We start from the raw sequence: 115,343 nt of genomic DNA on the forward strand, positions 1-115,343 counted from the left end.
ATGGCAAAAGAAAAGTTTGAACGCGTAAAACCGCACGTAAACGTAGGTACAATCGGCCACGTTGACCACGGTAAAACTACCCTAACTGCAGCAATCACTAACGTACTTGCAAAAGTATACGGTGGTGTAGCGAAAGACTTCGCATCAATCGATAACGCTCCAGAAGAGCGTGAGCGTGGTATCACAATCTCAACTTCACACGTTGAGTACGATACACCAACTCGTCACTACGCACACGTAGACTGTCCAGGACACGCCGATTATGTTAAAAACATGATCACTGGTGCTGCTCAAATGGACGGCGCAATCCTAGTAGTTGCTGCGACTGACGGTCCTATGCCACAAACTCGTGAGCACATCCTACTTTCTCGTCAGGTTGGTGTACCTTACATCATCGTATTCATGAACAAATGTGACATGGTTGACGACGAAGAGCTACTTGAGCTAGTTGAGATGGAAGTTCGTGAACTTCTTTCTGAGTACGACTTCCCAGGTGATGACCTACCTCTAATCCAAGGTTCTGCGCTTAAAGCGTTAGAAGGTGAGAAAGAGTGGGAAGACAAAATCGTTGAGCTTGCAGAAGCACTAGATTCTTACATCCCAGAGCCAGAGCGTGACATCGATAAGCCATTCATCATGCCTATCGAAGACGTATTCTCAATCCAAGGCCGTGGTACAGTTGTAACTGGCCGTGTTGAAGCTGGTATCATCAACGTGAATGACGAAGTTGAAATCGTAGGTATCAAAGAAACTACGAAGACAACGTGTACAGGTGTTGAGATGTTCCGTAAGCTTCTAGACGAAGGTCGTGCGGGTGAGAACATCGGTGCACTTCTACGTGGTACTAAGCGTGAAGACGTTGAACGTGGTCAAGTACTAGCTAAGCCTGGTTCAATCACTCCACACACGAAGTTCACTTCAGAAGTATACGTACTTTCTAAAGATGAAGGTGGTCGTCACACGCCATTCTTCAAAGGTTACCGTCCACAGTTCTACTTCCGTACAACTGACGTAACAGGTGACGTACAGTTACCAGACGGCGTTGAAATGGTAATGCCTGGTGACAACATCAAGATGACTGTAGAACTAATCGCTCCAATCGCGATGGACGAAGGTTTACGCTTCGCTATCCGTGAAGGTGGCCGTACAGTTGGTGCTGGTGTTGTAGCAACTATCGTTGAGTAATATCAACAGATAGAGCTTCACAGCTTATAAAAAGGTCGCCTAGGCGGCCTTTTTTAATGCCTAACAGAACGTTTTGGCTACTGCTCGATAAATTTATTGAGCTCATCTCTTAAGTGCGGGTGCTTAAGGTTATTAGTCATAGCATTCGCCACTTTACTATCACCATTGGATTCTAGCATTTGGATGCGCTGTGCCAGAGTTGTCGCTAATTGGATTTTTCCCAACTGCTTGGCGCGGAAAAACTGCGCCACTAATGCACTTGCTGAAAGATTTTTAACGTACTCATTTGCATCATTTAATAATAGCTTTTGAAAATAGTCGGCTAGTTTAGGTGAAACTGCATCTAAGTGAGATAAATTCTCTAATGCTTGAATGCGTACCTTAGGCTCGTTTGTATACTCACTGATGCTTATCATGGCATCAATGGCCGAGGATTCCTGTGTATCATCCAAGTCTCGTCTCAGCATACCTAAGGTCATTCTGAGTTGTCCATAAGCTGCTAGGCGATCATCGTCGGTATTACTCATGTTTAATAACGCTGTAAATGCATCATTAATCGATTTATTCGCGTAGTTCGGATCGGCTTTTATACGCTGTCGATAATCTTCAGGTAGTTGCCGGAACCAATTTACGGAAGGATTTCTTTTCGTTGCTTCTGCGATACGTGCTTTTTCACGCTCTTCGATGACTTGCTTTACTTTTGATTCGATAAGCGAAGGCTCAATCGTGGGCGTACTATTTTCAAGCTCGTTAATGCGTGTCTCTAAGTCAAGAATATAACCATGTAGAGCAACGAGGTTTTCTCTATCTTGTTTGGGAATAATTGAATCATCGATAGTAAAGGGAAGTGAACTAGGAGCTCGTTGCTTATCCACACTGAAATGGTTGTAAATCGTTAGTCCAAGCGCAGTGCTTGCCAAAACAAGTGCAATATTTCCTTGCCAAGTCGACATATCACATCATCCAAGTTGCTTTGTAATACCAGCAGATTAAAGCAGGCAATTAGTATTATCAATCACTTGTACTGATAAAAACAAAAAGCGCAGTGAGTACTGCGCTTTGATTAGTGATTAAAAGTTAGTGGGCTTTTGCATACGCTTCAGCTTGTTGCCAAACACGTAACATATTGCCACTTAGAATCTTTTTAATATCTTTATTGCTGTAGCCTCTATCCATAAGCCCTTGAACAAGGTTAGGGTAGCTTGCTACATCTTTTAAGCCAGTAGGTAGAGAGTCGCCTACACCATCGTAGTCAGACCCAATACCAACATAATCAATACCAATGAGCTCAACGACATGGTCGATGTGATCTAGCACCTGCTCAAGACTTGCATAAGGGAATGGATTTTTAGCACGATAAGCTGCGTCAAAATCTTTGCTTAGCTTAGTACCGTCTTTTTTCTTATCGGCTTTTGCAGATTTTAGTTGGTCATACCAAGATCCAGCTTGTGCTGTCACAAAGCTTGAACCAAAGTTGATTTGAATAACGCCGCCATTCTTTTTCAGTGCTAATAGCATGTCATCATTCATATTACGCTCAAAGCCAGGCGTATATTTACGCAGTGAAGAGTGTGATGCAATCACAGGTACTTTTGAAATTTCCATTACTTGATAAAATGCATCATCAGAAATATGTGAAACATCTACCAACATACCTATGTTATTCATTTCTTTGACTAACTCTTTACCGAATGGGCTCAGGCCTTTCCATTTACGGCGGATATCATAAGATGAGTCAGAAATATGGTTGCTCTGTGAGTGTGCAAGGGTGATGTAGCGCACACCACGATCATAAAAATGCTTAAGGTTTTTCATCTCACCTTCAATCGGCGAGCCGTTTTCCATACCCATTGCAATCGACATTTTGCCTTGTTTAAACTGTGCTTTGATATCGGCGGTTGAATCTGCAATAGCAAACTTATCAGGGGCACGTTGCACAATGGCTTCCATACTATCAATCAGCTGATTAGCAAGTTGGTAACTTTTCCCTTTGCCTTCAAATTCTAGGTTTGCAGGAATATAAATCGACATGAAAGGAGCGTTCAAACCACCTTGTACTGCGCGTGGGTAGTCAAAATCGCCGTCATCGGTGGCTTTTGTTACATCAGCCCACTTATTATGAATGCGATAAGGCACATCGATATGGGTGTCAATTAAAATAGTGTCTTTTGCCAGTTTTATGGCTTTGTCTGATGCAGTAGCCTGTTCAGCGTGTGCTTGGCTAATTAAAGCCAGCGAAACGGCGGCAACCAATGAGCTTAGTTTTTTCATTTTTAATGGCTCTTTAAGTTAAAAAGCCATTGTGAAGGGTTACAGTATAACTTACAAGTTTAGTCGTTAAACGACGCTTGATACTCAGGATCAGCTTGCAGAGCAACGAATTCAGCTTTCGATATTATTGTTACTGATTCATGTAACTCAGAAAAAAACACCATCGCTTCACCACTTTTAAGCTGTTGATGAACCTGCGCAACTTTATTTTCAATACTTACCTCTTGCTCACCATAATCGGTGCCTTCACGTAGCACATAACTTTCAATTAGGTTATATAGCGTGTCTTTATCAATTTGTTCATGAGGGATGATCATAACTGCTCTTTTTTAACGATCTGTGTGAAGTAGCTAGGCACTATGTGCTCTAACCAATAAACAGGCTTAAATGGGTTATTACCACTAATAAAGCCTACGTGCCCGCCTTTGTCTGACACTCGCAGAGTAACATAGTCACTGACATCTGTACCATTAGGCACAGCTTTTACTGATAGCATGGGGTCATCTTTAGCATGTACGATTAGGGTCGGTGTTGCGATTGTTTTTAGGTAAGGTTTAGCGCTAGCTTGTTGATAATAATCTTCTGCCCCTGAAAAGCCATGTAAGGGGGCGGTTAGCATGTCATCAAACTGCCATAAGTTATTAATTGATTTTAACTTTTCAGGTGTGAGATTTATTTGTTGCTGAATTTGTGGCAACTTTCTTTGCATTGATTTTTTCATGCGATCAAGCAGGTATTTTTGGTATATCTTGCACAAACTTTTACGAATAATTTCACACGAGGCAGACAAGTCAAATGGCGCCGATACTACCGCAGCGCCAGTTAAGTGTGAGGATTTGCCTTGTTCACCTAAGTATTTAGCTAAGACATTGCCACCTAAAGAAAAACCGACGGCAAATAATGGGCGAGAAGGAAATTTACCTTTCAAATAATTAATAAAAAAGCGCAGGTCTTCAGTTTCACCACTATGATAGGCGCGAGCCAATCGATTAACTTCCCGTGAGCAGTTGCGAAAATGCATAAGCACAACCGCAAACCCTTGCTGTTTTAGTTTTTTCATCATGCCCTTGGCATAAAAGCTATTTATATTGCCTTCAAGCCCGTGTAATACAATTGCCAGTGGTGCTTGGTCATTGTGGGGTTGTGCCCATGCAAGTTCTAAGAAATCACCATCTGGAGTGTTAAGTGTCGATAAGTTGTAACGTGTTTTATGAAAAGGGCGAAAAAAGCGCGGCATTATGGTTTGTAAATGGCGATTGCGCATCCACCACGCAGGTTTAAACTCAGGTAACATAGTTGACACTTTAAAGACAAAACAAGCGCCTATTGTAGCAAGTTTTTGCTTTTTTAGAACAGTTTAACGATTTTGGCTTATGCAAATAAAAAGCCCCTAAACAATAAAATTGGATAGGGGCTTTGTGCGTCGTGCTTAATTCTTACTTAGGAACTTCAGCGTCGTGTACTTTTTTAATGAAATACCCGACGTAAAAAAGGCATAAAACGATAACAACTGCCAAAATGCCAAATGACATAAATAAGACTGGGTCGCTAAAAAAATCTCTAAAGAATACGTTCATGGTTGTGCCTCCTAATGTCTATGGGTTAATCATAGGCTGGCTTGGCATAGCCTGACATGATCCAGATCAAGCTATTTTCCTGAAGCTACACAAGGCGATTTAGAAGTTGATTTGGATCAAGTTTGCTGAGTCTGAGTTATTAGTACTCGCCTTTATTCGAGCGAGAGCGTTATTTTATTGCTGTGAAATTTTATGGGGTAAGGTAGTGGTGATATGAGCTGGGTTTGCTAATCACCTTTATCTTATATACAGCTTTAAATTATCTGCTTTTGGGTTTGATGTAAGTGTGCAAGTATTCACGCTATCAATGAGCATTTGTTGCTGTTGTTTTTCGAGCTTTAGTTCTGCACTGAGTAATTCTTTACGAATCGTGGCGTAGTCAGCAATGTCGACTTGATTGGCTTTTAGATAGCCGCGAGCCGTGCGTAGAGGTTTTAATACCTGCTCGTCAAACTCAACAATACATAATTCAAGCTGATTAAGTTGAGATTCGTTTAAAGCAAGCTCAAGAGAGTTTAAATAATAAAGCAACAAGCACAAATTCACATTTTTGCCTTGCTGGTTTTGATAATCTAACAGCCGTGTTTGCATGCCTTCTTTATTATAAAGCCGGCACGCAAACTGCCAAAATGCTTCGCTATTAAGCGGTTTCATCGGCAAAGGCCTGTTCTTTTTCTTCGAGTTCTTCCAGCGCCATCAATAATTCTTCTTCAACGGCATTTAGTTTTGGGGTTAACTCAGCTTGCTTCGCTAGTAACTTTGTTAGCTTTGCTTTATTGTCATCATTATATAAATCATTGTCGCCGAGTGCGGTTTCAACTTCATTAAGTTCTGTTGCGTACTTATCGAGCTGCTTTTCAAGCGTGTCGATTTGCTTTTTTAATGGCTGCACTGACTTTCTAAACTCAGCTTCTAAGCGCTTTTGTTCCTTGCGGTTTACACTTGAATGAGCTTTTGTTGCATTATCTTCTGGTGTTTTCGCCGCTTCTTTATTCGCATTTAGAAGCCACTGGTAATAAGCATCAAGGTCGTAGCCAAATTGCGTGACTTCGCCGTTATCAACAAGGTAATACTCATCGGCGGTATTTTTTAGCATATGGCGGTCGTGCGATACGGTAACCATCGCACCTTCAAATCCTTGCAGTGCCATTACAAGAGCATGTCGCATTTCTAAATCCAAATGGTTGGTAGGCTCATCCAGTAAGAGTAAGTTGGGTTTTTGATATACCAACATCGCCAGCACTAAACGTGCTTTTTCACCCCCCGAAAATGGCGCAACTGGCTCAAGGGCTTTATCACCAATGAAGGCAAAGCCTCCTAAAAAGTCGCGCAGTGATTGCTCTGTTGCTTGCGGATTTAAACGTTGTAAATGCGTAACAGCACTGGCTGTTAAATCAAGAGACTCCAGTTGGTGCTGCGCAAAGTAACCAATATTTAAACCTTGATGCTGGAACACTTCGCCCGCTTGTGGGTCAAGCTCACCTGCTAATAGCTTGATAAGTGTAGACTTACCTGCACCATTTCGGCCAAGCAGGGCAATACGGCTACCAGGTACTAGGTTTAGCTTAATACTATGTAAAATAGTGATGTCGCCATAGCCCGCTTTGGCTTGGTCGAGTGTCATTAACGGGTTTGGCAGCGCAGTGGGTTCTGCAAATTCAAAATCGAAAGGAGAATCGGCATGCGCAGGCGCTAGTTTTTCCATTCGCTCTAAGGCTTTTACGCGGCTTTGTGCTTGTTTTGCTTTACTGGCTTTGGCCTTAAAGCGTGTAATAAACTTTTCTAGATGGGCTATTTGTTCTTGTTGCTTTTCGAACATAGCTTGCTGTTGCAGTAAACGCTCTGCTTTTTGGCGTTCGAATTGCGAGTAGTGGCCCTTGTAAACATTAATTTTTTGCTGATCGATGTGCCAAATTTGATCAACCACCGCGTCTAAGAATTCACGGTCGTGAGAAATCAGTACTAGGGTGCCAGTATAGGCGCGTAAAAAGCGCTCTAACCAGTATACGGCATCGAGATCTAAGTGGTTGGTTGGTTCATCTAACAGCAATAAGTCAGCGTCACGAATAAGCGCTTGAGCCAAGTTTAGGCGCATACGCCACCCACCTGAAAAGGCACTGACAGGGTTGTCTATTTGCTCATTACTAAAGCCTAAGCCATGTAGCAGTTCACCAGCTTTGGCTTCGATGCTATAACCTTGAATATGTTCAAGGCCGATATGCGCTTTGGCTTGTGCTGCGCCATCGTCATTTTTTTCAGCTTCGCGGAGTGCGATTCTGAGCGCATAATACTCAGGGTGGCCTTGCAAAACATAATCAAGCGCACTTATTTCCAGTGCCGGTGTTTCTTGTTTAACAGAGGCGATGGACCAATCTTTAGGGATGCTGCACTCACCCGCATCGAGCTGCAACTCAGACTTTAGCAAACTAAACAGTGTTGATTTACCACAACCATTAGCCCCAACAAGACCAACTTTATGTTCAGGGAAAAGTGTGGCGCTGGCTCCTTTAAGGAGTGCTTTACCACCACGAAGTAGTTCGATTTCTGAGATTTGGATCATTGAAAAATACTATGCTGAGTCCTAGTTAAGTTGCGTTATCATAACACGGATCCTATAAGGCTTCGCAATCGTATCAAACAGAGAATTATTAGGCTAAAATAGCGGCCTACATGCCACGGGAGATCACTTATGAGACAAAAAAAACGCTTTATTGCTGGTGCGTCATGCCCAGAATGTGGGGCTATGGATACCATGATGCTTTATAAAGAGCATGATGTCGAAAAAGTGGAGTGCGTACAGTGTGGCCATAAAATGACCCAGCCAGAGAAGGCTGTGCAAGCTTCAACACGTCAATTTGAGCAGGTAATTGGGGTATTTAAGCCGGGTGATTAACCCGGCCATTATTGTATGCTTAGTAATGTGGCGGAGGCGGCTCTTGTAACTGTGACATAAGAGAAGGCTGTTGCGCCTCTTTAATTTTTTCTGCGAGCAACTCGGTTTGGCGCTTCATTTTTGCCAATTGCTGTTGGTGCGCTTTAAGCTCATCATTCAATATTTCAATTGTTTCATCTTGAAACGCGACTTTCGCTTCAAGTTCCATGAGACGATCTTCAATTGTATTCATTCGATTCTCTTAAATTAAAACTTTCAGCGAATCCGCTGGAGCTTTCGGTTAATAACGCTTGGTTGTTATCAGTAAACGCAACATCTAACACCACGGCTGATTTCGGGCGACTTCCTTCACGAGGGAGTACTTGCCACGTTTGTAATTTTTTACCTGAGTCCAGTTGCCATAAATCCACGAGTCGATTCGGTGAACCGGTTGCAATTAAAGTGCCTTGATCATTAAAACGCACAGCGGTAAAAATTTTCTGACGCGCAATATACGCCAGTTTGCTAACAAGATCACCTGTAGTCAGTTGCCATACATTTGCTTGCTTCATACTATCTGCTGTAAATGCATATCGACCCTGTGGATCAAGCGCAACCTGAGTGACACGAGTTGGGTGATTAAAGCGGTGGATTACTTGCCCTGTGCGAGTATCCCAAAAGTAAGCTACGTAATCATTTGAGCCACTAATTGCATAGTGGCCATTGGGAGATAGATCAACAACGTTGACTTTTTCTTGATGACCGAGGAACTCTATACGCCTTCCGGTTTCTAAGTCGAGGTAAACGACTACACCGTCGGCGCGGCCATATAAAACGCTACGCCCTTGGTTACTTATGGCGATATCTCTAATAGTTGAGGCATGTATCTTATAGTAGCCCGTGTTTTCACCAGTGCTAATGTCCCACACTGCAAATGTGGACTTTTCAGCGGTGACTGCATGGCTATTGTCGTAAGAGATTGCCACTGTATGCACAAGACTATCTTGAGCTTGTTGTTGAAACCATTGGTATTTTAATACCTGCTGTTGATTATCCCACAGCGCGACCCCATGGTGTATTGATGAGATCAAGCTGTATTTGCCATCATGCGAAAGAGCAGATGCAAACGCACCTTTAGCCGCATGTTCATATCGTTCAGCGGATTGCTCATGTTGCTCAGTGCACGCAACGACTAAGCCAAAGCTTAGTAGATATAAAAAAGTACGAAATATCGACATATTACAGGTATTTCCCCTTAACTCTTAGTGATTGAGAGGTTAGACTAGGGCTCGTTAAAAGCCAAGGTTGTTAGTCTAATCACTAGATTATGCGTTTGCATAAAGTTTAGTTATTAGACAAGCAGCCTACCATAATAGGTCGTTAACCTTTAACTAGTAATAATACAATAATTGACAACTGCAAAGTGTGTCGGAGATATAAAATGAGAAAGACGATTAAATTGTCATTGATTGCAGCGTCAGTTTTAGCGCTAACAGCTTGTAATCAAGAAGCAAAAAAAGAACAGCAAGCTGAAGTTAAACTAGAGACTGAAGCACAACAACAAGCCTACGGTATCGGTGCATCTGTTGGTAACTTCTTAAACCAAGATTTAGCTGATAAAAAAGAGCTAGGTATTGAGTTAGACGAAGCGCTATTAAAGCGTGGCTTTGAAGATGCCCTTGCTGGTAACGCTAAACTAGACGATGAAAAAATTCGTGAAGTGTTAACTGCGCTTGATCAAAGCATGCGTACTAAGCAAGAAGAAAAAGCAAAAGTAGAAGCTGAAAAAAGCAAAGCCGAAGGTGAAAAATTCTTAGCTGAAAACGCGAAGAAAGAAGGTGTTACTGTTACTGAGTCTGGCTTACAGTACGAAGTGATCACCGAAGGTGAAGGCGAAAAGCCAGTAGCAACTGACGTTGTAAAAGTACATTACAAAGGTACTTTACTTGATGGCACTGAGTTCGATAGCTCATACTCACGTAACGAACCAACAACTTTCCCACTTAATCGTGTGATCCCAGGTTGGACTGAAGGTTTACAATTAATGCCAGTTGGCTCTAAGTACAAGTTCACAATCCCATCTGAACTTGCATACGGCGAGCGTGATCTTGGTAAGATTCCTGCTAATTCAACATTGGTTTTTGAAGTAGAATTACTTGAAATCCAAGACGAAGAAAAAGCAGCTGCTGCAGAGTAATTTATTACTCAGAAGAAAGAAAAGGGCCTCATGGCCCTTTTTTTGTACTTTCACTCATCTAGCTAAATACAGTTTCCCTCATTTTAAGCGTACCTTTGTTAGCATCAAGTTCAATTAACGCACCCACAGGTAAAATAAATTGGCGTTTAATATGGCCTATCATTGCACCGCGATAAGCGGGAATGCCTAATGGTTTAATATAATCTGCAAAAATATCATCAAGTGTTAACGAGCCATAACCACGACCAGGCTTGCACTCATTACAATCACCAAATACAAAACCCGCAATCTTATCAAGTGCACCCATGAGCTTTAATGTGCTCATCATGCGGTCAATTCGATACGGTGCTTCATCAATATCTTCTAAAAACAAAATGGCCCCGTTAAAGTCGGGAAGGTAATCAGAACCCGCCAAAGCGGTGAGTACTGTTAAGTTTCCACCGATTAAGCGACCCGTCGCCTTACCAGCTGTGATAGTTTGAGTCAGGTACTTGGTATTTACCAGCTCATCGTCTGCTTTAGGTAAATTTTGATAATGCATGTGCTTTCGTGCTTCGAACAGGCTTTTAAATTGCTCTACATGAAATGGATTCCATTCACTAGATGCGTTTGGGCCATGAAAACTAATCATGCCAGTTTTGGCAAGCAGTGCGTTATGTAAAGCGGTGATATCTGAGTAGCCCATGAGCGGCTTAGGGTTGTTGCGGATCATGGTGTAGTCGAGCAAAGGTAAAATACGAGCTGCGCCTGAACCACCACGCAAACAAAAAATAGCACCGACATCCGTATCGCTAAACAAGTTATTTAGGTCGTTGGCTCGCATAGCATCTGTTCCAGCTAAATGGCCTCGTCTTGCTAGAATATTAGGTGCCAGCCTTGCTTTATAACCCAGTGCTTCAATCACCCCTTTTGCTAGTATGATATCAGCATGTTCGGCGGTTGCCGCAGAAGGACTACAGACACCGATAGTACCTCCCTTAGTGAGTGCTTTTGGCTTAACTAAAGTGTGGCCACTGCTATTCTGTGCGGCAATTAGGGGAGCTGATGTTAGGCTTGCACCTGCTGCAAGAATTGAAAGTGACTTTAAAAATGACCGTTTATGCATGGCGAACCTCATGTTTTTATAGTATGAGTATCGCATATAAATATTTATTTCAAATATTTTTATTAGGATGGAATAATTGATTCTTTAAAGAAAGGCAAAAAGTGGCATTCAGCAGAGAATTTACTCTCTGCTGCTATGAAGTTGCACTAGCTAGTATGATTTGAATATAAGTTATCGATTAACTCATCTTCTAATTCAAAGCGTAGCTCAAGTGCTTCGCCTAGGGCAGATAAGTCTTTATCAAACTCATCCAGTAAATCATCTTTATCTACTTCAGCATATTTATCGTTAAAGTCGAGAGCAATGTCAGTTGTTTCTGAAATACGTGGGTAAAGTGCACTGGCAAGCTTTTGGCTTTCCGGGCCTTTCTCTTCACATGCTTTTGCAATGTCATCGTAAATTTCAAAATGACCAGCAGATAAGTAGTCCATTAAAATTTGACAAAAATTTTGGATTTGTAGTTGATCTGGAAGGGCATGATCTTTCTTTTCATACGGTGAAAAGCCCGCTATACGGCAGAACAGCACAAGTAGCTCTTGGCGCTCTGTGAGCCACTTATCGATAACAGAGTGGCTTCCACCCCATTTTTGTTGAGCTTTTTCCAAACGCGTCAGCATATTTCATCTCCTCGCTGAGTTGGTTTCCTTTCTATATAAAAAGGAAATATGACACAAAGATCAACTAATTCTTCGTGTTTAGTTACAACAAACTGTTAAAAGCCAACCTAGAAACATAAGACAGCATGTTGCTATATGAAAATGCGTGCCGTAATAGGTTAGGTTAATTTTTACTTTAACAGCAGTGTATGGGAAATAATTAAAAACTACTAGTGTTAATTTTTAACGTTGAAAATACTGAGGTGATTGTATAAATCAATGATTCAGAAAAGAAAAAACCACCAAAATTGGTGGTTTAATTCTTTTTCTAGACTTGTTAAAACAAGCTTTCTTATTGTTATGGGAAGATTTTTGTTCTTATTGTTATAAGATTTTTATTATTGTTTTTGTTAACGCGGGATAAGTTATACCAAGCTTTTTTCTTTGTTGCAAATTTATTAATGGAAAGTTTTAAAAATATTTTGTTTTCGTATAAAACCTGCTCTATTTGTTGGGCAGAGCCTAAAAATCGTGATCTATATCTAGGCTTGGTTATCTATCCATAGTGGGGCGCGTAATATGGTGATACAATCACCAGCAAAATTTCATTCAGTTCTAGGATCTATACGCATGAGCGAATTAAAAAACGACCGTTATTTACGTGCACTACAAAAACAACCTGTTGATGTCACTCCGGTATGGATGATGCGCCAAGCTGGCCGTTATTTACCTGAGTACCGTGCTACACGTGCCCAAGCAGGCGACTTTATGAGTTTATGTAAAAACGCTGAACTTGCTTGTGAAGTAACGTTACAGCCTTTACGTCGTTATCCGCTTGATGCTGCAATTCTATTTAGTGATATTTTAACTATTCCAGATGCAATGGGTTTAGGTCTGTATTTTGAAACGGGTGAAGGTCCTAAATTTGAGCGCCCGATTTCTTCATTAGCTGATGTAAAAAAAATCCCAAATATCGATCCAACTGATGAGCTTGGTTATGTTATGAATGCGGTAAGCACGATTCGTCGCGAACTAAAAGGTGAAGTACCACTGATTGGTTTCTCTGGGTCACCTTGGACACTTGCCACTTACATGGTTGAAGGTGGAAGCAGCAAAACATTCGGTAAAATCAAAAAAATGGCGTTTGCTGAGCCACAAACACTGCACTTATTACTTGATAAATTAGCTGACTCAGTCATTGACTATTTAAACGCGCAAGTTAAAGCGGGTGCGCAATCGTTAATGGTATTTGACTCATGGGGTGGAGTATTAAGCCCACGTGATTACAATGAGTTTTCATTACAATACATGCATAAGATTGTTGATGGCTTAATTCGCGAGCATGATGGTCGCAAAGTACCTGTAACACTGTTTACTAAAAATGGCGGTCAGTGGATTGAAGCAATCGCGGCGACGGGCTGTGATGCTGTAGGTCTAGATTGGACAATTAATATTGGTGATGCAAAGCGTCGTGTTGGCGATAAAGTAGCACTACAAGGGAACATGGACCCCGCCATGCTACATGGTACGCCTGAGCGTATTCGCCAAGAAGTAGCGACTATTCTTGAAGACTTTGGTACAGGCTCTGGCCATGTATTTAACCTAGGTCATGGTATTACACCTGATGTTGACCCAGAAAACGCAGGTGTATTTATCAACGCGGTTCATGAATTCAGTGGTAAATACCACAAATAAGCAAAAGCTAATGACGAAAAAGCCCGCGTTATTAAGCGGGCTTTTTTTATTTACTTAAACAAACGATTTAAACCATTTAATGCAGCTACGCGATAGGCTTCAGCCATAGTTGGGTAGTTAAACGTGGTATTCACAAAGTAATCAATGTTATTGCCGCCGTTCTTTTGCTCCATAATCGCTTGGCCGATGTGAACAATTTCAGAGGCACGCTCGCCAAAGCAATGCACACCGAGCACTTCTTTGGTATCAACATGGAATAAAATCTTTAAACTACCTACCTCAGTGCCTGCTATTTGTGCCCGCGCTAAATGTTTAAATTGGGCACGACCCACTTCGTATGGAATTTTAGCTGCGGTGAGCTCTTGCTCGGTTTTACCCACTGAGCTCATTTCAGGAATAGTATAAATCCCTGCCGGTATATCAATAATCAATTTTTCTTCGCAGTTACCACAGGCAATAGCATCAGCGGCGATTCGCCCTTGATCAAATGCCGCACTAGCAAGGCTTGGATAGCCAATAACATCACCAACAGCATAAATGTTATCGACTTCTGTTTGGTAAGTTTCATTCACTTTAAGCTGGCCACGACCATCTGCTTTTAGGCCAACAGCATCAAGGTTTAATGTATCGGTGTTACCCGTACGACCATTAGCAAACAAAATACAGTCTGCTTTAACTCGCTTGCCTGATTTTAAGTGCATCACAACACAATCATCGCGAGTTTCTACTCTATCAAATTCTTCGTTATGACGAATAACAATACCGCTGTTCCAAAAGTGATAGCTTAGTGCATCTGAAATTTCTGCATCCATAAAGGCAAGTAGGCGGTCGCGGGTATTTACTAGATCAACTTTTGCGCCTAAGCCTTTAAAAATAGAAGCGTATTCACAGCCAATCACACCTGCACCATAAATCAGTACGCGATGTGGGTCATGTTCAAGGCCTAAAATCGTGTCACTGTCGTAAATACGTGCATGATTAAAGTCAACGCCAGGTGGACGATATGGGCGAGAGCCTGTAGCAATGACAATTGTTTGCGCGGTGAGTGTTTCGTGCGAACCATCAAGGTGTGTAATTTTAATTGTGTGCTTGTCAACAAACTCAGCATCACCCTGATACATATGAATGCGGTTACGGTCATAAAAGCTACTACGTAAACTTGACTGCTTAGATATGACATTACTAGCGTGACGCAAAATATCTGGAAAAGTTAAGCGGTTCGGACGTTCGCTAATATTAAATAGCGGGTTTGCTTTATATTCAATGTAACGGCTTACAGAATGACGTAATGCTTTTGACGGAATAGTGCCCCAGTGCACACAGCCGCCGCCTACTGCTTCTTGGCGCTCAATGACAGCGACTTTCTTATTACTTTTAGATAGGTTCATGGCGGTACCTTCACCGCCAGGACCTGTCCCTATGATGATCGCATCATATTGATAAGATGGAGTATCTTTTTGCTTTACTTGTTGTTTGGCCACAGCCGCTCCTATATTAACTAAAAGAGGCTTTTAATAACCTCGCATTTAGTGCAAGCCAAGCCTGCTTTTGGTTTTCCCAAGCGGCTTCAAGCTCATGATATTGTGTCATTAATGCTGATTTTTCGCATTGTTTCATCATGTTATTCTTTTTGATTTCTAACACGCGTTTTTGCAGGGCACAGAAGTGTTGCAGTTTTTTCAGCAGTAAATCGTACTCAGATTGTAATAATGTAAGCTTATCTTGCGCTAAAGGCAATTTTGCAAGACGGCCTTGGGTTTTATTCATCAAGGTTTCTGCTTTGGCTTTTTCAATACGCTCGACCGGTGTACGTTTTAATTTTGATGCAAGACCGACAGATGCGAGCGTGCGGATCATCCATTTGGTTGGATCATAGTGATACCATTTAATACCATTACGATAGTCACTGGCAAAAATATGGTGGAAATTATGATAGCCCTCACCATAAGTGAATAACGCTAAAAAACCATTATCGCGTGCGGTATTTTTTTCGGTGTATGGACGAGACCCCCATATATGGGCAACTGAATTTATAAAAAAGGTAAAATGCTGGCTTAATACTAAACGTAACAACCCTGCAAGTAGTAACATCCCCCACACATCACCGACCATTAACCCAAGTAAAAGAGGAATACCAATATTGGTCGCTAATACTAATTTCATGTAGTGGCGGTGTTGCCACATAACGACTTTATTTTTCTGTAAGTCACGGCAATTACTATAATTTCCGTATTCCTCTCCTTGATAGTCTCGCAGCATCCAACCTATATGGCTGTACCAAAAGCCATTTGTTGCGGCATAAGGGTCTTTGATTGGATCATCAACTTGACCATGATGAATACGGTGGTCGCTACTCCAGTGAAGCGCACTATTTTGCAGCGCAAATGCACCACCAAGGGCGAATATAAATTCAATCACAGGGTGTGCATCATAGGCTTTGTGTGCCCATAAGCGGTGGTAACCTGCGGTGATAGATAATCCTGCGTAAAACATGCAAGCAACAAAAGCTATCCATTGCACAGTGGTGTATCCGTAACTAAATCCATACCAAGGAACAAGTGTAATTGCGGCCAAAAATGTCAGGCTAAAAAATAACACATTGGTCCAAATAATCGGTGGTTTCTTCATCATAATAAATCTCGGCGTACAGTTGTACGCTAAAATAGTGTTTCAAACTCTTCGCGTCAAGTATTAGACTGTCTCATTAACTTAAAAATCATTAAAAGTTCACCTTGGGAGTTTTCATGTCGGGTGTTAGAGCGCAACAGAAACAAAAAACACGACAAGCACTAATCGAAGCTGCATTTAATCAATTGAGTGCCGATCATAGCTTTTCTAATTTAAGTTTACGTGAAGTTGCTCGTGAAGCAGGGATTGCGCCAACCTCTTTTTATCGCCATTTTAAAGATATGAATGAACTTGGCTTGACCATGGTTGATGAAGCGGGGTTAACGCTTCGCCAGTTAATGCGCCAAGCCCGTCGGCGTATCGAAAGTGGTGGCAGTGTCATTACTACATCGATTGTCACTTTCATGGAATTTATTGATAACTCAAGTAATCAATTCAGGTTGTTATTGCGTGAACGCTCAGGTACTTCAAAAGCGTTTCGTGCCGCGGTTGCTCGCGAGATAAAACATTTCATCTTGGAGCTTGCACATTACCTTGAAAGTGAAACGCCATGCGATGCCACCCATGCCTATATACAAGCGGAAGCGATGGTCACTTTAGTATTTAACGCAGGGGCAGAGGCGCTTGATATTGAAGGGCAGCAACGTGAAGAGTTGGTAGAACGTGTTATTTGGCAATTACGTTATATAGCGCGTGGTGCATTATTGTATGTTAGGGATAACGGTGGAAATGAAAAAAGTTAATCTAAGCAGGCCGTAAGCGTTAAGTACTTTTTCTAACGACAACTAACCATTAAATTGTCATTTTTATCCTTTTTTTGTTTGTTTTGTGAATTTTTATTTCTATATTTGCGTCTTTATATTGTTCTTAGTGAAAAAAATATGCTTGCAAGAGTGTGTGCTGGGTGTTAAAAATACAGCTCACTGAACACACATTTAGAAAATTAAGATGCAAATGACACGTTTAATTACATTAACACTGAACCTCTTACTGCTTAAGCAAGTAGGTGGGGCTTAGTGTATTTGCATTTGTAAATATTATAAAACCCCGCAAACGCGGGGTTTTTTTTATCTCGCTAATGGGTCATTGGGAACGAGGACAATTTATGAAAGATAAAGTTTGGATTTTTGATACAACGTTACGCGATGGTGAGCAAGCATTAAAAGCAAGCCTAACCGAAGATGACAAAATTCAGCTTGCGCATACCATTAGCCGTTTAAATGTGGATGTAATGGAAGTCGGTTTTCCGGTATCTAGCCCCGCAGACTTTCGCTCTGTACAGCGTATTGCAACTGAGGTGAAAGGGCCGATTATTTGTGGTTTAGCACGTGCTGTAGCAAAAGATATTGAAGCCTGTGGTGAGGCACTTCGCCCTGCTGAGCAAGGCCGTATTCACACCTTTATCGCAACTAGTCCATTACACCTTGAACACAAATTACGAATGAGCTTAGACGATGCAACAGCGATGGCTGTTAAGTCGATTAAGCTTGCGCGTAACTACACGGATGACGTTGAGTTTTCCTGTGAAGATGCTGGTCGTACACCGCATTGGGATTTATGCCGTATCGTTGAAAGTGCTATTGATGCGGGTGCATCAACAATTAACTTACCTGACACCGTAGGTTATGTAACGCCAGACGAATACGCTGCGATGATCCATCACTTAATGAATAATGTGCCAAACATCGACAAGGCGCGTTTAAGCGTGCATTGCCACAACGATTTAGGTTTAGCGGTTGCTAACTCAATCGCAGCGGTACAAGCCGGTGCTCGCCAAATCGAATGTACCATTAATGGTATTGGTGAGCGCGCAGGCAACTGTTCGCTTGAAGAAGTGTCGATGATCATGAAAATGCGTGAAGATCACTTAAAAGTGCATACCGATATTCGCAGTGAAGAAATTTACCGTGCTTCGCGCCAAGTCGCGAAGATTTGTAATATGCCAGTACAACCAAACAAAGCAATTGTTGGTGAAAATGCCTTTGCACACAGCTCAGGTATCCACCAAGACGGCGTATTAAAAGCGCAAAACACTTACGAGATTATGTCGCCAGAAAGTGTCGGCGTACCCAATAACCAATTAAACATGACTTCGCGTTCAGGTCGTCATGTTATTGAGCATCGTTTAGAAGAGTTAGGCTATCAAAAATCTGATTACGATATGGATAGCTTATACACCAGCTTCTTAGCATTAGCAGACCAAAAAGGCACTGTGTATGACTACGACTTAGAAGCGATGATTTACTTTAATCAAATCAAAGATAAAGACGAGAAGTACCAACTTGAGTTTGTTAACTCGACGTCTAATTCGCAATCTGTGGCGAGCTCAACAATCGGCATGACAATTGATGGCGAGTCTAAGCAAGAGGCAGCAACAGGTAATGGCCCTGTAGAAGCATCGTTTTTAGCAATTGAGCGCTTAACGGGTATGTCGGTTGAAATGATTGAATATAACCTAGAAGCAACAGGCCAAGGTGCTAGCTCGCTAGGACAAGTGAATATTATCGCTAAATACGATGGTCGCCCATATCACGGTGCGGGCATTGCAGCGGATGTGGTTGAAGCGTCGGTACGCGCCATGATCCGCGTGTATAACTTAATTTATCGTGCACAAAAAGTGTCTGATTTAAAACAACAGAGGAAAGCAGGATGAGTCAATCGAATTACAGTATCGCAGTATTAGCAGGCGACGGGATTGGTCCAGAAGTTATGGCAGCAGCAGAAACCGTCTTGAATGCTGTAAGCGAAAAATTTGGTTTTACTTTGACTCGTCATCACCACGCGATTGGTGGCGCTGCCATTGATGAGTTTGGTCAGGCCTTGCCGCAAAGCACATTAAGTGCCTGTGAAAATGCCGATGCGATTTTATTTGGCTCTGTTGGTGGCCCTAAGTGGGAAAACTTACCACCGAATGAGCAACCAGAGCGAGCGTCCTTGTTGCCACTGCGTAAGCATTTTGGTTTGTTCTGTAATTTACGCCCAGCACAATTATTACCTGCACTAAGCGCTGCGTCACCGCTGCGTGCAGATATCAGCGCACAAGGCTTTGATATCTTATGTGTGCGTGAGCTAACAGGCGGTATTTATTTCGGTGAAAAAGGTCGTAGTGGCGAAGGTGACCAAGAAGTTGCTTTCGATACCCAAACATATTCACGTAAAGAAATTGAGCGTATCGCTCGTTTTGCCTTTGAAGCCGCTAAGCTGCGTAGTAATCATGTTACCTCGGTTGATAAAGCGAATGTATTAGCGTCAAGTGTACTTTGGCGTGAAGTGGTCACCGAAGTGAGTAAAGACTACCCAGAAGTTAGCCTTGATTACATTTATGTTGATAACGCGGCGATGCAGTTAGTAAAACAGCCAAGTCAGTTTGATGTATTACTTTGCGATAATTTATTTGGTGACATTTTGTCTGATGAGTGCGCGATGATCACAGGTTCTATGGGCTTATTACCATCAGCGAGCTTAAATCAGTCTGGATTTGGTTTGTATGAACCTGCTGGTGGCTCAGCACCAGATATCGCTGGCAAAGGGGTTGCAAACCCGATCGCACAAATTTTAAGTGCTGCGCTTATGCTGCGTTATTCACTAGGGCAAGATGAAGCTGCTCGTACGATTGAAAAAGCGGTAGCAGAAGCGGTTGAAGCTGGTGTCGGTACGCCAGATATCTACCCAAATGCAGGGTACACCACCAGTGATGTTGCTGCGGCAATAGTGGCACGTATTTAATTAAAAATTGTTTGCGCTGAGCTCGTCACTCAGCGTAACTAAAATGAGGGAATAGCAAGTGGCCCAAACCTTATACGATAAAATTTGGCAAGCTCATGTAGTCGCCAACATTAACGATCAAACCGATTTACTTTATATCGACCGTCACCTAGTTCATGAAGTTACTTCGCCGCAAGCCTTTGCTGGTTTACGTGAGAAAAACCGTAAAGTACGTTGTCCAAAAAAAACCTTTGCGACCATGGATCATAACGTTTCAACAAAAAGCCGCTCATTAGATGCCGCCAGTGAAGTGTCGAAAAACCAACTAATGGCACTGGATGCAAACTGCAAAGAGTTTGGTATTCAACTTTATGATTTAAATTCGATTAACCAAGGTATTGTGCATGTAATGGGGCCTGAGCAGGGCATTACCTTACCGGGCACAACCATAGTATGTGGTGACAGCCATACCTCTACCCACGGTGCATTTGGCGCACTAGCGCACGGTATTGGTACGTCAGAAGTTGAGCATGTTCTAGCCACTCAAACACTACAGCAGAAAAAAGCCAAGTCGTTAAAAATTCAAATTAATGGCCGCCTGCGCCCAACTGTTACTGCCAAAGATTTAATCATGGCTGTGATTGGTAAATTAGGCACTGCGGGTGGTACTGGCTATGTTGCTGAATTTTGTGGTGAAGGAATTGAAGCGCTGTCTATGGAAGCGCGCATGACACTTTGTAATATGAGTATTGAAATGGGCGCAAAAGCGGGTTTAATCGCGCCAGATCAAACAACTTATGATTATTTAAAAGGTCGCCCATTTGCACCACAAGGTGCTGACTTTGATAGTGCCGTTGCCTACTGGCAAACACTAAAAACTGATGAAGGCGCAGAGTTTGATCATGTTGTTGAATTGGAGGCTGCTGATATTCAACCGCAAATTACTTGGGGTACCAGCCCTGAGCAAGTGATTGGCGTCGATGAATTCATTCCAGACCCTGAGCAAGAACCAGATCTAATCAAAGCTGATGCGATTCGTAGCGCACTAAAATATATGGGCTTAAAAGCCGGTGATAAATTGTCTTCAGCAACTGTTGATACCGTGTTTATTGGCTCATGTACCAATAGCCGAATTGAAGATTTACGTGCTGCCGCGCAAATTGTTGAAGGTAAGCAGGTTGCCGCGGGTGTTGAAGCACTGATTGTTCCAGGTTCTGGCCTTGTTAAAAAACAAGCCGAAGACGAAGGCCTTGCAGATATCTTCAAAGCAGCTGGCTTTGAATGGCGTGAGCCAGGTTGTTCAATGTGCTTAGCAATGAATGACGACAGATTAGAAGCCGGTAAACGCTGTGCGTCTACATCAAATCGTAACTTTGAAGGACGCCAAGGTCGCGGTGGACGTACTCACTTAGTGAGCCCTGCAATGGCAGCGGCAGCGGCAATTCATGGTCGTTTTGTTGATATCAGAGGAGAAGCCTAATGAGCGTATTTTTTAGTGGCTTAATGGCCCCGTTAGATAAAAACAATGTTGATACTGACCAAATTATTCCAAAGCAGTTTTTAACGTCGACCAGCCGTGATGGTTTTGATGCGGCGCTTTTTTACGATTGGCGTTATTTAGATAACGGTGAGCCAAACCCTGAGTTTATTTTGAATCGTCCTTGTTACCAAGGTGCGCAAATTCTTTTAACTCGCGACAACTTTGGTTGTGGTTCATCGCGTGAGCACGCGCCTTGGGCATTAAAGCAATATGGTTTTGAAGTTATCTTAGCACAAAGCTTTGCCGATATTTTCTTTAATAACTGCGGTAATAACCAAATGCTTGCTATCGCATTACCAGCAGAAACGCTTGAGCAATTATTTGTGTTGAGTGAACAGCATGACGATATCCATATCGAAGTTGATTTAGAAAACCAACAACTTCGTAGCGATAAGTTTGACACTATTGACTTTGATATTCGCCATGACATTAAAGAGCGTTTGTTAAGTGGCTTAGACTTTATCGGTGTGACTGAAACACTTAACAGCCAAATTGATGCCTTTGAAACTAAGCTTAAAGCTGAGCGCCCTTGGCAATAAAAGGTTTTTTTACATGTGGAACCTAAACGCGGCGAAAGTCGCGTTTTTATTTGTTTCTAAAAAAGAAAGTTGCTAATTTGGTTGGTAAAATAACGAAACAATAAATAACTATGTGGCCTCTTTCTCCTAAATCTATCGGCATCGTGATGGGTGTTCTTTACGGCATCAGCATACGCATTTTTCTTGAAGTTAGCGAAACGTTTAATTTCGGTAGCCTTGTTACTATTTCGTTTATGTTTTTAGTGCCTGTTGCTATTGGTTTTATACGGGTACATTTTGAATACAATCAGGTGCCTGTGATGACATATGGAAGAATGGCAGTGATCGCTTGGCAGCCTATTTTTATCTTCTTATTTGTGAGTGTTATTACTCTTTTAGAGGGCAGCATCTGCGTTGCAATGGCACTCCCTGCCTTTATGTTTTTTGCTAGTATTGGCGGTATGTTAGCAGGGCTTTGCCATCGACTTTGGGCAAAGAAAAGCAACAAAGCGGTGATGTCGGTAGCATTGTTGCCTTTGATCTTTTCTCCTTTAGAGCTCAACTTTTTACACCTATCGAAAACTTACGAAGTTAAAAATACGATTGTTATAAATGCGCCTGTTGATGTTGTGTGGCAACAATTAGCTAATGTTAGCCAAATCCACGAGAGCGAGTATCCGAGCTCATTTTCGCATTTAATTGGTATTCCAAGGCCAATTCGAGCTGATATGAGTGGTGATGGGGTAGGTGCAATAAGAACCAGTCAGTGGCAGAAAAATGTTGTATTCAAAGAAGTGATAACTGAGTGGAAGCCGAATGAGAAAATGCTTTATAAGTTTGATATAGACCCAGACTTAATTCCTGATAAGGCGCTCGATCAGCATGTGAAATTGGGCGGTGAATATTTTTCGCCGTTACATGGCGGTTATGAATTAGTTGCAAGTGGCAAGAATCAAACGCTGTTAAGCCTAAAAACGACTGTACTTGATAACACTAATTTTGGCATTTATTCGCGAGTGTGGGGAGAGGTGATCTTTCAGGATTTTCACAAATCACTTCTGAAGTTCATGAAATCGCGCGCTGAACATGACATACAACTAGCTACAAACCCGTCTTGATTATTTTTAGGCAAGCAGTTTATCGTGATTGTTTTCTTTATTAGCTTTAAATCGCTAGGCTAGGCTAGGGTTAAAATTTTTTATTTTAGGAACACACCATGAAATACTTAGTGGCATCGATGCTCGTAGCAGCGTCATCAGTAGCGGCTGCGCGTCCAGCGCCGTTAGTATCTATTCCAAGCCATGATGGCTTTTTTGATAATATTGCTGCCCATTGTGGTAAAGCTTACGAAGGTAAAGTTAGCGTTGATAACGCGACAGGCCCCAGTTCATTTGCGGGTAAAAAGTTAGTGATGCATGTGCGTCGTTGTAATGAGCGTGAATTGCAAGTGCCATTTCATGTGGGTGACGATGCGTCTCGTACTTGGATCATCACAAAAACAGGCAGTGGACTGAGTTTAAAGCACGATCATCGCCATAAAGATGGTAGCGATGATAAATCAACCATGTATGGTGGTCATACCCTTGATGCTGGTTTTGCTAATGCGCAGTCGTTCCCAGCTGATCAATATTCAAAAGAGTTGTTTGTGAACCAAGGTATTCCACAATCAATGGGTAATACGTGGCAAATGTATATTTATCCAAAGCAATTTACGTATCGTTTAGTGCGTGAAGGGCGTGAGTTTCGCGTTGATTTTGATTTAACCAAACCTATTACGCCTCCAAGCGCACCTTGGGGGTATGAAGACTAATACTATTTAGTATCGTCTTCGCACTGCAAAACAACCGTTAAAGGTGGCTGATAGGCTCGTGGTTTAGTAGGAAAACGTTCATACTCCTGTACGCCATCAGTCACTCTTAGCATAAACGGTTTATCTCTACACAAGCGACTTGCATGGCGCAGTAAGAATACGCTTTGATTGCGAAAGTGCTTGTAGTCATCAGACTGAATTTCGAGGTGGTAGCGGCCATCGGCTAATTTAGTTTGGTAGTAGTGGACTTCTTCATCAAAGTCGAAAAGTTTTTCTGTTTTGGTTTCTTCGGCGTATGCAGCGGGAAAACCAGCGGTAAGTAAAAGGGCGCTGATTGATAATGCGAATATCGAACGGGGTTTGTTCATAAACACCTAACTCCATGTGATTGATGCAATAATTCTAGCGCGTGTTGTTGAACCATGAATTAGCTTCGATAGTCAAACTAGGGTAACGTTAGTTTATATCTTATACCTAGTCTAACACTCAAAAGGTAAAAATGTGATGCTCAATAAAATAAAACAGCTATTTTCAGCGATGGACGATACTCAATCAAATATTAGTGAGCATGACCTAAAAACAGCGGTTGCCGCTTTATTAATCGAGGTTATGCGCGCCGACAGTGAGCTACAAGATGATGAGCAACAAACACTGAATGACACCTTAAAGAAGTATTTTTCTTTAACAGATGATGAAGTTCAGGAGCTCGTTGATAGTGCTGCTAAAAATTTAGATGAAGCGATTGATTATTTTCAGTTTTCTAAGCAAATAAATGCGCAGTGTAGTGCCGAGCAGCGTATTGATATTATCGAGCTGTTATGGCGCTTAGCCTATGCTGATGGCGAATTAGATAAACATGAAGAGGTTGTGATTCGCCGTGTTGCTAGCCTCTTGTATGTGACTCATGAAGATTTTATCGCTGCAAAACTGGCAGCGACAAAACTCAACTAAGGGCTATTAAATCAGGCTTACTTATTTAATTTACTTGCCACACTAACAAGTTGTCGGGCTAGGCTGGCAACTTGTTCGGCTGTATCGGCATCATTAATGCGGCCTTGTTCATCTAATTTAGTGTGGATGGCAGGTACGGCTAACTGATCCGCAAGTACTAAGCTGCCAATACCTGATAAAATATCACGCACGTGGTTTAGACCGCGTAAGCCACCTAAACCACCTGGCGAAGAAGCATACAAAGCGGTTACTTTATTACGAAATGCCGGTACTGCACCTTGCTCAGTGCGAGATGCCCAATCGATAGCGTTTTTAAGTGGCGCTGTAATTGAGCCATTGTATTCTGGGCTTGCTAATAAAATACCATCAGCAGCACGAAGCTTATCTTTTAACAATTGTGCGCCAGTAGGCGTACCTTGTGCTTCTATATCTTCATCGAATAGTGGTAAATCTAAATCGCTTAGTTTGAGTACTTCCACTTCAGCACCACTTTCGAGGGCGAAGCGCGCTGCTTCATTAATTAGTTTTTGGTTAAAACTGTCTTTACGTAGGCTGCCTGCGAGGGCAATTATTTTTGGTGCTGTCATGAGGGATTCCTTTTAAGCTTCACTGTTGTTGATTTAACCACTGTTGATATGCTCACTGTAGCAAAAAATAGATTGCAGAAAAGCCAAATAAACGCAAAACTTATGTGCGTAAATGCACATGAGGAGCTGTTATGGCAATTCAATTTGATGATTGGCAAGATGTTAAGGTCGCTTATGAGGTGGCAAGGCTCGGCACGTTAACCGCTGCTGCCGAATCGTTAGGTGTTCACCACAGCACAGTACTAAGAAGAATCAACAATTTAGAAGATAACCTTGATGCACGGTTATTTCACCGCCATGCCCGTGGTTATACAGTGACAGAAATTGGCGCTAAGTTGTTTGCGACTGCAAAATCGATTAACGCTGAACTTGAAAAACTTCACAACGATATCATTGCTGCTGATAGCCAGTTACGAGGCAGCTTATTATTAACTACGGTGAGTGGTTTTATTGATGTGCTCAGTGATGTTTGTGAGCAGTTCCAAAGTTTACACCCACAAGTGCAGCTTGAGGTTATTCTTGACCAAAATCGTCTACGACTCGACCATGGTCAAGCGCATATTGCTGTCAGAGCGGGCCCTCGCCCTGATGAAGGTGACTATATTGCCCAGCACTTAGCGGAGCTATCATCTGGGTTTTATGCCTCAAAAAGCTATATTGAAAAATATGGTATGCCAAAGAGTATTCAGCAGCTAGAGCAGCATAGTTTTGTTTCTGGGGTGGCTGGCTACAACGGTAAAGTGCCTTATTTTGCATGGGTTGATCAACATATTGAACCTTCGCAAATTAAGTTACGGGTGTCTGAAACATCAGAAGCTACAAGGGCTATTGTTAGGGGGCTTGGTATTGGTGGTTTGCAGCACGAAGTGGCAGAGCAGTACTCTGATTTAGTGCCAGTGCTTCATAAAGAACTAAACTGGCCAACAGATCTTTGGCTGGTGACACATCATTTGGTGCACCGTACTGCCAAAGTGCAAGCTTTTAGTCAGCTACTAAAAGCGTACTTTAAAAAGACAACAGGCTAGCTAGAGTGACTTCTTAACACTGATACCTAAGCGTTTCGCGAGTCGCACTAGATTGGCTCTATCCACTTTAAGGGTGCGTGCTGTGGCTGCCCAATTTAGGTTGTGTAGTTCAAGTTGTTGCATTATCAACTGATAACTAAAAGCGTCAGTTGCCTCTTTGAGTGATAAGCGAGAGGCTTTTTGTTCGTTAACTGCAACAGGGCTTGGTGCCGCAACGGCCGTTTTAGCAATATCACAATGCTCAGGCTCGATTGTGACAATGCTTTGTTGCCATTGCTGCTGCTTGGCTTTGAGTGCTGCGCGACTAATAACGTGTTCAAGCTCTCTCACATTGCCAGGCCAATTATATTGACGCAGTAGTAATTGTGTATCGCTACTAAGCTTAAGTTGTTTAATTGCCAATTTTTTAGATGTTTGCTCAATAAAAAAGCCTGCCAATAAAATAACATCGTTATCGCGCTCTTTTAACGGTGCAACATGCAATGGGTAAACGCTTAAGCGGTGATAAAGGTCTGCACGAAAGCGCCCCGCAGCGACTTCTTGTTTTAAATCGCGGTTGGTTGCTGCAATCACTCTGACATCAACATAACGGCTTTGATCTTCCCCCACCGTTTGTACTTCACCACTTTGTAATACGCGTAGTAGTTTACTTTGCATCGCAAGGGGTAACTCGCCAATCTCATCTAAAAATAGCGTACCACCATCGGCGAGTTGAAACTTACCCTGGCGCGCAGTATGTGCGCCAGTAAATGCGCCTTTACTGTGGCCGAAAAACTCGCTCTCAGCCAAGTTCTCTGGTAACGATGCGCAGTTTAAGTGGATCAACGGCATGTCGCGGCGTTTTGAGTTTAAATGGATATTGCGCGCAACGAGTTCTTTACCGACGCCTGTGTCGCCTTGTATCAATACGCTGAATTCTGAGGCAGCCACCAGCTGGATATCATTTTTAAGGGTCAGCATTGCTTGGCTATTACCAATAATTTCGACACCTTCTCGCGTCAGCGCTTCAAGATTAAGCTGTTGTGCAACTTGATGGCTGTGCTGTGCATGTTGCATAAGATGCTGCAAGGTTAGGGCATGCTCAACATAACCTGCTGCTAGCTGTTTTAGTTGATTGAGCTCATTCATTGCTAAAGCGTCAAAGGCATGTTCATCTAAACTATCAAAGGTTAAAACACCGAGTAGTTCGCTGTTGTCTTTACTGCTCTGCAGCGGCACACCCATGCAGGCATGAACAGGAAAGTCGCCATGCTGGCTTTGTAATAAACCATCGTAGGGGTCGGGTAGGCCACAATCTTTGGCAAATTTTAGCGGTTCACTGCCACGGCATATTTCAAATAAGCGCGGATGCTCCGCTATTTTAAAGCGCCTTCCTAACGTATCGTCCGACAATCCATGTAGGGCTACAGGTTTTAACACATCACCTTGTTTCAATAATAAGGCAACTGCATCACATTCAAGCCAATCATTAATGCAATTCAATAAATAGTTGAAATTGTAATCAACACTGCTTGCTTTGGTAAGGGCAAGAGCAACATCAAGAAGGGATTTTTTGATCGCCATGTCAATTTGACCTGAATGTGTTTTATTGATGTTTTTAATGGTGTGTCATTTTGACTTTTTTATCAAGCGATTAAATATAGTTGACTGATATTTAATGGCTTTTATTTTTGGCTTGAACTGTGCAATAGCTGGGGAAATTAAACGCTGAGAGTGGTAATGAAAGTCATTAATTTAACAGAGCCAATGCCAAAAAAAGTAAAGGCTCATCAAGTCAGTCAATGGCCTATTTGGGCATTGGCATTTAGGCCTTACTTTTTGGTTGCTGGTGTATTAGCCGTGGGTTCTATGAGTTATTGGTTACTCATGCTAAGCGGTTATGCCAACTGGCATTTAACTGTACCAGCTACGCTTTGGCATGCCCATGAAATGCTATTTGGTTTTTCAGGTGTTGTTGCTATGGGGTTTTTACTGACAGCAGCGCAAACCTGGACTGGTGTTCCTAGTGTCAGTGGCAGCAAGCTTTGTCTAATGACTGCTGTGTGGTTATTAGCACGTTTGAGTTTCTTTTTACCTGCCATAATAACAGCGAATTTTAATTTATATGTGGTGGGAGTGTTTCAGCTTATATGGTGGTTAGCCGGCATTATTACCCTTAGTAATATGTTGCTCAAAGCAAGTAGTAAGCAGAATTACGTGTTTATCACTATTGCCTCCATGCTATGTGCTCTTAATATTATTTTTTTGGCATTGGTGATTGCTGAAAATATGCTCTTTGCGCTCAGTGTTGCGGATACCGCGGTGATTGTGATGACTTTATTGGTTGGTATTGTTGCAGGCCGTGTTGTGCCATTTTTCACCGCGCGAGGGTTGAATCTTACCGAGCAAGTTCGCCTACCAAGGCTTGATAAACTGGTTGTTGTAAGCTCTTTATTTGCTATTGCTTGGTTCTTCTTTAGTCAATTATTCTTTAATCAAATGAGCGTAGGTTGGGTTTTTGCTTGGCTTGCTTGTTTGCATTTTTATCGCAGTGTCGCTTGGTGGCAAAAGGGGATACTAAAAGTACCTCTGTTATGGTCACTACACCTTTCATATTGGGCTTTGAGCATAGGTTTACTCCTAATTGCACTGAGCAACTATAGTTCGTTCATTTTATTTAAAGATGCGCTGCATTTTATCACTGTAGGTACGATTGGCTTAATGATCTTAGCTATGATGGTTCGTGTGTCTCATGGTCATACCGGCCGCCCCCTAAAAGTGCCATTTATCATTACCTTAGCATTTGTGTGTATTGCCGTTGCTGCGATTATACGCGCTCTCCTTGTATCTTTGATAGGTCACCACTTGGCATGGCAACTGAGTGCAATGCTGTGGATAGCTGGCTTTTTATTGTTCTTATTTCATTGCGTGCCCATTTTAGTTAAACGTCGTGTAGATGGCCGCGTGGGTTAATTACTCCCTTTATAAATAGAGGAAACTATATGTTGTCTGAAAAAACGATCGAGATTGTTAAAAGTACAGTACCGTTGCTAGCAGAGGCGGGCCCTCAGGTTACTGAATACTTTTATGATCGTATGTTTAGTTATAATCCAGAGTTAAAAAATATTTTTAATATGACCCATCAGCAATCAGGCTCTCAGCAATTTGCGTTGTTTAATGCGTTAGCTGCCTATGCTACAAATATTGATAATCTTGCTGTTTTGAAAGACGCTTTAGCGCGTATAAACCATAAGCATACTAGTTATCACATTTTACCTGAGCACTATCCGATTGTAGGTGGTCACTTAATTGCAACGCTTAAGGAGTTGTTGCCTGAGCAGTTTACCGCTGAGGTTGAATATGCATGGCGAGAAGCGTATGCACTGCTTGCAGATGTCTGTATTACAGAAGAAATGGCACTATACAACAAAACTAAGCAAGCCCAAGGGGGTTGGTTTGGTACACGTTTATTTACTATTTCACATAAGCATATCGAGTCAGAGCATATTTGTAGTTTTACTCTGACTCCTTGTGACGGTAAAGCGGTGGTGTCACATCTACCTGGGCAGTATTTGGGTATTAAAGTTAAACCTGAAAACAGTAATAATACTCAAATTCGCCAATACTCTATTTCGCAGCAAAGTAATGGCGAAAACTACCGTATTAGCGTAAAGCAAGAAGGTTTAGTCTCCTACCATTTACATAGCTTGCGCGAAGGCGAGGTAATTGAAGTTTATCCTCCAGCAGGCGACTTTGTGCTTCGCGAAATCGACTCGCCTGTCGTATTGATTTCAGCGGGTGTTGGTCAAACCCCAATGATGGCGATGCTAGAAACACTATTAGGTAATCAACCTAATCAGTCAATCCATTACCTACATGCTTGCGACAGTGAGGCGCAGTTTGCCTTTAAAGAGTATTTAATAAAGCAACAACAAGCGCACGCTTCATTGCATTGTGTTACGTGGTTAAAAGATGGCAAAAGGGGAGATTTTGCGGGCTTGATGGATGTAAACCATATCGCTGATAGCTTACCAATTAGCAAAGGTGACTTTTACCTGTGTGGTCCAGTCGCCTTTATGACAATGATAAAAGAGCAGCTGCTAAGTATTGGGGTTGCAAGTGAGCGCATTCACTATGAGGTGTTTGGCCCTCATCAAAGCCTATGATGACAAGGGCGCAGCCTCTGCTGTGCCTGATTGTTAGTTAACTTCGCACTCTACATTAGGAAGTGGAATACGGCGCTCTTTTTTGGGGTAGTAAAGCAGACATTGCTCGCCTGCTTTTTGCAACAGAAACTTCTCAGAAGGAATTGAATGGGCGCCCATTATTGGCAATCCATCAGGTCCTTTTCCTGTACCATGATCAATTAAAAGCACAGCACTTTTGGTGAACACATCATCAGCTAAGGTCACTAAAGCCCCCCCTTTAGCTGATTGAATGGCCTGTTGTAACTCGGTAATCACGCCTGGGTTGATGCGAGTTAACGTCGCATCTAGCGGTTGTTTTGCTTGGGTACTTTGACACGCAGTTAAACTCATCAGTAATGATGAAATAAAGAGGTATTTTTTACTCATCGATATTTCCTTTTGTTGGTAAGGGGCGTGTTAAGTCCATATTCTCTTTATATAGCGGTTGTTTAGGAACGAGTGGTAAGCCTGTATCCGCTAACGCATTGACTGAGGTGTTGGGCTGTTTGATTTTTGCTGTTTGAGTTGAAATAGGGCAGCGATTATTCGCGATATGGAAAAGTGCTGTAGATAATAAACCTTCGTTTTTATCGCCCAACTGATGGTTAAAATCGTCTGCAGCCAGACAACCTTGCACGTCAGCGTCAAACTGCGGAGTAGGAGTCGGTTTTAAGCCATCTGAATATTCACCGAACCCCTTTTCATTCACTCCCGAAAATTGAATAGTAAAGTAGGTTGTTGCACAGTTATGAGTTGGATTAAACCCGTACGGTTTACCACAAGTCTTATCACCAATTAGAATAACCTCTGCGTTGATGCCTTTGAGCCCATTAATAAATGCTTCTGATGCCGAGCAAGTTCCTTCAGTGCTAAGCACATACACTTTTGATAAGTTTAAATCGGGGAGTGTGTTGTTAGTCGCTTGAAAAGTTGAATAATCAATTTCAAAGTCAATAAATGGAAAGGGCGTATCATTGGGTTGTTTGTCGTTTCTAATGGTTTGATAATAGTCAAAACCTCTACTATTGGCAGGGCCTGCAACCATGTAAGCAAGTTGTGCAGAAAGAGCCAATACGCCACCACCGTTGTATCTAAAGTCAATCACAAGCTCATCGATCATATCGGCTTTGAACTTATTAACAGCATTAATAAGCTCAGGCTGGGCAATGCTTATGTGACTATTAAACTGTATATAACCAACTTTGGTGCCATTTTCAGTGATCAGTGTATTCACATTTTGCACAGGGGTTTGGGTTATATTACCTGCTACCACATTGATTGATTTTTCAGTACCATCATTGCTTCGTAGTTTAAGGTTATGGGAGCTGCCAGCTGTGGGGTTGAACAGTACTTCATTCAAAATTTCAATGCCAGCTTCGGTGTTGTCGTTAATACTTATATTATCCGCCGATAAAACCGTATCACCGCGTTGTAAACCCGCATTGGCGGCAGGTGAGCCATCCTCTAAATAGGCAATGCGTAGTATTCGAGGTGGTGTGTTACTAAGAAAAGCCCAGTTGATTCCGTAGCCCGATACAACACCAGATTGCGACTCTTTGAAAAAATCTTCAGTTGGCTGACTAAAATGAAAGTTGTCTTTGTTAGCGCCTGAGTCTGTCGTTTGAAATGTTTTCAGTTGAGCGTAGTAGGCTGCAACTGAGCTAAAGTCATTAGGGTTGTTGTCTTCGATTTCATCGTACCAAAGGTATGTTTCATCACTCCATGAGCGTAACCACATTTTTTCTGTAAACTCAGAACCAGCAGTGTCGGGGTAAGGCTGATTTTCATTGAATGGATCATTTCCTGTGCGAGGGACGGCGCATTGATCTTTAAACTCGCTGGATGGCGCAAATGTACCGGCTGTCCAAACAGTGGAAGAGTTAGCGGGAGGTGGAGTTACTGTATCTGTGTCAGAGTCTAACGAACTGCCCCCACCGCAAGCCGTTAAATAAAGGCTTGAAAAGAGAAAAAAAGTCGCCTGCGCGAGTTTGTTACTTTTAAACATGAGATTACTTTCCTGTAAACAGTTGTTGAAAAAGTATCAGTAAGTATACGCGATGACAATAAAGGGCGATCTAAATAGTGTAAATAAGTGTATAAATTTTCAGCGCATCATGTCAGTCTGCAGGTTCAAGTTTTTGCCATGCTTCAAAGAGCTTCTGTTGTTTGTTTGAAATAGCGAGTCCATAGGTTTTTTGCATATAGAAGTAAGTATCTGCAATGCGCTTTCGAGCATAAACAGGCGGTTCAACAACACGCTGTTTAAAGTCAACCTTAACAGGACATGCTCCGTACTGTTTGATGTTATTGGCTACCATACCAAAACGATAGTTAGAGCGATCAGCATTAATTTCACCGATGGCCGGTGCTAAGTTATTTATGTCAGCTTCCATTTGACGAAATTTTTTACTCACTTTTCGGCAATTTTTTCTACCACCTTCTTGCCAGCACTGCAGTTGATGACCAAACTCCCAAGCAGGTACAATATGCTCCCACTCAATACGGTGTGCCCGTATATTTTGTTTACCAGAACGAGTGACAGCATTTCGCGGCAGGTAGCCGCATCGCGTTGGATCAGGCACTAACTTTTTACCCTCACGTTTTATATCACAATCACAATATAGGCTCTTAGTGTCGTTTGGTAAGGTCTTTATTAGATATTTTTTGGCACTAGAAAAGCTAGAAAATTGCTCCGCAGAGGTAGTAAAACACACCCCAAGGCAAAATAGTAAAGAGAAAAATAAACGCATATCCATCACATGTGTGAACTACAGGATTTGCTATTGTAGAGTGATAGCTCTAAAAGAAAAAGAGTTTGATTGTTATCGAGATAATCAGTCCGAACAATTCAAACTTCGACAAGTTATAAGCAAGGCACCAAAACAGTGGTGCCGATGCTGGTAGGATTATTTACTGATAATTGAAATTGGCTTACGGCGTTTTATACGTAGGTTTTGTAGTAATAATAAAATGCCAGAAAGACAAAACAGTACGCTGGTGGCTGCAAAGCTTATAAGTAAGGGGTTATTAAAGTCCTCGCGCTCGTCGTAATCCATAATATGCAACATCCAGAAAAAGTCGAAAATACGCCAAATAGTGCTGCGTACTGTAATGATCTTACCTGTAGCGCTATCTAAATACAGGGTGGTTGTCAGCCAGTCATCAAAGCTGACTTGCCAAACATTCGCTTTGTATGCAATTTCTCTGGGTCCTTTTGCTAAAAGCTGTACTTGAGAGGTCTTTGCACTAATGAGTAGGTGTGCTTTAGCATTTTCAATAATCTCAGATTCACTTGGCCTAGCCATTGCCTCACCCGTTATACCATCAAAGGTAAATGTACCGTTTAAAGTGGCAATTTCAATAGTGGGTTTTGTGAGTAAGTGGCTGTATTTTATATCACTAATTTGCTCAAATTGAGTTGTTATTGCATCAATTGATGCCATGTAATCATGTACTTTAAATGGATTACTGAGGCTGCGTTTAGCTAAGTGTTTGCCATGTACTTTTTCAAGTGGAATGGCGCTCATTACCAAGCCACCCAGCAGCCAAAAAAAGATTTGTATGGCGAGCAAGTAACCTAACCATTTATGCACTTTGCGGGCATATTTGAACATACGTTTATTCATAGAAAACCATTTGTTATTTTTGTATAGGCGCTATTGTAAAAGCTTAAATTAGGCTGCCAATGCGGCATAATGTCGCATTAACTGTATTCTAGATTTGGTATATAGACAAAACTGCGTTAAAGTTCCAATCGCTATTAATAGAGGGTAAAACGAAGGTATGTCGGAAATTCAATTTTTAAATGTAGACTTGGAGCTTGAATCAAAACACGATATAAGTGCACTGGTGGCTGATTTAAAGAAAAACGCCATGGTCTTACATTATGACAAAGATGAATATCGCCAACTTGCTCGTATTGAAGCAACAGCTGACATTAGCACGCCAGATAAAGCAATTAATCAATTATGCGAATTAATTGAGTCATGTTCACGCAATGCATTGAAACAGTGGCTTTCGTGTTCAAAACGAACATTTGATATTGGTTTTGAGTCAGGTGACTCGCCAAAATGTTTTAATCAAGCCCTGCACGCAGATACCTTATTACGTATTTCTGCCATTGGCGCAGGGATCGAAATTACCATCTATCCGGTTCAGAGCTAAGCTCGCTATCTTCGTTCTACCACTGCTGCGGTCATACGTGATACGCAGCACAGTTCACCTGCCGCATTACTAATTTTAATTTCCCAAACCGATGTTCTTTTCCCTAGATGAATAGGGCGTGTAATTGCTGTAAGTACGCCTTTGCGTGATGCTTTGAGGTGATTGGCATTTATCTCTTGGCCGACACAATAAAACTTTTCGAAGTCAACAACAAAATTTGCCGCATAACTGGCCACAGTCTCAGCTAGCACAACATTTGCGCCTCCGTGTACCATCCCCATTGGATTATGGTGGGCTGGTATAGCGGGCATGGTGGCAACTAGGTAGTCATCACCAATTTCGGTTATTTCAATGCCCATGGTTTTCATCAAAGTTCCTTCACCTGTAATGCCTTGTGCAAATTGCTGGCATTGCTCCAAAGTGATTGGCTGGTGCCAAATGCTCATGGTATTTCCTTAGCAAGCTAATTAAAGCTACTACCATATTGCATATAACTGTGCTGTTCAATGTTAGTTTTGTAGCAAAATGAGGTGGCTAATTTAAATTTGCGATTTTCAGATAACTGTATATACTCACAGTTAAATGTACTGTATGGAAAACCAGTTGTATGCGCCCATTAACGAAACGCCAATCGCAAATATTAGAACTTATTAAAGTATTTATTAAAGATACAGGCATGCCGCCAACTCGTGCCGAAATAGCTCAAACGCTTGGTTTTAAAAGTGCCAATGCTGCTGAAGAACATCTTAAAGCGCTGGCTAAAAAAGGCATGATAAAAATGAAGCCTGGTGCGAGTCGTGGTATTCAGTTAGTTGAAGAGGATGAGCCAGAACAACTAGGACTCCCTTTAATTGGTCGTGTTGCCGCAGGTGAGCCAATTTTAGCGCAGGAACATGTAGAGAGCCATTGTCAGGTTGATCCATCTTTGTTTAAGCCCGCTGCAGATTTTTTACTACGTGTTAATGGCATGAGTATGAAAGATATAGGCATTATGGATGGTGATTTACTGGCAGTACACAGAACACAAGTGGCTGAAAATGGTCAAGTTGTCGTTGCGCGTGTTGATGAAGATGTGACTGTAAAACGCTTAGAAAAAGCAGGTCGAAAAGTCCTCCTACATGCAGAAAATGACGAGTTTGCACCGATTGAAGTTGATCTCGAACACGAATCTTTCAATATTGAAGGATTGGCAGTTGGGGTTATTCGTAATGCTGATTGGATGTAACGCTAATATACTTAAGTAACTTTAGTGTTCTCAGTCACGCTCGTTTTTTGTTTTGATGTATTGTACTGAGTAAGATGTTTCCAAAATGGTGCGTCAAACTGATTTAATTTGGTGCGACGCCGCTTTTTACCTATTTAGCATCGATTTGTGACCCCTTAGCGTTGCTGGAAGTCCATGTATAGCGCAGTTTTCCTTTCTTTTTGAGTTTTTGCTCTTCTCCTTTTTTTACAAATAACGCTCTGATTATAGTTGTTATTTTTGCACCAAAATAAACATTTCTTAGATTAAAAACTTGCTTATTGTTCATTTTTTAACTAATTGGTTAATACATTGTGTTAACACCGCTTTACTAAAAAGACACAAAATAATGTGCTGTGGTGTTAAACGATGAGCTTGTATCAGATTTCTGTCGTGTTGGTACGTGTTTGCTCTTAACAATAAAAATACGAATGGGCACCTAGCTGTACGCCTTTTCGCTTTGCGTCTTGCAATAGCATCTAAAGGAGCTGTCACATGGGTAAAATGCGTTATGCCTTGTGGCTTATATTAGTGTCTCTACCGCAGTTAGCATTGGCAAATAGTCAATTTAATATGCGTAAAGGGGTAACTGATATAAGTAATAATGTTTATGAGTTACACATGACGATATTTATTATCTGTTGTGTAATCGGCGTCATCGTTTTTGCGGTGATGTTTTGGGCTTTAATACATCATAGAAAATCAAAAGGGGCAAAGCCTGCCCAATTTCATGAAAGCACAAAAGTTGAAATTCTTTGGACTGCCATTCCGTTTGTGATTTTAATTGCCATGGCTGTGCCTGCCACAAAAACCTTAATCGCCATGGAAGATGCCTCTAAGGCGGACATCACCATTAAGGTCACGGGCTCTCAATGGAAATGGCATTACGAATATATGGGTGAAGATATTGCCTATTACTCGATTTTGTCGACACCAAAAGATCAAATAGATAACCAAGCTGAAAAGACAGCAAATTACTTACTTGAAGTCGATAAGCCGCTGGTTCTTCCTATCAATAAAAAAGTACGCTTTTTGATGACTTCTGACGATGTTATTCACTCTTGGTGGGTTCCTGATTTTGCGGTGAAAAAAGATGCAAACCCGGGCTTTATCAATGAAGCATGGACACGAATTAACGAACCTGGTGTTTATCGGGGCCAATGTGCTGAACTGTGTGGTAAAGATCATGGTTTTATGCCTGTTGTGGTTCAAGCATTACCTGAAGATGAGTTTGCAACTTGGTTAGCTGATGCCAAACAAGAAAAAGCGAATGCGGCAGCAGCGGATGCTGCATTACTTGATCAAACACTTGCGAAAGAAGAGTTAATGACACTAGGTGAGCAAGTCTACATGGCTAGCTGTGCAGCATGTCATCAGCCAACAGGTATGGGGCTACCGGGCGTATTTCCTGCGCTTAAAGGCAGCCCTATTGTACTAGGTGATGTTAAAGATCACATTGATATTGTGCTTCATGGCAAGCCTGGTACAGCAATGCAAGCATTCGATAAACAGCTTTCAATTAAGCAGCTTGCAGCTGTCATTACGTATAAACGAAATGCTTGGGGCAATGATACGGGTGATGTTATCCAGCCGAGTCAAATTCAAGCAGCGATTGATGCAGCAGCGGAGGCGAACTAATGAGTAACGTTATTAATGAGCAAGCCACTGAGCATGCGCATCACGACCATCACCCTGCTAAGGGTTTCAAGCGTTGGTTATATACAACAAACCATAAAGATATTGGTAGTTTATACCTCATTTTCTCACTAACCATGTTTCTAATTGGTGGTGCGATGGCAATGGTGATCCGCGCAGAGCTTTTCCAGCCGGGTCTGCAACTTGTTGATCCACACTTTTTTAATCAAATGACGACAGTACATGGTTTGATCATGGTATTTGGGGCTGTTATGCCTGCCTTTACTGGATTGGCCAACTGGATGGTGCCAATGATGATTGGTGCACCTGATATGGCTTTGCCAAGGATGAATAACTGGAGTTTCTGGATTCTACCTTTTGCCTTTTTAATCCTGTTAGCTTCATTGCTTATGCCTGGAGGTGGCCCTGCATTCGGTTGGACTTTTTATGCGCCACTGTCGACTACTTATAGTAACGATAACACCGCACTCTTTGTCTTCGCTGTACATATCATGGGTATTAGCTCAATTATGGGGGCGATTAACGTTATCGTGACCATTGTGAACTTAAGAGCCCCTGGCATGACATGGATGAAGCTGCCATTGTTTGTTTGGACATGGTTGATCACCGCATTCTTATTGATTGCTGTGATGCCTGTGCTTGCCGGTGCGGTGACCATGGTGCTCACTGATAAATACTTTGCGACCAGCTTTTTTGATGCCGCAGGGGGGGGCGACCCTGTGATGTTCCAGCATATCTTTTGGTTCTTTGGGCACCCTGAGGTGTATATCATGATTTTGCCGGCGTTCGGTATTATCTCTACTATCGTGCCGACTTTCTCACGTAAAAAGCTATTTGGTTATGCCTCTATGGTGTATGCAACTTCATCGATTGCGCTGCTTAGCTTCATCGTATGGGCACATCACATGTTCACTACAGGCATGCCGGTTGCGGGTGAGCTGTTCTTTATGTACGCCACTATGTTGATTTCGGTACCGACAGGCGTAAAAGTGTTTAATTGGGTCGCTACCATGTGGCGAGGGTCAATTAGTTTTGAAATCCCCATGATGTTTGCCATTGCTTTTATCGTATTGTTCACCTTGGGAGGTTTCTCTGGCTTGATGCTCGCGATCACACCTGCTGATTTCCAATATCATGATACTTATTTTGTGGTCGCACACTTCCACTATGTACTCGTTACAGGCGCTGTATTTTCTATTATGGCGGGAGCCTATTACTGGCTGCCAAAATGGACTGGCAATATGTATAACGAAACCTTGGCGAAATGGCATTTCTGGTTATCACTGATTAGTGTCAATGTGCTGTTTTTCCCAATGCATTTTGTTGGTCTTGCTGGCATGCCACGCCGTATTCCTGATTATGCTCTGCAATTTGCAGACTTTAACGCCATTATTAGTATTGGTGGGTTTGCGTTTGGCCTGTCACAGCTGCTGTTCGTGCTGGTGGTATTTAAATGTGCCAGAGGCGGCGAAAAAGCACCTGCTAAGGTATGGGACGGTGCAGAGGGGCTAGAGTGGGAAGTTGATTCGCCCGCACCTTATCACACCTTTGAGACACCGCCGGAGATTAAGTAATGAATCATGCACCTTTGCTCAAAAAGCTCCTGCTAGCATGCCTTGGTATGTTTGCATTTGCCTTTGCATTGGTGCCGCTTTACGACGTGTTTTGTGATGTTACGGGCTTAAATGGCAAACCTTCTCTTGAGAAGGCTGTAGTGAGTGACACAGTTAATACTGAACGCTCGGTAGATGTAAGCTTTACAACACATGCACAAAGCGGAGCACCATTTAAAGTTGAGTCCCAGCAGTACAGTGTCGCTGTGCAGCCAGGCGCTATGCGTGAAGTTAAGTTTAGTGCTAAGAATACCAGCAGCACAGACAAAATAATGCAAGCAATCCCCTCGGTATCACCAGGAAAAGCAGCTAAATACTTACACAAAATAGCCTGTTTTTGCTTCGATCAACAGCCTATGAAAGCAGGTGAAGAAATCGAGTTTACCTTATTATTTTATGTCGATACTGAGCTACCGGATGATGTTGAAGAACTGACATTGTCCTATACCGTGTTTGATATTAGCGGGCAGGTTGTGGCTAAAAACGATGAAGCCGCCAAGCTAATTGCTAATTAGGAGCAAACAAAATGAGTCAGAATTACGAAAAATATTATGTACCAACTGAAAGTCCGTGGCCGATTGTCGGTGCAATTGCGATGTTTTTAATTGCTGTTGGCGCTGGTTTAACTGTAATGCAAGTCAGTGGCGAAGGCAGCAGTGGTCAATATGTACTGTATTTAGGCATTGCGATATTAATTTATATGGTTTTCAGCTGGTTTAGGAACGTTATTGAAGAGTCGCATAAGGGGCTTTACTCAGCACAAATGGACCGTTCATTCAGGCAGGGCATGAGCTGGTTTATATTCTCTGAAGTAATGTTTTTTATGGCGTTTTTCGGTGCACTTTTTTATGCCCGTATGATTTCTGTACCTTGGTTGGGGGGGGCTGGTAACAATGCCATGACCAACGAAGTACTTTGGCCAACCTTTGAAGCCGTATGGCCTCTTTTAACCACACCAAGTGGTGACACAACACAGGCTATGGGCTGGCAAGGGCTCCCATTAATTAACACCCTTATTTTACTTACCTCCTCGGTCACAATTCACTTTGCTCATGTGGCAATGGAAAACAATAAGCGAGGTGCGCTAAAAGTATTCTTATCGCTAACCGTGTTATTAGGTGTCGTTTTTTTAGGCTTACAAGTATATGAATATATGCATGCTTATCAGGATCTCGGTTTAACCCTAGATGCGGGTGTATATGGCAACACGTTCTTTTTATTAACTGGTTTTCACGGTATGCACGTGACCTTGGGGACGGTAATTCTGTTTGTCGTACTGTTGCGTATATTCAAAGGTCATTTTAGTCGTGAAAAGCATTTTGCGTTTCAGGCCGCAGCTTGGTATTGGCATTTTGTTGATGTGGTTTGGCTGTGTTTATTTGTATTTGTGTATGTGCTGTAGCGTGACGAAGAGGTGATGGGTTGGTGTGAATAAAGCCCAATTTCATTGCGGCAATAATGATCACCAACACAACAACAGAGAAAAGTACTCTGCGTCCTAAATAGTGTGACATAGGTCGTGCGGTCTGTTTTGCTGACATCATTACAAACAGTGCTCGAAAAAGGTTAAACACAATATATAACAATAACAACACAATGATGATTTTTATCATTTTAGGTTTCCTTGATGCAGTTAATTTTATGGCGTAAACAAAAGCTTAGTTCAATTATCGCAATTTGCGTTGTGATGTTTGCGGTGCTGATTTGTTTGCGTTTAAGTGTTTGGCAGTATCAACGCGGTGAACAAAAACAGCAGCAATTAAGTCAGCTCGCTGTATCAAGCCAACAAGGTGTTATGGATTGGCAAGCACTGCAAAGCTTACCTGATGGTGTTAACAAAACGGGCTTACAGGTCAAAGTCTCTGGAGCGGTTAATAAACATCATTACTGGCTACTTGATAATCAAATATATCAAGGGCAAGTAGGTTATGACTTACTTGCAGCTGTAAGCATCAAAGGAGAAGTAGCCCCTTTAATTGTTAATTTTGGTTGGCTCAAAGCCCCGGCTGATCGCAATCAATTGCCAACAGTGGCTTGGCCTAGCAGTGCGCTTATTACAGCGACAGTTCAAATAAAACAAGGACAGCTTCAAGGCTTTACTTTAGCGGATGAGATTGGTGCAGAAAGTGGCTGGCCTAAACGTATTCAGGGAGTCGATTTAGCCATTTTTAGCCGTCAACTAGAGCAGCCGTTACACGCCTTTATTGGTTATCGTAAAGAAGCAGACGGCTTAGCAACACCCCATTACAAAAGTGTTGTGATGGGTCCTGATAAACATTACGCCTATGCAGTGCAATGGCTGCTAATTGGCTTGGCCTGTGTTGTTATTGCGTATTTTGCGATGAGAAGGAGACATCATGAAAATAAATCCACTTAGTTTGTTTGCTCTGTGTTGTTTTGTGCCCCTTATTCTGGCCTTTGCAGCATTAAAGCTTGAGTGGTTGCCAAGTGGCTCTAGTAATCATGGTGAGCTGTTAAAGACCGAAGTAAAACTCGCTGATTGGCAGCAAGATGATCCTAAGCAATGGACAATTGCACTTAACTATCCAGATGATTGCCAATCAAGGTGTGAAAAGCAGCTTGCGAGTCTTGAAAACTTATACGTTGCTCTAGGAAAAAATCAGCAAAAAGTGGATGTTGCTGTGTTAAGTCGGCAGCAAAAAACAGCAGCGAATTGGCGCCATTTAGAAGAAAACGCAGATCTTCAAGCGGGGGACTTATATTTAGTCGATCATATGGGACTGGTTGTTTTGCATTATCCCTATAAAAACGAACCTGAAGAGAATCGGTTAATTCAAAAAGGCTTACTGAAAGATTTAAAAAAACTACTCAACTACGCACGTTCAAGTTAATACTCGGTAAGGGGCAATAATGTATAAAAATTATAAATATTTAGTCTTATTTACGTGTTTTCTATCTGTTTTAGTGGTGGGGCTTGGGGCATATACGCGGTTAAGTGATGCAGGGCTTGGTTGCCCTGATTGGCCTGGGTGTTACGGGTTTTTAACTGTGCCAAAGCATGAAACTGCACTTTTGCATGTTGAGCAGAATTATCCAGATATGATGTTTGAAGCAGCAAAAGCATGGAAAGAAATGATTCATCGCTATTTTGCAGGAGCATTAGGCCTATTTATATTGGCGTTGTTTGTATTTGCTTGGCTGAAACGTCAATACCCTACTACCCCAGTGAAACTACCGCTAGCACTTTTATTGCTGGTGGTTTTTCAAGCGGCCCTAGGAATGTGGACAGTGACCATGAATCTGCAACCTTTGGTTGTTATGGGGCATTTATTGGGTGGGTTTAGCATTTTATCTTTAGTGTTTTTACTATATTTGCGGCTGACTTCTAAGCCTATTACTGGCGGTGATGCAGGGGCGAGGCCTTATTATAGATTAGCGCTGGTAGGGTTAGTGGTGTTGGTATTACAGATAGCTTTAGGCGGTTGGCTTGCGGCTAATTATGCAGCCCCGCACTGTAATGGTTTACCACTATGTAGTTACGGGCAGCCGTTTTCACTCTCAAGTGTGTTTCAGCTGCCGCTCGAGCACAGTACCTATGAGTATGGCGTGTTATCTCAACAGGCACGCATGTCTATACATTTACTACATCGCGTATGGGCACTGGTAACGTGTGTGGTGCTTGCGTTGATTATGTGGCGAATCTTTTCGAAATCCTATTCTCGAAAGATCAAGCACTGCACTGTAACAGTACTGGTGGCCTTGTTATGCCAGATTTGCTTGGGCCTTGCCGTCGTGCATTGGCATTTTCCATTAGGCGTCGCACTTGCTCATAACTTAATGGCGGCATTGTTGCTTTTGAGCATGGTTAGACTTTGTTTTCATCTAAAAGCAAGAACTTAGGAGGCTGGGATGGCACTTATTTTAGCAACTGAAAAATCAGTAACAGCGCAGATCACTGAATTACTGAAGGACTATCTAGCAATAAGTAAATTTAAAGTTGTTGCGATGTTAGTACTCACGGCTTGGGTAGGATTAGCACTTGCACCTGATATGGGAAGGGATGTATTTGTTCAATTAGCAAGTCTACTAGGCATAGGTTTATTATCTGCAGCTGCGGCAGTAATAAATCATGTCGTTGATAGTGAAATTGATAGCAAAATGGCACGCACACGACATCGCCCTGTTGCAAAAGGCCGCTTAAGTAAGCTGCATGCTCTTAGTTTTGCCGCCACCATTGGCGTACTTGGGTTTATTATGTTGATGATCTGGGCGAATACGCTAACTGCTGTGCTTACGCTGTTTGCTTTGGTTGGCTATGCTTTTATCTATACTTCTTTTTTAAAACGAGCAACCCCACAAAATATTGTCATCGGTGGACTTGCTGGTGCGATGCCACCTTTATTAGGGTGGGTATCAGAAACAGGGCACATGGCAGCTGCGCCTTGGTTATTAGTGATGATTATTTTTACTTGGACACCGCCGCACTTCTGGGCGCTGGCTATTGCACGTAAAAGTGATTATGAGCGGGCAAAAATCCCTATGTTACCTGTCACTCACGGCATTGAGTTTTGCAAAACATGTGTAGTGGCATATTCAATTTTACTGGCCTTAGTATGTGTATTGCCTTACCTAATAGGCATGTCGGGGATTATTTATTTATTTGCTGCAAGTGCCTTAAATGCGGTTTTTATCTATAAAGCGCTAAAGCTAAAATTTGCGCCTAAAGAGGGTACGGCAATGGACTTATTTCGTTTTTCAATCGTACATTTAATGCTACTCTTTATCGCCCTATTTATTGATAAGTGGTTTCTTGTATGAAGCATTTTTTAGCTGTGCTAATGGTATGCCTTAGCCTTATTATCATCGGTTGCGGTAGTGAGAAGTCTGCCCCTGATGTTTCTGCGCTTGTGTATGAGAAGGCAAAGCCAATAAGCCCTTTTTTATTAACTGACCAACATGGAAATCCTGTTGATAATAGTCAATTAAAGGGGCATTGGAATTTACTGTTTTTAGGTTACACCAGCTGTCCTGATATTTGCCCTATGACATTAGCAAAACTTACAAGTGTACAAAAGCAATTGAGCAACGATTATGACGTACAGGTGTGGTTTGTTGCTGTCGATCCAAAGCGAGATACAACGGCTAAACGCAAAGCTTATATTGATTATTTCAATACTGATTTTTTAGCTGTATCAGGGTCGCATAAACAGCTATTTCCTTTTGTGCGGGAGCTTGGCTTAATTTATGCGATTAATGATAGCGATGAGCAAGAGTATGCTGTCGACCACAGTGCTTCGGTGGTGATGGTTGATCAGGCAGGGGCTGTGCGAGCGATTTTTAAACCTGAATTTAAGCAAGGTAGCGTGCCTTTGATTAATGCCAAAACATTAACGCAAGAGTTTAAGGAAATTGCTGACTATTATGCTCTATAACTTGTATAGAGAAGTTAAGTATTTTAAAAGAGAGCAGATGCTCTCTTTTTTTATTTTTCCTCTAACCTACTAAAAAAATTTACTATTTTTTAATTTAAAAAATGGCAATTTTATTAACTCAGTCTAAGCTTTTGTTATGAATTATTAAAAGCTGTGTAAGAGCGCGTTAATGATAAAGCTTCCTACTGAACTCGCAATTACTCATGTTGAGTCACTACACCAAGATTTACTACAAGAATTATCGTCAAATGATGATATATGTCTTGATATCAGTGAAGTAACGAGAGCCGATACTGCGTCAGTACAGCTACTGTGTGCATTGCAAAAACATTTGCTTTCGGTTCAGCATAAAATTATTTGGGTTGGACAAAGCGAGCCGTTGCAACAGGCAATTAATAGTTTGGGATTAAGTCATTACCTTGTGCTTGAAAATGCCAATTAAGAGGTTTTTATGAAAAAAATTTTAGCAGTCGATGACTCAGCATCAATGCGACAAATGGTTGGTTTTACCCTTAAAAAAGCGGGCTTTGATGTGACCGAAGCAAAGGATGGCAGCGAAGCATTGAGTATTGCAAAACAGCAGGGCTTTGATGCGGTTATTTCTGATGTCAACATGCCGGTAATGGATGGTATTACACTGATAAGAGAGTTACGCACTCTACCAAACTACAAATTTACTCCTTTACTTATGCTGACCACAGAATCGGGTCTAGATAAGAAATCTGAGGGTAAAGCTGCTGGCGCAACAGGCTGGATAGTGAAGCCTTTTAACCCAGAGCAATTGTTAGCGGTATTAAAAAAAGTGATTCGCTAACAATAGGAGCGGGGCATGAGTATAGATCTAAGCCAATTTTTTGAAGTGTTCTTCGAAGAAAGCTTTGAAGGACTCGATGCAATGGAAGCTGAGTTATTAAACCTAGTTCCAGGCGAAGAAGACTTAGAAACAATCAATACTATTTTTCGCGCTGCACATTCTATCAAAGGAGGTAGCGGAACATTTGGATTTACATCGGTAGCTGATTTTACCCACGTTCTAGAAACCCTTTTAGACCAAATTCGTGAAGGCTCACGAGACTTAACTGCTGAGCATGTAAACCTACTTTTAAAGTCAGTTGATTGTTTGCGGGCATTATTACGTTCACTGCAGGCTGAGCAACAGCCCGATTTAGCGGAAGCTGATGAACTACGTATAAAATTTGAAGAAATTTTAGGTATGCGTGCAGCAACAAAAGCCGCGGCAAGTGATACAAATAGCGAAGAGCCCAGCACAGAAAGTAGTCGCAATACCTTTCAGATAGATTTTAAGCCTCACCACCATTTATTTAAAACAGGTAACGAACCGCTTTATATGATCAGCGAGCTTGCTGAGCTAGGTGATCTTGAAACTCAGGCATTTCAAGATGATGTGCCAGATATCACTGACTTTGCACCTGAAGAGTGTTTTTTATCTTGGCGCTTCTTTTTAACCACAGATAAAGAGCAAAGCTGCATCGAAGAGATTTTTGAATGGGTCGAAGATGATGCTGATATCACCATTACGCTATGCGGTGGATTATTTGGTGATGAACTAGAAGAAACAAAAGTAGCACAAGCAGCCACTGATACAGAGATCAAAGAGGCAGAAACTGCGGCTAAGCCAACGGCGGAAGTTAAGAAGTCAGCTCCTGTTAAATCAGCCGCGGCCAATACAGAGTCTACTTCGATTCGTGTTGGAATCGATAAGGTGGACTCGCTAATTAACATGGTCGGTGAGCTCGTTATTACACAAGCCATGCTTAGCCAGTTGGGTGAGCAAGAGATAACTGAAGCAACCATTGCCTCTTTACAAGAAGGGCTTGCTCAACTCGCTCACAACACTCGGGATTTACAAGAAAATGTGATGCGTATAAGAATGTTGCCGATTAGCTTCGTTTTTAGCCGTTTTCCACGTTTGGTGCGTGATATTTCTCAAAAACTCGACAAGCAAGTTGAGCTAAAGCTTTTAGGTGAACAAACCGAGCTGGATAAAACTGTGATGGAGAAAATCTCTGATCCTATGGTGCATCTAGTCAGAAATTCACTTGATCATGGTCTAGAGACAGTCGAAAAACGAGTCGCAGCAGGTAAAGATCCGGTAGGTACCGTTACGTTGAATGCTTTTCATCAAGGCGGGAACATTGTTATTGAGATCATGGATGATGGGCAGGGTTTAAATACCACGAAAATCCGTGAGAAAGCGATAAAAAATGGCTTAATTTCCGAGTCTGATGATCTTAGTGATAATGAAATTAACGAACTCATTTTCTTACCTGGTTTTTCGACCGCAGATCAAGTGAGCGATCTATCCGGACGAGGCGTCGGCATGGATGTGGTAAGAAGAAATATTGAAGCACTGAGCGGGTCAGTCGAAGTATCTTCAGCCCCCGGTGTAGGCTCAACCTTTACTATTCGTTTACCACTGACATTAGCGATTCTTGATGGCCAGTTAGTTCGTATTGCTGAGCATACTTACATCATTCCACTCATTTCGATAATTGAATCTCTCCAAATAGATATCAGTAAAGTAAGTCGGGTAGGCAAGGATTTAGACGTATTGCGCCTGCGTGATGAATATATTCCTATCTTACGTTTATACACTATTTTTAATCACCAAGGTGCGATAGAGACGCTTGATAAGACCTTGTTAGTTGTTGTTGAAAGCGACAACCAAAAAGTGGGTCTATTGGTGGATGACTTACTGTCTCAGCAACAAGTGGTTATCAAAAGCCTAGAAGCCAATTATCAAAAAGTAGATGGTGTGTCTGGCGCAACAATATTAGGTGACGGTCGGGTTTCGTTGATTGTTGATATTAGTGGATTGATTAAATTATCAGGCCTGAAAAAACCGGGAAGCCAAGAGCTTATCATCGAGTCTAAAGCTAGTTTGGAGGCGTCATGATTACACCGCAAGACGACCTACATAACAAATTAACTTTAGAACAAGATCAGGATGTGAAACAGTTTCTAACGTTCATTATGGCAGATGAAGAATATGGCGTTGATATTTTAACCGTTCAAGAAATTCGCAGCTGGGAAGAGATAACCGTCATTCCAAATGCGCCAGATTTTGTTAAAGGGGTAATAAATCTGCGAGGCACCATAGTGCCTATTATTGATTTGCGGCGTCGTTTTGCGATTCCTGCTATTGAGTATGGGCCGCTTACGGTGGTGATTGTTCTTAAGGTGAAATTAGAAAGCACAAGTAAAATTATGGGTATCGTTGTCGATGCCGTCTCGGATGTCTATAGCATTGCTGAGCATGAAGCAAAAGCAGTGCCCCACTTATCAGATTCGGAGCATGCGCAATTTGTGGCAGGTTTGGTGAATGTGGGTGAAAAAATGGTCGCATTATTAGACCTACAAAAAACGATGGACATTTAATTGGGTTGATTAACAAGAAGGTGAAGGGTATGGGATGGTTTAGCAGTCCTAAAAGTGTTGAGTCAAATAATGATTTAATTGTTACTGCATTGAATAAATCACTTGCAGTGATTGAATTTCAACCATCGGGAACAATCTTGACAGCCAATGCAAATTTCTTAAGCGTCATGGGTTACCGGCTTGAGGAGATTCAAGGCCAGCATCACGCGATGTTTGTTGCTGAAGAAGAGTCTCAAAGCACCGAATACCAGAAGTTCTGGCAGCGTTTGCGAAGTGGCGAATTTATCTCTGATGAGTTCAAGCGCATCGGTAAAAATGGCCAAGAGATTTGGATTCAAGCGACCTATAACCCAATTATTGATAGTAACGGTCAAGTCGTTAAAGTCATTAAGTTTGCCAGTGATATATCAGCACAAAAAGAACGAGACAAACAATCACAACGTGATGCAGATTTATCTAACGCGTTACGTGTTTGCCAAGCAAACGTGATGATTGCGAACAATGATCTTGAAATTATTTTTGTTAATGAGCAGGTAAAACAAATGCTAAAGGCGCGTGAAAGTGACCTGCAGTCAGTATTACCTAATTTCTCGGTAGCAAATTTAGTGGGTACCTGTGTTGACGATTTTCATAAAAAACCAAGTCATCAGCGTGAATTTTTAAAGGCACTGACAGAGCCTTATAAAACCACCTTGCGACTTGCTGGTTTAATTTTTAGTTTGATTGCTACTCCTTGGGTGAATAGTGCTGGCAAGCGCTTAGGAACCATCGTTGAGTGGCAAGATATTACTGACAGTGTTAACAAAGCTGAGGCTGAAAAGCGTGAAGCTGAAGAAAACCTGCGAGTGCGTCGTGCGCTTGATAGGGTCGCAACAAATACCATGATAGCTGATGCGGGTAATAATATTATCTACATGAATGAAGCTGTATTGAACATGATGAAAATTGCTGAAAGTGACTTGCGTAAAGACTTGCCTAACTTTAATAGCAACAACTTAATCGGTCAAAATATCGATGTATTTCATAAAAACCCTGCCCATCAACGCAATATGCTGGCAAAACTTAGCAGTACCTACAGTACGGAGATTGTTGTTGGCGGACGTACCTTTGGTCTTGTGGCAAATCCTATTTTTACACCAGATAATGAGCGCATTGGTACAGTGGTGGAATGGGAAGACAGAACAGCCGAGGTTGCAATTGAAAAAGAAATTGCTGGTTTAGTCGCTGCCGCAGGTAAGGGGGACTTAGAAGCCCGTGTCGAAGAAACAGGTAAAACTGGCTTTTTCCTACGCTTAGCGCAAGGTTTAAATAGCATGGTGGCTATTGTTGACGATGCAGTTAAAGACACTGGTAATATGCTTGATGCTATGGCGAACGGCGACTTATCAAAACGTATTGAACAAGAATACCAAGGGTCATTTGAGAAATTAAAACGTGATGCCAATGCCACGGCTGATAAATTAACGGAAGTGATTAATCGTATTAATAGCTCTGCGACATTAGTTGCTAGTGGTGCTGAAGAAATCTCGCAAGGCAATGCTGACTTGAGTCAACGCACTGAAGAGCAAGCATCTTCACTTGAAGAAACAGCATCAAGTATGGAAGAAATGACCAGTACAGTTCGTCAAAATGCTGATAATGCCAAAGAAGTGAACGAACTTGCCGAGGAAACACGTGCTAAGGCGCAAAAAGGTGGTGAAGTTGTTAATCGCGCAGTAACAAGTATGTCGGCCATTAATGAGTCGAGTAAGAAGATTGCCGATATTATTAGTGTGATTGATGAAATAGCTTTCCAAACGAACTTACTCGCATTAAATGCCGCTGTTGAGGCTGCAAGAGCGGGTGAACAAGGTCGAGGGTTTGCTGTGGTTGCAGGGGAAGTGCGTAATCTTGCACAGCGCTCTGCGGCAGCTGCAAAAGAAATTAAAGAGTTGATCCGCGATAGTGTAGGTAAAGTCGAAGACGGTACTCTACTGGTTAATGAATCTGGCTCAACACTACAAGAAATTGTGACTGCCGTACAAAGAGTCACAGCCATGATCTCTGATATTGCCCAAGCATCAGAAGAGCAAAGTTCAGGTATTGAACAAGTCAATAAAGCAATTGCACAAATGGATGAAATGACTCAACAAAATGCAGCATTAGTTGAAGAGGCATCTGCGGCTGGTGAGTCAATGGCTGAGCAAGCAAATGATATGCGACGTTTATTGAACTTCTTTTCGCTCTCAGCGCAAGAAGAAACAGACATAACCAGCCGTGCTTCGAGTGTATCTGTTAAGCGACCAAGCCAATCGGGGCCAGTCTCGCCCAAAGGTAATAATTTTGTAGACCCAAGTGACGAGTGGGAAGAGTTTTAAAACTCTTCCCTCTCTACATCGCTAATACAATGTGTATTCCCTCTAAGGCTGGTGGGTCAAATTATGAAAGAGTTTTTACTAACGGATAGTGACTTCAAAAACATTTCATCTCAGGTATACGATGCTTGCGGTATCGTACTTGCTGAGCATAAGCGTGAAATGGTGTATTCACGCTTGGCAAGGCGACTTAGGTTACTTAAGTTAAAGAGCTTTAAGGACTATTTAGCTTTTTTAGAAGAACATAAAGAGCGAGAATTTAGTGAGTTTATCAATGCGATTACCACAAATTTGACGTCATTTTTTCGTGAACCACATCACTTTAACTATCTGAAAAATACTATAGTGCCGAGGCTATTGACTACAAATGCAAAGCAAAAGCGAGTGCGCGTTTGGTCAGCAGGCTGCTCCACAGGGGAAGAACCCTATACGATAGCAATGACTCTAAGTGGTCTGTTTCCGACTAATTGGGATGTAAAAATTCTGGCCACTGACCTTGATTCAAACGTACTTGCTAAGGCGCAAGCTGGTACTTATACAGCGGCCAATGTAAATGGGCTCGATAAAAGTCAGCTAAAACGTTGGTTTTTAAAAAGTCATGATGGTCAGCTCTATAAAGTAAAACCACAGTTACAAGAGAATATCTTTTTTAAGAGATTGAATTTACTTGAGCAGTGGCCGATGAAGGGATCATTTGATGTCATTTTTTGTCGCAACGTGGTTATTTACTTTGACAAGCCGACAAAAGATACGCTTTTTCATCGTTACTTTGACTTACTGAGTGATGCGGGGCATTTGTTTTTGGGGCATTCAGAAACTATGGGCAAAGACCATAAAGAATTTAAAAACTTAGGCCAAACGATTTATCAAAAGGTGGTCAATGAATAGTCATTTCAAACCAGTATTATCAGGGTTTGAGCACGTAAAGCGTTTTTGGGATAGTCACAGGCAAAAGGTTGTCGCAAAAGTGTTACCGGGTGAATTCTATGTCTCTAAAAATGATGAACTGATCACCACCGTACTTGGCTCATGTATTGCTGCATGTATCTATGATCAAGGGTTAGGGATTGGTGGTATGAACCACTTTATGCTGCCAATGCAAAAAGGCGTGGATCCGAGTAATGCTCACAGTTTAAATTGCCGTTATGGTAACTGGGCCATGGAGTTTTTAATTAATGAAATCCTTAAAAATGGTGCATCAAAACGTAATTTAAAAGTGAAGCTATTTGGTGGTGGTAAAATTATTCGCTCAATGACAGATATAGGTGTCGGTAATATTCGCTTTGCAAATGCATATGTACTTGAGGAAGGTTTAGATTTAATATCACATGACGTCGGTGGGCCTTGGCCTCGTAAAATAATTTTTAATCCTCAGACGGGTCAAGCACAAGTGAAAAAGCTGCGTGATCTGCATACTGATAAACTAGAGAAACGTGAAGTTAAATACTTACACGAAATCGAGCAGCAAGATGCTGGAACAGACATTGAGCTATTTTAGGAGAGTGTATGATCAAGGTACTTATTGTTGATGATTCACCCTTGATCCGTGGTTTACTGAAAGAGGTACTTGAGCAAGCGGATGATATGCATGTTGTCGGTGCAGCTGAAGACCCTTACCAAGCACGTGATCTCATTAAGCGTTTAAACCCCGATGTGCTGACGCTTGATATTGAAATGCCAAAAATGGATGGCTTAAGCTTTTTGAAAAATTTAATGCGCTTGCGACCAATGCCAGTTGTTATGGTTTCGACATTGACTCAAAAAGGCTCACCTATTACCCTCGAAGCGCTAGAACTCGGGGCTGTGGATTTTATCGCAAAACCAACGGCTAATGTGTCTGAAAACTTGCAACGCTATGCGCACTTAGTACAACAAAAAGTCCGTACAGCAGCAGGTGCAAGGATCCGAGCATTTAAAGAGCAGAAACTAGAAAAAGATAGCTCACTCGACAGTCTGCAATTTAAAAGTAATGCAGTTATGGCCATAGGTGCTTCAACGGGGGGAACAGAGGCAATCAAAGAAGTGCTTATTCGTATGCCCAAACACTGCCCCCCCATTGTGATAACGCAACATATTCCACCTGTGTTTAGCACTTCATTTGCGATGCGGATGGACCGAATCTGTGCGATAAATGTTAAAGAGGCTGAGCAAGGTGACAAGTTAGAAGCCGGCTGGGCTTATATTGCCCCAGGCGATCAGCATTTAAGTGTGGTGAAAAAGGGAGCTGCGCTGTATTGCCAATTAGACTCAGGCGAGCCTGTTAATCGTCATCGACCTGCTGTGGATGTGTTATTTAACTCTTTAGCGGTTTTAAATTGCAAAACAACGGTAGCGTCTTTATTAACCGGCATGGGAAGTGACGGTGCAAAAGGGTTGTTAGCTTTACATCAAGCTGGTGCCTATACCATGGCACAGGATGAGTTATCGTCTGTGGTATGGGGGATGCCAAAAGCCGCAATCGAATTGAATGCGGCTAATGAAATTGTCAGGCTTGATAAAGTAGCAGCACACATGCTTAAACAGGCTGCTAAGGTGTAATTACCCAAGGTTGTGAAAACCAATAATAACTGCCTTTTTTGTTGATAGAGGGGGCTGTACAGTTGAACCGAGAGCGACCCTTTTTCAATTTATTAGGCGAGGTAATGTGTACTGTATCTTTGCTTACCCACTCAAGGTTAGCTTGACCAACACCCGATACATAGCATGCGAACTGACTTTTGTGGAAATCTTGCATATCGAATTGAATGCTTAAACTTGGCGGGTTTTCGCTGGTGACACTATCGGCGTAATTTAATGCTTTAATTGTAAAAGCTTGTGAGTCAAGTTTCGTCGACAGGGTATCAAGTTTAGAATAAAAGCCTGATGCAGGAAAACGCGGTAATCGCGTAAAATCAGAGTGAACTCCTACTGCACCTGAATGTTGGCCAATACCAACAAAACCCAATGACTTAATTAATGCTTGTAACTCGTTATTGAACTCACCATAAGGGTAGGCAAGGTATTTATAATCATGGCCTATTTCATCTTTAATGCGCTTTTGGGCATTTAAAATATCTTTTTTAGTACGAGACTGCCACTGAGCATCAGTCTCACCTTCTTGTTTTAAATGCATGTAATTGTGCACTTGCGTATGATTGCTTATTAAGGCTCCTTGATTAGCCAGCTCTTTTAATTGCTGCCAAGTCATGACATAGCTTTTACCACTATCAATAAGTTCAGGGTTTACAAAAATAGTATAGGGGTAGCCATACTTTTCGAGGATAGGGGCAGCTTGTTCATAATTATTTTTATAACCATCATCAAACGTGATTGCGACAGTTTTATCGGCTAACTCTTGACCTGCCTGCAGTTGAGAAATCAACTCATTTAATGGGATAACATTAAATTGCTGGTCTTTTAAATATTGCATGTGCTTGGTAAACGTCTCGCTGCTGACGCTTGTAACAGCCGGAAGGGTTTCACTCACGTGGTGATACTGTAAAATAACGGCGCCGTGGGCACGCACTGATAAACCTAACAGGACTGCAAATACTACATGAAACATTTTCTTAAACGTCATAAGGCACACCATAAAAGTTTGCTGTTATTAGCCGGTCCAATGATCTTATCAAATATTACTGTTCCATTGTTAGGATTAGTTGATACTGCTGTCATCGGTCATTTAGGCAGTGCTCACTACTTAGCCGGTATTGCACTGGGCTCAGCAGTTATCTCCCTATTATTTTGGCTAGCAGGATTTTTACGTATGAGCACCACGGGGCTTGTTGCGCAAGCTTACGGTCGAGACGATCATACTTTGCTAGCTGAGTTATTAAAGCGCAGTTTATTGTTAGCGACTTTCGTTGCGCTTATATTAATCGCGCTTAGTGTACCTATTCAATCCTTAATGGCATATTTATCGGGCGCAAATCAAGCAGTGTTGGAGCAAGCACATAGCTATTTTTCAATCCGTATTTTTAGTGCGCCAGCTGCTTTGTGTAATTTAGTGCTATTAGGGTGGATGTTGGGGGTACATTACGGCAGAGGGCCGTTCTATTTATTACTCATCACCAATATTACCAATATCGTGCTTGATATCTATTTTGTTGTTTTTCTTGATTGGAAAGTGGCTGGAGCGGCTTGGGCATCGTTAATTGCAGATTACATCGCTTTAGCCTTTGCACTTTGTTTAGTTTATCAGTTGGCTAAAAAGCAGGGCATTAACTTAGCGGTAAAGGCGTGGTTTAACATGGCTAAACTGCTCGAATTAGTTAATTTAAACCGTGATATCTTCATACGTTCACTGGCGTTGCAATTGTGTTTTAGCTTTATGACCTTCTATGGCGCAAGAATTGGCGAAACGATACTCGCAGCGAATGCAGTACTGCTGAACTTTTTAATGCTCGTAAGTTTTGCGCTTGATGGTATTGCATATGCAAGTGAAGCTAAAGTAGGTAAAGCAAAAGGCGAAAAGAGCACTGAGCAAATACAGCTGTGGGTTAATTTGAGTTTGTTCTGGGGGGGGCTTTTTGCATTATTTTACAGCTTAATATTTTTAATTTTTGGTAATGCAATTATTCGTTTATTAACCGATGTGCCAGAAGTGATTACGATGGCAGCAGATTATTTGCCATGGGTGATTATCTTACCTATTGCAGCAATGGCATGCTTTTTATTCGATGGTGTTTTTGTTGGTTTAACGCGTGCAAAAGATATGCGAAATACGATGCTGATTAGTGCAGCGTTCGGCTTTTTTGGACTGTTTTGGTTGGTAAGTGATTGGCAAAACCATGGCCTTTGGTTCGCAATGACCATTTTTATGCTGATGCGCGGTATAACGTTATGGTTGCGCTATCGTTATATTGTTAAACAAAATGGCTTGTTGAAATAAGCGTTTATTTCCAAAGGTCAGGATCATCATCTTTGGGAGATGCTCGCTCAAGAACTTGAGCAAAACGGTTGGCAAAAATACCTAAGTAACCCCAAGCGGCAAAAAATAACGCGATGGCCAAAATAAGTAAGCCAATCAGTTGCAAGATTACAGGGCCATAATAACCAATGGCAATAAAAATTACGGCCAGCACAAACAGTGCTAGGCCGCAAAGAAAGCGTTTTAAGCTTAATTTGGGGTCGCTACCTAAGCGAAATACCCATTGTTTAAGCATGCTTTAGATACCGATTAGTAGTAAGAGTGCTCACCAGATTGGTGATCGGTAATGTCTCTCACACCATTGATTTCATCAAACTTAGCGATCATTTCTTTCTCGATGCCCTCTTTCAACGTGACATCAATCATCGAACAACCGTTACAGCCACCACCAAATTGCAGAACAGCAATACCGTCAGCGGTAATTTCAACTAAACCAACTTGACCACCGTGGTTTGCAAGTTGTGGATTGACTTCAGTTTCAAGCATGTGTTGTACACGCTCTTGTAACGTCGCGTCGTCGCTAAGCTTACGTGCTTTGGCATTAGGCGCTTTTAGAGTTAACTGAGTGCCCATTTTATCAGTTACAAAATCGATTTCAGCTTCTTCTAAAAAAGGCGCACTTTCTGCGTCAACAACGGCATCAAAGCCATTAAAAGGTAGACGAATATCAGTCGCTTCAACCGCGTCTTCTGGGCAGTAAGAAACACCACACTCCGCCTGCGAAGTACCTGGATTTACAACAAAAACACGAATGTTTGTTTGTTCAGCTTGGTCTGCTAAAAGTTTAGCAAAATGAGATTGTGCAGATTCAGAAATAGAGATCATAAAACGGACTATACTTGACTAAATTACTCGGATACTGTGTATCATACTCCGCTCATCGTATTGTCGCCAGTGTTGAGCGTAAAAAGTTGCATCTATTTTGTCTAGTGGTAGCGTGAAAACATCAATTAAGTACAGGTGCTATCTATGCGTTTAATAATAACAATATTAACCATGCTAGTGAGCGTTAGCGCATTAGCGAAACCCCTTTCTTATTACTTTGAACAAGATGTGAAATTTGATCCAACCATTCCAACACCTGAACAGGTGTTAGGTTACGAAGTAGGTGAGTGGCATGTTCGCCATGATCAGCTTGTGCAGTATATGCAAATTCTTGCCGATAAAAGTGACCGAATGAACTTTCAAGTGATCGGTCGTACTCATGAACAACGCCCATTGGTTATGTTAACTATCACTGCGCCAGAAAAATTAGGGCAAGTTGAGGCTATTCGTAAAGCCCACCTAGCACGTTTGGACGGTGAATCATCAGACTCAAGCAAACAGCCGGCGGTTGTATGGATGGGGTATAGCGTGCATGGTAATGAGTCATCAGGGAGTAATGCTTCATTATTAGTGGCTTATTACTTAGCTGCTGCGCAAGGCCCAGAAATTGATACTTTACTGAACAATACCGTTATCTTACTGGACCCATCTTTAAATCCTGATGGTTTAGCGCGTTTCGCGAACTGGGCAAACAGTAATCGCGGTATGAATTTATCGTCAGATCCAGAAACTCGCGAGCATCGAGAAAACTGGCCTAGTAGCCGTACTAATCATTATTTATTTGACTTAAACCGCGACTGGTTATTACTACAACACCCTGAATCACGAGCACGTATAGCTCAGTTCCATCAATGGAAGCCGAATATTCTTACTGACTTCCACGAGATGGGACCAAACAGCACTTTCTTTTTTCAACCCGGTATTCCGACACGCAAGCACCCGATTACACCAGAAGAAAATGTGACTTTGACTAAAGCAATTGCTAACTATCATGCGAAGACGCTTGATGAGCATAATGCTTTGTACTTCACCGAAGAGAGTTTTGATGATTTTTACTACGGAAAAGGTTCAACTTACCCTGACGTGAATGGTGGGGTGGGTATTTTATTTGAGCAAGCCAGCTCACGTGGTCATTTACAAGATACAATCAACGGCCCGTTAAGCTTTCCGTTTACGATTAAAAATCAATTACTAACTAGTTTATCTACCTTTCAGGCTGCAATTGAAAACCGCCAAGATTTGCTTGATTACCAAGCTGAGTTTTATAACAAAGCGATTGACCTTGCTGGTGATGAAGACTTTAAAGGGTATGTTGTTAAAGGCGGTGCAGATAACAGCCGCATGCAGTACTTTTTAGCGTTATTAAAGCAACACCAAATCAATGCGTATATGCTTGAAGAGCCATTAAAAGTGAATGGTCAAAGCTTCTCTGAAAACAGCTATTTCGTACCATTAGCACAACCACAGTTTCGCTTAGTGAAAGCCGTTTTTAGTGAACAACAACGCTTTGTTGATAACACATTCTATGATGTATCTGGCTGGACACTCGCGCATGCATTTAATTTAGAGTTTGCAAAAGTAAGTAGTAAATGGGGGCTTGATGTTGCAAAAATGCCTTGGCAAAAAGGAGTTAAGTCAAGTTACGCAACATTGCCACAAAGCTATGCTTACGCATTCAAGTGGGATGATTATCTTGCACCAAAAATGTTGAATACTTTGCTAAAGCAGGGTGTTAAAGCGCGTGTTGCATTGAGTCCTCTTACCGCTAAAACGCCCAGTGGTGAGGTTGCATTTGAACCCGGTAGTATTTTGCTCCCCGCAGGTTTGCAAACAGACAGCAATTGGGTTGATTACTTAAATCAAGCACAGACTGAGTTCGGTATTGAAATTACGCCAATTAGCTCAGGTTTAACGGTGAAAGGGGCTGATTTAGGCTCTCGCTCTATGGCAGTTGTAAAAGCGCCTAAAGTTTTACTCGTGGGTGGTGCCGGAACCAGCCAATATGAGTTGGGTGAAGTATGGTATTACCTCGACCGTTTTGTAGGCACTGCGCCAACTATTGTTGAAATGCCTCGTCTTAGCAGCCTTGACCTTGAGAATTACAGCCATATTATTTTGGCTCATGGTAATTACAATGCACTTGATGATGCGACCAAGGTTGCGATCAAAGCTTGGGTACGTAAAGGTGGTGTTATTTGGGGTCATAAAGGAGGTGCCAAGTTCCTCGCTGACCAACAATTATTAAAGGCCAGTTACTTATCTCGTCGTGATGTAGCGAGCGCATTTAATACGCAAGGACTTACTTATGCCGATAAAGATCACTTAGCGGGCCGTCAACGTATTGCCGGAGCAATTTTTAATACGTCTGTTGATTTATCACACCCGCTAACATTTTCACTTAACCGTAATACCCTGCCAGTATTTAAAAATAGCACTTGGTTGCTTGAAAAGTCAGATGCACCGTTTGTAAATGTTTTGACATACACAGATAAGCCATTATTAGCGGGCTTTACTGATGATGTGAATGTAGAGCAAGTTGCAGGTGCTGCGGGCTTAATTGCTCACTCATATGGAAAAGGCAGTGTTATTGGTATGACGGATAACCCTGTGTTTCGTGGTTATTGGTATGGTACTAGCCGATTATTGAGCAATGCTTTATTCTTTGGTAATGCCTTTCATGCAGCGGGCGATTAACGTCTTTTAAGGTTCTCCTAAAGGGGTCAAACACGTCAGCATTGCCCATACGTGTTTGGCACCTGCTTTTTTTAGCTCATCGGTTGCTGCATTCAATGTTGCCCCTGATGTCATTACATCATCAATAATGGCGACCGACTTACCCTGCAAATTTGCTTGGCACATAAATGCATTACGCATATTTTTAATTCGTTTAGCTTTACTGAGAGAAGATTGTGCAATCGTTGCTTTTTGTTTAACAAGCGGCTCTGTTACAACTAAGTTCATTGCTTTTAACACCGGTAGCCAAGTTTGGCTTACCTGATTGTACCCTCGTTTTATAAAGCGTTTATTATGCAGCGGCATAATAATAAACTCATCAGGCCAAGATTCATTGACTGCTTTAGCGTGCTGTAACTGCAAATAAATAACCTGTTGTAGGGCTATTTTATAGTACTGTTTATCACTAAACTTCAGTTGTTTAAGCCACTGTTTCATAGGGGCTTCATACCATGCACAGGCTATGAGGTGATCAAAATGACAATCGGGGAATGCATCACAAATATCAGGGCGGTGAAGTAAATTAGCATGTTTGCTTAGATCAAATAACCTTAAGTCGTTTAAACAATGCTCGCAAAGTGCATAGTTACTTTTTATATGCGTTTGACACGTAACACAAAAGTTAGGAAACAGCGCATGTAAGCTATGTTTTAATATCTTCGTTAAGTGAGCCATTGCATTCAATCCTTTAAACGCTATCATGAGCCATCAGTGTGCTTGAGAGTTTAAAAATATGCAAAATGAAATGGTGTTATTACATGGCTGGGGAATGAATCAAGGGGTCTGGCAAGTGATTTTGCCAGAGCTTGAGTTTTCATATGAGGGCACTATTCGCTGCCTTGATTTACCAGGCTTTGGTGAAGCGCAGTCATTACCCAATACCTATAATTTGCATGAAGCAGCCAAGATGCTGAGTGAACAATTGCATAACGACTCAATACTAGTTGGGTGGTCGCTTGGCGGATTATTTTCACTTTACATTGCCGCTCACTGGCCAGAAAAAGTATCCAAGGTTATTTTAGTGGCATCGAGCCCTTTTTTTGCTCAAGCTGATAATTGGGCGGGTATTAAGCCTGAAGTGCTTGATGCGTTTAAAGAGCAACTAGTCACTCACACAGACAAAACTATCGAGCGATTCCTAGCGATTCAAGCCATGGGCAGCGAATCAGCTCGTGACGATATTAAAGCGTTAAAAAGATTATTAAAACAGTATCCAGCACCGCAAGAGCGAGCCCTCAGTGCAGGCCTAGATATCCTACAGCAAGAAGATTTACGTCAGCTATTTAGCAAAATAACGCTCCCTATTCGCGGTATATTTGGGCGTTTAGATGCGCTAGTTCCTTACCGTGCAATTAAGGATATGCAGGCTTTGCAGCCTAACTTTGAATATGAGGTGATCGATAAGGCATCTCACGCTCCTTTTATTTCTCATAAAACTGAATTTATAAGCGCTCTGAAATCAATGTGTTAATTAAATATTGCTCTGCAGAGCCCAAAAATAGGGGGATTTTACTTTATTTTGATTGTTTTGTGAGCGATACTTGTAGGGAAGATCTCACTGTTGGAGGATATGATGCCAATCAGTTCTGTATTTAATAATGGCGTAGAAGGTTACAACCGCGCAAGTCAAGGCATTGAAAAAGCAAGTGCGCAAATTAGCCGCGCGTCTATTGACCAGCAAGACGACGCTCAACTTGCTCAGCAAAGACAATTACAAGGTGCAAGACCAGAGGAAGCTGTTACGCCACCTGTGTCTCAGCCTGCTCGTATTGATGAAGCATTGGTGAGCCTGAAAGTTGAAGAGTTCAATGCTAAGGCTAACGTTAATACGATTCAAACTGCCGATGAAGTATTAGGCACGCTAATTGATATAAAAGCTTAGCTATGAATATCGTTACTCCCTTTCCCGCAATCAACATTAACACGGCGAACGTACACACCGAAAGTGCACGCCGTGATAATCAGTTGCGTGAAGTCATCCCACCTCCTGTGGCAACTAGTTCGAGTAACGCAGAAAATAAAGCACTGAGTGATGGCGAAAAAGCAAGACAGCCAAGCGGAGATGTAAGCACTTATGATGCTAAGGGTCGTCTTGAAGACGATAGAGCGATTCAAGAGCGAGAGCAAAGCGAACAAGGTAGTGACGAGAAATCAGAGCAGCAGCAACAAGAAGAGCAAAAACAAGAGCAAAAAGTTGCACAGCAAGAACAGTTAGAGCTTGAACAAATTAAAGAGCTGAAAGCGCGAGACACTGAAGTGCGTGTACATGAACAGGCGCATGCTTCGGTAGGGGGTAAATACGCAGGCTCGCCAAGTTATGAGTATCAACGAGGCCCCGACGGCACAAACTACGCGGTTGGCGGGGAAGTACAAATTGATGTGGCTGAGGTAAGTGGTGACCCTCAGGCAACAATCGATAAAATGCAAACGGTAAGAGCGGCAGCGCTTGCACCTCAAGAGCCATCCAGTGCAGACCGTGCTATTGCAGCCGATGCGACACAGAAACTTGCCGCAGCGCAGGCTGAACTTGCTATGCAGTCGCGCGAAAAAGCACAGGGTGGTGATGAATCGTCGTCATTAAGAATTGACCGTGAAGGTGCTGAAGATGAAAGTGAAGCGGTCAGCACTTCTCAGACCAAGACAGCCAAACGAGATGTGGAAGTTGATGAGCGAGCCACACGAATAGCCAACTTTTATCAAATGGCTACATCGCCTGGGGAGCAGAATAATTTTTCGGCGGTTATATAATTATCAGATTTATAAGAGGCGCGGTTCAATTTGAACCGCGTTTTTGTTTTTAAGCTAAAACTATTTTTTTACTTTGGCATTTGCAAATGCATCGGCAAATGCGTTACCCATTGCCGCATTACCAAAGTCACGCTTTTGCTTAGGCGCACTTTTCGCTTTAGCCGCAGGTTTTGATTTGCCTGCAGGTGCGGTTTTATTGCTTGTATCTACATCATCATCTAAACGCATTGTAAAACTGATACGTTTACGCGCTGCATCAACCTCAAGTACTTTTACTTTAACAATATCACCTGCTTTAACCACTTCGCGTGGATCAGAAATGAACTTGTTGGTTATCGCTGAAATATGAACTAAACCATCTTGGTGTACACCCACATCAACGAAGGCACCAAAGTTGGCAACATTGGAAACTACACCTTCTAGAATCATACCTGGTTTTAGATCGTTAATGGTCTCAACACCGGCTTTAAATTCAGCAGTTTTAAACTCTGGGCGAGGGTCTCGACCTGGTTTATCAAGCTCTTTGATAATGTCGGTAACGGTTGGTAAACCAAATTTTTCATCTGTGTAGTCGTTGGCAACCAATTTATTCAAAATATCAGTGTTACCAATTAAGCTATTTACATCTAAGCTGTTCTTTTCACATATACGCTTAACAACAGGGTAGGCTTCAGGGTGAACTGATGAGTTATCAAGAGGATCTGAACCTGTGCTAATACGCAAGAAACCAGCTGCTTGTTCAAAGGCTTTTGGTCCTAGGCGCTCAACTTTTTTAAGCTCAGAGCGTTTGCTAAATGAGCCATTGGCATCACGATAGCTAACAATGTTTTGCGCAAGTGTTTTGTTCAAGCCAGATACACGAGTTAGTAACGGCACCGAGGCCATATTTAAATCAACACCAACAGAGTTTACACAGTCTTCGACAACCGAGGTCAGGGTTTGACCTAATTGGCTTTGTGAAACATCGTGTTGATATTGACCTACACCAATTGATTTAGGTTCGATTTTTACAAGCTCGGCAAGCGGATCTTGCAAACGACGTGCAATTGACACTGCACCGCGCAATGATACATCAAGGTTAGGGAATTCGTTGGCGGCAAATTCAGACGCTGAATAAACAGATGCACCTGCTTCACTGACCATTATTTTATTTAATTTAAGTTCACTGTTGGTTTTAATCAATTCAGCAACTAACTTATCAGACTCACGTGATGCAGTGCCATTACCAATCGCGATTAACTCAACTTTATATTGGCGACAAAGTTGCTCAAGTGTGCGAAGTGATTTTTCCCAATGGTTTTGCGGCGCATGTGGGAAAATTGTTTGCGTTGTTAAAAGCTTACCAGTGCTGTCTACAACAGCGATTTTACAACCCGTACGTAAACCAGGATCAAGTCCTAAGGTTGTACGTGGCCCTGCAGGTGCAGCCATTAATAAGTCTTTTAAATTTTTTGCAAATACGTCAATCGCGCCGGTTTCCGCTTTTTCGCGCATTGCACCTAAAAATTCATTTTCTAAGTGTAGGCTTAATTTAATCTTCCAAGCCCACTGTACAACACTCATTAACCAGCTGCTTGCAGCGCTATTGCTCACATCTAACCGATAGTAGTCAGCAATCATTTGTGCACATACCTGTGCTGGGTTTTCTGCACTTGGTTCTGGGTTGATGCTTAATTGTAAAATGCCTTCATTGCGAGCGCGAAGCATGGCGAGAGCACGGTGTGAGGGAACTTTTTTAAGCGGCTCTTGGTGCTCAAAGTAATCACGGTATTTAGCCCCTTCATTTTCTTGACCAGCGATTACTGTACTTTCAATTTGGCCGTGTTGTGCAATATGACTACGGAATTTAGCAAGCAGTTTGGCGTCTTCAGAAAAGCGTTCCATCAAAATAAATTTAGCACCGTCAAGCACCGCTTTTGTATCAGCAAAGCCTGCGTCAGCATTAATATAGTCAGCAGCTTGCTGCTCTGGTTCGAGGCTGGGGTCATTAAATAGCGCATCGGCAAGTGGTTCAATACCCGCTTCAATGGCAATTTGTCCTTTCGTGCGGCGTTTAGGTTTGAATGGTAGGTATAAATCTTCAAGCTCTGTTTTACTGTCAGCGTTATTAATATCACTACTTAGCTCGGCGGTTAGCTTACCTTGTTCTTCAATTGTGGCAAGAATAAAGCTGCGGCGCTCTTCAAGCTCGCGTAAGTACGAAAGGCGCTGTTCAAGTAGTCGTAATTGCGTGTCGTCTAGGCCGCCTGTAACTTCTTTCCGGTAACGTGCGATAAAAGGGACTGTGGCACCTTCATCAAGTAATTTGATTGCAGCAACAACTTGTGGTTGCTGGGCATTTAGCTCGGTCGCTAAGCGTGCAGAGATATTGCTCATGCATAAACCTTTTTAAAAATAGAAAATCAGTAAACTGAAGATTAATTGCCTGAATAATATCACAATAAGAAGGCCTTAAAAGCACTGCTTTTAAGGCCTTCTAAAATTGTTCTACACAACGCAATATTTATGGCTTAGTGAGGGTGATCGATATGCTGCATCACTTCACTGAAGCTGTTTGCAATAGGGTTAATATTGACAGGAATATGTAGCTTTTTAGCAATTTCACGTGCAGAAATTAACCCACAAATTTCATGTTCAGCACTTGTTACTAAAAGAAACATCATACCTTGGTGTTCCATGGTTTGTAGTGCATCCCCAATACATGCATAGCTGATGCTCTGTAAGCTTACACCTGCTAGATTATTTAGCGGTGTCATTACATCATGCAAAGTCACTTCATCGCGATGTAAGTTCAAACGTTGTGCAAGAATCATTATTTTAGAGCTTTGTAGATCAGCACTCGATGTGATCCCAACTAACTTGTCTGTGTCATCAACGACTAAGATGAAGTCAGAGCAGCGGTTACTTGTTTGTTTTAGCGCATCAACAATGGTGGTGCTTGCGTGAGCACGTAGTGGATCTTTTTGTGTAAAGCTATTGAGTACTTTTAATGCTGGAGATGTTAGATCAAGTGTTGGTTCTACTTCATTAACAGCGTTAGATAATGCACCATTAGATACGTCTTGAAGACGTAATTCTTTGAAATTATTCATATTTGTCACCATAAATTTTAATTAAGCATCGATTTTTAAAAACGTAGTTAAATTAAAATACAGGTGGCCCTCGCTGGTGCGCACTGTATACAGAGGCCTTAGTCTGAGTAAAAACACGTACACCTAAGCGCACATCAGGCAGTGGTTGGGCTGCGCGAAAGTTGAGTGCTGGAGTATGTTTATCTAAATCAGTATCAAGGTTAGCAAGGTCTGCATTATCACACGCAATAAAATGTGAGGTGGGTGTAACACTATCAGAATGGTTTTCTATGTCGCTGGCGTAAGAAATCAAACTCACACTGATTAAAAGTGCGAATACAATGACATTACTTAATATGCGATGTATTGCGTTTGACATAGTTACTACCTTCTAAACATCAAGCTTAAAAACGTCTTAAGCTTCTTTAGTTATAGATCACATTTTTAGACTAAACAATCACAAATTAACCTTTTCTGAATTTATTTTATTAATTATGGCGCATCTGGATAGCTTATCTCATTGACATACCATTCTTTTTGACCTTCAGGGGTCGTGACTGAAAAATCGTCATCGACTTGCTTGCCAAGGAGCGCGCGAGCCATCGGCGCATCGATAGAAATATAATCTTTGCGTTCATAAATTTCGTCAGGGCCAACAATTCGGAAGCGTTTGGTTTCTCCTTGCTCGTTTTCTATCTCAACCCAAGCACCAAAAAACACCTTCCCAGCTTGCTGTGGGTTGTAATCAACGATTTTTAGATCAGGCATGCGTTTACGCAAATAGCGCACTCGACGATCTATTTGTCGTAATACACGCTTATTGAATTTCACTTATTACCGTAAAAAAACATACTAAACATATATAACTCATTGAAAAAAAGTGATTCTTATTTGTTATGGATACCGTCAGGCAGTACTAAATCTATCAATAGTTCTGTATTTAGTACTTACCATATACAACTTATTAATAATTAATGTTGGCAAGCATTGGCTTGAAATATCCCCTTGATATGATTAATTTGGATACTAAAGTTCTGATGTTCTCTTGCTTATCATTCTGTTAATGAAGATGCTTGCTTCTATCACTTGTACCGCCATTACCTAACTGTTTATTTTATAGTTAAATTTAACTTGCTATAACGTTTGTGTACTCATATACTTTACTTACTACTTTCCCTTGTCCCACGTTTGGCATTACGACCACTGGGCTTGGGCGAATCTGCCGGCCTTTTGGCCGGTTTTTTCAATTCTGAACCACTGAAAAGTCATTTGTGCGAACTCGAGTATACATAGACGGATATAATTTTTATTACGGTTGCTTAAAAAATACGCCGTATAAGTGGTTAGATCTAGCCCACCTATTCGAAAAGCATTTACTTCCTCGTTCAGGCATAACCTCATCAATCTTACATCCTAACTTTGGCATTAAGTTTTATACAGCAGAAATCAGTGAAAAAGTTGCTGAAGATGGAAGCTCTGTTGATGATCAGAGAAGCTATCATGCTGCATTGAAAAATCACCGAAGTAACTCAGTTAAAGTGAAAGTGGTAAAGGGCAGCTATGTAATTGATGAGGTGGATAGCCGGTTGGTGGAGCACAATGAAAAGGGTCAGAAGAAAGAACCAAGGGATTGTAGTAAGGTCAAAGTTTGGAAAATTGAAGAAAAGCAAAGTGATGTAAATGTGGCGCTTGATGCTGTTTTTGATGCGTTTAGTGATCCTGAAGTAGAGCATATTGTCTTTACAACAAATGATACTGACATTGCCCCAGCGCTTAACAAACTGAAAGAGCTTAATGCTCTTAATTTAAGAACACCGATAAAGATTGGTTTGGTTATCCCCAGTAAAGAAAGAACAGGTCCACGGCGAGCTAATAAAACCCTTAGCCAACTGGCTGATTGGACTATTGATTATATCCTTGATGATGAGCTTGCAAATTCTCAGTTACCAGCACGAATAAGAGGTGGTAACAAAGCTGTTTTTAGGCCGCTCTCATGGTTTGAATATCATCAAGAAGTTGCTGAGATAATCGAAATTCTTAGTGCAGAAGGTGTATGTGATACTGTTCCTAAAGCGTGGCGCTGGTTAACAGATTCAAAACCTGATGTACCTGGTCTACCCATTTTGGAAGATGATCCATCGTCAATGTTACTATCTCAAGAGGGTGTGAGGGCTGTACTTGCCCATGCAAAGGCTTTTTCAGAATTTAAGCGAGGTCAGTAAGCTTATCCCTCCATCTTGATGTGCGAAGTACTTTATTTTTCTTTTTTAATTGTTGTTTACTTTGTTTCAGGCAGCTGGCACTCATTTTTTAGTTCTTCTCGCAGCTTACTTAAGAGGGCTTCTTGTTGATTTGGCAGCAAGGTATTAAAAAGAATAACTAATTCTGCCATTTCCTCAGTTTCACAGAAAAAATAATTGAGAGGGACATTTAGTTCTTCTCCAATGTGTTTCAAAGTTTGCAGATCGGGTATGTGTCTACCCTTTTCGTAGTGGTTCATTCGACCACTCGCTGAGCTTGGCTCAATGCCAATTCTGATCCCCAATTCTTTCTGAGATATTTTTGCTCTTTGCCTAGCTTCTTTAAGGCGCTGAGGCAAAGGATTCTTAAATGCCAAAGACGTTTCATTTTAATTATCGCGAATGCTTAGATTGTCTAAGTTTTAATTTACCATGTATACTTAGGAATTCTAAGCTTTGTGTTGTGGGTGCAACGACACATAGTTACAACTGAGTTTAGAAGAGGGTCTAAGTGTCAAAAGCCTATCCGTCAGCTATAAAGCGAGAAGTATTAGCTTTGATCATTGAGCGTGGGATTAGCTATCGTGAAGCGGCAATTCTCACCGGGGCGTCTTACAGTACTGTTCGACGTTGGGTCAGAGAAGCTGAGGTGCGAGCAGTAGTTAAAAAAGACAAGTATATTGTTCGACAGCTTGAAAGCAGGCTAGAAAGTGCAGTTAAAGAAAGAGAAATATTAAAGCGGGCGGTCATTATTTTTGCCAAAGAGCTTGGGATTCGTTGGTCATCTAACTAAGTAGTTATCCCCTTCCCCATGAAGTGTTAGCTCAATTAATAAGAATAATATTTGGACGTTTATCCACCTTTTCTTGTAGAATCATAAGGTAACAGCAGGGAGGGGTTGTATTGAGCGCGAGACATATTGAAGGAGAAACGGTTGATGACATCTTAATGAATGTCTTCGACCTGCTTCGTAATAGTAATCGGATTGAAAAAGCTACAAAAGGCGAGTTTCGTGAGTTTGATAGCTGCCTGTTAACTCTCAATAATCCAATGGCAAGGCTGAGCCGAACAGAATTAAAAGAAACAATCTTTAGCTGCCTTGGTGAACTCTTTTGGTACTTGTCCGGTTCAGATGATGAGAGCTTTATATCATACTACTTAAGTGTATATAAAAAATATGCAGAAAATGATGGCACGATTAATGGCGCTTACGGTAAGCGGCTTTTTTCTTGTGACGGGAAATATAACCAGTTTTCTCAAGTAATCTCGTTGCTAAAAAGCAAACCCTCTACCAGACAAGCTGTTGTCCAACTATTTAGCCCCAAAGACACTTCCAAGCAGTACAAAGACACACCATGCACTCTTAGTTGGCAATTTATGATACGAGAGAACAAACTCCATATGTACACGACCATGAGGTCAAATGATGCATACAGGGGCTTACCGCACGATATCTTTGTGTTTACTATGCTTCAGGAGTTAGTTTCGAAAATGCTTGGTATTGAAGTAGGGGCTTACCATCATTATGTGTCCAGTCTGCACCTCTATACAGAGGACGTTGAACTCGCGGAGCGATACATCCAAGAAGGATATCAGAAAAGCGCTCCCGTTATGGGTGGTATGCCCGCAGGTTTTAACTTAGAACCTGGAAAGAATAAGGGTCTTATTAGGTATGAGAGATTGATTAGAGAGGGAAGAGTTAATGAGATTCTATTTGATAAAGTGCCCGAGTACTGGCAAGAAATATTAAGATTACTCGAAGCGTACAACATTATAAAACAAAATCTAGAAGGCTCCTTCGACAAGCAGCAAACTCTGGAACGATTAAGTGTAATTAGAGCAAGCTTTAGCACCCAGTTCTATAGAGAAATTATAGATAAGCGAGCTAGGAAAATTCAGGGAATATAGGATGTGAAGTCATGTTGACTAGGAAAACTCAGTTATCTCGAATGACTAAATTGGAACAGGGGCTTTTGTCTTTTCATAGCGATGTGGAGCCGATAGAAATCATTCTGGATGAGCAAACCAGAAATACTTTAATTCTTCAGTTGATAGACAGCATCAGACGGATTGAATATGTTGAGGCCATATCTGCTAGGGAGATTTCGACACAAAGACAAGATCCAAACAGCACACTGTTTGATCCAATCCGTGCCGCACTCAAATATAACAGGGAAGGGAATTACGATGAAGCTTGTTGGCTGATTTTCCTTTTTACTCATTTTGGTAAGAATGAGGATACTGGATGGCAACTCTGCAAGGATATATACAGTGGGTATGGGAGTGATTCTTGGACTTGGGAACGCATATCTAGCGAGCCTAATGAATTTGAAGCTTGGTACCGTAAAACTTACCCTATGTTTTTGAATGATGGTGTGCCAAGGAAATATGGAAATCACCGAAAATATGAATCTTTAAAGCCTGATGCCAGACGCCCTATCCCTAAAATATTTAGTAGCTACATCAACTGGGTCGGTGCTACAAGAAGCCATTTCGCAAAATTTGCTGAGGCGCAGTATTTTGCTAATGAATCCCAATTAGATCTGTTTGAGTACTTATATAAGTCAATGAGTGCCGTTTTATCTTTTGGGCGGACAGCTAAATTTGACTATCTAACTATGTTGAAGAAAGCAGGCTTATTAGATATTGAGCCAACGAAATTGTACTTGGGAGGTTCTACAGGGCCTATCGCTGGGGCACGATTATTATTTGGTGAAAACTATACCGTCGGTTGGACCGTTGACTCTTTTGAAGAGCGGCTAAAGGAACTTGCTTCATATCTAGGTTTAGATTTATTGGGTATGCAAGTCCTAGAAGACTCTTTGTGTAACTGGCAAAAAAATCCCCGTAAATACAAATATTTCAGAGGGTGATTTAAAAGCTAGAATAGTGGTAATTAAGCTAAATTGATTGCTTTACTGCCACTTATATCTGGTTTTAAGCTTATTCAAGTGAGTATGGGGAATAAGCCTTTTATGTTGAAGTTGGCCTACAACAATCCCAGGAGAGATATTTAATTTTCTTGCGAACTTTAAAATCTTTCTTAAATCTTTATAAGTTAGGGTTTTCAAGTAGCCCTGATGCTCAGGGGGAATCAATAAGTCCATAGCAAACTTATTTGCGTCTTGCTCGTATTGATCGGTGTTGTCAGAAATCCCCTCAATGAAAGTCATTCCTTCATGGTGTAACATTAAATGCCCTAGCTCATGAAACAGAGTGAACCAGAAATGATCATCAGTTAAGTGACGAAAGCTCATGACAACAATAGCGCGCTTGTCTTCGAAAAATGTTGCACCGCTGGCCCTACAGCCTTTTACGCCCCTGACTACGGCCAACTTGATACCACACTTATTCAAAACTCCTTGTAAGTTGGGCAAAAAACTTGCCGGCTCTTTTATCTGAGTTAAGGATCTGATTTCACTGAGGCTGTTTTCTAATAGTTTACGGTCAAAACGTGTAACTCTTTGCTCTGAAGCTTGTAGTTCCGCTATTCGTAACCAAGTTGCTATAGATAGCGGTGTTGAATCGAATGAATTTGACGTTTTAAATGCAACTTCTGACAGTTTACTTTTATATGCAGTATCCCAGTCTTCTATAGATCTGACACCGAAAAAACGAAGGCATTGATGAACTTTGTCTGGTTTTTGCAGGCGTTTATCTATGAAACCTCTAGATATTAGGTCGTTTAAAGGAAGTTGTTCTAACCAAGTTTCACACTCTTCAGCTTGATGAGAGAGAGAGTCCCTATATCGGTGCTCTCGATTAAGCCAGAATTCTTTGGGTACTGAAAAGATAGATTCTAATCTAAGAGCAATCTGAGAGTTAATTTTTAGAGAGCCTCTTATTAACTTTCTGTAATCTTCTGCGGTGATACTGAGAGTGCGACAGATGCTACCTACATCTAGGTTTTTGTCAGTTATTAGTTCACTTATTGTCTCACCCGGAGGTGAACACCAGTTAGGCTGAAAACTCTGCATTTCCTCTCCTTAGCTCGCGAATATCCATTAGTTTCAAACGAGTTACATGTTCCCACATCAGTTGATTATTTTTATCTAGTGGGGGGGATTGATGATTGGCTTCAAATATCAAAGAAATTGATCCCGATATCGAAACAACCCAGACCTCTATATTGTTTATATTTATAAAATAAGGTTCCCCTAGGACCATATCCGAGTAATTTCGGCAAGCCTCAATATCTGAAAGTCTAGCGCACAATTTGTCGGCTACCACTTCTCCCAGCAGCTTTTTCGCTGCTGAGTAGGATTCACAGATTTGCCTTAGCTCCTTGCTACTAAATGCTACTTCCAATACTTTCTCACTAGATGAAATTAGGCGTTAGAAATTAATTGCAGTATCAATGTTAAACTAAAAGCTGGCTTTTGGAAATGTCAGATTTGATCGTAAAAAAATCTCTTATTTATTCACATATTCAATAGAGTTCACATACCACTCTTTGTAGCCTTCAGGAGTTTTTACCTGAAAGTCGTCGTCCACTTGTTTGCCTAATAGTGCCCTCGCCATTGGTGAGTCGATAGAGATATATTCCTTGTTATCACCATAAATCTCTTCAGGGCCTACGATTCTGAAGCGTTTGACTTTGCCTTCGTCGTTTTCTATTTCTACCCATGCACCGAAGAATACTTTTCCTTCTTGCTCTGGTGAGTAATCAACAATTTTAAGGTCTGGAAGCAACTTTCTTAGGTATCTTACGCGCCGATCAATTTGGCGCAATAATCGTTTGTTGAAGGTGTAGTCAGCGTTTTCAGAGCGATCACCCAAGCTTGCAGCCCAAGAAACAATTTTTGTTACTTCAGGACGCTTCTCAAACCACAAGTGGTCATGTTCTTGGGTTAGTCTTTGATATCCAGCTCGTGTGATTAGCTTTGTTTTCACCTATTTCTCCGATGGGGGTTTTATCTTCTCGGACGTAATTTAGAGATTTTCGATTGCTTTTGCCAGAGCATCAAGTGTTGCTACAGGAAAAAAGGTCTTGCCTGTGTCTTTATCGACCACGCTTCCATTTTTTCCAACTTCTAGATTGAAGCGCCTGAAAAACTCATTAGACATCAGGTATTCCAATGCTTCCTTTTCTTGGATATTAAGCTTACGACCAGCATAGGAAGTAGCGACACCGTCATAGACCTCGATAACTTGGTCAATTGGCACTATTTCTCGCGCAATCTCCTCTGCTTTTTTCTTTTGTGCATCGAGAATGTTCACCTGTAGCCGTAAAGCAGGATCTTCAATCTCATCTATCCAAGAGGAGTGTGGTCCACGGTTTTTACTCGGCTTTGCTATTTCATAGTGCTTAGCAAATGCAGCGATTAGTGACCGATATTTTTCTCCTGTTTTATTGCGAATACTTTGTGCTGCGGGCACTCCATTCGATTTTCCTTGCTGGGCGATATTACTGCAACTGAAGTCTAACACTCCTTTTTTTACTTGCTCCTCACATGTCTTGTAGATTGCCTCTAAAGACCGTTGAACTCGATTAGAAGCTCCTTCGGTCAGAAAGGCGAGGGCTTCTTTTGGCGTACCTTGTTGTTTATTCATAAGACTCTATCCGTTTACTTGATGAAAGGACTAGATTATTAATCTCCTCACGAGTTAGGCTGTTGTTGAGAGCCAAATCATCTAAAGACAAAGAGCCTTCAATTAACCTGTCCAGCTTTTCCCAAGAGCTGAGTTTAACCAGCATGAGCTCGACCATCTGATTACCAATTTTCAGCTGTTCTTCATCCGATAGCTCAAAAAACGTGGGGGCAATCCTGTTTCTTTTCATCATGCTATCGAGCATTTGAGAGCGCTTAGATAGTGCGCTTCCTGGTAAGCAAGACTGATAAACTTCTGCGTTTTCACAAACTTCACATAGTTGGTGGAACAAGGAGGCTTCGATGGCCTCGAGTTTTATTTCAAAATCTTCGGATGTTATTAATTGGTAGGGTTTATCAGCTTGTCCCGCTTTAGAGCTACTTAATACTTTTTGGCAGTTCTCAAGGTGGTGGTGTATCAAATTTAAGTCGTTAACCAGTAAGTCTAGTTTTTTAGCCCGAGTTTCGATTTCAGAATTTAACTTTCTTCGCTCAGACTGTAATTTTAATTTAGCCTCTTGGGCTTCTTGTACGGGCTGACTGTTCTTAGATTTCTCATAGATATCATGAGAAATTACTTCGATCTTTTCTACTGTGTTATCAAGCTGATCTAGCAGAGAAGTGTGCTTTTTAGATTGTTCATTAGTTGCGTAGCTGATTTCATTTCCGAGGGCGGCAAGGCCGCCAATAAACGCAGGCCCAGTAATAAAGAAGCGACAGGCAATGCAGTTTTGCTCACCCAGGTAGCCGGCATTAACTGGTAATCTTATATTGCTTTTAGGCCCAGAAAAGCCGCCCCCTTCGTAGCAGAATGCACCTCCTACAGGGCAAATGCCGAAGTCTTTAAATAAATAGCTGCTTCCAGGTCGATTGTTATTGAGCGTGTTCAAAAAACTGGGATCTTTCGCGGTTAACTGGCCTTTACACTCTTCAATTCGGTGATTTTCAATTTGGCGTTGTATTGCGGCACTTGAGTTTTGAAGTGCAAGCTTTTCTCCTTTGCCCATTCGCTGATGAAGGTTTAAACCTGACTCGTCGCTTTTCACATAAATAACTGTCATGATAATTGAAGAGTGGCCAGCCAGTTTCATAACAACCTCAATAGGTAAACCAAACTCATTTATGTACGAATTAATCAAGCTGACACGCATTGAGTGGGGAGTATATTGAGAGCTAAAATGGCTAAGATTCACAAATTCATGTTCAGGATCAACGTTCTCTTTAGCCCACTCTCTGTAGTTTATATTTTTGAAAAGGGCATTGGACATTTCGTCTTTACCAGAGAAAAATAATGCAGCTGCAAGTCGGCCAGCTAATCGTCCGCTAAAGTGCCCTGGTTCAACTCCTCCCAACTCTCGGAACAGAAAACAGTTCGAGCCTTTATTTTGTCTTTGGCTATCATTGAGATGTGTACGCTTACAATTTAGCCAATGAGTTGGTTTAGTTATTGGGTTATATTTCTGCTGCCACTTCCGCAATTTAATTAGCCAGTAAGCCAACTCTGTAGGCATGTAAGGTATGGAGTAGCCCTTTCCATTGAGGTGGGTTTTATTCGAGGTGTAATAAACTCCAAAGTCCCCCCGGCTAGATTGGCTAATCATCCCTTGATTGCGCGTCTGTCCTTTTAGGGGATTATCATTAATTATCCAATGTAATTTATTTTTCTTAAACTCGGCGACCTCAATGTCAGCTTCACCTGAGTCACAATAAACTATTTGCCGGCCTCTTGCTGGAAGCTGCATCAAGGCATAGGTATAAGTCCAATGACAAGGGTTCCAAATATACGTTTTGCCGTTGACCTGTTTAGTTATGCAATCTTTATCTTCGGGATTGATTTGTACTGAGTCAGGAATACGCTCCCAATCAGCTGAAAAATTATGTAAGTGGGTAAGGTCTGCGTAGTTTGAGTTAGTTACGTGAGCATCTGCTGTAAAAATCCAGTCTCTTGCTCGCTTAGTGTATTCATAAGGAAGTGCTAATTTATCGGTCTCACCACGAAAAGAGGGTGATGCAATTTCATTGTCAAAATTGATATAGCGAAAAGGGTTCCTCGCATCATTGACACGGCTAACCTCTCCCGTGTCTGAGTCCTCAATCGTCAAATACATTTCAAGAACCCAATTTAAAAACTCAGAGACTGAGGCTAACCATTTCTTTTTTCGAGTAATTGGAGTGGAGTTCAGTATCTCAACAAAGCTATTTACAGGTGAATCTTGTTTTACTAAAAAATCGAGAGGTGATAAGGGTAGGTGGTTCGGGACAATAAATTCACGAACAAACTCACACAGGTCCTTTTCTTTAGTTTCACCTGCACGGGCTGACTTTAAGAATTCACTTATGTATTCTCCCCAGACCCTCAGTTCAGGATCAAAATACCTTACTTTGTATGGTGCTGGCGTCCCGAAGTAGTCATACCAATGAATCCAGCCTTGATCTTTGTATACTTCATGAGGTGTTTTGGGTAAGCGAGGGTTGGCAAGTGCAATACACAGCTTTTTGTATGCACTTATTGTTTTAATCTTGTAAGTACGGGTTATTTCTTTAGCCGTTTTAAAATCATACGGCGTAGGTATATCTAAGAGCTGATACCAACTTACCCATTCACCCGAAAACTTTTTATCTGGCTTTGAAGGTAAAAAAGGGTACTCTGATCGAATTTCACGGTAATGTTTTGAATTGCGTATTTGGAGGATTTTGCATGTGCGTTTGAGTTCATCAAGTGTGTTTATGGTATGGGGCAATAAAAATTGCTTCCATCCTTTCCACTCTGATGGATACTGCTTAAGTGGGCTTTGCGGTAACCGCGGATCTTCTTGATATCGTGATTTGTACTCCATGCTGTTAACTATGCCCAGCTTTGCTGTGGCATTTTTAGCTTCTTTGTAAGTTTTATAAAGTTGCTTTTGTGGACCTCCAATAAAGTCGCTCCACCCTAGCCATTCTTCACTGTAAACTCTATAAGGGGATGCGGGTAAATTGTCTACCTCTTTATACCGATGCTGGTATTCTGTAAGCGTAGTGATATTCAGCTTCTTCACCACTTTCTTTGCTTCTGAGAAGCTAAGCATTTGTTTCCCTAAAAAGTCTCCCCATGATAGCCATTCGGATACATAATACCTACTCGGCGCACTAGGTAGTCTGGGATCTTTCTCTCTGGCTAAGGCGTATTCATTGGCGCGCTTTAAGCCCAATTTACGGATTATTTTCTTGGCCTGTTCATAGGAGTATAAGGGTAAGTCTCCAAGCAGGAAGTGGGACCATGATATCCAGTCACTTTTATATTTAGTGTCAGGCGTACTTGGTAGCCGAGGGTCGGCTTTATAAAGATCTCTGTATTCTCTAGATGTTGTTATAGATAAGCGCCGTACCGCCTCTTGGGCTTCATTCAGGTTTGGATATGGAGTTTCAGTGCTAGCAATAGTGCTAGCAACGTAGTTTTTCACAGGTGGCTTTTTTTGTTGTTTGTTGGGCTTTTTAACTCCGGTAAAGTGCTCCCAACCTTGCCAATCCTGTTTATATTTCGAGGATGGAGAGGATGGTAATTTAGGATCCTGTTTATGCCTATTAATGTAATCAATGCGATCCTGAAGGCCTAGCTTAATGGTAGCCTGCCGAGCTTCTTCATATGTAGGGTATAAGGCCCAACTAGTGCCCAAAAACTGCTTCCATCCATGCCACTCATCTGGGTAAGTTGCATCTGGTCGTGAAGGTAAGAGAGGATCTTCTTTTCGTCGATAGGCATAGGCAGTCTTGGATTTGATGCCAAGATTTTTGGCACTCTTTTGAGCTGCTTCGTAAGTCGGGTGGAAAAAGGTACTGGGCTTGCCTAGGTAATCTTCCCACCCACGCCATTCACCCTTGTATCGTATTGCTGGGCTACAATGAAGACGTGGATCGCCTTTATACTTGTGGTGATAGTCTATCTGGCTAGTGATATTAAGTTTTTTTACGGCGATTTTGGCTTCTTCGAAGCTATGGAATTTAGTACGTCTTCTCATTTTCAATGGTTCTCATCATTTCTCGAATATCTTCTTCATGGGGTTGGGTATAGGTGTTGCTGCTCATTGGACTTTTGTGGTGCATGCTTTTTTGAATTGTTGTTTTACTCAATCCAGCGCTTTGTAATCTGTATCCGTAGCTATGTCTGTGTGTGTACAGATAGCCCCAAAGCTTTTGAAGGGGTTAAACCTATTCGCTCTAGTGCTCGGTCATATTTGCTTTCAAAGTTCTTTCTGGTTTCTGGGGCTCCCCTACGATTACAAAACAAATAAGGGTGCGCTGGTGTGCTAGGGCGTTGACCTGATGCCAAATACTTTTGCAGGGTTATTAAGAATAGAGTGGCGGCTTGATGAGGGAAAAAAAGCACAGTGAAGGAGTTGTTCTTCGAAGTTAGCATTGGGGTTTTCCAACCCGAATGTATCGTTTTAGATTTTGGATACAGATGTCTAGGTAGGAGGCCGTACTTAACGTTTAGATAATGTGCCCTATTCTTGAACTGCTTCTCTGGAGGAAAACCATCGCTTGGATGGAAAACCGATACAATTGCCGAATTATCTCTTGTGTCTATAGACACATCTTCCACGTAAATATGAAAGCATTCTGACAATCTAAGCCCACCATAATGCATGAGCATAACGACAAAATGGGCGCAATAATCCGGCTCATCAATAACTTTGATTTGACTTCCATCCTGAACCTTTCGTTTAAAACGTAAACCGAGGTCAAGGAGCGGGCTCAATTGTTCTTCTGGAAAGCGTTTCGAAGATTCAGTCGCAAACATATGAGGGTTATAAGATTGAATTTCTCTTATTACATGCATGTTTGGTTGTGATTGCGGTGACGATAGGTGATTTAGAAAAAGGTTGGCTTGTCGCCGATAGTAACTGCACCATAGTAGGCGTTGTTCGGCTGAATTTGCTTTCCGAAAAGGGCTGATTGTGGGGACTTCAACCCCATTGAGGTAATCTAAGTGATCACAATATGCATTGATGTGGCCTAAGAGGGCGTTAACATTTTCTACTCGCCGAGGCTTCCAAAACAAGCCCGATGGATCATTACCCGAGGTATCAATTGTTCCTGTGGATAAGCTCAAAAAGAAAGAGCGCAGTAACTCAGTCGTCGTCGAAAAGCATGCTTGATTTGCGTTGATATATTCAAGAAGTAACTTAATAGCCTGAACACTCTTTTCACGCCAACTGGGAGATTTGTTATATCGTGCGACCAGAAATCTTAGGTGGGATAGGAGCAATCCTGATTCAGTAAACAGAGCGGGCAGAGTTAGTGACCTACCTGTTCTATCTGACCTGTATTCAACGAGTTTTTTTATGACGTAGGGCATGAGAACAATATCAGCATTATCTTATTACGTATCGATATTGCCCTAGGTGTAAACTGTTATCAATTAAATAGATTGCTTTTCTATATTTAATTTTTTTTTTCGGGTAAAAAGAGGTGTTCTGTGATGCGATTAAACTTACCTAAAGGTATTTTTTAAGTCTAATAGAGCATAACAGATTGAAAACCTTTGAAATGCAACTTAATTTACACAAAACCAATAATTACTGAATTTGTGTCCTTTAATTACTCTATTGAAAATAATTTTAGAGTCTTAGGGGTTGTAATAGAGTAAAAAATAATTATAATGCGCGGACTTTGCTCATAAATCACTCAGGTGATTCTTGGGGGAATTAGCTTTTTGTCACGACTAATTTCAAAAAAGTTCTGTTTTTCTCACTGTTAAAGTGTTAAAACTGTATTTAACTACTACTCTAAACATTAGAGTAGAGCAATGTGCGTAGCTGTTTTGAAACGCCTTTCGGGCAATTAATTTCATATAAAAGCGATAAAAAGGATTAACATATGCCAGAACAAGTATATTCAGGTAAAAACGCCGATTCTAAAAGAATGCGTACTGAAAATGCGTCTTCACGTTCACGTGTGCGACTGTACGCACGAGGCAATGTTAATATCCAAGCAGATCGCTTCGTAACTCAAGAAGAGAAAGACGAGCGGAAAAAATCTATTTTGTCTTTTTCATTTGCTTAATTGTTAAAAAACAGTTGACGTAATTTAGGATTTTATTAAGAATCAGACATTTAATGTCTGATTTTTTTTGCTCAAAATTTGGATTTGTATTGTGTCCCACTCTGAAGTTAATTGTCTCGCAGACCAAAATGGTTCATTGCACCCCATTGAAGATCTAAATGTAGGTGATGCCGTTATAGGTGTTGTTCACCACGACAACATGTCGCTGTTCCAAAAAGCGTTATCTGCTTTTAAAGAAGCTGAAAGTTACATAAAAACCTCAGAGTTGGCAGCTGGTGAGCTAGATATCCCATCAGTTAATGAGCTTAGATACTATGGTTACCATCTAACTCGAGCTCTGTCCTATGATGTTGATGATATAGATGTGGAAGTGCAGAATACAGAGCTAAGTAAAGCTCTAAGACATTGCCACAGGGCATCATATGACGCGATAGAGCTTGGGCTCATAAACTGTTTAGAGGTGATTGCTGACTTTCATCAAGAGTACGGTAGCAAGATTTTCATACAGGAAGTGATTACCGATTACTTAGAAAAAATGGCTAAAGTTGAGGAAATAAGAGGTGTTATTGCTCAAGACCCTAAAGAACATCGCGGTGATTATTACAAACAATGCGAAGGTTATTTACAGCAACTAAACCAAATTAAGCAGCTTCTATTAACTTCGAAATATTTGCTTGATGCAAAGTCTCTTGAAAGAGAGGAGCTAAAGTCCAGAACTGAAGCGGCAGAAGAGAGAGCTCAAAAAGCAGAAGAGAGAGCTCAACAAGCAGAAGAGAGAACTCAACAAGCAGAAAAGAGAGCTAACTCTGCCCACACAATAAAGAAGTGGAGTTTAGGTGTTTCTTGTGTCGCCTTGCTCGTCGCGGCTAGCACGCTAGCTTATCGGATTGGAGGGGGTAGTGAAAGCACAGGAGCTGAGGGTAACAGTGCTGCTACTTCAACTCCAAAGATACAGCACAACTCAAAAAAGCCACCTGATGAGCAGCTTACAAAGAAAGATGGCGGAGCTTAACCATCACAGTAAGATAGCAAGTATTTGTAAAGCAACTAAAGCACATTGTACTACTCTTTTTTTACTTACCTCGAGAAGAGCTGTGTAGACCAGTAAACAAGCCTATGTCTCTGTTTTACTGAAATATGGCTCATGTATGCATCAAATTAAACGTTATATTTCATTCCTTAGAGCGTATATGCCGTAGCTCTATGAGATAACAGGTTGCAGCAGCATGACTGCTCCGCATATTCTACGTGCTCAATATAGTCAGTAGTAGCTATATTAAATAGTATGAATTTCAGGAGGGTAATAATTGATAGTCGGCATTTTCAGAGCGGTCACCAAGGCTTGCAGCCCACGTCACAATCTTGGTGATTTCAGGGCGTTTCTCATGCCATAGGTAATCGTGCTCTTGTTGCAATTGCTGATACCCTTCACGTGTGATTAAGTTGGTTTTTGCCATATCTATTAAACCTTTAAAGAAAACCTGTGCAAGGTATAAAAGTCTTTTGCCTTTGTCGAGATAGTTTTGAAATGTTCAGTAACAATCTAAGCGTTCAATTCGTTTTTTATTCTTAAGTTTTTCATTTATATTAACAAGTAACATATTACAAAAAGAATGAAAGTTATGGGACACGAAACGACAAAAGTATTGGTAGTTGATGACGATATGCGTTTGCGTAGTTTGCTTGAACGTTACTTGGTAGAACAAGGGTTTATCGTTCGTACAGCGGCAAACTCTGAACAGATGGATCGCTTAATTGAGCGTGAAAATTTTCATCTAATGGTGCTTGATCTTATGCTACCTGGAGAAGATGGTTTGTCGATTTGTCGTCGTTTACGTCAAAAAGAAAATGATATACCCATTGTTATGTTAACGGCAAAAGGTGATGAGGTAGACCGTATTATCGGCTTAGAACTTGGCGCTGATGATTATATTCCAAAACCATTTAATCCCCGTGAACTATTAGCGCGTATTAAAGCCATTTTACGTCGTCGAGCAAAGGAAGTACCTGGTGCGCCAGCAGCAGAAGAGAACGAAATATCATTTGGCGAATTTACGCTTAATCTTGCTACTCGAGAAATGTCGCATGGTGATAAAACGATGTCGCTGACCAGTGGTGAGTTTGCGGTATTAAAAGCATTAGTGACTCATCCACGTGAGCCGCTTAGTCGCGATAAACTAATGAATCTAGCCCGCGGCCGTGATTACAGTGCACTTGAGCGTAGTATCGATGTGCAGGTGTCGCGCTTGCGACGTATGATTGAAGTGGATGCCGCTAATCCTCGTTATATCCAAACAGTATGGGGCTTAGGCTACGTATTTGTGCCAGATGGTGAAAAGTAGCTGTTATGGGGATGTTTCCACGTAGTGCGTTTGGACAAACCGTATTTTTGGTTGCTGCACTGCTTTTAATCAATCAAATAGTGTCCTATATAACGGTTAGTTTTTATGTTGTTAAACCCACCATAGAGCAAGTTAATCTGATCCTCTCGAAACAAGTTAAAACAGTGTTTATTGAGTGGGAAGAAGGCGTTGAAGTAAGTAAAGAAGCGTCTGAAAAGTTTTTTGAAATCACTGGCATTGAAGTCATGACGCAGCGCCAAGCTATGCGTGAAGGTCTGGCGGAGACACGAGAGTATTCAATGCTTTCACGCAGCATGTCGGAGCAACTCAACGGCTCTGCGCGCGTACGTATAAGCCAAACAGATCCACTTGTATACTGGGTTGAAGCACCACAAGCCCCTGGTTATTGGGTGCGCGTGCCATTAACTGGATTACAAGAGAATAACCTTGAATTCCTCACTTTTTATTTATCTAGTATCGGCTTTTTAAGCGTATTAGGTGGTTGGTTGTTTGCGCGCCATCTAAACCGACCATTAAAAGCGCTACAGCAGGCGGCAGTTAAAGTGGGTGTTGGGGACTTCTCAACAAAACTTGAAGAGCAAGGTTCAACTGAAGTGATAGAAGTAACCCGTGCGTTTAATCAAATGTCGCGTGGTATTGCGGCGTTAGAAAACGATCGTCGTTTACTTATGGCAGGGGTTTCCCATGACTTACGTACACCACTTACACGTATTCGTTTAGCAACAGAAATGATGTCTGACGACGAAGATTATCTGCGTGAAGGAATTATTCATGATATTGAGGATATGAACGCAATTATCGATCAATTTATTGAATATTTGCGTCATCACAAGCGCGAAGAGCTTGCTCTTGAAGATCTTAATGCTATCGTCAATGAAGTGGTTGAGGCTGAGCAAAAGCATCATCGGCAAATTAGCTTTAAAGAAAACCCCAGCATTAGTAATGTACCTGTCAGTACGGTTGCTATAAAGCGTGTTGTTACCAATATGATTGAAAATGCTATTCGTTACTCTGACGGTGATATTGAAGTGGAAACGCGCATGAGCAGTAATAAAAAGTTTGCCATGGTGGTTGTGAATGACCAAGGGCCGGGTATTCCTGAAAGCGAACTTGAAACTGTCTTTGAGCCGTTCAAACAAGGTGATGCGGCACGTGGTAGTGAAGGCAGTGGCTTAGGCCTTGCGATTATCAAACGTATTGTTGATATGCACGGCGGCCGAGTACAACTACTTAATCGCCCAGAGGGAGGCCTCAGCGCGCAAATCTATTTGCCTTTTTAAAAGTATTTAGCTTTAAGCCTTAAGCTATGAGTTTCAAGCAGCCCGAGTGGGCTGCTTTTTTATGGGTGGAGATTTACAGAGCAGTTAGTTACTTATAATTTAAGTTGCCACAGTTATGAGTTATCAATAAAACTAGTTTTAAAGTGCTTTCTTGCTTTGAAGGGGGCTGAAGCAATGATGAAATTTAAAGAAAGTAGCAAGATAACTATTAAGATAGTTAGCCAGTTTAAAGCCATCTGAATGAGAGTCGGTGGTTCATAAAAGCCAAAATGCATGAACTCGGCAATTAAAATTTTATTTTTATAAATTAAGCTGTTACAAAAATTGCCAAGTGCAAAAAAAGATATACTAACCAGAAATAGCATAGCAGTTATAGTTGCCAATTTGAGCTTTAAAATATTTACCTTTATATATTTCGTTAAAAAATATAGAAATACTAAAAACGCAATACTGCTTACAAAGAGCGTGGCACCTAGCCCCAGAGTTAGTAGATTTGAAACCACCCATACTGGCTTTACAGTTATTGGCAAATCATTCGGGTTTATGTCGTCAGTCACTAAAAAGATGTAAATAGACATATAAGTTAAAATACTGATTACAGTGATCGGAATATGCCAAAGTAATTCACGCTTTTCTTTTTTACGAGCTGTTTTATGTGCGGTATTTCTCTGTGCAAGTCTTTCTAAAGGGTCCATTCTTTACTTACCTGAGTAATCATTCAAAAAATTTACCTTTGAGAAAGGTGATTTGCAAGTAACTATAGCCATTACTAGTCCTCCTATTTCTCAAAACAATAAAAAAGCGCGACATCAAATGCCGCGCTCTTTTTTCTTGAAGCTTAAAACTTACAGCTTAGATTGCTTTAAAACGAATCGCTGTGCCGCCGCTGGTGGCAAGCTTTAACGTTAGCTTATCATCAGCAGTCACTATGCGTTTTTCTACTTTTAAGTCGTAAGGGTTATTTACCCACTGTGCTTTGTCACCGTCGCGGTAGATTTGCGCCTCAAACTTTTTACCTTTATCTAAGAAGTCTAACTTCACTTCTAAAGTGCGGGCTTGTTCGTCTGTAACAGCACCTAGATACCAGTCGTTACCTGAGTATTGATCACGCTTGCGCTCTTTACGTGCAAATACAACGTAATCGCCAACTTCGCCTTGTAGTGCAATACTTTGTTGCCAATCAGTTGGTACATCTTGAATAAATTGGAATGCATCTGGTTTCGCTAAGTAGTTACGTGGCAAATCTGCGGCCATTTGAATAGGGCTGTACATTACAACATATAGCGCTAATTGCTTCGCTAGGGTTGTTTGTGGGCGGTTGGTATCGGCACCTAAACCGTTAAAGCCCATATCAAAAATACCTGGTGTGAAGTCCATTGGACCTGCCAGCATGCGAGTAAAAGCAAGCATAGGAATGTGCTCTGGTGGGTTTGGAGGCGTTCCCCATGCATTAAACTCTTGTCCGCGCGCACCTTCTCGGGTTATCCAGTTTGGGTATGTACGGCGCAGGCCGGTATCTTTGATTGGCTCATGCGTATTAATGCTAATCTTATGTTTTGCAGCCAATTTTACGTTATATAGGTATTCGTTTACCATAAACTGACTATCGTGCCATTCTTTACGCACAATACCGTTTTCATCAATACGCTTTATGTTGCCGCCGTCAGCAACGTAACCTGTTTTTACTTGGCTCACATTTGATTTTTCGTACAGTGCAAATGCATCTTCCATTTGATTGCGGTAGTTAGTAACGTTACCTGATGTTTCGTGGTGCCCAATTAATTGCACGCCTTTTTCTTTGCCATAGCGAGTTAATTCCTCAATGTCGAAGTCATCATAAGGCTGTGTGAAGCTAAATACATCACCGTTATAGAACCAGTCGCCATCCCAGCCAATATTCCAGCCTTCGACGAGTACGCCATCGAAGCCATACTTAGCTGCAAAGTCCATATAGTATTTAGTGTTTGCGGTTGTAGCACCATGAATCTTACCGCTACCCCACGTATTTTCATTGATATGCATACCCCACCAAATACCGACGTATTTGCCAGGTTTAACCCACGATACATCACCAAGTTTATTTGGTTCGTTTAGATTTAAGATTATATCTGAGTTAATTAAATCAACAGCTTCATCACCAATTTGAATTGTACGCCAAGGAGTATTAAAAGCGCCGTGCTTCTTAACTGCTACGCCATCAGACCAAGGTGTTAAATCGGCTTGAAAAGTACCGTCACGGCGTTGATTTAGAACCATGCCAGCATAGTCAACAAGGGCAGCTTCGTGAATACTAATATGGATGCCATCTTTGTTTTTTAAGGTAAATGGTGTGTGTACCAGTGCCGCTTTATGTAATGGTGTGGTGTTATAAACATATTCATAGCGATTCCAACCGCGTGCAGGTATCCACCAAGCCGTTGCATCTGATGAATCTGTGATAGCAAACTCAGTGAGTTCTTTTGTGATCTCTATATCTTCAAAGCCTGCTTGATTTGGTAATTCGTATCGAAAGCCAACCCCGTCGTTAAAAGCACGAAAGCGCACTGTAAATGTGCCGCCTTGAGGTTGTGGCTTTTTAAATGTAACAGCCACTTCATTGTGGTTATCAACAACAATTTGGCGTTCACCCCAAGGTTGTTCCCAGCTGCTTTTTACAGAATCAGTTGTTTGGCTGCTAATTTTGTAGCCTTCGCTCATTGCTGGTTGTTGCTTGAACACCAAGCCCAGCGCAGAGTTTGCAATAATTTGTTTACCTGCAAAGCTAACTTCGTAGCTAGGTGCGTGTTGTTCATCGGAAATCGTGACTTTTATTTGCCCATCAGGAGAGCTGACAGTCGAGGTTTGTGCTAGGCAAGTACCTGAAAAGGCTGCTAACATTAAAGCTGTAAATCGCATTGTTGTTCCTTGGCGGCTTATGATTGTGAATTGTTGTCACAATAAGCATAAATTGACTTGCGTGTTAATACGAGGTATCTGCATACGTATTCAGCAAAGTACGCACTGATTTTAAAAAGCCAAGCATATGAAAAGGTTCATCAAAAATGATAAGAATAATCCTGTTATTACTTACCTTTAGTCCAACACTTATGGCACAGAAAATTCAAGTTGTTGACCAAAACAGTCAGCCTGTTGCTAATGCTGTTGTTTGGTTGAAAGGCCACTCGCAAAGTCCATCAACGGAAGCTAGTTACACCATGAGCCAAGAAAATAGATCTTTTTCTCCTCATGTATTAGTGGTGCCTAAAGGGGCGAATGTTGAGTTTCCGAACTTAGATTCTATCATGCACCATGTGTATTCATTTTCTAAAGCAAAACACTTCGAATTAAAACTTTACCGAGATAAACCTGAAAAGCCGGTTCGTTTTGAGCAGACAGGGGTTGTTGAACTCGGATGTAATATTCATGACTGGATGCTGGGTTATATTGTTGTGGTTGATAGTCCATCATTTGCGCAAACTGATGAACAAGGTTTTGTTGATTTAGATCTCCCTGAAGGGACGTTTGAGTTAGCGATATGGCATGATCGGTTGTCTGACATTAGCGAACCAGAAATTACTTCGTTTAATAGCAAAAACAGTGTGTTACGTTATCAATTAAAGCAGGCGCTTTTACCAGCACTTGAATTAAGCAGTGACGAGTTCGATGACTATGAATAAGTGGCAAGTAGTACTGTGCTCTGTGCTTGTTGGTTTACCTAGCTCTGTACTTGCAGAGCATGAAGGATTAATCGCAATATCCGCACTAAAAGGCGATCAATTAGCCAGCTACCAGCGTACCGGTATTGGTTTATATCGCTACGATAATGACCATGATGGTATTCGTCTTTCTCAAGCGATGCTCAGCAGTCGCTTAGAGTTAGATAGAGATTGGTCTGTGCACTCCACTGTTAATGTTCATGCTGACCCTTCTATGACAATCGGTTTTAGCCAAGCTTATCTGCAATACCAGCCGTTGACAGAAAGTCGTTATAAGTTAGCTGTTAAAGCGGGAGGTTTTTATCCGAAAATGTCGCTTGAGAACCCACAAAGTGGCTGGATGTCGCCTTATAACTACACCAACTCAGCCATTAATAGTTGGTTAGGTGAAGAAGTACGTACTTTTGGTGTGGAAACAAGTATAAAGCGCCCAGGTCGACAGTTTCGTAGTGACCATAGTTTTGAGGGTGTTGGAGCGGTTTTTAAAGGTAACGATCCTGCAGGAACGCTGTTGTCTTGGCGTGGTTTTGCACTTCATGATAGGCAAACAACATTTAATGAGCGTATCGACTTTTCTGCGCCAGCATCTTTTTCTAATTCACAGCTCACCAAGCAAGCCGACTATGTGCAGCCTTTCGAAGAAGTCGATGGTCGGTTTGGTTACTATGTTGGCGCACATTGGGATTATCAAAAGCGCTCACAATTTCGTATCTACTACTATGATAACAATGGTGATCCAAGTGCAATAAATACGCGTACCGGTCAGTATGCTTGGGATACGCGCTTTTTGAGTGCTGCGTGGTTGTACAAGTTTACCAAGCAGACACGCATTATTATGCAGCTCTTAGATGGTAAGACTGCAATGGGTAAAAACCGAGGCGTAAACAATAGTTTTTACAGTCATTTTATTATGTTAAGCCACAAGTTAGACCAGCATCGTCTCACAATTAGGTATGATTACTTTAAGGTTAGTGATCATGATGATTGGGTGTTTGATCCTAACCAAAGCCGAGGAGAAGCTTTAACCGCTAGTTGGCGATATCAGTTGTCAACACAGTGGCAAGTGGGTGCTGAATATTCAGTACTGAGCAGTGACGCTCAAAATAGACCAAGTATGGGATTTAATGAGCGCAATTCACAACAACAATTTATGCTTTCTGCACATTGGCGCTTTTAACTTCATACACTTTTAATGTATTTCAGCTAAGCTCTTACAAATATGCTGATTAAGAATTTGATTAGGAAAATGTATGAAATTACATAGCATACGTGTCAAAAGTTCACTGCCTATCGTTTTACTCGCAATTGCTATTGTGATCTTGATAGCAGGTTACACCTACTTAATAAACTTACAAAGAGTAGCAATAGACGCACAGTCAGAGCGGTTTGTTAATGCTGTGTCAGTAGTGGTAAATGCAGACAGAGACTTATACCAAGCAAAAGTGGCTGAACTTCACTTAGTGACCACAGATAAAGGTGATAAAGCTTATTTAGATGACCATCAAGAAAATGCAAATCAAGTGGCTGATCGTTTCAAACAGTATCTATCTTATATGTCTGCCTATCCTGAGGTAACAAGACAATTTGGTGGTTTTAATAAAGCCTTTGATTCATGGTTTTCAGCATCCACTTCTTACATAAATGATTCATTGAGTAGCGAGAAAAAACAAAACGCTGAGCGCGCATTTTCAGCACTTCGAGATATCCTTGATAAAGCGGGGGAAGCGGCAGATAAAACCTCACAAGCTGAAACCGAGAAGCTGATGAGCAAAGTGATTAGCTTTAAAGTGATGTTAATGATCATGATCGCCGTTGTATTAGCCATTGCAGGTTGGTTTAGTTATTTTGTACCGCGTCAATTAACTACACAAATTAATTATGTCACCGAGCGCATTAATGAAATCGCTTCTGGAGATGGTGATTTAACGGGGCGAATTAATGTAAAAACACAAGACGAATTTGCTGAGCTTGCGACTGCTTTCAACCGCTTTTTAGATAATTTGCAGCAGTTGATTAAAGACATTTTAGAACAAGCTAAAGAGTTAAATGACTTAGGTAACGACTTAGGCAGTTTTGCTAATCAAAACCATCAAGTTAATCAAAAGCTCAGCCAAGCATCTGAGTCGATTGTCAGTGCAGTGCATGAAATGAGTGTCGCTAGCCGTGAAGTGGCAAATGTAGCGCAAAACTCATCCCATGAGGCTGATAACTCACAACAGCTTGCCAAGCAGGGGTTGTCAGCAGTTGATAATTCAAGCAGAAAAATTACCGCATTATCCGAAAATATGGAGCATGCAAGCCAACGCTCTACAGAGTTACAACAAAGCTCAGATAATATTGCCAAAGTCCTTGAAGTAATACGTGCCATTGCTGAGCAAACAAATTTACTCGCTTTGAATGCGGCCATTGAGGCTGCTCGAGCAGGCGAACAAGGCCGTGGGTTTGCTGTTGTAGCAGATGAAGTACGTACCCTTGCAACGCGAACGCAAGACAGCACGAATGACATACAAACGATGGTTGAGCAGTTTGCGGCAAGTGTGGAGCAATCACTACAGGCTATCAATAGTGGTAAGCGTTATGCCGATGAAGCGGTTGAATCATTCACGCAAACAAATGATGTATTAAACCTGATGCAAGAATCATCAGTGAAAGTAAACGACATGGCAATGCAGACGGCGCAAGCAACTGAAGAGCAAACCGCAGTGGCTGATGAAATAAGTCAAAACTTGTCAGACTTAAACGATCAAACTCAGCAAGGCGGAGGCTTAGCAAGCTCGACTCAAGAGGTGGCTAATCGTATGAGCCAATTAACTAATGAGCTTAATCATTTAGTTAATCGATTTAAGGTTTAAAACCAATTGGTAACAAAAAAGGGCTCAATGAGCCCTTTTCAATTTAGGTAAAACTACTTTTTCTCAAAAGCACGTTTCATATAATTTGGTGTGGCTAATGCACCGTGGTGAATGCCTGCGTTATAGTATTCTGTGCTTTGTGAAAGAGTATTAGCATCGTTTTCACGAAAACCATTGAAAGCTTCTGATTTACGCGCAAGCGTCACTGACCATAAACCACTTGGGTAGATTGGTTGTGGGAAAGGCAGTGTTTGCAGGTCATTAAAACCAACTTCAGTCATCGCGTCGCGCATTTCTACTAACAGTGGCATGTGCATAAGCGGTGATTCACTTTGTTGAATTAAGATACCACCAGGGCGCAAGGCCGTTAAACAGCTAGTATAAAAAGCATGGTTAAATAAACCCTCACCCGGACCAACAGGGTCTGTACCGTCTACAATCACAACATCGATTGACTCAGGTGCAGCTTCACGCATGTATTTGATACCGTCGTCAAACATCACAGTGGCGCGTGGATCTTGGTTTGATTCACATAATTCTGGGAAATATTTTAGTGACATTTGTGTCACGACTTCATCAATATCAATTTGCGTCACGCTTTCAACACTAGGGTGTTTTAATACTTCGCGCAATGTTCCGCAGTCGCCACCACCAATGATAACTACATTTTTAGGAGCGGGGTGTGCAAGCAATGCTGGATGGCTGATCATTTCGTGATAGAAAAAGTTTTCACGGCTACTTACCATAGTGCAGCCATCAATAATCATAAGATTACCAAAGTCAGTCGTTTCATACATTTCTACTTTTTGAAATGGTGACTGCTGTTCATCAAGCTTTTTGTTTATGCGAAGTGAAAAGGCACTACCATCACGGTCACTAATTTCAGTGAACCAGTTGTTTTGATCTAAATTAGCCATCTTGCTTATACACTTTTGGTTAATGGTAAAAAAGGGGTGCAATTCTGCCAGTGCTTGGCCAATTGCTCAATCAAATTTTAATCAGTATAGCGAAAATTTTTCTTCACCTTGTAGTTGGCACCTTTTTAATCGTGATAAAGGTTGTGTCGTTTTATCGAGATAAACAATTAATAATTATTTAAAACAATAAACTACAGGCATTACAAAAATAAACCATTATCCAAATAGTAAGACTAATTAAAATTTAATATTAATGCCAAGAGCCACATTAATATCATCAGCCTTATCAGCATCGAAATAACGTTTTCGAATTTCTACATAAGCGTGTTTTTGCGATGCAAATCGATAGTCGTTACCAATGACAAGGGCGCGTTGCTTCGCTCCTTTTATGTCATTAGCGCCATAAGCATACTCTAGACTGCCATAGATTCGATGCTGGTCAAATAAACGATAACGAGCGCCAAGTGCGTAGTGCCGAGATTCTGCGGTTTTAGATTTTTGTAAGTCTTTGAGTGAATGTGTTGCGCCATAAATAGAAACTTGCAAATTTGAGCTTGCTTGCCATTTAGCAGAAGCGATGTGGGTATGATACTTGGCTTGTTCGTAATAGTTGGCTTGATAACCAGCTTCAAGCTCGATATTTTTGAGACCTGTGTAATGAATACCTAGTCCAACCCCGTAATCTAGCTTAGTATCTTTGACCCTCAATCGCTGGCTACCAATTCTCAATTGCGGTCTATTTTCCAGTGTGCGGCTGAAGTTGTATTGACCTGAAAGGCGAAACTCATCAAAGCGAGTGTGATATTGCATGGTATGAGAAGGGCGCTTGGTGTTTAACTCGTCTTTTGTTAAATGAACCGATGCGCCCACACGGTGGCTACGGTCAAAGTTGTCGTAGTTTTTTACAATCGCATTTTGTTGCCCATACTGTAGTTTCCCCCATTGGGTGCGTACACCTAAATAGGCTTGCCGAGTTTTAAAAAAGGGCGTGTCATCAGTATTAGCATTGGTTCCCAATTCATAACGACCGTAGATCTTGCTTTGGGCAACAGGGTAATTAAATTTAACTCCTGCTTTACTGGCATTATCTTTTAGTTGCCACTGTTGAGAAGAACGGTTTGACCGTTCATGTGTTTTTTCTTGCTTATTGCTATAAGTCGCGGCAATTTTTAAATTAGCGTAAGGTGAAATATCAAGCTCATTTATTAAGTCTTTTAATTGTATGTCACTGCTGCTGACTTGTGCACTTGTGAGTAGTAGGGTTACAGGGAAAATAGTGTATGAGTATCGCATGTTTTGTCTCTTATTAAATAAATAAGAGACATAGTAAAAAACCTATCCTGACAAGATACTTAGAGGCGTTGTAAGGTGAGTGTCAGGTTATTAATTGGCTGTGGTTGCGCTATCGTGGTGAGGATCAATAAACCAAACATCAGGTGTTTTTTGGCATAAATTGATAGTGCGCTGCTGTTGTATCGCTTGGCGCTTAAATTGTAATTTAACAATGCGGCATTGTGCTAAGCCAAAAATGTGGTGAATAGGTAATACATAGCCATCGCGGGTTAGATCGTTATCATATGTTACTTTTAGCTCATACGGACGGCTGTTTAGAAAATCTCGCTTTTTGATTGTATTTTCAAAATCGGCATATTTTGCATAGCCGATGAGCTGGTTATCTCGCTCAATTAATGCCCATTCTTCATTAAGCTCTAAGGCTAGCACTTTCACTAATTCATTCTTGGCAATTTGACCCATTAGTGCTGAATCAGGCGATGGCGCCTGAAAAAGAGATGTTTTATTTTTGCTAATCACCGGTATATCAAGAAACATGAGTTCAAAATTGGTTTTTATACTTTCTTGACCAACACGTTGTAGCTGAAAGGCTTGTAAAGTGGTGTCGTCGATGGTTGCCGTCCAGCGAGTTTTAGTCACTGAGTCTTGATTAACTATTTTACTGTGTGTGGGTTTTTTTAGGCTATGAGCCAACTCACGAAACAGGTGCTGACGACCTTGATCACTTAAAAACAGATCAAGCTCTTCGTTGATCGCCAATGCTGCTAAGGCATGCTGTTTTTTCAGTTGTGTTTCAATTGCCCCAGGATCTTTAACTAATTCAGTGAGCTGGCATCCAGTTAGGGTAAATAAAGCAATTGATAAGATTAATTGTTTCATAAGAACTCCGAGTGTCAATCCATGATTATTTGCGTGCCAGGTAGTAGCAAAGTGATAGCTAAACCTGTTTTTGAAAGTGTACTGTCATGCAAGGAAATAGTGCCGCCATACAGTAGAACAATATCTTGAACTATATTGAGGCCTAAGCCACTGCCTTGTGTTGTTTCATCTAAGCGCTTGCCAGGAGCAAACACAGTTTGGCGCTCAGTGATTGGAATACCTGGGCCGTCATCTTCTATGCATATTTCTATGCCACGCTCAACATGTGTTGCTTTAATAAATACACGTTGTGTGGCCCATTTACAGGCATTATCGATTAGATTCCCTAAGACCTCATCAAGATCATGGTTATCGCCATTAAATTGCAGGTGAGGGTGACAAGAGAAATCTATTTTCAAGCCTTTTTGCTTATATAAAAGCTCAAGGCTAAAAATCAGCTCACTGAGTGTGTCTGCGACATTGGTTCTTGCTGCTAGCTTTTCAAATGAGCCCGCCAAACGAGCGCGTGCCAAGTGGCTATGCGTGCTTTGACTCAGCTTTTCAGCTTGTTCGAGAATGATTTTTGCGTCGCTTTGAGGTAACTGATTTGCATGATTCTTCAGCACTGAAATTGGATTTTTCAAAGCATGCGCGAGATTTGATGCTTGCAAACGAGCTCGTTCTAATATTTCTTTATTATTTTGTAGCAAATGATTAAGTTCAGTTTGTACTTCATCAAGCTCATTCGGAAGAGATAAAGTCAAGGAGTCTTGCTGTCCATCTCGAATGGCGCGAATTCCTCGTTGTAACTCTTTTATCGGATGAAGCATTTTTTTTAGTTGCCAGAGTAAAAGGCTGGCAAATACTAAGCCTAAAAGTGCAAACGCGACTATTAAGCGTGTTGCAAAAGCAATTACATCACTATGAATATCATCTTTTGGACCACTGACAATGATGAATACCGTTTGATCGATAGCTTGAAAATGAACACGACGAATGGCCCCTCGTAAGGCTAAGCCTGTTGGCCCTTCAAATTCAATAAAAGTTAGCTGCGGGTTATTATGCTCAGCAATTAAAGGGAACGGGGCGTCGGCATATAAAGAAGCGGATTGCTGTTTTACCTCACCTTGATGAATGACTTGCCAATACCAACCGGATAAAGGTTCTTGAAATCGCGCTGCTGCAGAGATGTGATCCAGCTGTAACTCCCCAGATGCGGTGAACTGTGTGGCAGCCAATAACGAGTTTGATTTATTTGTTAGCGTTCGATCAAATCGTCGCTCTATATATGAGTCGAAAAGCATGACTAGTGCCACCGATAACACACTCAGAGCAATTATCATGAAAATGATCATGCGCTGGATTAAACGACCGCGTAACGAGTAAGTTTTATTCGTCGGCATTGAGAAGATATCCTTGTCCGCGTCGGGTTTGAATATGCGTGGTGCCTAGCTTTTTACGTACACGGTTGACCAAAACTTCAATAACATTTGAGTTATGTTCAAAGTCCATTTGATATAAATGCTCTGTCAGTGTTGCTTTGGAGACAACCTGATTCTGTCTATTCATTAAGTAGGCGAGTAAACGATATTCTAATGCGCTTAGATCAAGATGAGTTCCTGCCAGTGTCGCACGTTGAGTTGCGGTATCTAATTCCAAAGAACCGGCACTTAAAACGCTGCTAGCATGGCCATTGCTGCGCCTAACAAGGGCTTCTACGCGTGCGAGTAATTCTTCCATTTCAAATGGTTTGATTAAGTAATCATCTGCGCCAGCTCTTAACCCTGTTACCCGCTCACGCCATGTATCACGGGCGGTTAAGATAATAACGGGCATTTTATTACCATTTCTTCGCCAATCAGATAAGACACTTAAGCCATCACGTTTCGGCAAACCAATATCTAAAATAGCGATATCATATTCTTCCGTATCACCTATAAACCACGCTTCTTCACCATCGTGACATTGATCGACTGCAAATCCATGTTCAGTTAATGCGTGACTAATTTGCTCGGCAGCTTGAGTATTATCTTCAACGACTAACGCGCGCATATTGCTTCCTTTTATGGTTGTTCCTTGCTGCTACTCTTATCACCAACCAGTTTATCTAATTCTTGAAAAACACGGTTGATGGGATCCCATTGCTTTTTACTATCATCTAATATCAACTCAAAGGTGTCGGTTTGGTAATAACGATGACTGACATCACCACTACGATTAACAATTTTGACCTTAAAGACTGGTTGACAGTCGAGTTGCTGCACATTTGATTTCAAAAGAGTCTCCCCATTTAATAAGTCTTCAGCTTTAAACTTTTTAATAAAGCGATAAAAGACTTTCGCTGAGGGAGTGTTGCTTTGAACTGTGCATTGCTCATCTTGACCATAAGCGAACCCTGTCAGCAAAAATAAAACGATTGCTAAAGGGATAAAATGGCATTGTTTATTGTTGGATAACGACATAGCCCGCCTAAAAAAGAAGATAGCAACAAAGGAGTATACTTAGCCTTAGCTTACAACAACCTTACAGTCACCATTTAGGTTTACTAATTTTCTATTTTAATAAAAAATAAATAGTTAGTTATTTGATTTGTAATGTCTTTTTTGAATATTACAGCAAGCTTACTGGGTATATAACATAGCTGTCAGGGTGATGCTTTTAAGATGCACTCATTGATTGGCAATGAGGCCAATTATAGTCACTTAATGTATAGGAATTATATTATGTCAGCATCATCTTACACTATGTCACAGCGCCTTCAGTCTGCAAAGCGTGCTTTTGTAACACGCCGAGTAGACAGCAATGATTTGCAGGGATTAAACACAAACCAGTCACCTAAAAGTGGTGACCTTGTATTAGCAAGAGTGACAGAGATTGGTCACCACACAAAAATAGAACGAATTGATGGTCGTAAAGCAACTTTATATGAAGGTGATGAGATTATTCTCGCTTTTGGCAATCGTTATGCTCCAGATCAATTTGAAGCGACCGTACCCAATAACTTAGATGCTTGTCATATGGTTGCTGCTGGTGGTATTGCTGGTTTAGCGCTTGGTTGGCACAGTCGCATTTCAGTACCCACTGCTATTCAACCAATAGGATTAATCACCAATAAACATGATCAGGTTATAAATGTCGCTGATTATAAACTGCCCAGCCATCAATATGGACTCGTAGCCAATAGTGTGCCAAGCGTGGTGGTGGTTGGTACTTCGATGAATGCGGGTAAAACAACCACAGCGGCCCATTTAATTCATGGTTTAAATGCTGCTGGTCACACTGTGGGGGCAATGAAGATTACAGGCACTGGAGCAGGTGGTGATCTTTGGCTAATGAAGGATTCAGGTGCCGCGCACGTACTTGACTTTACTGATGCAGGTTATCCAACAAGTTTTAATATTGGTAATGAACAAGCGAAGCAAATTTATCCTGTTCTAGCGGCAGAACTAATACGCAAGGGTTGCACTGCAATTGTGATTGAAGTGGCTGATGGTATCTATCAACAAGAAACAAATGCGATTCTAGAAAGTCCTGACTTTAAACAACATTTTCCAAATGTTTTATTTACTGCACGCGAAGCTATGGGGGCGCAAAGTGGTGCCAGTTGGCTGGTGAACCAGGGATACAATGTGCAGGGAATTGGTGGACGTATCTGTGCTTCTCCATTAGCCACACGTGAGGCGGCAAATGCATTAGGGATGACTGTGTATGATTTAGCTGATTTACGCGACCCTACAACAGCTTGTTATATTTTAGGAACTGACGCTTACACATCAGGTACAGCCTAGTATGAACAGTGGATTTCCTACATTTTTGTCGGGGATTGGGCCGTTGCGGCTTATATCCCTCACTCTATTAGCATTGCTAAGTGTAGGAGCGAGTAGCTACAAGTTAATTTGGTTTTCAAATGCTTGGCAAAGCGAGGTGTTCTCGCTAACCATAGCACTTTTGGGGGGCGTTTTAGTTAATCTTGTAGCCAGATTTTGCCTCAGTGTTCTTGCCGAGCAAAATGGACAGAAACTCGTTTTAGCATATCGTAATGCGCTTTTTCAGCGGATGTTGAGTGCAGATATAGAGCATGGGCCCAACCGTCTTGGCGTGGCTATGAACCGCTTAATAAGTGACGCCAATGGTGTTGCTCATTTTGCAGGGCGAGGCTTAGCTTACGGACAAATGGGAGGAATAGGGCTAATCGTTTTTGGTTGGCTGCTGTTTATGCAGAATCAAAAACTGGCTTTTGATGTACTACTTGCTGTGATTATAGTGTTTGCTTTTATTGCGTCCATTACGCTGTGGGCTTTGCGGGTCGCGGGTAATATTCGTACTAGTCGTGGTCGCTTAAGTGGGCATTTGAGCGAGCGTTGCTTTGGTTATCTCAATGTTGCTCGGATGAGGAATCAAGGTAAAGAAGTGAAGCGTATTGATCGTCGAGGACGTGATTTAGCATGGCAGCTTGTGTATTGGCGAGGAGGTATTTTAATATGCCGAAGCTTAGCACCACTCACAGTGACCACTTTAATCGTACTGAACTCAAAAGATATGAACATAATGGCGTGGTCAAGTTTAGTTCGCGTACTTATTTTATCTCTATGTTTATTGAGTATCGATTATTTAATTAGAAGCTGGGCCGATTGGGTTAACTTTTATGTTGCTCGAAAGCGTTTAAAATTAGCTCATGATCGCTGCACACTAACAACAAAGCGTGCGGAGCATCGTTTAAAGCGTTTTCAACGCTATGATTTAAAACTACGTCAGTTACGTATTTTGAGTGCAATGCCAGAGTGTAATGCTGTGATTGCTGCTGGCGAGCGTATTTTAATTCGTGGGCAAGCTGGTAAGTCAATGCTATGTCGCGCTCTTGCGCAACAACTAGAACCTGTCTCTGGGTTTTTAGTGTTAGGTCGAAGACGGTTTGAAAACCTAGACTTTAGACGTTTACAGCAGTTGATTGTTGTTATTGATGAATTTTCTCAGCTTTTTAAGGGATCAATTTACAGCAATATTTTATACGGCACGGGAAAAAAGCGCAGTGCAGAGGTTGAAGCATTCATTGCAAAATTAGGATTTAATGAATCTTTACTAAACAGCCCAGTTGCTGAACTTGGACGTGGTTGTCCACAAAGCTTAGTCGCCAGAATTTTATTAGCCAGAGCACTACTTATACAACCCGCGGTATTGGTAATCGATTTGCCGGTGTTTATTGCTCACCCTGAGATCAGGCAGTTACTGAATGATGTTGCTGAGCAGCACTCTTTCACGCTTTTACTCGTAAGTGAGCCAGAGCTGGCACCCATAGCCTATACAGGTGTTTTGAATGTAGATAAAGGCCAGCTAACGGCGCCCTAATATTATTCATTCTACAGCTGATAGGTTTATTACTTTCGGAATTTTAAAGGGTGACTTAGATAATAAACATCATTTAATTTGACTTGTCTTTGGTCTAATCAGTATTTTTTGTTAGCGTGGTGGCGGGTAGCGTATTAAAATATGCGTTTATATTAAAGAAACTACAGAAGACAATGCCATGACTTGGGGTTTAGATAAAGCACGCAACACGTATAATGTCGCTCATTGGAGTGACGGCTATTTTGACATTAATGCGCAGGGAGAGCTGGTTGCTTACCCTGATGGTGATCAAGCTAAGGCGGCGATCTCCTTATCTGAACTGACTGAACAATTTAAAAAGCAAGGTCTAACATTACCTGTTCTAGTGCGTTTTACCGATATTCTGCAAAATCGTGTTGGCACTTTAACGAGTGCATTTACCAAAGCACGCGATGCACGAGATTATCAAGGTAGTTATACTTGTGTATACCCAATTAAAGTAAACCAACAGCGCTCTGTGGTAACTAAACTTCTGGCTCATCCAAGCGGCTTGGTTGGTTTAGAAGCAGGTTCTAAACCTGAATTAATGGCGATCTTGGGTGTTGCGCAAAACCCTATTACCATTGTTTGTAATGGTTACAAAGACAGTGAGTTTTTGCGCCTAGCCTGCATAGGTCAAGCCCTTGGTCATAAAGTTCACATTGTCGTTGAGAAGCTTTCTGAGTTAACAACGCTATTAACTGAAATTGATGACTTAGGTATTGAACCCTCAATTGGTATTCGTATCCGTTTAAACTCCGTGGGTAAAGGTAAGTGGCAAAACACAGGTGGTGAAAAAGGTAAGTTCGGCTTAACGGCGGGACAGGTGCTTTCGGCTGTTGAGTTATTAAAATCACATAATAAATTACACCTGATGCAGCTAGTGCACTTTCATATCGGTTCACAAATTGCCAATATCCGTGACATTCATAGAGCGTTACGCGAATGTGCCCGCCACTTTGCTGAGCTAACACAACTCGGTGTGCCTCTTAATACCGTTGATGTTGGTGGAGGACTCGGTGTTGACTATGAAGGCTCTGGTTCACGTAGCGCATGTTCAATGAATTATAGTGTTGAAGAGTATGCACGTAATGTTGTGAATGCGTTTGCTGAAGTATGCCAACAGCATGACTTAAAACATCCAGCTATTATTACAGAGTCGGGTCGTGCGTTAACTGCGCACCACGCGGTATTGATTACTGACGTGATTGACGTTGAGCGTGCGCCTAATCATGCTAACCCTACGCCTCCAGAAACAAATAGTGTGTTAGTGCTTGAAGATATGTGGCAATGCTTACAGCGTTTAACACCCCGTATGGCCCTAGAAATCTATCATGATGCTATGCATTTATTTAGTGAAGCTCACGACCAATATGTACACGGCTTACTGAGCATGCTCGAGTGGGCTAAGCTAGAGCAGCTTTATTTTACTATTTTACATCGTGTTCGTGCTTCGCTTAGCGAAAATGCACGTGCGCATCGTGAGGTGCTCGATGATCTCAATGAAAAGTTGGCTGACAAACTGTTTGTTAACTTTTCATTGTTTCAATCATTGCCAGACGTGTGGGGGATTCAACAGTTATTCCCCGTCATGCCTGTTGAAAATTTACATCAGCCACTAACACAACGCGCCATTATTCAAGATATTACCTGTGATTCTGATGGGCAAATCCGTAATTATGTTGAAGGCACGGGAATTGAGAGCAGCCTACCTATCCCTGAATATAAACCAGGACAGCAGTATCATATTGCGATGTTCTTAGTAGGGGCATATCAAGAAATTTTGGGTGATTTACACAACTTGTTTGGTGATACTGACTCGGTTCATGTGGAACTCACCGACAGCGGCTACCAGCTAACGAATGCAATAAAAGGTGATAGCGTTAAGGACGTATTAAAGTTTGTTGATTATGATAGCGAAATTCTTGCTGAAAACTTCGCAAAAAGGGTCAGTGAACTGGCAATTGATGAGCAATATAAGGCACAATATTTGTCCGAACTAAATGCTGGCCTTGCAGGCTACACGTATTTTGAAGATTAAGCGTTAAAGGAATAAGTTGTAATGTCCGTTATTCGTTGTGTGTTAAGTATTTTCTTTTATACCATCAATACACTTTTTTGGTTTGTGCCGATTTTTATTTGCGGTCTGATTAAGTTGATTCCAATCAAGCCATTGCAAAAACTAATGAGCTGGCTTGCCAAGCAGTGTGCGACAGTTTGGGTTTCTGGTAACAGTGTTAATCAAAATATATTTGCCCCTTACAAGCTTAATGTTACAGGGCTTGAGCAATTACAAGCAAAAGACTGGTATTTAGTGATTGCAAACCATCAAAGCTGGGTTGATATTTTGGTGATGCAACGCATTTTTAATCGACGCATTCCATTTTTAAATTTTTTCTTAAAAAAAGAATTAATTTATGTGCCTTTTTTAGGTTTGTCTTGGTGGGCACTCGATTTTCCATTTATGACCCGTACTAGTAAAAGTCAGTTGAAGAAAAACCCCAAGTTACGTGGTAAAGACTTAGAAACAACACGTAAAGCCTGTGAAAAGTTTAAAGAGATGCCAGTAAGTGTTGTTAACTTTGTTGAAGGAACACGGTTTACGGCTGAAAAACATCAACGTCAAAATAGCCCGTTTGAGTATTTACTAAAGCCTAAAGCAGGTGGTGTAGCGTTTGTTATGCAAGCGATGGGAGAGCAAATCTCAAAAGTGGTCAATGTCACCATACATTACCCAGATGGGATCCCGAGCTTTGTTGATTTTGCGAGTGGCCGTGTAAAATGCATTGATGTCCGTGTTGAAGTGATGGATGTAAGCCCTAATTTAATTGGTGATTACACTAACGATGCAGACTTTAGAGTGAACTTTCAGGCTGAATTGAACCAAATCTGGTTGCAGAAAAATCAGCAATTAGCGCAATTTGAATCGCAAGTAAAATCATAGTTACTTGCGCCATTGAGAGCACACATATGTTAAAGAAATTTTTACCTAATTGGCTAACAGGGCTACTTGTCAGTATTGTGCTGTTTGCCAATGTCATTCTATGGGGCACGCTTGTGCTGCTATTAGGTGTGCTCAAATTGGTTCTACCGTTCAAGGTGGTTAGCCATACTTTGCATTTAGCTTATAAAGGCTGGTGTAATGGTAACCGCCTTGCACTATGGCTTGGGTGCCCCAGTATAGAAGTTAATATTCAAGGCTCATTAAATCGTAAAGGTTGGTACTTACTTATCTCAAACCATATGAGCTGGCTTGATATTGTTGTATTGAGTGCGATTGATGCACTGCCAGCACCTAAATTTTTTCTAAAAGATGAATTAAAGTACGTGCCTTTCATCGGCACGGGGGCATGGGCAATGGGCATGCCATTTATGAAGCGTGTAAGTAAGTCGCAGCTGGCTAAAAACCCTAAACTCAAAGGCCTTGACGTTGAGAGAACCAAGCGCAGCTGTCGAGATTTTAGAAATCACCCAACAACCATTATTAACTTTGTCGAAGGCACGCGTTTTACCACTCAAAAGCACCATAGACAAAATAGTCCCTTTACCCACTTACTCAAACCAAAAGCTGGCGGGATTGCTTTTGCCCTTGAAGTATTGGGAGAGCAATTTGATGCACTTTTGAATACATCGATTATTTATCAAGGAGAGGGAGAACATATCTGCCGCAATTTAATTCGTGGTCGTCTTGATGCGATAAAAGTGGATATGCAAGTGCAAGCAATTGCTGCACAAATGATTGGCGACTATCAGCATGACCGTGACTTTAGAACCTCTTTCCAACAACATATTAACGATTTATGGTTGCAAAAAGATGCTCAGCTAATAAGTTATCACCAAACGCAACAAGACAACTATATGGCAACGATGAATGAGGAAGTTGAAACACCATGAAGCAAACTAACCTGCAAAAATTAGTCATGCCTTGGTTTGAAAATATGCCTGATGCACAGCTGCTTAGCGCACTTACTGCAACGGCTATTGGCGTGTGTGCATTACTGTTTGTGTATGTTTTTACACGCAAACTTATGCTTCCTGGTATTCAAAAAGCAGTGACGCGTTTATCACCTGAGCGCATTGGCGCTTTAGCCCCTTTGTTGACTAAGCTTAATGGCCGTTTTGCCGGTACGTTATGTTGTGTATTATTTTTAGCTACCTTTGACAATGTATACCCTGTTACTGATGTTGCAGCCCTTATACTTAAAACGATAGGGCAAATAGTGCTAATTATTTACGGCGGCTTCATCATAAGCAGTATTGTTAGTGTTGCAGGCGGTATTTACAATCAGCTTGATTTCGCAAGAGAAGTGCCGATTCAAGGTCTTATTCAAGTGGTAAAACTTATCACGTTTATGATCTGTGCAATCTTAATTGTCAGTATTTTACTTGAGAAGTCACCGACCTATATTTTGTCTGGCTTTGGTGCAATTGCTGCGGTGACCTTGTTAGTATTTAAAGACACGATTTTAGGTTTTGTTGCCAGTATTCAAATTGCAGCTAATCGGTTAGTTACTTATGGTGATTGGATTCAAGTTGACAGTTATGGCGCGGATGGAGAAGTCATTGATCTAGGCTTAAATACGGTGAAAGTTCGTAACTGGGATAACACAATCACAACGATCCCGACTTACATGCTTGTTGCTGGCTCATTCAAAAACTGGCGAGGAATGCAGGAGTCTGGTGGGCGTCGCATCAAGCGTTCTTTGAACATTGATATGAACAGTATTCGCCTAGTTGATGAAGCATTTCGCGAGCAAATCGACAGTGCGATTCCATTGCATGATTATATTCGTGTTTCTAGTTTACCTGAGCCTGTTACCAATCTTGGTTTGTTTCGTCGTTATGCTGAAGGCTATTTAAAACAGCATGAAAAGATAAACCGTGATCTTACGTTGATGGTGCGTGAGCTACAACCGCTCAACCATGGGTTACCGATTGAATTTTATTGCTTTAGTGAAGATAAGCGTTGGATTTCTTACGAGCATCTTCAAGCTGAAATTATGGACCATTTGCTAGCAGTGATTCCGATTTTTGGACTACGCCCATATCAAAGTGTCACGGGGCAATTTAGCGCTAATGATCAGAGCAGTATCAAACCGAGCATTAAGGTAAATGCACGGCGAGTTAATAATAGTACTAGCTAATATATTGCTGCCCCAACGCCAGCATAATAAAACCTATCAATAGCCACCAAATTGGTGGCTTTGCAAGTCTGAGCCAAGCAAATGCGACTAACACAATGATGATATGCCACGCAGAGTGTATTGCTGATTGCCAAATCGGAGAGTAAAGCGCCGCTGCTAAAAAGCCGACTACCGCGGCATTTAATGCAGCAATACTTCCTGCAAAACGGGGTTTATCAGCAAGCTGCAACCAGCTTTTCAAAAATGCGAACATTAATAAAAAACCAGGTAAGAAAATTAAAAGTGTTGCGATGATTGCGCCTGTCAATGAGGAGTTGGGCATCACTTGTGCGCCTAAGTATGTGGCAATAGTAAACATAGGCCCAGGGATTGCCTGTGCACTAGCATAAGCCGACAAGAACTGCTCGGTCTCAAGAGTTGGTACGCCAGCTTGCAAAATGGGGAGCACTACATGACCACCGCCAAATACCATCGCGCCAGTTTGGTAAAATGGTGCGAACATTTCAAACCATTCACCTAAAGGCAGAAAGCTAAGTAACAGTAAGGTACCGAATAGCCCAAGGGGGATCCACGCAATAGTCACTTTTTTACTATTATTGGTGAGGGGAAGTTTAATGGGCGGGGAAAACCAGCCAATTACAGCTGCCACAATAAGCACAAAAACTTGGCTTGATAACTGTGAAAAGAATATTAGCGCAAGTGTACTCATCACCGCGATAAGCTTGTGTAAGTGGGTTTTGCAAAAGCTCACTGCCATACTATAGGTTGCATCGGCGACAATCACTACAGCAAAAAGTTTAAGACCTGCAATCACGGCAAAGTAAAGGTTACCAAATTGATGGGCGCTCAACGCGAGGAAAAACATAATTAAAAATGAAGGTAGGGTAAAGCCAATAAATGCGCTAAGGCCACCCAGCAATCCTGCTTTTTCGACCCCAATAGCAAAGCTGACTTGGCTGGACCCCGGTCCTGGTAGAGCTTGGCTAAGGCTAATTAATTGCGCGTACCGTTCGTTGCTTAGCCAGTTCAGGTTGTCAACAAAATGCCTTTTAAAATAACCAAGGTGAGCTGCAGGGCCACCAAAACTCATACAGCCTAGTAATAAAAATTGTTTAAATATAATGAGTAACATTGCTTTTGCCATACAGGTAATCCACTCTATTATGACAACATTGTATGACATTTTTGTGGTTTTTATGACATTAACGTGTCTTTCATTATCAAAAATGAGTGAACTTGGTGTGAGTAGCCCTTTGAAACAATATTTTACTTATCTGCTATTACTATTTAGTACAGAAGCTGCTTTTGCTTCGCCGTTGCCTAAAGTAACGGTCGGGTTAGATCACGCGCCACCTTATAGCGTAGCGACTAAAGATGGAAAATTTAGTGGTGTAGTAGTTGATATAATGCGCGACATGCAAAAAAGCTTACCATTTAGAGTTGATTTTGTTGCTTGTCCATTCCCTCGCTGTGTGAAAATGCTTCAGCAAAATGAAATCGATGTTAAAGGTGGATTAATCCGTACCGCTAAGCGTGAGAAAACAATGCACTTTTTAACACCTCCTTATATGGTGCTGACGTCTTCATTTGTGTTTTATGCTCGTGTTAGTAGCGCATTTACTGTAAATAAATATCAAGATTTACGTGGTAAACGCATAGCTGTAACGCGTGGTGCTGTTCACTTTCCTCGCTTTGACCAAGACAAACGATTGATAAAAGTGGAAGCGCTTAGTGAAAATAATGCCTTCGAGATGTTACTTAAAGGACGTGTAGAGTTAGTCATCGGTGTCGAAGATACTGCCGATAATGCGTCAGTGTTTTTACATCGTCCCACAAAACAAATTATGAAAATGCCTTATCGTTTTGATGATGTAATCTATGGGCACCTTGCGCTCAGTAAGCAGTTTGCTAACACTGAATTAGCACGGCAGTTTCAAGAACACCTGAATGCAATTGTTGAAAGTGGTCGGTTGAGCGAGTTAGTTAAGGTTTATAACCTGCCGGCTGTTACAAAACTAAATGTGAACAATTAACCTAGTCTTCATGGTTTGTTCATTGTTATTTGTTCATAATTGTTAATAATTCAATATTTAGTAATTGCCATGGAGAGACACATGACTTTTAGCAAATCGGTTCTAGCAGTAGGTGTATTCGCTGTTTTATTAACAGGTTGTGAGACAACAAATACAGGTAAAGGCGCAGCTATTGGTGCAGCAACGGGAGCTGTTTTAGGTAAAGCGACAGGCGATCATGATGATAAACGTATTTTCATTGGTGCAGCAATCGGTGCTCTAGCAGGTGCGGCTGTAGGTGATTACATGGACAAGCAAGAAGAGGCTTTCCGTGATGAGCTGGCAGGCTCTGGTGTTGAGGTTGTTCGTGAAGGCGATAATATTCGTCTGGTTATGCCATCGAATATAACATTTGCAACTGACCAATCTTATATCACATCGGGCTTTCACAATACGCTGAATGCTATTGCTCAGGTGATGAACAAGTATGAAAAAACCTATTTAAGTGTTGAAGGTCATACTGATAGCACAGGTCGTGATAGCTATAATATGACGCTTTCTCAACAACGTGCACAAAGTGTTAAAGATTACCTTGTGAATCAGCAGATATTATCTGCCCGTATAAGTACACGAGGTTATGGTGAAACACGTCCAGTAGCAAGTAACGATACGGCAAACGGTCGCGCTCTGAATCGTCGTGTAGAGATTCAAATTGTACCAAACACACAAGGTTAGGCTTAAAGCCTGAGCTTGTGGTCAGGTTTGATTTGCCCTTTCAAACCTGACAATCCCTTTTTATTAATCACGATTAAATTGAAGCTCGCACAACTGCTTATACAAAGGATTAGCAGCTAGTAATTGCGAATGTGTTCCTGTCGCAATCACTTCCCCTTTATCCATTACCACTATTACATCAGCATGTTTAACTGTTGCTAAACGATGTGCAATGATCAGTGTTGTTCTATCTTGCATTAAATGTTCAAGTGCGGCTTGTACATGAAACTCACTTTGCGCATCAAGAGCACTGGTGGCTTCATCAAGTAAAAGAATGGCAGGATCTTTTAATATTGCCCGTGCCAGCACAATGCGTTGTTTTTGCCCACCAGAAAGCCTGACTCCTTGTTCACCTAAAAAGCTTTGATAACCATCCGGTAATTGAGTAATAAACTCATCAGCATGAGCATATTTTGCCGCTGTATAAACTTGTTCATCAGTTGCACAAGGGTTGCCATAGCGAATGTTATGCATCACATCTGAACTAAATAAAATAGGGTTTTGTGCCACCATACCCATTTGCTGACGCAAGCAATTTAGTGAAAGATCTTTAATATTAACCCCTGCTAGTGAAATACTCCCTGAACTTGGATCGTAAAAGCGCTGTAGTAATTCAAACAGTGTGGTTTTACCCGCCCCTGATGGGCCGACAATCGCCACTGTTTGCCCTTGTTTTACGGTTAAATTAAGCGTATTTAATGCGGCGCTATCTGGCCTTGAAGGGTAATGGAAAGACACATTTTCAAACTGAATTGCAGGGTGTGCTACTTTATTAGCATGAAATTGTGCATCACTGTTTTTGTCTGGGCTTTGGATCATACTTTCAACGGCAAGTAGCTCCAGCAAGCGGGCGGCAGCACCTGCAGCTCTTTGTAATTCACCGTAAACTTCGGCAACCGTTGCCACAGACATCGCCACCATAATGGCATAAAACACGAAAGCACCAAGCTCACCGCCTGTCATTGTGCCCGCAAGTACATCACTGCCACCAATCCAAAGCATAATACTAATAGCTGTAAAGGTGAGGAATATCACTGCTGCAATTAAAAATGAGCGTTGCTTGATGCGGCTTTTAGCCACCTGAAAGGCTTTATTGGTTTCGTTAGCAAAGGCCGCTTTTTCACGTTCTTCATGGCTGTAGCTTTGTACAACTTTAATATTCTGGATTATTTCGCCTGCGTAAGTACTGATATCGGCAATGGCATCTTGGCTAGAGCTTGCGAGCTTCCTCACTTTTCGGCCAAAAATCATCATTGGAAGTAGTACCACAGGTACGCAAGCAACAACCACAAGGGTTAGCTTTAAGTTGGTGATAAGTAGCATAGCCAAGCCACCAATCAGCATTAAGCTACTGCGCAGTGCCATTGAAAAAGAGGAACCGATGATAGATTGTAATAAGGTTGTGTCGGTCGTTAACCGTGACATTAGTTCACCGCTACGATTTTCTTCAAAGTAGCTTGGGTGCAAAGTGACGATACGGTCGAACACCGCTTTACGAATATCATTACTGACTCGCTCGCCAATCCACGACATTAAATAAAAGCGGCAGAATGTGCCAACAGCTAATAAGCTAATCAAACCAATGAGTACCATTACAGCTTGTTGAAGCTGGGTCTGTGAGCCAGCAATAAAGCCATGATCAATGACAAATTTAACGCCTTGACCAAGCGATAGATTGACACCTGCGGTGAGTAACAAAGCTGCAAGGGCGGCTAATACCACCCACTTATAAGGCTTTATAAACGCTAAAATGGGTAATAAGCTTCGAAAAGCGGCCTGCTCTTTGGTTTTTGCCATGCTAGATTCTTTTAAGTGAATAGGGTATAGATATGGTTATCTTTGTTTTAAAAATCAACAGTAAAGTAAGGGATTAGTATGGAATCAATAACTGTTAGTGGTGAATTTACCGTTAAATTAAACCCAATCGGTGGTTATGCGACAGGTCAAGATGGTGTGAATCTTGGACGTATGTCAATAGATAAAGAATTCTCTGGTGCACTTGAGGCATTGAGTCAAGGTGAGATGTTAAGTGCTATGACAGCAACCCAAGGCAGTGCAGGTTATGTTGCAATTGAACAAGTGGTAGGAAAGCTCAATGGCAAGCAGGGCAGTTTTGTTTTGCAACATTTTGGCACGATGGATAAAGGGGCAGATCGTTTGATTCTAGAAGTAGTGCCTGACTCGGGGGCCGGTGAACTTGAAGGTTTAACAGGAAAAATGCACATTCGGGTCGAAGAGGGGATTCATTATTACGATTTTGAATATCAACGAGGCGGCTAACATGCAAAAAATAGTAGTATTTAAAAAGAAACGCTTTTTTGGCGGCATCGATATTGACGCATTAAATCAAAAAGTGTTCGAGTTAGGTCAAGCTGGCTGGCAAGTGAAAACTATCACGACAGCGACTAGGTTTTTTGGTCAGATAACATCAATTTTATTGTTAATTGAGAATAACGAATAATGACACTTACTGAGTGGTTGAGCTTAGTATTAATTTGCATTATGGGCGCAATGTCACCGGGGCCGAGTTTAGCTGTGGTATTAAAGCACAGTCTGCATGGTGGCATGAAAAACGGTATGTTAGCAGCACTTAGCCACGGTATCGGGGTCGGGTTTTACGCCTGTGCTTCGTTGCTAGGGTTAGGGTCATTGATGACTCAACTGCCAACACTTTATCAAGTACTTGTTTATGGCGGTGCAGCATATCTTGCCTATTTAGGGATTCGTATTTTATTAGCTAGGTCCAGCTCGCAAACACTGAATGTTGAGAAAGCGAAGCCAAGCCCTCGTGCAGCTTTGCAAGATGGCTTTGCCATTGCCTTTTTGAACCCAAAGCTTGCGATATTCTTTTTGGCGCTGTTCTCACAATTTATTGACCCAGAAAACCTCACGTTTCAGGTTGGGTTGATCATGTGTTTAACGGTGTTTGTGCTCGATACAGGGTGGTATTTACTTGTTGCACTGTTAACCGAAATATCAAAAAAACGTGTTGGTTTTACCAAGGCAAATCCTTGGTTTGAAAAGCTACTGGGGGTGATTTTTATTGCTCTGGCAGTTCGCGTTGTCGTCACTTTATAAGGAATTCGAAATGACAGAAAGCAGTTTATTGAATGCCCGTTTTAGCCCTAAAGTAAAACAGTATTGGCTATTACTGGGTATGTTTACCTGTGTGATTAGTATGGTAGGTATTCCTTTCATTCCCATTGTTGCGTTAATAATCTGGCTGGTGGCAGGGCGTATTTTAGCGGCGATGTCAGCCACATTATTAACGCGTAAGTTGGTAGTAAAACGAGGTGTATTCTTTAAAGAAGAAAAGTCGATTCCACTTGAAAAAATAACCGATGTGGCACTAAGCCAAGGTCCTTTGATGCGTCAATTTGGCCTTTATCGACTTAGCTTTGAAACAGCAGGTCAATCAGGCCAAGGTGCATTAGTATCATTGCTTGGAGTGGTTGATGCAGAGACGTTTCGCGAAGCAATTTTGAAACAAAAAGATGAAATATCTCAAACCAGTGCTAAAGCTGAGCATCAACCAGAAGATAGTCAGTTAGAACTGCTGCGCTCACTAACTTATAGCGTAAAAAACATTGAGCAAATGTTAGTTACGCTATTAGATGAAAAGCGTTAAGCCATTTGTAAAGTAGGGTTACCAGCTTGTACGCTGAGCGCTTTTTGACGCTCGCTAAGCAGTGTGTAATCGGCTGTTTTAACGCTACTTACATAGTGCCACTGGGCAAGCGCTTGCTGTTGAGTAAAGGTGACCGTTAAGTAGCCGCGTTCAACTAAGTTGTTGTAGGCTAAGTCGTTAACCAATAATGCAATGACTTGCTCAATTTGTGCGACAGCTTCGCTCGATTGCGTATTTAACGCTAAGTAGTTTTCAAGGCCTGGTGAAGAAACTGAAGATGTGGCAAATTCAACACCAGCTGCGGCGTTAGCAGAAATAGGGTTACTTGCATCAGTGACTAATTGTCCTGCCCAGCTGTTATGCGTATCACCAGCTAAAACCACCAAGTTCTTTTGCGCTGCAATTGCTGTCCCAAGTATTACCTCTCGTTCATAAGCATAGCCATCCCATGCATCAAGATTATAAGGCGCTGTTGTTTCTACGCGTGCTCGCTGCTCACTAGTAACCGTTGGATCGCCAGCTAATATACGTCCTTTAATTTGCGCAAGCTCACTAAATAGCGTGTTTGCTTGAGCAAGTAATGCAGATGGGTCAGCACCGTTTGCTTGAGTTACTTGAATATTCATAAGTAACTGCAAAATCTCAAATGGCAAATGCATTTTGGTCATCAGCACTTGTTGCCCCAGTACTTGCCATTGTGTCGTTGCTGTTGTTAAACCATCTGTAAGCCATGTGAGTTGCTCATTACCTAATAGAGCACGAGTAGGTGAGCTGATTGTTGCAACAAAGTCAGTTTGTCCTTGGCTGCTGGTTAAGTCGAAATCGGCATAATTAACTTGTTCATCGCGAGCTAAAACACGGGTATCTAGCATGTGTAATGACACTAAATTACCAAACTCGAAGCGTCGATAAATACGTTCTTTATCGGCTACATTACGGATAGGCATCCATTCAAAGTAGGCTTGTAAGGCATGCATTTTGCGCTCGCTAAATTCACCTTCGCCGTCGTTGTGATTTTCAGCGCCACTGTGCCATGTATCATTAGTTATTTCATGGTCGTCCCAAACCGTAATAAATGCACAATGACCGTGAGCAGCTTGCAGGTTTTCGTCTTTACGATAATGGGCGTAACGTTTGCGATAATCCGCTAAAGAAATGATTTCATCGCTATTGTCATCAGGCAATAAACGACCAAGTTCGGCGGCATCTTCAGTGGCATAACCTGTATTACCATATTCATAGATGTAGTCACCTAAGTGAAGTACTGCATCTAAATCGGTTTGTTTTGCGATTTCACCATACACATGAAAGTAGCCAGCAGGGTAGTTAGCGCAAGAGACAACGGCAAATTTTACTTGTTCTATGTTGTCGGTTGGAAGCGTTTTACCTGCTCCCGTAGGTGAAGTTTTACCATTACTTATGAAGCGGTAGTAATAGGTGGTGTTGGCATCAAGACCTTGCAGATCAACTTTTAAGGTGAAGTCGGTAGCATCGCTTACCTGTGTTTCGCCATCATGGCTTATGGTTGTGAAGTTAGCATCTGTTGAGGCTTGCCAAACTACGTTAACACTCGTGACGTTTTCAAGAGGTGTTATACGAGTCCAAATAATCAGACTGTCAGCGAGTGGGTCGCCACTGGCAACACCATGATCAAAGCTGACAGGGTTTTGCTTTGTGGTTTCGTCATCATCGTCATTGAGACTACAGCCCGTTAAACCAAAAGATAATACGGCGGCTCCAAAACCCGCCGCCGATGCTTTTAAAAAACGTCTCCGTGTAAAAGTCATTGCTCTGTACCTATGAGTAGAAAAGTACGAGCTTATCCGACCAGTGTTACTATTCTATGAAGCTAAAACACTTGGCAAATTTGTTCTGTATTACAGGTAATTACCGTAACATTTTCGTAGCCAACACGAGTCAGCGCTTCGGCACTGAGTGTGGCACGGGCACTACTTGCACAGTGTAAATAAATGGGTCTTGCAGGATCTTTTTCAATTTCCATTAATTTCATTTCAAGTACACCGCGTGGGATATTAATTGCACCTGTTGCTGCTTTAGTTGCGTGCTCAGCAGGCTCACGTACGTCAATTAATAAACCATGGTTTTCGCTTAATTCTTGTTTTGCTTGATCAGCGCTAATGCGACGCTGGTTTGGAGCAATAATTTTCATTAAGTCAGGAATTGGGGTCAGCATACTAATCCTCCATGCCAAGTTTGCGTAAAATGGTGATCATTGGGCACCACTTAGTGAATGCAGATTGAATTAAGTTTAGAGCAATAAATACCGTAAACCAAATCCACAGCGGACTGTGAAACTGTTGTAGCAACAATGAAATACAGATCATTACACCAGCAATTAAGCGAAGCGCGTCATTTAGTTTCATAATAAGACCTCGATAACAGAGTGATGTATTTAATATATTAGAAAACTCTACATTAGTAAATTCTAATATTAGACTTTTCTAATATATCAATCTATACTTTAGCGGTATTTTAAGAATATAGAGTAGTGTGATTATGAACATCGATTTTGCGGCTATGGCCGACAATGTGGAACAAGCAGAGCAAATGCTAAAGATATTGGCGAATAAAAATCGCTTGATGATTTTATGTTCCCTACAAGATGGTGAAATGAGCGTGAGCGAATTAAACGAAGCTGTGCCGTTGGCGCAGTCAGCATTATCGCAACACTTAGCGGCGCTGAGAAAAGCTCAGATCGTCGCGACTCGACGCGAAAGCCAAACCATCTATTACCGTGTAATAGATAAGAATGTAGTGGCTATTCTTGCAACCTTATATGGTTTATTTTGCAAAGGTAGTTAGGTAATGAATGCTATCGATAATGCAGTAAAAAACAGCTTGAGCGGTCGCCTCCCTGTCATTATTTTTATTATGTCGGTGCTGCTTGGCTTAATGGCATTAAAGCAAACCCCGCGTGAAGAGGAACCACAAATTGTGGTTCCGATGCTTGATATATATGTGGCAGCACCAAACGTTGAAGCGCCAGAAGTAGCTAGGCTGGTAACTGAACCATTGGAGAAGTTATTGGCGCAGTTAACGGGCGTTGAGCATATTTACTCGACCACACAAAGTAATGCTGCTGTTGTTACTCTTCGCTTCGAAGTCGGTCATGATCGTGAGCAAGCCATCCTCGACACTTACGCTAAACTCTATAGCTATCAACACACGATGGCGTCAGTGATCAGCTCATGGCAAATACGTCCGGTTGAAGTGAACGATGTACCCATTGTGATGCTGGGCTTATTTAGTAAAGATCCAAAACTTTACGATGACTATCAACTAACTCGTTTTGCTAACGAAATCGCTAACAGTTTACAGCGCATCGAAAATACCAGCGAAGTGAAAGTGATTGCTGGTCGAACACGTCAATTAACGATTAACCTTGATGCAAGCGCCCTTGCTGCACACCAAACAACCCTAACCGATGTGTACTATGCGCTTAGCGTATCTAATCAATTGGTGAACGTGGGCAGTGTTGTTGAAGGTAAGCAGCAAATTGCCTTACAAGTGGGTGATGTTTTACGCTCTCAATCTGCGATTGAACGGCTCGTTGTCAATGTGGTAAACGGTAAGAGTGTTTACCTAAGTGATGTCGCCGAGGTGAGTGATGGTCCAAGAGAAGCGCAAAGCTATCAATGGCTGGCTCATTCAGATAACCAGCAACAACTTCCTTTAGTCACCATAAGTGTTGCTAAACAAGCTGGCACCAATGCGGTCGCTGTGGCCAACGAAGTGCACAGCATGATGGACACTTTATCGGCTAATCTATTGCCAGATGAAGTGGGCTACACTGTACTGCGTGACTATGGCCAAACCGCGAACGAAAAAGTAAATAACCTTACCTCAAGCTTAGTGTTTGCGGTATTTACCGTGGTTATTTTTGTTGGCGTATTTTTAGGTTGGCGACCAGCGATTGTGGTTGGTTTAGCGGTGCCTATTTGCTACGGCATCACCCTGACACTTGATTTTGCCTTTGGCTATACAATTAACCGAGTCACACTGTTTGCACTAATACTTTCTTTGGGGTTATTAGTTGATGATCCAATTACTGGGATAGACAACATAAGTCGTTTTTTAACCCACAAAGGCGATAAAAAACAACGCATAGTTGATGCCATGAGCGAAATTCGTGTGGCGCTGTTTATGTCTACATTGACCATTATGGTGGCGTTCATCCCACTTGCGTTTATCACTGGCATGATGGGGCCGTACATGGCACCAATGGCATTTAATGTGCCAATTAGTGTAATGGTTTCGACCATAGTGGCATTTTTTGTTACGCCTTGGTTGGCAATGAAACTACTTAAAGCGCCAGTCGATGACAGCGTACAACTCGATGCCAATCAGCATGGTTTATATGAGCGCATATTATCACCATTACTTGAGTCTAAAGGCCGCGCCAAACTCGTTTTATGGACTACATTAGCCTTGTTTGTCGCCAGTGCCATGTTACCCGTAATGCGTGCAGTGCCTTTAAAGCTATTACCGTTTGATAATAAAAACGAGTTGCAAGTTTTAATCGATATGCCAGAAGGCACAAGCCTTGAGCAAACCGCCGCTTTCACTAGACAAGTACAAACCATCACTTGGCAATTAAATGAAGTAAGTGAGGCGGCAGCCTATGTTGGTCAGCCATCAAGCATGGACTTTAATGGTATGGTGCGTGGTTATTATCGACGTGAAGCTGCTAATTTAGCTGAACTCAGAGTATTACTGCTCGATAAAACTGAGCGTGATCATCAATCTCATGGCGTGGTCATGCGCTTGCGTGCCGCATTAGCGCCACTGGCAACTGATGGCATTGTAATTAAAGTGGTTGAAGTGCCACCGGGTCCGCCGGTTTTAAGTACCTTAGTGGCTGAAGTTTACAGTGAGCCATTTGTTGATACAGACACTCACTATCAAGCAGCCCTTGCTGTTGCTGCAAGGTTAAAACAAGAGTCGCATGTGGTTGAAGTTGATACCAGTATTGCTGCCAATGCGCCCTTACAGCGTTTTGTTACGGATAAAAGTAAAGCGTCATTGTCGGCGGTCTCTACGCAAGATATTGCCCAGACCTTAGCCATTGCCTCGCATGGGCAAAATGTTGGGGTGTTATATGTTAGCGGCGAAACAGATCCTGTCGATATTAAACTGCAACTGCCTTATCAAGACCGTAACCAATTTGCTCAATTGCTGGCATTACAAGTTCGTGGTGATAGGGAGCTTGCAAAGACCAGCGATGAATTTGGGTTGCAAAGTGCACCGCGTCCGCTGGTAGCGCTATCTGAGTTAGGTGAATTTCAGCATCAAGATGTTGCCAAGCCAATTATGCGTAAAGATCAGCGTAATGTTGTGTATGTAATGGCTGAGCTAAATGGCCGTACACCCGCTGAAATTATTGCTGACGTTAATGCTGATTTAGGCATTAGCACTGACGAATTTAACCAAACTGATTGGCAAAGTAGGCACTTTTTCAATAATGGCGGTAGCCAAGCTTGGCAATTACCTGCTGGCACTGACGTGACCTTTAGTGGTGAAGGTGAATGGCGAATTACCATTGATGTATTTAGAGATATGGGTATTGCCTTTGCGTTCGCGCTCACTGCCATTTTCATCATCTTACGCATTCAAACAAACTCTGCGAGTTTGTCACTGATCATCATGTCGGCTATTCCATTAACCGTAATAGGGATCATGCCGGGCTTTTGGCTATTAAATCAATTTGGAGAGCGCACTATTGCTGGTGCTCCAGAGCCGGTGCTATTCACCGCAACAGCCATGATCGGCATGATTGCACTTGCCGGTATTGTGGTTCGTAACTCACTTATTTTAGTTGAGTTTATTAATCAAGCTCGTGGCCAAGGTATGGCAATTAAGCAAGCTTTAATCGCCGCAGGTACGGTGCGTATGCGCCCTGTGTTACTCACAGCAGGAACCACCTTATTAGGTAACTTGGTGATCACCCTAGATCCGGTATTTAGCGGTCTAGCGATCGCAATTATTTTTGGTATTGTGGCATCAACATTGTTCTCATTATTTGTTGTGCCGCTGGTTTATTATTTAGTGTTTGCAAAGGATGCAGCCAAAGAGGAACAAGCTCATGCAGGGTAAATCAAAACTTATTGGTTCAATTGTCGCGTTATCAGTGATTATTGTGGCGGTACTTTACATGGCGGGCAGTTTTTCTGATAAGCAAGCTGCAGGCATGAAAAACCCATCAGCAAATGATTACACTGGTCAGTTAGTGACAGTGACACTGGCTGATATTGCGCGTGATGAAGTTGTACCGGGCACCGTGATTGCAAAACAAAATACGCAAATTTCATCACGGGTTATGGCACAAGTTGAGCGTTTAAATGTACGTGCTGGCGATACTGTAAAACAAGGTGACGTGCTAATTATCTTGCAGCAAGATGACTTTAAAGCTGGGCTTGCTCAAAGCGAAGCACAAATAAATGCTATTAATGCCTCGCTGACTCAAGCCGAGAAACAACTAAAGCGTATTAACGATTTATACAAGCAAGGCTTGGTATCTGTTAGCGAATACGACGATGCAAAAGCAAGGTTCGATAACTTAACAGCGAACCTAGCGATTGCTAAGCAGCAGCAAACACAAGCGCAAGTTGCACTGAGTTTTACGCAAATTAAAGCGCCGATTTCAGGTGTTGTGGTTGAGCGTTTTGCAGAGCCTGGCGATACAGCAACTCCTGGCACGCCATTACTCGCACTGTATAACCCACAACAATTG

Annotated in this window: 115 protein-coding genes and 2 pseudogenes (1 of these 117 running past the window's edge); 65 read left to right on the plus strand and 52 right to left on the minus strand. The window is 41.7% G+C overall.

Translation table 11 applies throughout. The features are described from left to right. A complete protein-coding gene (gene tuf, locus NYF15_RS07095; protein WP_062567544.1) occupies positions 1–1,185 on the plus strand; it encodes an elongation factor Tu in 1,185 nt (394 codons plus the stop codon). A 77-nt stretch (positions 1,186–1,262) separates the two neighbouring features. Here the strand turns inward: tuf and NYF15_RS07100 are convergent, their stop codons facing one another. From NYF15_RS07100 to NYF15_RS07130, 7 genes are all read right to left on the minus strand, one after another. Then, on the minus strand, positions 1,263–2,138 hold the full coding sequence (locus NYF15_RS07100) for a hypothetical protein (protein ID WP_371353184.1): 876 nt from the start codon (positions 2,136–2,138) through the stop codon (positions 1,263–1,265). A 124-nt stretch (positions 2,139–2,262) separates the two neighbouring features. Next, complete coding sequence (locus tag NYF15_RS07105; RefSeq protein ID WP_062568382.1) at positions 2,263–3,456, minus strand: dipeptidase; 1,194 nt, start codon at positions 3,454–3,456, stop codon at positions 2,263–2,265. Between the two features lie 59 nt (positions 3,457–3,515). Beyond that, positions 3,516–3,773: a YheU family protein gene (locus NYF15_RS07110; RefSeq protein WP_130149205.1), complete on the minus strand. Its 258-nt coding sequence runs from the start codon at positions 3,771–3,773 to the stop codon at positions 3,516–3,518. Further along, complete coding sequence (locus NYF15_RS07115; protein WP_371353185.1) at positions 3,770–4,750, minus strand: hydrolase; 981 nt, start codon at positions 4,748–4,750, stop codon at positions 3,770–3,772. Before NYF15_RS07115 ends, NYF15_RS07110 begins: the two co-directional genes overlap by 4 nt. 142 nt (positions 4,751–4,892) lie before the next feature. Then, positions 4,893–5,033, minus strand: a complete 141-nt coding sequence (locus NYF15_RS07120) for a DUF3149 domain-containing protein (protein WP_074989877.1) — start codon at positions 5,031–5,033, stop codon at positions 4,893–4,895. Between the two features lie 237 nt (positions 5,034–5,270). Then, complete coding sequence (locus NYF15_RS07125) at positions 5,271–5,687, minus strand: TIGR02444 family protein (protein WP_371353186.1); 417 nt, start codon at positions 5,685–5,687, stop codon at positions 5,271–5,273. Beyond that, positions 5,674–7,593 (minus strand): ATP-binding cassette domain-containing protein, encoded by a 1,920-nt coding sequence (locus NYF15_RS07130; RefSeq protein ID WP_371353187.1) that lies wholly within the window; start codon positions 7,591–7,593, stop codon positions 5,674–5,676. Before NYF15_RS07130 ends, NYF15_RS07125 begins: the two co-directional genes overlap by 14 nt. A 129-nt stretch (positions 7,594–7,722) precedes the next feature. On the opposite strand from NYF15_RS07130, the gene NYF15_RS07135 reads away from it, so the two are divergent. Continuing rightward, a complete protein-coding gene (locus tag NYF15_RS07135; RefSeq protein ID WP_062568377.1) occupies positions 7,723–7,926 on the plus strand; it encodes a YheV family putative zinc ribbon protein in 204 nt (67 codons plus the stop codon). A 19-nt stretch (positions 7,927–7,945) separates the two neighbouring features. Here the strand turns inward: NYF15_RS07135 and NYF15_RS07140 are convergent, their stop codons facing one another. Together NYF15_RS07140 and NYF15_RS07145 are read right to left on the minus strand one after the other, a co-directional pair. Next, positions 7,946–8,158 (minus strand): SlyX family protein, encoded by a 213-nt coding sequence (locus NYF15_RS07140; protein ID WP_062568376.1) that lies wholly within the window; start codon positions 8,156–8,158, stop codon positions 7,946–7,948. Then, positions 8,145–9,143: a WD40 repeat domain-containing protein gene (locus tag NYF15_RS07145; RefSeq protein WP_062568375.1), complete on the minus strand. Its 999-nt coding sequence runs from the start codon at positions 9,141–9,143 to the stop codon at positions 8,145–8,147. The genes NYF15_RS07140 and NYF15_RS07145 overlap by 14 nt, the downstream gene beginning before the upstream one ends. 203 nt (positions 9,144–9,346) lie before the next feature. Between NYF15_RS07145 and fkpA the strand changes: the two genes are divergently transcribed. Next, a complete protein-coding gene (gene fkpA, locus NYF15_RS07150; RefSeq protein ID WP_062568374.1) occupies positions 9,347–10,102 on the plus strand; it encodes an FKBP-type peptidyl-prolyl cis-trans isomerase in 756 nt (251 codons plus the stop codon). 58 nt (positions 10,103–10,160) lie between these two features. On the opposite strand, the gene NYF15_RS07155 is transcribed toward fkpA, so the two are convergent. Further along, positions 10,161–11,207 carry an LD-carboxypeptidase gene (locus tag NYF15_RS07155; RefSeq protein ID WP_371353188.1) on the minus strand — a complete coding sequence of 349 codons (1,047 nt, stop codon included), beginning with the start codon at positions 11,205–11,207 and terminating at the stop codon, positions 10,161–10,163. Between the two features lie 146 nt (positions 11,208–11,353). Next, complete coding sequence (locus NYF15_RS07160) at positions 11,354–11,824, minus strand: Rsd/AlgQ family anti-sigma factor (RefSeq protein WP_062568372.1); 471 nt, start codon at positions 11,822–11,824, stop codon at positions 11,354–11,356. Positions 11,825–12,433: 609 nt separating this feature from the next. Here NYF15_RS07160 and hemE point away from each other — a divergent pair. Next, positions 12,434–13,498: a uroporphyrinogen decarboxylase gene (gene hemE / locus NYF15_RS07165; RefSeq protein WP_054562901.1), complete on the plus strand. Its 1,065-nt coding sequence runs from the start codon at positions 12,434–12,436 to the stop codon at positions 13,496–13,498. 50 nt (positions 13,499–13,548) lie between these two features. Here hemE and sthA read toward each other — a convergent pair whose 3' ends face one another. Both sthA and NYF15_RS07175 read right to left on the minus strand, forming a co-directional pair. Further along, complete coding sequence (gene sthA, locus NYF15_RS07170; RefSeq protein WP_237120363.1) at positions 13,549–14,979, minus strand: Si-specific NAD(P)(+) transhydrogenase; 1,431 nt, start codon at positions 14,977–14,979, stop codon at positions 13,549–13,551. Positions 14,980–14,992: 13 nt separating this feature from the next. Beyond that, positions 14,993–16,126: a fatty acid desaturase gene (locus tag NYF15_RS07175; protein ID WP_062568369.1), complete on the minus strand. Its 1,134-nt coding sequence runs from the start codon at positions 16,124–16,126 to the stop codon at positions 14,993–14,995. A gap of 116 nt (positions 16,127–16,242) precedes the next feature. On the opposite strand from NYF15_RS07175, the gene fabR reads away from it, so the two are divergent. The 7 genes from fabR (at position 16,243) to NYF15_RS07210 (ending at position 23,699) form a co-directional block, all read left to right on the plus strand. Further along, positions 16,243–16,869 (plus strand): HTH-type transcriptional repressor FabR, encoded by a 627-nt coding sequence (gene fabR, locus NYF15_RS07180; RefSeq protein ID WP_062568368.1) that lies wholly within the window; start codon positions 16,243–16,245, stop codon positions 16,867–16,869. A gap of 362 nt (positions 16,870–17,231) precedes the next feature. After that, entirely contained in the window at positions 17,232–18,779 is a 1,548-nt protein-coding gene (gene leuA / locus NYF15_RS07185; protein WP_130149199.1) for a 2-isopropylmalate synthase, read from the plus strand. Then, positions 18,776–19,852, plus strand: a complete 1,077-nt coding sequence (leuB, locus tag NYF15_RS07190) for a 3-isopropylmalate dehydrogenase (protein WP_371353189.1) — start codon at positions 18,776–18,778, stop codon at positions 19,850–19,852. Before leuA ends, leuB begins: the two co-directional genes overlap by 4 nt. Positions 19,853–19,910: 58 nt before the next feature. After that, on the plus strand, positions 19,911–21,311 hold the full coding sequence (leuC, locus tag NYF15_RS07195; RefSeq protein WP_371353190.1) for a 3-isopropylmalate dehydratase large subunit: 1,401 nt from the start codon (positions 19,911–19,913) through the stop codon (positions 21,309–21,311). After that, a complete protein-coding gene (gene leuD / locus NYF15_RS07200; RefSeq protein WP_130149196.1) occupies positions 21,311–21,910 on the plus strand; it encodes a 3-isopropylmalate dehydratase small subunit in 600 nt (199 codons plus the stop codon). Before leuC ends, leuD begins: the two co-directional genes overlap by 1 nt. A gap of 110 nt (positions 21,911–22,020) precedes the next feature. Beyond that, the gene (locus NYF15_RS07205) at positions 22,021–23,007 is read left to right on the plus strand and encodes a hypothetical protein (protein ID WP_371353191.1); all 987 of its coding nucleotides are present in this window, start codon (positions 22,021–22,023) and stop codon (positions 23,005–23,007) included. 98 nt (positions 23,008–23,105) lie between these two features. Then, positions 23,106–23,699 (plus strand): hypothetical protein, encoded by a 594-nt coding sequence (locus tag NYF15_RS07210; RefSeq protein WP_237120359.1) that lies wholly within the window; start codon positions 23,106–23,108, stop codon positions 23,697–23,699. Positions 23,700–23,701: 2 nt separating this feature from the next. Here the strand turns inward: NYF15_RS07210 and NYF15_RS07215 are convergent, their stop codons facing one another. Further along, positions 23,702–24,067 carry a hypothetical protein gene (locus NYF15_RS07215; protein WP_237120358.1) on the minus strand — a complete coding sequence of 122 codons (366 nt, stop codon included), beginning with the start codon at positions 24,065–24,067 and terminating at the stop codon, positions 23,702–23,704. Between the two features lie 136 nt (positions 24,068–24,203). Between NYF15_RS07215 and NYF15_RS07220 the strand changes: the two genes are divergently transcribed. After that, on the plus strand, positions 24,204–24,650 hold the full coding sequence (locus NYF15_RS07220) for a TerB family tellurite resistance protein (protein ID WP_130149208.1): 447 nt from the start codon (positions 24,204–24,206) through the stop codon (positions 24,648–24,650). 17 nt (positions 24,651–24,667) lie between these two features. Here NYF15_RS07220 and NYF15_RS07225 read toward each other — a convergent pair whose 3' ends face one another. Further along, positions 24,668–25,237, minus strand: a complete 570-nt coding sequence (locus NYF15_RS07225; RefSeq protein ID WP_341803488.1) for an NAD(P)H-dependent oxidoreductase — start codon at positions 25,235–25,237, stop codon at positions 24,668–24,670. 131 nt (positions 25,238–25,368) lie between these two features. Here NYF15_RS07225 and NYF15_RS07230 point away from each other — a divergent pair, with 131 nt between their 5' ends. Then, positions 25,369–26,262, plus strand: coding sequence for a LysR family transcriptional regulator (locus NYF15_RS07230; protein WP_130149191.1), 894 nt, complete (start codon positions 25,369–25,371; stop codon positions 26,260–26,262). On the opposite strand, the gene norR is transcribed toward NYF15_RS07230, so the two are convergent. Continuing rightward, positions 26,263–27,825 carry a nitric oxide reductase transcriptional regulator NorR gene (norR, locus tag NYF15_RS07235; protein ID WP_130149190.1) on the minus strand — a complete coding sequence of 521 codons (1,563 nt, stop codon included), beginning with the start codon at positions 27,823–27,825 and terminating at the stop codon, positions 26,263–26,265. Between the two features lie 156 nt (positions 27,826–27,981). Here norR and NYF15_RS07240 point away from each other — a divergent pair, with 156 nt between their 5' ends. Together NYF15_RS07240 and hmpA are read left to right on the plus strand one after the other, a co-directional pair. Continuing rightward, positions 27,982–29,214: an NnrS family protein gene (locus NYF15_RS07240; protein WP_371353192.1), complete on the plus strand. Its 1,233-nt coding sequence runs from the start codon at positions 27,982–27,984 to the stop codon at positions 29,212–29,214. Positions 29,215–29,243: 29 nt separating this feature from the next. After that, a complete protein-coding gene (gene hmpA / locus NYF15_RS07245) occupies positions 29,244–30,407 on the plus strand; it encodes an NO-inducible flavohemoprotein (RefSeq protein ID WP_371353193.1) in 1,164 nt (387 codons plus the stop codon). A 33-nt stretch (positions 30,408–30,440) separates the two neighbouring features. Here hmpA and NYF15_RS07250 read toward each other — a convergent pair whose 3' ends face one another. From NYF15_RS07250 to NYF15_RS07265, 4 genes are all read right to left on the minus strand, one after another. Then, positions 30,441–30,815, minus strand: coding sequence for a hypothetical protein (locus tag NYF15_RS07250; protein WP_130149187.1), 375 nt, complete (start codon positions 30,813–30,815; stop codon positions 30,441–30,443). Then, positions 30,808–32,433 (minus strand): S41 family peptidase, encoded by a 1,626-nt coding sequence (locus NYF15_RS07255; protein WP_371353194.1) that lies wholly within the window; start codon positions 32,431–32,433, stop codon positions 30,808–30,810. The genes NYF15_RS07250 and NYF15_RS07255 overlap by 8 nt, the downstream gene beginning before the upstream one ends. 112 nt (positions 32,434–32,545) lie before the next feature. After that, positions 32,546–33,184, minus strand: a complete 639-nt coding sequence (locus NYF15_RS07260) for an endonuclease (RefSeq protein WP_371353257.1) — start codon at positions 33,182–33,184, stop codon at positions 32,546–32,548. Positions 33,185–33,334: 150 nt separating this feature from the next. Beyond that, a complete protein-coding gene (locus NYF15_RS07265; protein WP_371353195.1) occupies positions 33,335–34,054 on the minus strand; it encodes a hypothetical protein in 720 nt (239 codons plus the stop codon). 157 nt (positions 34,055–34,211) lie between these two features. Between NYF15_RS07265 and NYF15_RS07270 the strand changes: the two genes are divergently transcribed. Then, the gene (locus tag NYF15_RS07270; RefSeq protein ID WP_062568350.1) at positions 34,212–34,592 is read left to right on the plus strand and encodes a hypothetical protein; all 381 of its coding nucleotides are present in this window, start codon (positions 34,212–34,214) and stop codon (positions 34,590–34,592) included. A gap of 5 nt (positions 34,593–34,597) precedes the next feature. Here the strand turns inward: NYF15_RS07270 and NYF15_RS07275 are convergent, their stop codons facing one another. Further along, complete coding sequence (locus NYF15_RS07275) at positions 34,598–35,038, minus strand: PaaI family thioesterase (RefSeq protein WP_062568349.1); 441 nt, start codon at positions 35,036–35,038, stop codon at positions 34,598–34,600. A 161-nt stretch (positions 35,039–35,199) separates the two neighbouring features. On the opposite strand from NYF15_RS07275, the gene lexA reads away from it, so the two are divergent. Next, positions 35,200–35,817: a transcriptional repressor LexA gene (lexA, locus tag NYF15_RS07280; protein ID WP_062568348.1), complete on the plus strand. Its 618-nt coding sequence runs from the start codon at positions 35,200–35,202 to the stop codon at positions 35,815–35,817. Between the two features lie 130 nt (positions 35,818–35,947). Here lexA and NYF15_RS07285 read toward each other — a convergent pair whose 3' ends face one another. Beyond that, a complete protein-coding gene (locus tag NYF15_RS07285; protein ID WP_371353196.1) occupies positions 35,948–36,124 on the minus strand; it encodes a hypothetical protein in 177 nt (58 codons plus the stop codon). Between the two features lie 206 nt (positions 36,125–36,330). Here NYF15_RS07285 and coxB point away from each other — a divergent pair, with 206 nt between their 5' ends. From coxB to NYF15_RS07305, 4 genes are read left to right on the plus strand one after another with little or no spacing between them, the layout of a single operon-like run. Beyond that, a complete protein-coding gene (coxB, locus tag NYF15_RS07290) occupies positions 36,331–37,473 on the plus strand; it encodes a cytochrome c oxidase subunit II (RefSeq protein ID WP_062568347.1) in 1,143 nt (380 codons plus the stop codon). Further along, complete coding sequence (gene ctaD, locus NYF15_RS07295; RefSeq protein WP_130149182.1) at positions 37,473–39,065, plus strand: cytochrome c oxidase subunit I; 1,593 nt, start codon at positions 37,473–37,475, stop codon at positions 39,063–39,065. The genes coxB and ctaD overlap by 1 nt, the downstream gene beginning before the upstream one ends. Further along, positions 39,065–39,619 carry a cytochrome c oxidase assembly protein gene (locus NYF15_RS07300; RefSeq protein ID WP_237120344.1) on the plus strand — a complete coding sequence of 185 codons (555 nt, stop codon included), beginning with the start codon at positions 39,065–39,067 and terminating at the stop codon, positions 39,617–39,619. The genes ctaD and NYF15_RS07300 overlap by 1 nt, the downstream gene beginning before the upstream one ends. Positions 39,620–39,630: 11 nt before the next feature. Next, the gene (locus tag NYF15_RS07305; RefSeq protein ID WP_371353197.1) at positions 39,631–40,506 is read left to right on the plus strand and encodes a cytochrome c oxidase subunit 3; all 876 of its coding nucleotides are present in this window, start codon (positions 39,631–39,633) and stop codon (positions 40,504–40,506) included. On the opposite strand, the gene NYF15_RS07310 is transcribed toward NYF15_RS07305, so the two are convergent. Beyond that, a complete protein-coding gene (locus NYF15_RS07310; RefSeq protein ID WP_371353198.1) occupies positions 40,406–40,717 on the minus strand; it encodes a DUF2909 domain-containing protein in 312 nt (103 codons plus the stop codon). The genes NYF15_RS07305 and NYF15_RS07310 overlap by 101 nt on opposite strands. A 14-nt stretch (positions 40,718–40,731) precedes the next feature. Between NYF15_RS07310 and NYF15_RS07315 the strand changes: the two genes are divergently transcribed. From NYF15_RS07315 to NYF15_RS07375, 13 genes are all read left to right on the plus strand, one after another. After that, positions 40,732–41,481 (plus strand): SURF1 family protein, encoded by a 750-nt coding sequence (locus NYF15_RS07315; protein WP_371353199.1) that lies wholly within the window; start codon positions 40,732–40,734, stop codon positions 41,479–41,481. Further along, a complete protein-coding gene (locus tag NYF15_RS07320) occupies positions 41,462–41,956 on the plus strand; it encodes a transmembrane cytochrome oxidase associated protein (protein WP_371353200.1) in 495 nt (164 codons plus the stop codon). Before NYF15_RS07315 ends, NYF15_RS07320 begins: the two co-directional genes overlap by 20 nt. 19 nt (positions 41,957–41,975) lie before the next feature. Continuing rightward, on the plus strand, positions 41,976–42,965 hold the full coding sequence (locus tag NYF15_RS07325) for a heme A synthase (protein WP_371353201.1): 990 nt from the start codon (positions 41,976–41,978) through the stop codon (positions 42,963–42,965). A 9-nt stretch (positions 42,966–42,974) separates the two neighbouring features. Continuing rightward, on the plus strand, positions 42,975–43,883 hold the full coding sequence (gene cyoE, locus NYF15_RS07330) for a heme o synthase (RefSeq protein WP_371353202.1): 909 nt from the start codon (positions 42,975–42,977) through the stop codon (positions 43,881–43,883). A gap of 20 nt (positions 43,884–43,903) precedes the next feature. Beyond that, positions 43,904–44,497: an SCO family protein gene (locus NYF15_RS07335; protein WP_371353258.1), complete on the plus strand. Its 594-nt coding sequence runs from the start codon at positions 43,904–43,906 to the stop codon at positions 44,495–44,497. 169 nt (positions 44,498–44,666) lie between these two features. Continuing rightward, a complete protein-coding gene (locus NYF15_RS07340) occupies positions 44,667–44,939 on the plus strand; it encodes an STAS domain-containing protein (RefSeq protein ID WP_237120339.1) in 273 nt (90 codons plus the stop codon). Between the two features lie 9 nt (positions 44,940–44,948). Then, the gene (locus NYF15_RS07345) at positions 44,949–45,311 is read left to right on the plus strand and encodes a response regulator (protein ID WP_130149168.1); all 363 of its coding nucleotides are present in this window, start codon (positions 44,949–44,951) and stop codon (positions 45,309–45,311) included. A gap of 15 nt (positions 45,312–45,326) precedes the next feature. Further along, complete coding sequence (locus NYF15_RS07350; protein WP_371353203.1) at positions 45,327–47,414, plus strand: chemotaxis protein CheA; 2,088 nt, start codon at positions 45,327–45,329, stop codon at positions 47,412–47,414. Beyond that, on the plus strand, positions 47,411–47,896 hold the full coding sequence (locus tag NYF15_RS07355; RefSeq protein ID WP_130149166.1) for a chemotaxis protein CheW: 486 nt from the start codon (positions 47,411–47,413) through the stop codon (positions 47,894–47,896). The genes NYF15_RS07350 and NYF15_RS07355 overlap by 4 nt, the downstream gene beginning before the upstream one ends. Before the next feature lie 29 nt (positions 47,897–47,925). Then, entirely contained in the window at positions 47,926–50,253 is a 2,328-nt protein-coding gene (locus NYF15_RS07360; RefSeq protein WP_371353204.1) for a methyl-accepting chemotaxis protein, read from the plus strand. Between the two features lie 63 nt (positions 50,254–50,316). Beyond that, positions 50,317–51,138, plus strand: a complete 822-nt coding sequence (locus tag NYF15_RS07365; RefSeq protein ID WP_130149164.1) for a protein-glutamate O-methyltransferase CheR — start codon at positions 50,317–50,319, stop codon at positions 51,136–51,138. Then, positions 51,131–51,748, plus strand: a complete 618-nt coding sequence (gene cheD, locus NYF15_RS07370; RefSeq protein WP_237120335.1) for a chemoreceptor glutamine deamidase CheD — start codon at positions 51,131–51,133, stop codon at positions 51,746–51,748. Before NYF15_RS07365 ends, cheD begins: the two co-directional genes overlap by 8 nt. A gap of 8 nt (positions 51,749–51,756) precedes the next feature. Further along, positions 51,757–52,788, plus strand: a complete 1,032-nt coding sequence (locus NYF15_RS07375) for a chemotaxis response regulator protein-glutamate methylesterase (RefSeq protein ID WP_237120334.1) — start codon at positions 51,757–51,759, stop codon at positions 52,786–52,788. Here NYF15_RS07375 and NYF15_RS07380 read toward each other — a convergent pair. Next, on the minus strand, positions 52,778–53,809 hold the full coding sequence (locus NYF15_RS07380) for a polysaccharide deacetylase family protein (RefSeq protein WP_371353205.1): 1,032 nt from the start codon (positions 53,807–53,809) through the stop codon (positions 52,778–52,780). The genes NYF15_RS07375 and NYF15_RS07380 overlap by 11 nt on opposite strands. On the opposite strand from NYF15_RS07380, the gene dinF reads away from it, so the two are divergent. After that, on the plus strand, positions 53,786–55,120 hold the full coding sequence (gene dinF / locus NYF15_RS07385) for an MATE family efflux transporter DinF (RefSeq protein ID WP_371353206.1): 1,335 nt from the start codon (positions 53,786–53,788) through the stop codon (positions 55,118–55,120). The two genes, NYF15_RS07380 and dinF, sit on opposite strands and share 24 nt — an antisense overlap. A 4-nt stretch (positions 55,121–55,124) precedes the next feature. Here dinF and NYF15_RS07390 read toward each other — a convergent pair whose 3' ends face one another. Further along, on the minus strand, positions 55,125–55,394 hold the full coding sequence (locus NYF15_RS07390) for a hypothetical protein (protein WP_371353207.1): 270 nt from the start codon (positions 55,392–55,394) through the stop codon (positions 55,125–55,127). Positions 55,395–55,408: 14 nt separating this feature from the next. Continuing rightward, positions 55,409–55,984 carry a Fe-S biogenesis protein NfuA gene (gene nfuA / locus NYF15_RS07395; RefSeq protein ID WP_062568328.1) on the minus strand — a complete coding sequence of 192 codons (576 nt, stop codon included), beginning with the start codon at positions 55,982–55,984 and terminating at the stop codon, positions 55,409–55,411. A gap of 144 nt (positions 55,985–56,128) precedes the next feature. Here nfuA and NYF15_RS07400 point away from each other — a divergent pair, with 144 nt between their 5' ends. After that, positions 56,129–58,678 carry a M14 metallopeptidase family protein gene (locus NYF15_RS07400; protein WP_237120330.1) on the plus strand — a complete coding sequence of 850 codons (2,550 nt, stop codon included), beginning with the start codon at positions 56,129–56,131 and terminating at the stop codon, positions 58,676–58,678. Positions 58,679–58,684: 6 nt separating this feature from the next. On the opposite strand, the gene NYF15_RS07405 is transcribed toward NYF15_RS07400, so the two are convergent. Beyond that, entirely contained in the window at positions 58,685–59,392 is a 708-nt protein-coding gene (locus NYF15_RS07405; RefSeq protein ID WP_130149158.1) for a ComF family protein, read from the minus strand. A 58-nt stretch (positions 59,393–59,450) separates the two neighbouring features. Between NYF15_RS07405 and bioH the strand changes: the two genes are divergently transcribed. The 3 genes from bioH (at position 59,451) to NYF15_RS07420 (ending at position 61,465) form a co-directional block, all read left to right on the plus strand. Further along, positions 59,451–60,188, plus strand: coding sequence for a pimeloyl-ACP methyl ester esterase BioH (gene bioH, locus NYF15_RS07410; RefSeq protein WP_341803466.1), 738 nt, complete (start codon positions 59,451–59,453; stop codon positions 60,186–60,188). Positions 60,189–60,290: 102 nt separating this feature from the next. After that, positions 60,291–60,599 (plus strand): hypothetical protein, encoded by a 309-nt coding sequence (locus NYF15_RS07415; RefSeq protein WP_371353259.1) that lies wholly within the window; start codon positions 60,291–60,293, stop codon positions 60,597–60,599. Between the two features lie 2 nt (positions 60,600–60,601). Then, positions 60,602–61,465, plus strand: a complete 864-nt coding sequence (locus tag NYF15_RS07420; RefSeq protein ID WP_237120326.1) for a putative metalloprotease CJM1_0395 family protein — start codon at positions 60,602–60,604, stop codon at positions 61,463–61,465. A gap of 60 nt (positions 61,466–61,525) precedes the next feature. Here NYF15_RS07420 and NYF15_RS07425 read toward each other — a convergent pair whose 3' ends face one another. From NYF15_RS07425 to NYF15_RS07440, 4 genes and pseudogenes are all read right to left on the minus strand, one after another. Next, positions 61,526–63,841: a Tex family protein gene (locus NYF15_RS07425; RefSeq protein ID WP_371353208.1), complete on the minus strand. Its 2,316-nt coding sequence runs from the start codon at positions 63,839–63,841 to the stop codon at positions 61,526–61,528. A gap of 134 nt (positions 63,842–63,975) precedes the next feature. After that, on the minus strand, positions 63,976–64,557 hold the full coding sequence (locus tag NYF15_RS07430) for a CBS domain-containing protein (RefSeq protein WP_130149154.1): 582 nt from the start codon (positions 64,555–64,557) through the stop codon (positions 63,976–63,978). A gap of 52 nt (positions 64,558–64,609) precedes the next feature. Next, positions 64,610–64,915 (minus strand): hypothetical protein, encoded by a 306-nt coding sequence (locus tag NYF15_RS07435; RefSeq protein WP_371353209.1) that lies wholly within the window; start codon positions 64,913–64,915, stop codon positions 64,610–64,612. Positions 64,916–65,028: 113 nt separating this feature from the next. Next, positions 65,029–65,364 (minus strand): annotated as a pseudogene (locus NYF15_RS07440) (GreA/GreB family elongation factor); the annotation flags it as partial. A gap of 443 nt (positions 65,365–65,807) precedes the next feature. Here NYF15_RS07440 and NYF15_RS07445 point away from each other — a divergent pair. Continuing rightward, positions 65,808–66,758 (plus strand): NYN domain-containing protein, encoded by a 951-nt coding sequence (locus NYF15_RS07445; protein WP_371353210.1) that lies wholly within the window; start codon positions 65,808–65,810, stop codon positions 66,756–66,758. A 56-nt stretch (positions 66,759–66,814) separates the two neighbouring features. Here NYF15_RS07445 and NYF15_RS07450 read toward each other — a convergent pair whose 3' ends face one another. After that, the gene (locus tag NYF15_RS07450; RefSeq protein WP_371353211.1) at positions 66,815–67,153 is read right to left on the minus strand and encodes a helix-turn-helix domain-containing protein; all 339 of its coding nucleotides are present in this window, start codon (positions 67,151–67,153) and stop codon (positions 66,815–66,817) included. Between the two features lie 134 nt (positions 67,154–67,287). Between NYF15_RS07450 and NYF15_RS07455 the strand changes: the two genes are divergently transcribed. The 3 genes from NYF15_RS07455 to NYF15_RS07465 all read left to right on the plus strand — a co-directional run bounded on the left by NYF15_RS07455 (position 67,288) and on the right by NYF15_RS07465 (position 69,649). Next, complete coding sequence (locus NYF15_RS07455) at positions 67,288–67,569, plus strand: transposase (protein WP_371353212.1); 282 nt, start codon at positions 67,288–67,290, stop codon at positions 67,567–67,569. Positions 67,570–67,679: 110 nt separating this feature from the next. Further along, entirely contained in the window at positions 67,680–68,684 is a 1,005-nt protein-coding gene (locus NYF15_RS07460) for a thymidylate synthase (protein ID WP_371353213.1), read from the plus strand. A gap of 41 nt (positions 68,685–68,725) precedes the next feature. Then, the gene (locus NYF15_RS07465; RefSeq protein WP_371353214.1) at positions 68,726–69,649 is read left to right on the plus strand and encodes a hypothetical protein; all 924 of its coding nucleotides are present in this window, start codon (positions 68,726–68,728) and stop codon (positions 69,647–69,649) included. 42 nt (positions 69,650–69,691) lie between these two features. Here NYF15_RS07465 and NYF15_RS07470 read toward each other — a convergent pair whose 3' ends face one another. The 6 genes from NYF15_RS07470 to gmtY all read right to left on the minus strand — a co-directional run bounded on the left by NYF15_RS07470 (position 69,692) and on the right by gmtY (position 77,705). Continuing rightward, positions 69,692–70,753: an ImmA/IrrE family metallo-endopeptidase gene (locus NYF15_RS07470; RefSeq protein WP_371353215.1), complete on the minus strand. Its 1,062-nt coding sequence runs from the start codon at positions 70,751–70,753 to the stop codon at positions 69,692–69,694. Then, on the minus strand, positions 70,734–71,084 hold the full coding sequence (locus NYF15_RS07475) for a hypothetical protein (RefSeq protein WP_371353216.1): 351 nt from the start codon (positions 71,082–71,084) through the stop codon (positions 70,734–70,736). Before NYF15_RS07475 ends, NYF15_RS07470 begins: the two co-directional genes overlap by 20 nt. A gap of 105 nt (positions 71,085–71,189) precedes the next feature. Continuing rightward, positions 71,190–71,669, minus strand: coding sequence for a transcription elongation factor GreB (gene greB, locus NYF15_RS07480; RefSeq protein WP_371353217.1), 480 nt, complete (start codon positions 71,667–71,669; stop codon positions 71,190–71,192). A 39-nt stretch (positions 71,670–71,708) separates the two neighbouring features. Next, the gene (gene gmtX, locus NYF15_RS07485) at positions 71,709–72,329 is read right to left on the minus strand and encodes a gamma-mobile-trio protein GmtX (protein WP_371353218.1); all 621 of its coding nucleotides are present in this window, start codon (positions 72,327–72,329) and stop codon (positions 71,709–71,711) included. Further along, complete coding sequence (locus NYF15_RS07490; RefSeq protein WP_371353219.1) at positions 72,322–76,365, minus strand: VPA1269 family protein; 4,044 nt, start codon at positions 76,363–76,365, stop codon at positions 72,322–72,324. Before NYF15_RS07490 ends, gmtX begins: the two co-directional genes overlap by 8 nt. 140 nt (positions 76,366–76,505) lie before the next feature. Beyond that, entirely contained in the window at positions 76,506–77,705 is a 1,200-nt protein-coding gene (gene gmtY, locus NYF15_RS07495) for a gamma-mobile-trio recombinase GmtY (protein WP_371353220.1), read from the minus strand. A gap of 521 nt (positions 77,706–78,226) precedes the next feature. Here gmtY and NYF15_RS07500 point away from each other — a divergent pair. Both NYF15_RS07500 and NYF15_RS07505 read left to right on the plus strand, forming a co-directional pair. Next, positions 78,227–78,412, plus strand: coding sequence for a hypothetical protein (locus NYF15_RS07500; protein ID WP_371353221.1), 186 nt, complete (start codon positions 78,227–78,229; stop codon positions 78,410–78,412). 91 nt (positions 78,413–78,503) lie between these two features. Then, positions 78,504–79,424: a hypothetical protein gene (locus NYF15_RS07505; RefSeq protein ID WP_371353222.1), complete on the plus strand. Its 921-nt coding sequence runs from the start codon at positions 78,504–78,506 to the stop codon at positions 79,422–79,424. A gap of 295 nt (positions 79,425–79,719) precedes the next feature. Here NYF15_RS07505 and NYF15_RS07510 read toward each other — a convergent pair. Continuing rightward, positions 79,720–79,869, minus strand: a pseudogene (locus tag NYF15_RS07510) (transcription elongation factor GreB); the annotation flags it as partial. Positions 79,870–80,034: 165 nt separating this feature from the next. On the opposite strand from NYF15_RS07510, the gene ompR reads away from it, so the two are divergent. Both ompR and envZ read left to right on the plus strand, forming a co-directional pair. After that, positions 80,035–80,754: a two-component system response regulator OmpR gene (gene ompR / locus NYF15_RS07515; protein ID WP_062568318.1), complete on the plus strand. Its 720-nt coding sequence runs from the start codon at positions 80,035–80,037 to the stop codon at positions 80,752–80,754. Between the two features lie 5 nt (positions 80,755–80,759). Next, entirely contained in the window at positions 80,760–82,055 is a 1,296-nt protein-coding gene (envZ, locus tag NYF15_RS07520; protein WP_130149152.1) for a two-component system sensor histidine kinase EnvZ, read from the plus strand. Positions 82,056–82,168: 113 nt separating this feature from the next. On the opposite strand, the gene NYF15_RS07525 is transcribed toward envZ, so the two are convergent. Then, on the minus strand, positions 82,169–82,750 hold the full coding sequence (locus NYF15_RS07525) for a hypothetical protein (protein WP_371353223.1): 582 nt from the start codon (positions 82,748–82,750) through the stop codon (positions 82,169–82,171). A 157-nt stretch (positions 82,751–82,907) separates the two neighbouring features. Beyond that, positions 82,908–84,950 carry a glycoside hydrolase family 97 protein gene (locus NYF15_RS07530; protein WP_371353224.1) on the minus strand — a complete coding sequence of 681 codons (2,043 nt, stop codon included), beginning with the start codon at positions 84,948–84,950 and terminating at the stop codon, positions 82,908–82,910. A gap of 146 nt (positions 84,951–85,096) precedes the next feature. Between NYF15_RS07530 and NYF15_RS07535 the strand changes: the two genes are divergently transcribed. The 3 genes from NYF15_RS07535 to NYF15_RS07545 all read left to right on the plus strand — a co-directional run bounded on the left by NYF15_RS07535 (position 85,097) and on the right by NYF15_RS07545 (position 88,602). Then, on the plus strand, positions 85,097–85,711 hold the full coding sequence (locus tag NYF15_RS07535) for a methylamine utilization protein (RefSeq protein WP_371353225.1): 615 nt from the start codon (positions 85,097–85,099) through the stop codon (positions 85,709–85,711). Next, positions 85,698–86,927 carry a hypothetical protein gene (locus NYF15_RS07540; protein ID WP_371353226.1) on the plus strand — a complete coding sequence of 410 codons (1,230 nt, stop codon included), beginning with the start codon at positions 85,698–85,700 and terminating at the stop codon, positions 86,925–86,927. Before NYF15_RS07535 ends, NYF15_RS07540 begins: the two co-directional genes overlap by 14 nt. 73 nt (positions 86,928–87,000) lie before the next feature. Beyond that, a complete protein-coding gene (locus NYF15_RS07545) occupies positions 87,001–88,602 on the plus strand; it encodes a methyl-accepting chemotaxis protein (RefSeq protein ID WP_130149147.1) in 1,602 nt (533 codons plus the stop codon). Positions 88,603–88,655: 53 nt separating this feature from the next. Here NYF15_RS07545 and speE read toward each other — a convergent pair whose 3' ends face one another. From speE to NYF15_RS07575, 6 genes are all read right to left on the minus strand, one after another. Next, complete coding sequence (gene speE, locus NYF15_RS07550) at positions 88,656–89,519, minus strand: polyamine aminopropyltransferase (RefSeq protein ID WP_371353227.1); 864 nt, start codon at positions 89,517–89,519, stop codon at positions 88,656–88,658. A 237-nt stretch (positions 89,520–89,756) separates the two neighbouring features. After that, complete coding sequence (locus NYF15_RS07555) at positions 89,757–90,812, minus strand: porin (RefSeq protein WP_371353228.1); 1,056 nt, start codon at positions 90,810–90,812, stop codon at positions 89,757–89,759. A gap of 90 nt (positions 90,813–90,902) precedes the next feature. Continuing rightward, positions 90,903–91,691, minus strand: a complete 789-nt coding sequence (locus NYF15_RS07560) for an SH3 domain-containing protein (RefSeq protein WP_371353229.1) — start codon at positions 91,689–91,691, stop codon at positions 90,903–90,905. Between the two features lie 14 nt (positions 91,692–91,705). Then, on the minus strand, positions 91,706–93,073 hold the full coding sequence (locus NYF15_RS07565; protein ID WP_371353230.1) for an ATP-binding protein: 1,368 nt from the start codon (positions 93,071–93,073) through the stop codon (positions 91,706–91,708). Beyond that, the gene (locus tag NYF15_RS07570) at positions 93,060–93,722 is read right to left on the minus strand and encodes a response regulator transcription factor (RefSeq protein ID WP_130149142.1); all 663 of its coding nucleotides are present in this window, start codon (positions 93,720–93,722) and stop codon (positions 93,060–93,062) included. Before NYF15_RS07570 ends, NYF15_RS07565 begins: the two co-directional genes overlap by 14 nt. A gap of 11 nt (positions 93,723–93,733) precedes the next feature. Continuing rightward, complete coding sequence (locus tag NYF15_RS07575) at positions 93,734–94,132, minus strand: hypothetical protein (protein ID WP_130149141.1); 399 nt, start codon at positions 94,130–94,132, stop codon at positions 93,734–93,736. Positions 94,133–94,393: 261 nt separating this feature from the next. On the opposite strand from NYF15_RS07575, the gene NYF15_RS07580 reads away from it, so the two are divergent. From NYF15_RS07580 to NYF15_RS07605, 6 genes are all read left to right on the plus strand, one after another. After that, entirely contained in the window at positions 94,394–95,458 is a 1,065-nt protein-coding gene (locus NYF15_RS07580) for a molybdopterin guanine dinucleotide synthesis B family protein (protein WP_237114556.1), read from the plus strand. A 1-nt stretch (position 95,459) separates the two neighbouring features. Then, positions 95,460–97,016: an ATP-binding cassette domain-containing protein gene (locus tag NYF15_RS07585; protein WP_371353231.1), complete on the plus strand. Its 1,557-nt coding sequence runs from the start codon at positions 95,460–95,462 to the stop codon at positions 97,014–97,016. A gap of 178 nt (positions 97,017–97,194) precedes the next feature. Continuing rightward, positions 97,195–99,075, plus strand: a complete 1,881-nt coding sequence (gene speA, locus NYF15_RS07590) for a biosynthetic arginine decarboxylase (protein WP_130149139.1) — start codon at positions 97,195–97,197, stop codon at positions 99,073–99,075. Between the two features lie 21 nt (positions 99,076–99,096). Further along, a complete protein-coding gene (locus tag NYF15_RS07595) occupies positions 99,097–99,978 on the plus strand; it encodes an acyltransferase (RefSeq protein WP_130149138.1) in 882 nt (293 codons plus the stop codon). Between the two features lie 26 nt (positions 99,979–100,004). Beyond that, positions 100,005–100,928, plus strand: coding sequence for an acetyltransferase (locus NYF15_RS07600; protein ID WP_237120308.1), 924 nt, complete (start codon positions 100,005–100,007; stop codon positions 100,926–100,928). After that, positions 100,925–102,178, plus strand: coding sequence for a mechanosensitive ion channel family protein (locus tag NYF15_RS07605; protein ID WP_371353232.1), 1,254 nt, complete (start codon positions 100,925–100,927; stop codon positions 102,176–102,178). The genes NYF15_RS07600 and NYF15_RS07605 overlap by 4 nt, the downstream gene beginning before the upstream one ends. Here NYF15_RS07605 and chrA read toward each other — a convergent pair. Then, positions 102,171–103,310: a chromate efflux transporter gene (gene chrA / locus NYF15_RS07610; protein ID WP_371353260.1), complete on the minus strand. Its 1,140-nt coding sequence runs from the start codon at positions 103,308–103,310 to the stop codon at positions 102,171–102,173. The genes NYF15_RS07605 and chrA overlap by 8 nt on opposite strands. A gap of 31 nt (positions 103,311–103,341) precedes the next feature. On the opposite strand from chrA, the gene NYF15_RS07615 reads away from it, so the two are divergent. Together NYF15_RS07615 and NYF15_RS07620 are read left to right on the plus strand one after the other, a co-directional pair. Further along, positions 103,342–104,211, plus strand: coding sequence for a substrate-binding periplasmic protein (locus NYF15_RS07615; RefSeq protein WP_371353233.1), 870 nt, complete (start codon positions 103,342–103,344; stop codon positions 104,209–104,211). Between the two features lie 81 nt (positions 104,212–104,292). Beyond that, the gene (locus NYF15_RS07620; RefSeq protein ID WP_130149132.1) at positions 104,293–104,925 is read left to right on the plus strand and encodes an OmpA family protein; all 633 of its coding nucleotides are present in this window, start codon (positions 104,293–104,295) and stop codon (positions 104,923–104,925) included. Between the two features lie 63 nt (positions 104,926–104,988). Here the strand turns inward: NYF15_RS07620 and NYF15_RS07625 are convergent, their stop codons facing one another. Further along, positions 104,989–106,761: an ABC transporter transmembrane domain-containing protein gene (locus NYF15_RS07625; protein ID WP_371353234.1), complete on the minus strand. Its 1,773-nt coding sequence runs from the start codon at positions 106,759–106,761 to the stop codon at positions 104,989–104,991. Positions 106,762–106,839: 78 nt separating this feature from the next. Between NYF15_RS07625 and NYF15_RS07630 the strand changes: the two genes are divergently transcribed. From NYF15_RS07630 to NYF15_RS07645, 4 genes are read left to right on the plus strand one after another with little or no spacing between them, the layout of a single operon-like run. Next, on the plus strand, positions 106,840–107,244 hold the full coding sequence (locus NYF15_RS07630; RefSeq protein ID WP_371353235.1) for a DUF3224 domain-containing protein: 405 nt from the start codon (positions 106,840–106,842) through the stop codon (positions 107,242–107,244). Between the two features lies 1 nt (position 107,245). Then, entirely contained in the window at positions 107,246–107,425 is a 180-nt protein-coding gene (locus tag NYF15_RS07635; RefSeq protein ID WP_371353236.1) for a hypothetical protein, read from the plus strand. After that, on the plus strand, positions 107,425–108,042 hold the full coding sequence (locus NYF15_RS07640) for a LysE family translocator (RefSeq protein ID WP_371353237.1): 618 nt from the start codon (positions 107,425–107,427) through the stop codon (positions 108,040–108,042). The genes NYF15_RS07635 and NYF15_RS07640 overlap by 1 nt, the downstream gene beginning before the upstream one ends. 10 nt (positions 108,043–108,052) lie before the next feature. Further along, positions 108,053–108,592 carry a PH domain-containing protein gene (locus NYF15_RS07645; protein WP_371353238.1) on the plus strand — a complete coding sequence of 180 codons (540 nt, stop codon included), beginning with the start codon at positions 108,053–108,055 and terminating at the stop codon, positions 108,590–108,592. Here NYF15_RS07645 and NYF15_RS07650 read toward each other — a convergent pair. The 3 genes from NYF15_RS07650 to NYF15_RS07660 all read right to left on the minus strand — a co-directional run bounded on the left by NYF15_RS07650 (position 108,589) and on the right by NYF15_RS07660 (position 110,976). Further along, a complete protein-coding gene (locus NYF15_RS07650; protein ID WP_371353239.1) occupies positions 108,589–110,379 on the minus strand; it encodes an alkaline phosphatase in 1,791 nt (596 codons plus the stop codon). The two genes, NYF15_RS07645 and NYF15_RS07650, sit on opposite strands and share 4 nt — an antisense overlap. A gap of 62 nt (positions 110,380–110,441) precedes the next feature. Further along, positions 110,442–110,786, minus strand: a complete 345-nt coding sequence (locus NYF15_RS07655; protein ID WP_138618402.1) for a rhodanese-like domain-containing protein — start codon at positions 110,784–110,786, stop codon at positions 110,442–110,444. A gap of 1 nt (position 110,787) precedes the next feature. Next, positions 110,788–110,976 carry a DUF2892 domain-containing protein gene (locus NYF15_RS07660; protein WP_054562832.1) on the minus strand — a complete coding sequence of 63 codons (189 nt, stop codon included), beginning with the start codon at positions 110,974–110,976 and terminating at the stop codon, positions 110,788–110,790. A gap of 133 nt (positions 110,977–111,109) precedes the next feature. On the opposite strand from NYF15_RS07660, the gene NYF15_RS07665 reads away from it, so the two are divergent. The 3 genes in view from NYF15_RS07665 to NYF15_RS07675 are tightly spaced (at most 3 nt apart) and all read left to right on the plus strand, a layout consistent with a single transcriptional unit that may run on beyond the window. Next, entirely contained in the window at positions 111,110–111,415 is a 306-nt protein-coding gene (locus NYF15_RS07665) for a metalloregulator ArsR/SmtB family transcription factor (protein WP_062568294.1), read from the plus strand. Between the two features lie 3 nt (positions 111,416–111,418). Then, the gene (locus tag NYF15_RS07670; RefSeq protein WP_371353240.1) at positions 111,419–114,706 is read left to right on the plus strand and encodes an efflux RND transporter permease subunit; all 3,288 of its coding nucleotides are present in this window, start codon (positions 111,419–111,421) and stop codon (positions 114,704–114,706) included. Then, positions 114,696–115,343: the 5' portion of an efflux RND transporter periplasmic adaptor subunit gene (locus NYF15_RS07675; RefSeq protein WP_371353241.1), read on the plus strand. 414 nt of this gene lie beyond the right edge of the window; the window shows 648 of its 1,062 coding nt (coding positions 1–648); it begins with the start codon at positions 114,696–114,698; its stop codon lies beyond the right edge, outside the window. The genes NYF15_RS07670 and NYF15_RS07675 overlap by 11 nt, the downstream gene beginning before the upstream one ends.

Origin of the sequence: Pseudoalteromonas sp. 68 DY56-GL68 (assembly GCF_041414825.1) — a bacterium.
GTDB lineage: Bacteria > Pseudomonadota > Gammaproteobacteria > Enterobacterales > Alteromonadaceae > Pseudoalteromonas.

Coding starts and splice junctions, on each gene's coding strand:
- NYF15_RS07100 (WP_371353184.1), bottom strand. CDS start 2,138: ATGTCGACTTGGCAAGGAAATATTGCACTTGTTTTGGCAAGCACTGCG.
- cyoE (WP_371353202.1), top strand. CDS start 42,975: ATGGCACTTATTTTAGCAACTGAAAAATCAGTAACAGCGCAGATCACT.
- NYF15_RS07155 (WP_371353188.1), bottom strand. CDS start 11,207: ATGCATAAACGGTCATTTTTAAAGTCACTTTCAATTCTTGCAGCAGGT.
- NYF15_RS07530 (WP_371353224.1), bottom strand. CDS start 84,950: ATGCGATTTACAGCTTTAATGTTAGCAGCCTTTTCAGGTACTTGCCTA.
- NYF15_RS07615 (WP_371353233.1), top strand. CDS start 103,342: ATGACAACATTGTATGACATTTTTGTGGTTTTTATGACATTAACGTGT.
- nfuA (WP_062568328.1), bottom strand. CDS start 55,984: ATGATCTCTATTTCTGAATCTGCACAATCTCATTTTGCTAAACTTTTA.
- NYF15_RS07285 (WP_371353196.1), bottom strand. CDS start 36,124: ATGAACAATAAGCAAGTTTTTAATCTAAGAAATGTTTATTTTGGTGCA.
- NYF15_RS07415 (WP_371353259.1), top strand. CDS start 60,291: ATGCCAATCAGTTCTGTATTTAATAATGGCGTAGAAGGTTACAACCGC.
- NYF15_RS07345 (WP_130149168.1), top strand. CDS start 44,949: ATGAAAAAAATTTTAGCAGTCGATGACTCAGCATCAATGCGACAAATG.
- NYF15_RS07470 (WP_371353215.1), bottom strand. CDS start 70,753: ATGCAGAGTTTTCAGCCTAACTGGTGTTCACCTCCGGGTGAGACAATA.
- NYF15_RS07135 (WP_062568377.1), top strand. CDS start 7,723: ATGAGACAAAAAAAACGCTTTATTGCTGGTGCGTCATGCCCAGAATGT.
- leuD (WP_130149196.1), top strand. CDS start 21,311: ATGAGCGTATTTTTTAGTGGCTTAATGGCCCCGTTAGATAAAAACAAT.
- NYF15_RS07310 (WP_371353198.1), bottom strand. CDS start 40,717: ATGATAAAAATCATCATTGTGTTGTTATTGTTATATATTGTGTTTAAC.
- NYF15_RS07540 (WP_371353226.1), top strand. CDS start 85,698: ATGACTATGAATAAGTGGCAAGTAGTACTGTGCTCTGTGCTTGTTGGT.
- NYF15_RS07500 (WP_371353221.1), top strand. CDS start 78,227: ATGCCAGAACAAGTATATTCAGGTAAAAACGCCGATTCTAAAAGAATG.
- norR (WP_130149190.1), bottom strand. CDS start 27,825: ATGGCGATCAAAAAATCCCTTCTTGATGTTGCTCTTGCCCTTACCAAA.
- NYF15_RS07580 (WP_237114556.1), top strand. CDS start 94,394: ATGTCAGCATCATCTTACACTATGTCACAGCGCCTTCAGTCTGCAAAG.
- NYF15_RS07565 (WP_371353230.1), bottom strand. CDS start 93,073: ATGCCGACGAATAAAACTTACTCGTTACGCGGTCGTTTAATCCAGCGC.
- gmtY (WP_371353220.1), bottom strand. CDS start 77,705: ATGCCCTACGTCATAAAAAAACTCGTTGAATACAGGTCAGATAGAACA.
- NYF15_RS07640 (WP_371353237.1), top strand. CDS start 107,425: ATGACACTTACTGAGTGGTTGAGCTTAGTATTAATTTGCATTATGGGC.
- NYF15_RS07380 (WP_371353205.1), bottom strand. CDS start 53,809: ATGACGTTTAAGAAAATGTTTCATGTAGTATTTGCAGTCCTGTTAGGT.
- hemE (WP_054562901.1), top strand. CDS start 12,434: ATGAGCGAATTAAAAAACGACCGTTATTTACGTGCACTACAAAAACAA.
- NYF15_RS07240 (WP_371353192.1), top strand. CDS start 27,982: ATGAAAGTCATTAATTTAACAGAGCCAATGCCAAAAAAAGTAAAGGCT.
- NYF15_RS07535 (WP_371353225.1), top strand. CDS start 85,097: ATGATAAGAATAATCCTGTTATTACTTACCTTTAGTCCAACACTTATG.
- leuB (WP_371353189.1), top strand. CDS start 18,776: ATGAGTCAATCGAATTACAGTATCGCAGTATTAGCAGGCGACGGGATT.
- NYF15_RS07560 (WP_371353229.1), bottom strand. CDS start 91,691: ATGAAACAATTAATCTTATCAATTGCTTTATTTACCCTAACTGGATGC.
- NYF15_RS07160 (WP_062568372.1), bottom strand. CDS start 11,824: ATGCTGACGCGTTTGGAAAAAGCTCAACAAAAATGGGGTGGAAGCCAC.
- NYF15_RS07220 (WP_130149208.1), top strand. CDS start 24,204: ATGCTCAATAAAATAAAACAGCTATTTTCAGCGATGGACGATACTCAA.
- cheD (WP_237120335.1), top strand. CDS start 51,131: ATGAATAGTCATTTCAAACCAGTATTATCAGGGTTTGAGCACGTAAAG.
- NYF15_RS07655 (WP_138618402.1), bottom strand. CDS start 110,786: ATGCTGACCCCAATTCCTGACTTAATGAAAATTATTGCTCCAAACCAG.
- NYF15_RS07315 (WP_371353199.1), top strand. CDS start 40,732: ATGCAGTTAATTTTATGGCGTAAACAAAAGCTTAGTTCAATTATCGCA.
- NYF15_RS07665 (WP_062568294.1), top strand. CDS start 111,110: ATGAACATCGATTTTGCGGCTATGGCCGACAATGTGGAACAAGCAGAG.
- NYF15_RS07570 (WP_130149142.1), bottom strand. CDS start 93,722: ATGCGCGCGTTAGTCGTTGAAGATAATACTCAAGCTGCCGAGCAAATT.
- NYF15_RS07260 (WP_371353257.1), bottom strand. CDS start 33,184: ATGGATATGCGTTTATTTTTCTCTTTACTATTTTGCCTTGGGGTGTGT.
- NYF15_RS07145 (WP_062568375.1), bottom strand. CDS start 9,143: ATGTCGATATTTCGTACTTTTTTATATCTACTAAGCTTTGGCTTAGTC.
- ompR (WP_062568318.1), top strand. CDS start 80,035: ATGGGACACGAAACGACAAAAGTATTGGTAGTTGATGACGATATGCGT.
- NYF15_RS07335 (WP_371353258.1), top strand. CDS start 43,904: ATGGTATGCCTTAGCCTTATTATCATCGGTTGCGGTAGTGAGAAGTCT.
- NYF15_RS07670 (WP_371353240.1), top strand. CDS start 111,419: ATGAATGCTATCGATAATGCAGTAAAAAACAGCTTGAGCGGTCGCCTC.
- NYF15_RS07620 (WP_130149132.1), top strand. CDS start 104,293: ATGACTTTTAGCAAATCGGTTCTAGCAGTAGGTGTATTCGCTGTTTTA.
- NYF15_RS07230 (WP_130149191.1), top strand. CDS start 25,369: ATGGCAATTCAATTTGATGATTGGCAAGATGTTAAGGTCGCTTATGAG.
- dinF (WP_371353206.1), top strand. CDS start 53,786: ATGAAACATTTTCTTAAACGTCATAAGGCACACCATAAAAGTTTGCTG.
- NYF15_RS07430 (WP_130149154.1), bottom strand. CDS start 64,557: ATGAATAATTTCAAAGAATTACGTCTTCAAGACGTATCTAATGGTGCA.
- NYF15_RS07125 (WP_371353186.1), bottom strand. CDS start 5,687: ATGAAACCGCTTAATAGCGAAGCATTTTGGCAGTTTGCGTGCCGGCTT.
- NYF15_RS07435 (WP_371353209.1), bottom strand. CDS start 64,915: ATGTCAAACGCAATACATCGCATATTAAGTAATGTCATTGTATTCGCA.
- NYF15_RS07210 (WP_237120359.1), top strand. CDS start 23,106: ATGAAATACTTAGTGGCATCGATGCTCGTAGCAGCGTCATCAGTAGCG.
- NYF15_RS07365 (WP_130149164.1), top strand. CDS start 50,317: ATGAAAGAGTTTTTACTAACGGATAGTGACTTCAAAAACATTTCATCT.
- NYF15_RS07355 (WP_130149166.1), top strand. CDS start 47,411: ATGATTACACCGCAAGACGACCTACATAACAAATTAACTTTAGAACAA.
- NYF15_RS07595 (WP_130149138.1), top strand. CDS start 99,097: ATGTCCGTTATTCGTTGTGTGTTAAGTATTTTCTTTTATACCATCAAT.
- NYF15_RS07110 (WP_130149205.1), bottom strand. CDS start 3,773: ATGATCATCCCTCATGAACAAATTGATAAAGACACGCTATATAACCTA.
- speE (WP_371353227.1), bottom strand. CDS start 89,519: ATGGCTAATTTAGATCAAAACAACTGGTTCACTGAAATTAGTGACCGT.
- NYF15_RS07250 (WP_130149187.1), bottom strand. CDS start 30,815: ATGAGTAAAAAATACCTCTTTATTTCATCATTACTGATGAGTTTAACT.
- NYF15_RS07525 (WP_371353223.1), bottom strand. CDS start 82,750: ATGGACCCTTTAGAAAGACTTGCACAGAGAAATACCGCACATAAAACA.
- NYF15_RS07270 (WP_062568350.1), top strand. CDS start 34,212: ATGTCGGAAATTCAATTTTTAAATGTAGACTTGGAGCTTGAATCAAAA.
- NYF15_RS07645 (WP_371353238.1), top strand. CDS start 108,053: ATGACAGAAAGCAGTTTATTGAATGCCCGTTTTAGCCCTAAAGTAAAA.
- NYF15_RS07605 (WP_371353232.1), top strand. CDS start 100,925: ATGAAGCAAACTAACCTGCAAAAATTAGTCATGCCTTGGTTTGAAAAT.
- chrA (WP_371353260.1), bottom strand. CDS start 103,310: ATGTTACTCATTATATTTAAACAATTTTTATTACTAGGCTGTATGAGT.
- envZ (WP_130149152.1), top strand. CDS start 80,760: ATGGGGATGTTTCCACGTAGTGCGTTTGGACAAACCGTATTTTTGGTT.
- NYF15_RS07405 (WP_130149158.1), bottom strand. CDS start 59,392: ATGGCTCACTTAACGAAGATATTAAAACATAGCTTACATGCGCTGTTT.
- NYF15_RS07325 (WP_371353201.1), top strand. CDS start 41,976: ATGTATAAAAATTATAAATATTTAGTCTTATTTACGTGTTTTCTATCT.
- NYF15_RS07320 (WP_371353200.1), top strand. CDS start 41,462: ATGAAAATAAATCCACTTAGTTTGTTTGCTCTGTGTTGTTTTGTGCCC.
- NYF15_RS07630 (WP_371353235.1), top strand. CDS start 106,840: ATGGAATCAATAACTGTTAGTGGTGAATTTACCGTTAAATTAAACCCA.
- NYF15_RS07105 (WP_062568382.1), bottom strand. CDS start 3,456: ATGAAAAAACTAAGCTCATTGGTTGCCGCCGTTTCGCTGGCTTTAATT.
- NYF15_RS07425 (WP_371353208.1), bottom strand. CDS start 63,841: ATGAGCAATATCTCTGCACGCTTAGCGACCGAGCTAAATGCCCAGCAA.
- NYF15_RS07465 (WP_371353214.1), top strand. CDS start 68,726: ATGACTAAATTGGAACAGGGGCTTTTGTCTTTTCATAGCGATGTGGAG.
- NYF15_RS07660 (WP_054562832.1), bottom strand. CDS start 110,976: ATGAAACTAAATGACGCGCTTCGCTTAATTGCTGGTGTAATGATCTGT.
- NYF15_RS07300 (WP_237120344.1), top strand. CDS start 39,065: ATGAATCATGCACCTTTGCTCAAAAAGCTCCTGCTAGCATGCCTTGGT.
- NYF15_RS07555 (WP_371353228.1), bottom strand. CDS start 90,812: ATGCGATACTCATACACTATTTTCCCTGTAACCCTACTACTCACAAGT.
- NYF15_RS07360 (WP_371353204.1), top strand. CDS start 47,926: ATGGGATGGTTTAGCAGTCCTAAAAGTGTTGAGTCAAATAATGATTTA.
- NYF15_RS07400 (WP_237120330.1), top strand. CDS start 56,129: ATGCGTTTAATAATAACAATATTAACCATGCTAGTGAGCGTTAGCGCA.
- fkpA (WP_062568374.1), top strand. CDS start 9,347: ATGAGAAAGACGATTAAATTGTCATTGATTGCAGCGTCAGTTTTAGCG.
- tuf (WP_062567544.1), top strand. CDS start 1: ATGGCAAAAGAAAAGTTTGAACGCGTAAAACCGCACGTAAACGTAGGT.
- NYF15_RS07575 (WP_130149141.1), bottom strand. CDS start 94,132: ATGTCGTTATCCAACAATAAACAATGCCATTTTATCCCTTTAGCAATC.
- NYF15_RS07490 (WP_371353219.1), bottom strand. CDS start 76,365: ATGAGAAGACGTACTAAATTCCATAGCTTCGAAGAAGCCAAAATCGCC.
- bioH (WP_341803466.1), top strand. CDS start 59,451: ATGCAAAATGAAATGGTGTTATTACATGGCTGGGGAATGAATCAAGGG.
- NYF15_RS07420 (WP_237120326.1), top strand. CDS start 60,602: ATGAATATCGTTACTCCCTTTCCCGCAATCAACATTAACACGGCGAAC.
- NYF15_RS07585 (WP_371353231.1), top strand. CDS start 95,460: ATGAACAGTGGATTTCCTACATTTTTGTCGGGGATTGGGCCGTTGCGG.
- NYF15_RS07350 (WP_371353203.1), top strand. CDS start 45,327: ATGAGTATAGATCTAAGCCAATTTTTTGAAGTGTTCTTCGAAGAAAGC.
- NYF15_RS07215 (WP_237120358.1), bottom strand. CDS start 24,067: ATGAACAAACCCCGTTCGATATTCGCATTATCAATCAGCGCCCTTTTA.
- NYF15_RS07625 (WP_371353234.1), bottom strand. CDS start 106,761: ATGGCAAAAACCAAAGAGCAGGCCGCTTTTCGAAGCTTATTACCCATT.
- NYF15_RS07225 (WP_341803488.1), bottom strand. CDS start 25,237: ATGACAGCACCAAAAATAATTGCCCTCGCAGGCAGCCTACGTAAAGAC.
- NYF15_RS07390 (WP_371353207.1), bottom strand. CDS start 55,394: ATGCTTAAACAATGGGTATTTCGCTTAGGTAGCGACCCCAAATTAAGC.
- NYF15_RS07275 (WP_062568349.1), bottom strand. CDS start 35,038: ATGAGCATTTGGCACCAGCCAATCACTTTGGAGCAATGCCAGCAATTT.
- NYF15_RS07265 (WP_371353195.1), bottom strand. CDS start 34,054: ATGAATAAACGTATGTTCAAATATGCCCGCAAAGTGCATAAATGGTTA.
- NYF15_RS07545 (WP_130149147.1), top strand. CDS start 87,001: ATGAAATTACATAGCATACGTGTCAAAAGTTCACTGCCTATCGTTTTA.
- coxB (WP_062568347.1), top strand. CDS start 36,331: ATGGGTAAAATGCGTTATGCCTTGTGGCTTATATTAGTGTCTCTACCG.
- NYF15_RS07635 (WP_371353236.1), top strand. CDS start 107,246: ATGCAAAAAATAGTAGTATTTAAAAAGAAACGCTTTTTTGGCGGCATC.
- NYF15_RS07600 (WP_237120308.1), top strand. CDS start 100,005: ATGTTAAAGAAATTTTTACCTAATTGGCTAACAGGGCTACTTGTCAGT.
- NYF15_RS07340 (WP_237120339.1), top strand. CDS start 44,667: ATGATAAAGCTTCCTACTGAACTCGCAATTACTCATGTTGAGTCACTA.
- NYF15_RS07255 (WP_371353194.1), bottom strand. CDS start 32,433: ATGTTTAAAAGTAACAAACTCGCGCAGGCGACTTTTTTTCTCTTTTCA.
- NYF15_RS07305 (WP_371353197.1), top strand. CDS start 39,631: ATGAGTCAGAATTACGAAAAATATTATGTACCAACTGAAAGTCCGTGG.
- NYF15_RS07140 (WP_062568376.1), bottom strand. CDS start 8,158: ATGAATACAATTGAAGATCGTCTCATGGAACTTGAAGCGAAAGTCGCG.
- NYF15_RS07115 (WP_371353185.1), bottom strand. CDS start 4,750: ATGTTACCTGAGTTTAAACCTGCGTGGTGGATGCGCAATCGCCATTTA.
- hmpA (WP_371353193.1), top strand. CDS start 29,244: ATGTTGTCTGAAAAAACGATCGAGATTGTTAAAAGTACAGTACCGTTG.
- lexA (WP_062568348.1), top strand. CDS start 35,200: ATGCGCCCATTAACGAAACGCCAATCGCAAATATTAGAACTTATTAAA.
- NYF15_RS07130 (WP_371353187.1), bottom strand. CDS start 7,593: ATGATCCAAATCTCAGAAATCGAACTACTTCGTGGTGGTAAAGCACTC.
- gmtX (WP_371353218.1), bottom strand. CDS start 72,329: ATGAATAAACAACAAGGTACGCCAAAAGAAGCCCTCGCCTTTCTGACC.
- NYF15_RS07205 (WP_371353191.1), top strand. CDS start 22,021: ATGTGGCCTCTTTCTCCTAAATCTATCGGCATCGTGATGGGTGTTCTT.
- ctaD (WP_130149182.1), top strand. CDS start 37,473: ATGAGTAACGTTATTAATGAGCAAGCCACTGAGCATGCGCATCACGAC.
- NYF15_RS07175 (WP_062568369.1), bottom strand. CDS start 16,126: ATGAAGAAACCACCGATTATTTGGACCAATGTGTTATTTTTTAGCCTG.
- speA (WP_130149139.1), top strand. CDS start 97,195: ATGACTTGGGGTTTAGATAAAGCACGCAACACGTATAATGTCGCTCAT.
- NYF15_RS07650 (WP_371353239.1), bottom strand. CDS start 110,379: ATGACTTTTACACGGAGACGTTTTTTAAAAGCATCGGCGGCGGGTTTT.
- leuA (WP_130149199.1), top strand. CDS start 17,232: ATGAAAGATAAAGTTTGGATTTTTGATACAACGTTACGCGATGGTGAG.
- fabR (WP_062568368.1), top strand. CDS start 16,243: ATGTCGGGTGTTAGAGCGCAACAGAAACAAAAAACACGACAAGCACTA.
- NYF15_RS07120 (WP_074989877.1), bottom strand. CDS start 5,033: ATGAACGTATTCTTTAGAGATTTTTTTAGCGACCCAGTCTTATTTATG.
- NYF15_RS07375 (WP_237120334.1), top strand. CDS start 51,757: ATGATCAAGGTACTTATTGTTGATGATTCACCCTTGATCCGTGGTTTA.